Source organism: Arthrobacter sp. SPT-J7, assembly GCF_059089965.1.
This window is the reverse complement of record NZ_JBNHFF010000013.1, coordinates 1-84,410: the sequence shown is the minus strand read 5'-3', so window position 1 is coordinate 84,410 and position 84,410 is coordinate 1. Positions and strand designations below refer to the sequence as shown.

Annotated in this window: 68 protein-coding genes and 1 pseudogene; 47 read left to right on the top strand and 22 right to left on the bottom strand. The window is 66.7% G+C overall.

What is annotated here, in order from left to right; translation table 11 throughout:
• Positions 1-568 (bottom strand): LysM peptidoglycan-binding domain-containing protein (locus AC5RWX_RS17420; RefSeq protein ID WP_494097633.1); only part of this gene is annotated, 568 nt, incomplete at its 3' end.
• 220 nt (positions 569-788) lie between these two features.
• On the opposite strand from AC5RWX_RS17420, the gene AC5RWX_RS17415 reads away from it, so the two are divergent.
• Positions 789-1,142 (top strand): Rv2175c family DNA-binding protein, encoded by a 354-nt coding sequence (locus AC5RWX_RS17415; protein ID WP_493940310.1) that lies wholly within the window; start codon positions 789-791, stop codon positions 1,140-1,142.
• 73 nt (positions 1,143-1,215) lie between these two features.
• Here AC5RWX_RS17415 and AC5RWX_RS17410 read toward each other — a convergent pair whose 3' ends face one another.
• On the bottom strand, positions 1,216-2,316 hold the full coding sequence (locus AC5RWX_RS17410) for a polyprenyl synthetase family protein (protein WP_493957916.1): 1,101 nt from the start codon (positions 2,314-2,316) through the stop codon (positions 1,216-1,218).
• A 164-nt stretch (positions 2,317-2,480) separates the two neighbouring features.
• Here AC5RWX_RS17410 and dinB point away from each other — a divergent pair, with 164 nt between their 5' ends.
• The 25 genes from dinB (at position 2,481) to nrdR (ending at position 31,684) form a co-directional block, all read left to right on the top strand.
• Entirely contained in the window at positions 2,481-3,725 is a 1,245-nt protein-coding gene (gene dinB, locus AC5RWX_RS17405; RefSeq protein WP_493957915.1) for a DNA polymerase IV, read from the top strand.
• Between the two features lie 173 nt (positions 3,726-3,898).
• The gene (locus AC5RWX_RS17400; RefSeq protein ID WP_493940313.1) at positions 3,899-4,273 is read left to right on the top strand and encodes an SCO2097 family morphological protein; all 375 of its coding nucleotides are present in this window, start codon (positions 3,899-3,901) and stop codon (positions 4,271-4,273) included.
• 411 nt (positions 4,274-4,684) lie between these two features.
• On the top strand, positions 4,685-5,116 hold the full coding sequence (gene mraZ / locus AC5RWX_RS17395; protein ID WP_127514456.1) for a division/cell wall cluster transcriptional repressor MraZ: 432 nt from the start codon (positions 4,685-4,687) through the stop codon (positions 5,114-5,116).
• Between the two features lie 210 nt (positions 5,117-5,326).
• Positions 5,327-6,316 (top strand): 16S rRNA (cytosine(1402)-N(4))-methyltransferase RsmH, encoded by a 990-nt coding sequence (rsmH, locus tag AC5RWX_RS17390; RefSeq protein WP_493957914.1) that lies wholly within the window; start codon positions 5,327-5,329, stop codon positions 6,314-6,316.
• Positions 6,313-7,023: a cell division protein FtsL gene (gene ftsL / locus AC5RWX_RS17385; RefSeq protein ID WP_493957913.1), complete on the top strand. Its 711-nt coding sequence runs from the start codon at positions 6,313-6,315 to the stop codon at positions 7,021-7,023. Before rsmH ends, ftsL begins: the two co-directional genes overlap by 4 nt.
• A gap of 27 nt (positions 7,024-7,050) precedes the next feature.
• Positions 7,051-8,829, top strand: a complete 1,779-nt coding sequence (locus AC5RWX_RS17380; protein ID WP_493957912.1) for a peptidoglycan D,D-transpeptidase FtsI family protein — start codon at positions 7,051-7,053, stop codon at positions 8,827-8,829.
• Positions 8,826-10,484, top strand: a complete 1,659-nt coding sequence (locus AC5RWX_RS17375) for a UDP-N-acetylmuramoyl-L-alanyl-D-glutamate--2,6-diaminopimelate ligase (protein WP_493957911.1) — start codon at positions 8,826-8,828, stop codon at positions 10,482-10,484. The genes AC5RWX_RS17380 and AC5RWX_RS17375 overlap by 4 nt, the downstream gene beginning before the upstream one ends.
• Before the next feature lie 6 nt (positions 10,485-10,490).
• Positions 10,491-12,014, top strand: coding sequence for a UDP-N-acetylmuramoyl-tripeptide--D-alanyl-D-alanine ligase (locus tag AC5RWX_RS17370; protein ID WP_493957910.1), 1,524 nt, complete (start codon positions 10,491-10,493; stop codon positions 12,012-12,014).
• On the top strand, positions 12,011-13,123 hold the full coding sequence (gene mraY / locus AC5RWX_RS17365) for a phospho-N-acetylmuramoyl-pentapeptide-transferase (RefSeq protein ID WP_493942947.1): 1,113 nt from the start codon (positions 12,011-12,013) through the stop codon (positions 13,121-13,123). The genes AC5RWX_RS17370 and mraY overlap by 4 nt, the downstream gene beginning before the upstream one ends.
• Entirely contained in the window at positions 13,120-14,652 is a 1,533-nt protein-coding gene (gene murD / locus AC5RWX_RS17360) for a UDP-N-acetylmuramoyl-L-alanine--D-glutamate ligase (protein WP_493942948.1), read from the top strand. The genes mraY and murD overlap by 4 nt, the downstream gene beginning before the upstream one ends.
• On the top strand, positions 14,652-15,974 hold the full coding sequence (gene ftsW / locus AC5RWX_RS17355) for a putative lipid II flippase FtsW (RefSeq protein ID WP_493957909.1): 1,323 nt from the start codon (positions 14,652-14,654) through the stop codon (positions 15,972-15,974). The genes murD and ftsW overlap by 1 nt, the downstream gene beginning before the upstream one ends.
• 42 nt (positions 15,975-16,016) lie before the next feature.
• Positions 16,017-17,126 carry an undecaprenyldiphospho-muramoylpentapeptide beta-N-acetylglucosaminyltransferase gene (murG, locus tag AC5RWX_RS17350; protein WP_493942950.1) on the top strand — a complete coding sequence of 370 codons (1,110 nt, stop codon included), beginning with the start codon at positions 16,017-16,019 and terminating at the stop codon, positions 17,124-17,126.
• A complete protein-coding gene (murC, locus tag AC5RWX_RS17345) occupies positions 17,123-18,547 on the top strand; it encodes a UDP-N-acetylmuramate--L-alanine ligase (RefSeq protein ID WP_493957908.1) in 1,425 nt (474 codons plus the stop codon). The genes murG and murC overlap by 4 nt, the downstream gene beginning before the upstream one ends.
• Positions 18,544-19,710, top strand: coding sequence for a cell division protein FtsQ/DivIB (locus AC5RWX_RS17340; protein ID WP_494097632.1), 1,167 nt, complete (start codon positions 18,544-18,546; stop codon positions 19,708-19,710). The genes murC and AC5RWX_RS17340 overlap by 4 nt, the downstream gene beginning before the upstream one ends.
• Before the next feature lie 225 nt (positions 19,711-19,935).
• On the top strand, positions 19,936-21,126 hold the full coding sequence (ftsZ, locus tag AC5RWX_RS17335) for a cell division protein FtsZ (protein WP_493942953.1): 1,191 nt from the start codon (positions 19,936-19,938) through the stop codon (positions 21,124-21,126).
• Positions 21,127-21,142: 16 nt separating this feature from the next.
• Complete coding sequence (locus AC5RWX_RS17330) at positions 21,143-21,856, top strand: purine nucleoside phosphorylase YfiH/LACC1 family protein (RefSeq protein ID WP_493957907.1); 714 nt, start codon at positions 21,143-21,145, stop codon at positions 21,854-21,856.
• Entirely contained in the window at positions 21,853-22,602 is a 750-nt protein-coding gene (locus tag AC5RWX_RS17325) for a YggS family pyridoxal phosphate-dependent enzyme (protein WP_493957906.1), read from the top strand. Before AC5RWX_RS17330 ends, AC5RWX_RS17325 begins: the two co-directional genes overlap by 4 nt.
• A gap of 109 nt (positions 22,603-22,711) precedes the next feature.
• Positions 22,712-23,230 (top strand): cell division protein SepF, encoded by a 519-nt coding sequence (locus AC5RWX_RS17320; protein WP_493940328.1) that lies wholly within the window; start codon positions 22,712-22,714, stop codon positions 23,228-23,230.
• 69 nt (positions 23,231-23,299) lie between these two features.
• Complete coding sequence (locus AC5RWX_RS17315) at positions 23,300-23,587, top strand: YggT family protein (RefSeq protein WP_493940329.1); 288 nt, start codon at positions 23,300-23,302, stop codon at positions 23,585-23,587.
• Between the two features lie 148 nt (positions 23,588-23,735).
• A complete protein-coding gene (locus AC5RWX_RS17310) occupies positions 23,736-24,401 on the top strand; it encodes a DivIVA domain-containing protein (protein ID WP_493940330.1) in 666 nt (221 codons plus the stop codon).
• A gap of 123 nt (positions 24,402-24,524) precedes the next feature.
• Positions 24,525-25,190 carry a signal peptidase II gene (lspA, locus tag AC5RWX_RS17305; protein WP_493957905.1) on the top strand — a complete coding sequence of 222 codons (666 nt, stop codon included), beginning with the start codon at positions 24,525-24,527 and terminating at the stop codon, positions 25,188-25,190.
• Positions 25,156-26,118, top strand: coding sequence for an RluA family pseudouridine synthase (locus AC5RWX_RS17300; RefSeq protein ID WP_493957904.1), 963 nt, complete (start codon positions 25,156-25,158; stop codon positions 26,116-26,118). Before lspA ends, AC5RWX_RS17300 begins: the two co-directional genes overlap by 35 nt.
• 108 nt (positions 26,119-26,226) lie before the next feature.
• A complete protein-coding gene (gene dnaE, locus AC5RWX_RS17295; protein WP_493957937.1) occupies positions 26,227-29,706 on the top strand; it encodes a DNA polymerase III subunit alpha in 3,480 nt (1,159 codons plus the stop codon).
• Positions 29,707-29,740: 34 nt separating this feature from the next.
• Positions 29,741-31,090: a histidinol dehydrogenase gene (gene hisD, locus AC5RWX_RS17290; protein WP_493957903.1), complete on the top strand. Its 1,350-nt coding sequence runs from the start codon at positions 29,741-29,743 to the stop codon at positions 31,088-31,090.
• A 99-nt stretch (positions 31,091-31,189) separates the two neighbouring features.
• Positions 31,190-31,684: a transcriptional regulator NrdR gene (gene nrdR / locus AC5RWX_RS17285; RefSeq protein WP_414960146.1), complete on the top strand. Its 495-nt coding sequence runs from the start codon at positions 31,190-31,192 to the stop codon at positions 31,682-31,684.
• A gap of 63 nt (positions 31,685-31,747) precedes the next feature.
• On the opposite strand, the gene ppgK is transcribed toward nrdR, so the two are convergent.
• Positions 31,748-32,560, bottom strand: coding sequence for a polyphosphate--glucose phosphotransferase (gene ppgK / locus AC5RWX_RS17280; protein ID WP_493957902.1), 813 nt, complete (start codon positions 32,558-32,560; stop codon positions 31,748-31,750).
• An 81-nt stretch (positions 32,561-32,641) separates the two neighbouring features.
• Positions 32,642-33,520, bottom strand: a complete 879-nt coding sequence (gene map / locus AC5RWX_RS17275; protein WP_493940335.1) for a type I methionyl aminopeptidase — start codon at positions 33,518-33,520, stop codon at positions 32,642-32,644.
• A gap of 61 nt (positions 33,521-33,581) precedes the next feature.
• Here map and AC5RWX_RS17270 point away from each other — a divergent pair, with 61 nt between their 5' ends.
• Entirely contained in the window at positions 33,582-33,776 is a 195-nt protein-coding gene (locus AC5RWX_RS17270; RefSeq protein ID WP_493940343.1) for an SPOR domain-containing protein, read from the top strand.
• 40 nt (positions 33,777-33,816) lie between these two features.
• Here AC5RWX_RS17270 and panB read toward each other — a convergent pair whose 3' ends face one another.
• Positions 33,817-34,689: a 3-methyl-2-oxobutanoate hydroxymethyltransferase gene (panB, locus tag AC5RWX_RS17265; RefSeq protein ID WP_493957901.1), complete on the bottom strand. Its 873-nt coding sequence runs from the start codon at positions 34,687-34,689 to the stop codon at positions 33,817-33,819.
• Positions 34,690-34,865: 176 nt separating this feature from the next.
• On the opposite strand from panB, the gene AC5RWX_RS17260 reads away from it, so the two are divergent.
• Entirely contained in the window at positions 34,866-36,206 is a 1,341-nt protein-coding gene (locus AC5RWX_RS17260) for a glutamine synthetase family protein (RefSeq protein WP_493940337.1), read from the top strand.
• A gap of 8 nt (positions 36,207-36,214) precedes the next feature.
• Entirely contained in the window at positions 36,215-39,232 is a 3,018-nt protein-coding gene (locus tag AC5RWX_RS17255) for a bifunctional [glutamine synthetase] adenylyltransferase/[glutamine synthetase]-adenylyl-L-tyrosine phosphorylase (protein ID WP_493957900.1), read from the top strand.
• A 1,011-nt stretch (positions 39,233-40,243) separates the two neighbouring features.
• Here AC5RWX_RS17255 and AC5RWX_RS17250 read toward each other — a convergent pair.
• Complete coding sequence (locus tag AC5RWX_RS17250) at positions 40,244-40,666, bottom strand: hypothetical protein (protein ID WP_493942425.1); 423 nt, start codon at positions 40,664-40,666, stop codon at positions 40,244-40,246.
• Between the two features lie 240 nt (positions 40,667-40,906).
• On the opposite strand from AC5RWX_RS17250, the gene AC5RWX_RS17245 reads away from it, so the two are divergent.
• The 3 genes from AC5RWX_RS17245 to AC5RWX_RS17235 all read left to right on the top strand — a co-directional run bounded on the left by AC5RWX_RS17245 (position 40,907) and on the right by AC5RWX_RS17235 (position 42,214).
• Positions 40,907-41,155 carry a hypothetical protein gene (locus AC5RWX_RS17245; RefSeq protein ID WP_493942426.1) on the top strand — a complete coding sequence of 83 codons (249 nt, stop codon included), beginning with the start codon at positions 40,907-40,909 and terminating at the stop codon, positions 41,153-41,155.
• Between the two features lie 417 nt (positions 41,156-41,572).
• Positions 41,573-41,899 (top strand): cupin domain-containing protein, encoded by a 327-nt coding sequence (locus tag AC5RWX_RS17240; RefSeq protein WP_493957899.1) that lies wholly within the window; start codon positions 41,573-41,575, stop codon positions 41,897-41,899.
• A 117-nt stretch (positions 41,900-42,016) separates the two neighbouring features.
• The gene (locus AC5RWX_RS17235; protein WP_493942962.1) at positions 42,017-42,214 is read left to right on the top strand and encodes a hypothetical protein; all 198 of its coding nucleotides are present in this window, start codon (positions 42,017-42,019) and stop codon (positions 42,212-42,214) included.
• Positions 42,215-42,321: 107 nt separating this feature from the next.
• Here AC5RWX_RS17235 and glnA read toward each other — a convergent pair whose 3' ends face one another.
• On the bottom strand, positions 42,322-43,746 hold the full coding sequence (gene glnA / locus AC5RWX_RS17230) for a type I glutamate--ammonia ligase (protein WP_493940345.1): 1,425 nt from the start codon (positions 43,744-43,746) through the stop codon (positions 42,322-42,324).
• A gap of 236 nt (positions 43,747-43,982) precedes the next feature.
• Between glnA and AC5RWX_RS17225 the strand changes: the two genes are divergently transcribed.
• Entirely contained in the window at positions 43,983-44,420 is a 438-nt protein-coding gene (locus tag AC5RWX_RS17225) for an RDD family protein (RefSeq protein ID WP_493940346.1), read from the top strand.
• Between the two features lie 89 nt (positions 44,421-44,509).
• On the opposite strand, the gene AC5RWX_RS17220 is transcribed toward AC5RWX_RS17225, so the two are convergent.
• From AC5RWX_RS17220 to lipB, 3 genes are all read right to left on the bottom strand, one after another.
• Positions 44,510-45,265 carry a DUF4191 domain-containing protein gene (locus tag AC5RWX_RS17220; RefSeq protein WP_493940347.1) on the bottom strand — a complete coding sequence of 252 codons (756 nt, stop codon included), beginning with the start codon at positions 45,263-45,265 and terminating at the stop codon, positions 44,510-44,512.
• 105 nt (positions 45,266-45,370) lie between these two features.
• Positions 45,371-46,375, bottom strand: a complete 1,005-nt coding sequence (gene lipA / locus AC5RWX_RS17215) for a lipoyl synthase (protein WP_493940348.1) — start codon at positions 46,373-46,375, stop codon at positions 45,371-45,373.
• Positions 46,372-47,088 carry a lipoyl(octanoyl) transferase LipB gene (lipB, locus tag AC5RWX_RS17210; RefSeq protein WP_493957898.1) on the bottom strand — a complete coding sequence of 239 codons (717 nt, stop codon included), beginning with the start codon at positions 47,086-47,088 and terminating at the stop codon, positions 46,372-46,374. Before lipB ends, lipA begins: the two co-directional genes overlap by 4 nt.
• Positions 47,089-47,189: 101 nt before the next feature.
• On the opposite strand from lipB, the gene AC5RWX_RS17205 reads away from it, so the two are divergent.
• Positions 47,190-48,980: a serine/threonine-protein kinase gene (locus AC5RWX_RS17205; RefSeq protein ID WP_493957897.1), complete on the top strand. Its 1,791-nt coding sequence runs from the start codon at positions 47,190-47,192 to the stop codon at positions 48,978-48,980.
• Between the two features lie 37 nt (positions 48,981-49,017).
• The gene (locus AC5RWX_RS17200; RefSeq protein ID WP_493957896.1) at positions 49,018-52,509 is read left to right on the top strand and encodes a S41 family peptidase; all 3,492 of its coding nucleotides are present in this window, start codon (positions 49,018-49,020) and stop codon (positions 52,507-52,509) included.
• Positions 52,510-52,591: 82 nt separating this feature from the next.
• Here AC5RWX_RS17200 and AC5RWX_RS17195 read toward each other — a convergent pair whose 3' ends face one another.
• The 5 genes from AC5RWX_RS17195 to AC5RWX_RS17175 form a co-directional block, all read right to left on the bottom strand.
• A complete protein-coding gene (locus AC5RWX_RS17195; RefSeq protein ID WP_493957895.1) occupies positions 52,592-53,023 on the bottom strand; it encodes an OsmC family peroxiredoxin in 432 nt (143 codons plus the stop codon).
• 173 nt (positions 53,024-53,196) lie between these two features.
• Positions 53,197-53,547: a hypothetical protein gene (locus AC5RWX_RS17190; RefSeq protein WP_493957894.1), complete on the bottom strand. Its 351-nt coding sequence runs from the start codon at positions 53,545-53,547 to the stop codon at positions 53,197-53,199.
• A gap of 171 nt (positions 53,548-53,718) precedes the next feature.
• Positions 53,719-55,467: a 2-oxoglutarate dehydrogenase, E2 component, dihydrolipoamide succinyltransferase gene (sucB, locus tag AC5RWX_RS17185; RefSeq protein ID WP_493957893.1), complete on the bottom strand. Its 1,749-nt coding sequence runs from the start codon at positions 55,465-55,467 to the stop codon at positions 53,719-53,721.
• 112 nt (positions 55,468-55,579) lie between these two features.
• Positions 55,580-56,962 carry a dihydrolipoyl dehydrogenase gene (gene lpdA, locus AC5RWX_RS17180; protein WP_493957892.1) on the bottom strand — a complete coding sequence of 461 codons (1,383 nt, stop codon included), beginning with the start codon at positions 56,960-56,962 and terminating at the stop codon, positions 55,580-55,582.
• Between the two features lie 182 nt (positions 56,963-57,144).
• Positions 57,145-58,668 carry a leucyl aminopeptidase gene (locus AC5RWX_RS17175; RefSeq protein ID WP_493957891.1) on the bottom strand — a complete coding sequence of 508 codons (1,524 nt, stop codon included), beginning with the start codon at positions 58,666-58,668 and terminating at the stop codon, positions 57,145-57,147.
• 265 nt (positions 58,669-58,933) lie between these two features.
• Between AC5RWX_RS17175 and AC5RWX_RS17170 the strand changes: the two genes are divergently transcribed.
• The 4 genes from AC5RWX_RS17170 (at position 58,934) to AC5RWX_RS17155 (ending at position 64,187) form a co-directional block, all read left to right on the top strand.
• Complete coding sequence (locus tag AC5RWX_RS17170; protein ID WP_493940357.1) at positions 58,934-59,917, top strand: proteasome assembly chaperone family protein; 984 nt, start codon at positions 58,934-58,936, stop codon at positions 59,915-59,917.
• A gap of 34 nt (positions 59,918-59,951) precedes the next feature.
• Entirely contained in the window at positions 59,952-61,307 is a 1,356-nt protein-coding gene (locus tag AC5RWX_RS17165) for an MFS transporter (RefSeq protein ID WP_493957890.1), read from the top strand.
• A gap of 96 nt (positions 61,308-61,403) precedes the next feature.
• A complete protein-coding gene (locus AC5RWX_RS17160; RefSeq protein ID WP_494097631.1) occupies positions 61,404-62,666 on the top strand; it encodes a DUF4192 family protein in 1,263 nt (420 codons plus the stop codon).
• A gap of 249 nt (positions 62,667-62,915) precedes the next feature.
• A complete protein-coding gene (locus AC5RWX_RS17155) occupies positions 62,916-64,187 on the top strand; it encodes an RNA polymerase sigma factor (RefSeq protein ID WP_493940360.1) in 1,272 nt (423 codons plus the stop codon).
• Positions 64,188-64,432: 245 nt separating this feature from the next.
• On the opposite strand, the gene AC5RWX_RS17150 is transcribed toward AC5RWX_RS17155, so the two are convergent.
• A complete protein-coding gene (locus AC5RWX_RS17150; protein ID WP_493940361.1) occupies positions 64,433-64,654 on the bottom strand; it encodes a DUF7455 domain-containing protein in 222 nt (73 codons plus the stop codon).
• Positions 64,655-64,905: 251 nt separating this feature from the next.
• Here AC5RWX_RS17150 and AC5RWX_RS17145 point away from each other — a divergent pair, with 251 nt between their 5' ends.
• A complete protein-coding gene (locus AC5RWX_RS17145; protein ID WP_493940362.1) occupies positions 64,906-67,017 on the top strand; it encodes a DNA gyrase/topoisomerase IV subunit B in 2,112 nt (703 codons plus the stop codon).
• Here AC5RWX_RS17145 and AC5RWX_RS17140 read toward each other — a convergent pair.
• Together AC5RWX_RS17140 and AC5RWX_RS17135 are read right to left on the bottom strand one after the other, a co-directional pair.
• Positions 67,014-67,991 carry a M56 family metallopeptidase gene (locus AC5RWX_RS17140; RefSeq protein WP_493940363.1) on the bottom strand — a complete coding sequence of 326 codons (978 nt, stop codon included), beginning with the start codon at positions 67,989-67,991 and terminating at the stop codon, positions 67,014-67,016. The genes AC5RWX_RS17145 and AC5RWX_RS17140 overlap by 4 nt on opposite strands.
• 6 nt (positions 67,992-67,997) lie before the next feature.
• Positions 67,998-68,387 carry a BlaI/MecI/CopY family transcriptional regulator gene (locus AC5RWX_RS17135; protein ID WP_493940364.1) on the bottom strand — a complete coding sequence of 130 codons (390 nt, stop codon included), beginning with the start codon at positions 68,385-68,387 and terminating at the stop codon, positions 67,998-68,000.
• Between the two features lie 185 nt (positions 68,388-68,572).
• On the opposite strand from AC5RWX_RS17135, the gene AC5RWX_RS17130 reads away from it, so the two are divergent.
• The 4 genes from AC5RWX_RS17130 (at position 68,573) to AC5RWX_RS17115 (ending at position 75,676) form a co-directional block, all read left to right on the top strand.
• Positions 68,573-70,201 (top strand): cytochrome ubiquinol oxidase subunit I, encoded by a 1,629-nt coding sequence (locus AC5RWX_RS17130; RefSeq protein ID WP_493940365.1) that lies wholly within the window; start codon positions 68,573-68,575, stop codon positions 70,199-70,201.
• A 28-nt stretch (positions 70,202-70,229) separates the two neighbouring features.
• Positions 70,230-71,249: a cytochrome d ubiquinol oxidase subunit II gene (gene cydB / locus AC5RWX_RS17125; RefSeq protein WP_493940366.1), complete on the top strand. Its 1,020-nt coding sequence runs from the start codon at positions 70,230-70,232 to the stop codon at positions 71,247-71,249.
• Positions 71,250-71,310: 61 nt separating this feature from the next.
• A complete protein-coding gene (gene cydD, locus AC5RWX_RS17120) occupies positions 71,311-74,688 on the top strand; it encodes a thiol reductant ABC exporter subunit CydD (protein ID WP_493957936.1) in 3,378 nt (1,125 codons plus the stop codon).
• A 4-nt stretch (positions 74,689-74,692) separates the two neighbouring features.
• Positions 74,693-75,676, top strand: coding sequence for a GNAT family N-acetyltransferase (locus tag AC5RWX_RS17115; RefSeq protein ID WP_493940368.1), 984 nt, complete (start codon positions 74,693-74,695; stop codon positions 75,674-75,676).
• Positions 75,677-75,784: 108 nt separating this feature from the next.
• Here AC5RWX_RS17115 and AC5RWX_RS17110 read toward each other — a convergent pair.
• Both AC5RWX_RS17110 and AC5RWX_RS17105 read right to left on the bottom strand, forming a co-directional pair.
• Positions 75,785-76,303 (bottom strand): annotated as a pseudogene (locus AC5RWX_RS17110) (DinB family protein).
• Positions 76,304-76,312: 9 nt separating this feature from the next.
• On the bottom strand, positions 76,313-78,808 hold the full coding sequence (locus tag AC5RWX_RS17105; protein ID WP_493940369.1) for a DNA gyrase/topoisomerase IV subunit A: 2,496 nt from the start codon (positions 78,806-78,808) through the stop codon (positions 76,313-76,315).
• 47 nt (positions 78,809-78,855) lie between these two features.
• Here AC5RWX_RS17105 and AC5RWX_RS17100 point away from each other — a divergent pair, with 47 nt between their 5' ends.
• From AC5RWX_RS17100 to AC5RWX_RS17090, 3 genes are all read left to right on the top strand, one after another.
• The gene (locus AC5RWX_RS17100; protein WP_493940370.1) at positions 78,856-81,582 is read left to right on the top strand and encodes a bifunctional acetate--CoA ligase family protein/GNAT family N-acetyltransferase; all 2,727 of its coding nucleotides are present in this window, start codon (positions 78,856-78,858) and stop codon (positions 81,580-81,582) included.
• A gap of 37 nt (positions 81,583-81,619) precedes the next feature.
• Positions 81,620-82,294: a DUF5998 family protein gene (locus AC5RWX_RS17095; protein ID WP_493942979.1), complete on the top strand. Its 675-nt coding sequence runs from the start codon at positions 81,620-81,622 to the stop codon at positions 82,292-82,294.
• An 81-nt stretch (positions 82,295-82,375) separates the two neighbouring features.
• On the top strand, positions 82,376-83,476 hold the full coding sequence (locus tag AC5RWX_RS17090; protein ID WP_493940408.1) for an alkaline phosphatase family protein: 1,101 nt from the start codon (positions 82,376-82,378) through the stop codon (positions 83,474-83,476).
• A gap of 254 nt (positions 83,477-83,730) precedes the next feature.
• On the opposite strand, the gene AC5RWX_RS17085 is transcribed toward AC5RWX_RS17090, so the two are convergent.
• Together AC5RWX_RS17085 and AC5RWX_RS17080 are read right to left on the bottom strand one after the other, a co-directional pair.
• The gene (locus tag AC5RWX_RS17085; RefSeq protein ID WP_493940372.1) at positions 83,731-84,021 is read right to left on the bottom strand and encodes a hypothetical protein; all 291 of its coding nucleotides are present in this window, start codon (positions 84,019-84,021) and stop codon (positions 83,731-83,733) included.
• 204 nt (positions 84,022-84,225) lie between these two features.
• The coding region (locus AC5RWX_RS17080) for a hypothetical protein (protein ID WP_494097630.1) at positions 84,226-84,410 on the bottom strand (185 nt) is incomplete at its 5' end.

Sequence of the window (84,410 nt, the reverse complement as noted above, 5' to 3'; positions counted from 1 at the left end):
AGATGACCGAGTTGATCTTGAGGTTGTTGGCCGAGAGGACCGCGCTCAGGCTCATCCCGTGCTTGGCGGCGATGCCGGAGAGCGTATCGCCGGACTTGACCGTGTAGTTACCCGCGCCGGACGAGGTCGCAACAGCCGTGCTGCCGGAGGACTTGGCCGCGCCTCCGAGCTTGATTTTCTGGCCGGGATGAATGATGGTGCTGGCGCTCATGCCGTTCAGCGAGAGCACCTTCTTGGTGGACAGGCCGTAGCGGGCAGCGATGCCGCTGATCGTCTCGCCGGCGCGCACCGTGTGGGCCGACGGAGTGGCCTGTGTCCGCAGCGCAGCCGGCAACTGGGTGGCGACCTGGGAGGCGGGAATGAAGCCGGCGGCCGGAACCGTGACGCCCGGAATCGCTGCCTTCGGCTGCAGCGCGGCGCGGGGCGGGAGTTCAGCCGCTTGCGCGGGCATGGCCAGGGCGGCGGAGGACAGCACGACGGCGGGAATCGCCGCGGTGGCTGCCGCCGACAGTAGCACCCGGCGGGGCTGGCTGCGGTCGTTGCGCGTGATCGGGCGCTGATCGGTCATTGATGTCCCTCATCCTTGTTCTGCGGCTTTGGCGAGCGTCCCCCAACGGGCCGCACAGCGGTACTAGTGTGTCATTTGTTATCAATGTTCAATAAGTGACTCATGTGAATCTACACTATCGGCGCATAACACAACAGCCGCAGTTGGTGAATGAATAATGAAGGCGGCGTGTCGGGCTTTTGAAATGGCTCCAAATGGGTCGTCGTGGCACGCTTATACAGTGAGTGAACTTGAAGAATTGATTGCCGATTGGCTGCCGCTGCCCGACGTCGCCGAGCGACTGGACGTATCGATAAGGGAAGTGCGCAGCTTGCTGGAGGAACGGGCTCTGCTGGCAGCGAAGGTGGGGGAGCGGCAGATCCGCTCGGTGCCGGCTGAATTCCTGGTCGAGTCAGGCGTCCTCGACAGCCTCAAGGGCACGCTGGCGGTCCTCTCCGATGCCGGCTTCAGCGATGAGGAAGCGCTGCGCTGGCTTTTCACCGCCGACGATTCCTTGCCCGGCCGGCCTATTGATGCCCTGCGTGAGGGGCGAAAGACCGAGATCCGCCGCCGCGCCCAAGCACTGGGCTGGTAGCAGCCGGCCGCATTGCCGTGTTTTTGAGTCCGGGGTCTGGCCGCTCTTCGGGCGGGCGGACCCCGCTGCGTCTTTAGGCGCTGCGGCGCACCGCGGAGTCGGCCAGCCGGCCCAGCGCATGGCGGACTTCCTCGGCCACCGGCAGGGCAGAGAGTGCTTCATCGACTGCGGCCGTTCGTTCGGAAATCATCCGCTCTGCAGCTGCCAGGGCGCCGCTGCTGGTGATCAGCCCGCGTAGTTCTTGCACCGTCCGGTCGGTTAGCTCCGGCGAACCCAGCTTGGCTTCCAGCAGGTCGCGTTCGGCCGGGGTGCAATGGTTCAGGGTGTGTGCGATCAGAACCGTGCGCTTTCCTTCCCGCAGGTCGTCGCCGGCGGGCTTGCCGGTGGTGGCGGGGTCGCCGAAGACGCCCAGGACATCGTCCCGGATTTGGAAGGCTTCTCCGAGCGGCAGCGAAAACGCTTCATAGGCGTCGAGCAGTTCGGGGGATGCGCCGGCCAAGGCGCCGCCCACGCTCAGGGGGTGGACGGTGGAGTATTTGGCGGACTTGTAACGCAGGATCTGCAGGGCGCGGTCCACGGCGGCTTCAACCGGACGGCCCGGGCCGGCAGCTTCTTCCAGCAGGTCCAGATACTGGCCGGCCATGACCTCGGCACGCATCCGGTTGAAGATGGCGCGGGCCGGTGTCCCCGCTGCCGACTGCGCCCCGATGCCGGAAAAGACTTCCTCGCTGAGGGACAGGCAGAGATCACCGGCCAGCAGGGCGGCGGCCTGTCCGTAGCGTTCGGCGTCCAGCGACCAGCCATTGCGGCGATGCAACTGTTCAAACCGGCGGTGCACGCTGGGGTTTCCGCGCCGTGTATCGGAGCGGTCGATGATGTCGTCGTGGATCAGCGCCGCTGCCTGGAAGAGTTCCAGCGCGACTCCGGCCTGCACTGCCGGTTCGGCCAGGACCGGCCCTCCGGCCCCGCGCCAGCCCCAGTAGGCCAGCAGCGCACGCAGGCGCTTGCCCCCCGCGGTGAGGTCCGCGATGGCCTCCACCAACGGCGCCGCGTCCGGCGCCGCGTCGAGCAGCAGTTCCTTTTGCCCGGCCAGGAATTGCTGCAACATCCCTGCAACGGCCTGCCGGAAGTCCTCCTGCTCGACAGGACTCGTGGTGGTCAGTGACGGCTCCATGCTTACCTCCGGTCTGCCCGTGTGTGGCGGGATTCCTGTTCGGCCGTACGGCATGGGGCTGAGCTCCTCGCGACGGTTCTGGTCTCTGCAGACCAGTCTAGACAATCGCGCGCGGGCCGCCTGTGCGGCCGTCGCCGCCGCGGCGGCGAGCCTACGATAGTCCTGTGACTTCTCCCGACCAGCAGAACTGCACCATCCTCCACGTGGATATGGATGCCTTTTTTGTGGGCGTGGAACTGCTGGAGCGGCCCGAGCTGGTCGGGCAGCCGGTGATTGTCGGGTCCGCCTCGGGTCGGGCCGTGGTGCTGTCGGCCTCCTACGAGGCCCGTAATTACGGCGTCCGGTCGGCCATGCCGATGGCGCGGGCGCGCATGCTGTGTCCGCAGGCGCACATCATTGAGCCCAGCCATACAAAGTACCAGCAGGCCTCGGCGCGGATTATGGCGATCTTCCGGGAGATCACCCCGCTGGTCGAGCCACTCAGCGTCGATGAGGCGTTCCTTGACGTGGCCGGTGCGCGACGGCGGCTGGGCGAGCCGCTGGAGATCGGGTCGCTGATCCGCCGCAGGATCTCCGGCGAGTTGGGCCTGACCGCGACGGTAGGCATTGCAGCCTCCAAGTTTGTGGCCAAAATCGCTTCCACCCACGCCAAGCCGGACGGGCTGCTGCTTGTACCCGAGGCCGAAACGCTGGCCTTCCTGCATCCACTGCCGGTTGGTGCATTGTGGGGGGTCGGGACCAAGACCGGCGAGGTCCTCGCCCGCCTCGGCATCCGCACCGTGGCCGACGTGGCGCAGACTCCGCAGGCGGCACTCCACCGTGTTCTGGGCGCCACCGGCGACCACGTCCATCGACTCGCCTGGGGCATCGACGATCGGGTGGTGACGCCCGAACGCGTCGAGAAGAGCATCGGCGCCGAGGAGACCTTCGAGAAAGACGTCGACGACGACCAGGTGCTGCACCGTGAACTGTTGCGGCTGGCGTACCGCACGGCGGCAAGGCTGCGGGCCGGCAGCCTGCGGGCCGGCACCATCGCGCTGAAGCTGCGTTATTCCGACTTCACCACCTTGAGCCGATCGCGGAGGCTGCAGGCGCCGTCGAACAGTGCTAAGCAGCTCCAGGCGGCAGCCGCAGCCCTCTTGGCGGATCTTGGCGAGCGTCCGCAGTCAGTCCGACTGATCGGGCTCCGGGCGGAGCAACTGGAGGACGCCGGCCTCGGCGGTCAACAGCTCAGTTTCGACGGGCACGAGGATACCTGGCACAACGCGGAACAGGCGCTGGACGAAGTCAATCGCAAGTTTGGTGCGGCAGGGATCCTGCCTGCTTCACTGCTCCGACCCGGTGTTCGGCGGCCGATACAGCCGGGCCCCGGAGGCGGACGGCAGGGGCTGCCGGAGCCCGGAGAATGAAATCCGTGCGGCGGGTCACAGTTGCGTCACCGCAGCTTTCGATTGGCGGGTTTGAGCTCTATTCTTAGTACAAGGGGTCGAAACGGTTCCGGTAGGTGTCAGGAACTCTTGTCCCGCGGGGTTCGTTGAACGACTGAGTCAGCCCTCGGGGGACTGGAATAAAGGAGGCTCAGATGCCACTCTCAGAGCATGAGCAGCGGCTGCTGGAACAACTCGAGCAACAGCTGCATGCTGAAGACCCGAAGTTTGCCAGCCATATGGAATCGGCCAGCGGCCGGTCATTGTCAACGCGCCACATCGTTGTGGGTTCCCTCGTCGCGATAGCCGGCATCTTGGTCTTGCTCACCGGCATCCTTAGCCAGATCATTGCGGTCGGGGTCCTCGGATTCGTCATTATGGGTGCCGGCGTTTACTGGGCGACCACGCGGCGGGCAGGGGTGGGGTCGCAGCGGTCGAGCGGAAACAAGCAGTCGTCCTCGTCGAAGGGCGGCTTCATGGCCAACCTGGAAGAACGGTGGGACGAACGCCATCACGGCGAAGACCGATAACAGGCAGACTTGTCAGGAACAGCCGCTGAGCTGCTCCACTTTGCTCCACCCGGTCGTCTGAGCGGCCCGGCACGAAGCCAAGGCCCGTTGAACAACGGGTCTTTTCGTGTTTAAGGGGCCCATGTGACGCCAGTTCCCTCCCTTTCACCCCCCCTGCCGCCCACGCCGCGGGTCTTAGCATGCTGCGCAGACCCTCTTGCGCCCCCGGGGTGCCGCAGCCCTCCACTGCCTCTCCACTTCGCTCCACCCCCGAACTTCCTTGCCGTACCGCGGAGAGCGCCGAACATTTCCAGCTACAAAACGGGGTCGAAACAGTTGACTGTGGCGCGATGTGGAGTAAAGTGGAGGACATAAGAGGGTAGTGGTGACGCAGGGGGTCGACGGTCTCCTCTAATCGGCAAGGCGGTGGCGATGTTCCTCGGGACACATTCGCCGCGGTTGGACGAGAAGGGGCGCCTGATACTTCCCGCAAAGTTCCGCGATGAACTTGCCGACGGTCTCGTCCTGACGAGGGGCCAGGAGCGTTGCATCTACGTCTTCAGCCAGAAGGAATTCGAACGGGTCCACGAGGAGATGCGGAAAGCTCCGATCTCTTCCCGTCAGGCCCGTGACTACATTCGAGTCTTTCTGTCCGGAGCCTCTGACGAAGTACCTGACAAGCAGGGCCGAGTCACCATCCCGGCGGCGCTGCGAAGCTATGCAGGACTGGGCAGGGAACTGGCAGTGATCGGCGCGGGTACCCGTGCGGAAATCTGGGACGCCCAGGCTTGGGACAACTACCTTCTGGAGCAGGAAACCGCCTTCTCCGAAACAGACGAAGACGTATTGCCCGGAGTCTTCTGACCCGGTACCACAACACAACACGCGGCACGGAAGTTCTTGGATGAGATCTCCAGCCGCCCGGCAGGTTCAACCTGGCTCACTTCCCCGGAGCCAGGCGGGGCCGGCCAGGCGCGGATGGGGATCTGGTCCAAGGACCTTCGGCCTTAAAGACTCCAGGGCCAGCCAGCCCGCCGGACGAGACAGACAGCAGCAGGAAAGAGGGCATCGAGGATGAACAGCGAGCGGCCGGCCGGTGAGCGCCATGTCCCGGTGCTCCGCGACCGCTGCATCAACCTGCTCGCCCCTGCCATCGAACGCGCCATCGAGGAACGCGGCCGGGCCGTGGTGGTCGACGCCACCCTGGGCATGGGCGGACATTCGGAAGCCATGCTGCAGCGTTTTCCGCAGTTGCATTTGGTCGGCATCGACCGCGACGAACAAGCGCTGGCACTAGCCGGATCACGGCTTCTGCCGTTCGCTGAGCGCACCGACCTGGTCCACGCCGTGTACGACGAGATTGCCGACGCGGTCGAGGACCTGGGCATCGGACAGATAGACGGCGCCCTGTTCGACCTGGGTGTTTCCTCGCTCCAGTTGGACGAACGGGAACGCGGCTTTGCCTACTCCTACGATGCCCCCTTGGACATGCGGATGGATACCAGCAGGGGCATGACAGCCGCCGACGTGGTCAATACCTACACCGAGGCAGACCTGGTGCGCATCATCCGGCGCTGGGGTGAGGAAAAGTTCGCCGGCCGCATCGCCGCGAGCATTGTTGCAGCCCGTGACGCCGCACCGCTGACCACCACGGGTGAGCTGGTGGAAGCCATCCGCAAGGTAGTGCCGGCCGCCGCAGCCAGGACCGGCGGCCACCCGGCCAAACGAACTTTCCAGGCGCTGCGCATCGAAGTCAATGAGGAGTTGGATGTGCTTGAGCGGGCTTTGCCCGCCGCCATCGACGTGCTGGCCCTCGGCGGACGCATTGTGGTGATGTCCTACCACTCGCTCGAGGACAAGATCACGAAATCGGTTTTCGGACGGCTCTCGAAGTCGTCCGCCCCGCGTGGATTCCCCGTTGAACTTGAAGAACACAAACCGCAGTTGAAGACCTTGACCAAGGGCACCGAAGTACCCACGGCAGCAGAAATCGAAGAGAACCCGCGCGCGGCGTCCGCCAAACTGCGGGCGGTAGAACGGATCCGGAACAGGAGCGCACAATGAGTGCCAGTGCCCACGCAGCCCGTCCCGACCAGCAGCAGTACGTGCACGGCAGCGCGGCTCCGGCCGGCCGTCCGGGCGCCTCGCCCAGGCAAGCCCCCCGGCGTACCCCTCTGTCAGTCGTTCCCACCGGTCCGGCCCGCAAGCGCGTGCCGTTCGCACTGTTCTGCTTCACCGTCCTGGTGCTGGCCCTCGGCAGCGTGCTGGTGCTCAACATCTCGGTCTCCAGCGGGCAGTACAAACTGGTGGAGTTGCGCAACGAGCAGGTGTCCCTGGCACAAGCCAACGAAAAACTGACACAGCAACTGGAAAACAACCAGGCTCCGCAGAATCTGGCCGCGAAGGCGGCAGAATTGGGAATGGTGACGTCCCCGTCGGTAGGGTCCATCGACCTGGGAAGCCAGAAAGTTTCCGGAAAACCGAAAGCGGCGGAACCGGGCGCAGCGCCGGAGCTGTTGGTGGCGCAGCCGGAAAACCCCGGCCACCAGCCGGCGGCAAAGCATGAGGCAGCGAAGAAGAGCAGCGACGCGGTAGCCGCAAAGCCGGCTGCCCAGTCCGCGGCCGCGGCCGAGGCGGCGGCCGCGGACAAGGCGGCCCAGCAGGAAACGGCCCAGCAGAAAACGGCAGAGAAGAAGGCGGCACAGAAGGACGAGGGGAAGCAGCTCAACGGCGGCAGCATCCCGGCACCGAAGCAACAGACAGGGCAGTAACTGTCCGGCGACGCAAACGAGGTACCTGTGGCAGCACCGACGGTCCACCACCAGCACCCCGACCGAACGGCGCGGGCCACCCGGCGGCTCCGGGCCGGACTCGCCATCGTGCTGATCCTGCTGGTCATTCTCGGCGCCCGTTTGTTCCAGCTGCAGGGATTGGACACCGCCGGCATGGCGCAGGCTGCCGTGGACAAGCGCCTCCGCACGGTGGACCTGCCGGCTCTGCGCGGTGAGATCCTCGACGCCAACAACAAGGTGCTGGCCCGCAGCGTCCAGCGGTTCGACATCGTGGTGGACCAGCGGCTGGTGGAGGACTACACCAGGTTCGATCCGATCCGCCAGGAATCCGAAGACATCAAGATCGCCGACGCTATCGCGGAACTGGCCGGCATCCTGGGCCAGGACACGAAGACCGTCACCAAAGCTGTCACCGGCGACAAGCCCTTTAACTATGTGGCCAAATCCGTCACCCCGGAGGTGCAGCAAAAGATCGAAGACCTGGCTTTCCCCGGACTGTCGGCCCGCGAAACCACCGTCCGCAACTACCCGGCCGGTGCCGTGGCCGGTTCCGTGGTCGGGTTCATGCGCTCGGACGGCGTGCCGCTCGAAGGCATCGAGGCGTCCCAGAACGACATTCTCTCCGGGACGCCCGGTTCCAGGACCTACGAAATCGGCGCCGACGGCATCCGCATTCCGGTGGGAACCAATGAGGAAGTCCCGGCCGTCGATGGCCGGAGCGTCCGGCTGACCCTCAATACGGATATCCAGTGGTACGCGCAGGAAGTCATCGCGGAGACCGTCAAGGACTACGGGGCCGAATACGGCACCGTCGTCGTGCTCAATGCCAAGACCGGCGATCTGATCGCGCTGGCCGACTCCACCACGGTGGATCCCAACGACCCGGGTGCTACTCCCGCCGGCGACCGGCAGTCGATGGCGGTGACGCGGACCTTCGAGCCTGGCTCAACCACCAAAATGATCACGATGGCAGCCGCGATCGAAGAAGGGATCACCACGCCGGCGTCGCGGTACACGATCCCGCCCAAGTACACGGTCAACGGCCAGACCTTCCAGGACGCCACACCGCACGGTACGCTGACGCGCACCACGGCCGGCATCTTCGCCCAGTCGCTGAACACCGGGACCACCATGATCAGCCAGCAGCTGACCCGGCAGCAGCGGTATGACTACCTGCGGAAGTTCGGCATCGGGCAAAGCTTCGACATCGGCATCCACGGCGCCACCAGCGGCTTGCTGGCACCGCCCGAGACGTGGGACGGCCGGCAGGAGTTCACCGTCATGTTCGGCCAGGGCCTGGCGCAGACCGCGCTGCACACAGCGGTCGCGTACGGCACCATCGCCAACAACGGCGTGCTGATGCAGCCGCGGCTGATCGACGCCTACATCGACCCGGACGGCACGGTGCATGAGGTGCCGGTGGAGAAGGGCAGCCGGGCGGTCTCCAAAAAGACCGCCAACCAAGTGCAGGACATGTTGGAGACCAACCCGAAGTACCACAGCGGCAAGGCCGGTAATATTGAGGACTACCGGATCGGGGTCAAGACCGGAACGGCGGAAGCGCCCTCCGCCAGCGGGGGGTTCAGCGGCTACACCATCTCGATGGCCGGCATCGCCCCGATGGAGGACCCGGAGTTCGTCGTTGTCGCGACCATCCAGCGGCCGCAGGGCGGCGTGCTGACGCTGACCGCCGGACCGACGTTCAAGAAGGTCATGACGCAGGTCCTCAATGCCTACAACGTGCCGCCGTCCACCAGCAAACGGGTCGACCTGCCGCTGGAATGAACCAACCTGGAGAATATGTGAGTTCCACCGCCGACCAGCCCCACCGGTCCGCCTCGCCCCTGCGGCCCCAAACGGTCAGGCCGGTCCGACTGGCGGAGCTGCGCAGCATGCTGCAGCGCCGCGGCCTTCCGGTACCTGAAGGCGGCCCGGCTACCGACGAACTGGCCTTCACCGGCATCACCATCGATTCACGCTCGGTGGAGCAGGGGGACCTTTACATCGGCTTGCCCGGGGCGCGTCGGCACGGCGCCGGCTTCGCCGCGCAGGCGGAGGCGGCCGGTGCCGCCGCCATCTTGACCGACGACGACGGCGCCCGGCTGGCCGCTGGCGATGCCCCGGGACTGCCGGTGCTGCGGTCCGCTGACCTGCGTGCCCTCGTGGGCCCGTTGGCGGCAGCCATCTACCGCAGCCAGCCGGAGGGCGGCGCGGCACCCACGCTGTTCGGGGTGACCGGAACCAACGGCAAGACCACCACCACCTACTTCATCAATTCCCTGCTGGCGGCGCTGGGACTGAGCAGCGGACTGATCGGCACCATCGAGATCAAGGCGGGCTCCGAAGCGATTCCCAGTGCCTTGACCACGCCGGAATCGCCCGAAGTGCACGGGCTGTTGGCGCTGATGCGCGAACGGGAACTGGACGCTGCGGCGATGGAAGTCTCCTCGCACGCCATTTCCTACCGGCGGGTGGATGCTGTTCGGTTCGACGTGGCCGGCTTTACCAACCTCACCCAGGACCATCTGGACCTGCACGGCAGCATGGACGAGTACTTCGACACCAAGGCCCGCCTCTTCGACCCGGAACGGGCCGGCAAGGCGGTGGTCTGCGTTGACGACGACTGGGGCCGCCGGCTCGCGCAGCGGGTGCGCGCCGCCGGAGTCCAGGCGACAACGCTGGCCACGGACGGCGGCAGCGCCGACTGGAGCGTCCGGAAGGTGGTCCGCGAAGGACTGGGGCACCGGTTTGAGCTGCACGGCCCCGACGGCGAGGTGCTGCGGCTGCACACCGGCCTGCCGGGCACCTTCAACATTTCGAACGCCTCGCTGGCCGTGCTGATGGTGCTGGCGTCCGGGACTGATCCGGCGCGGCTGCAGGAGGCGCTGGACAACGCGGACCCGCTGACCGTCGAGGTGCCCGGGCGGATGCAGCTGATCAGTGAGAAGCCGGCCGCCATTGTCGATTTCGCGCACAATCCGGACGCGCTGGAGCGGACGCTGGCCTCGGTCCGGCGTCCCGAACCCGGCGCTCGGGTGATTGTGGTGTTCGGCGCCACCGGAGAGCGCGACCAGACCAAGCGCCCGCTGATGGGGGCCATCGCCGCCCGGCTGGCCGATGTGGTCATCATCAGCGACGACGACCCGCACGGCGAGGACGCGGCGCAGATTCGTGGCGATGTGCTGGCCGGCGCCCGGGCCGCTGCCGACAACGAACAGTTGCCGGCTGAAATCGTCGAGGTTTTCCCGCGCGCAGAGGCCATCGAGCGGGCGGTGGCCATGGCCGCGCCGACGGACACCGTGCTGGTCGCCGGCCGCGGACATGAGGTCTGGCAGGAGGTCAACGGTGAGAACCTGGCCCTCGATGACCGGGTGGAACTGCGTGAGGCGCTGCACCGGCACGGATTCGGACTGCTCTCCCAGAAGGCGGTAGAGTCCTAGATCGTCATGATTGAACTTACTGCAGCCGATATTGCGGCGATAACGGGCGGACAGGTCATTGGGGAGCCGGTCACCGGCACGGGGGAGACCGCCGAGATCACCGTGAGTTCCGCCACCACAGATTCCCGCGAGATCGAGCCCGGCGGGCTGTTCGTGGCCAAGCCGGGCGAGACCGCAGACGGCCACTTCTACGTCGCCACCGCGTTCGAAGCCGGCGCCGTGCTCGCGTTGACTGAACGCGAAGTTTCCGATGCCTCGGGCCGGGTGTTGCCGCAGGTCGTTGTGGCCGATGCCGTGCTGGCCATGGGCGCCATCGCCGCGGCCATCGTCGCCCGGCTGCGTGCCGCCTCCGGGCTCGAGGTCGTGGGCATCACCGGCAGTGCCGGCAAAACCACCACCAAGGACCTGCTGGCCGGCATCCTGGGACTGGTGGCGCCGACCGTGGCGCCGATCGGCTCCTACAATGGCGAGGTGGGTGTACCGCTGACGGTCTTCTCCGCGGATTACGACACCCGCTACCTGGTGGTGGAAATGGGAGCCACCGGTATTGGCCACATCGAGTACTTGGCCGACATGGTGAAGCCGAGCATCGGCGTCGTGCTGGGCGTCGGCACCGCCCACGCCGGGGAATTCGGCGGCGTGGAGAACATCGCCATCGCCAAGGGCGAGCTGGCCGAAGCACTGCCCGCCAGCGGAACCGCCGTGCTCAACGCTGACGATCACCGGGTCAAGGCGATGGCCGCCCGCACTGGCGCCCAGGTGCTCTACTTCAGCTCCGACGACGACTTCAGCCTGCCCGCCGACAGCACCGCACAGCTGCTGAGGGCCCGCGGAGCCCACATCAATGAGGCCGGCCACCCGGAATTCACGCTGCGTTTTCCCGACGGTACCGAGCACCCAGTGACGTCCGGCCTGATCGGCATCCACCACGTGACGAACCTGCTGGCTGCCGCCGGCGCCGCCTGGGCACTGGGCGTGCCCGCGGAAACCATCGCCGCCGGCCTGAGCGGGCGCGGGCCGGCCAGCCGCTGGCGGATGGAACGGACCGAGCGGCCGGACGGCGTGACGGTGATCAACGATGCCTACAACGCCAACCCGGAATCCATGCGGGCAGCGCTGCGCACGCTGGCCGAACTAGGCCGCGGCCGCCGCACCTGGGCCGTGCTCGGCGAGATGCTGGAACTGGGCGAAGACTCCGTTCACGAGCACGACGCGATCGGCCGGATCGTGGTTCGGCTGAACATCTCGCGCCTGATTGTGGTCGGCACTAATGCCAGGGCCATGCACACCGGAGCCGTGATGGAAGGCTCCTGGGGAGACGAATCGATGTGGGTGGCCACCCCCGATGAGGCCTACCGTGTGCTCGAAGAGCAGCTGGAGCCGGGCGATCTGGTGCTGTTTAAGTCCTCCAACGGGGCCGGACTGCGGCATCTGGGCGACCGGGTAGCATTAGCAAACCCCTCGTCGGACGATCCCGCGGCGGCTGCGGTGCCCGGTTCTGAAACTCAACAGGAAGGCCAGGCGCAGTGATAGCCCTGCTGATCGGTTCTGCCCTGGCGCTGGTCCTGGCCCTGCTCGGGACGCCCTTGTTCATCAAGCTGCTGGTGAAAAAGGGCTACGGCCAGTTCATCCGCGACGACGGCCCGACGGCGCACCACACCAAGCGCGGAACGCCCACCATGGGCGGGGTGGTCATTGTGGCCACCGTGGTGGTGGCCTATTTTGCCACCCATCTGGGCATGTGGATGATCAATGGGGGAGCGCACCAGGGTCCGACGGCCTCCGGCGGCGTGCTGCTGCTGTTGATGGCCGGCATGGGCCTGGTGGGTTTTTTGGACGATTTCATCAAGATCTCCAAGCAACGCAGCCTCGGGCTCAGGGCCTGGGCGAAGATCGTGCTGCAGGGCCTGGTCGGCATCCTTTTTGCCGTTCTGGCGCTGAACTTTCCGGACAGCCTGGGCCGCACACCGGCGTCGCTGAACATCTCCTTCACCCGGGACATTCCCTGGCTCGACCTTGCCTTTGGCGGCACGGTCCTCGGTACCATCCTGTTCATCATCTGGTCCAACATCATTGTCACGGCGGCCACCAACGGCGTGAACCTGACCGACGGGCTGGACGGCCTCGCGGCGGGCGCCTCGGTGATGGTCTGCGGCGCCTACATGCTGATGGGCATCTGGCAGTTCAACCAGAGCTGCGGCTCCGTCAAGGTGCCCGGTGAGGCCTGCTACGAAGTACGTGACCCGCTGGACCTGGCGTTGATCGCCGGAGCGCTGGCCGGCGCGCTGATCGGTTTCCTGTGGTGGAACACCTCGCCCGCCAAGATCTTCATGGGCGACACCGGTTCGCTGGCCATCGGCGGCGCCATTGCCGGCTTCGCCATCCTGTCCCGCAGCGAGTTGCTGCTGGTGGTCATGGCCGGGCTGTTCGTCATCATCTCGCTCTCCGTGATCATCCAGGTGGCCTTCTTCAAGCTCAGCGGCGGCAAACGGGTCTTCAAGATGGCCCCGCTGCAGCACCACTTCGAGCTCAAGGGCTGGGCCGAAGTCACCGTCGTGGTGCGCTTCTGGATCATCGCCGGGCTCTGCGTGGCGGCCGCGCTGGGGATCTTCTACGCAGAATGGGTGTTGGGCTCGTGAACCGTCTTGATGCACTGACCTCCTGGGACGCGGACTGGTCCGGACTGCGCGTGGTGGTCGCCGGCATCGGACTGTCGGGTTTCTCCGCTGCGGACACGCTGATCGAACTGGGCGCCGCCGTGGTCGTCGTCGACGGCCGCGACACGGCGGAAAACCGGGCCAAGGCCGACACCTTGAAGATCGTCGGGGCCCGGGAGGTCCTGCTCGGTGCCGAGCACGGCAGCGTCCTGCCCGACGTCGGTGGGGAACCTGCCGAACTGGTGGTCACCTCGCCGGGCTGGAGCCCGCAGACACCGCTGCTGGCCGCCGCCGCGGACGCGGGGATCCCCATTTGGGGCGACGTTGAACTGGCCTGGCGGGTGCGGGAACGCGCCGGGCGGCGCACGGCCGATTGGCTGGCCATTACCGGCACCAATGGCAAGACCACCACAGTGGGAATGGCCGAATCGATGTTGCAGGCGGCCGGGTTGCGCGCCATCGCCGCCGGCAACGTGGGCACTCCCATTTTGGATGCGGTGCGCGATCCGATCGGCTACGACGTGATCGCCGTGGAACTCTCCAGCTTCCAGCTGCACTGGACCCACAGCATGTCACCGCTGGCTTCCGTGGTGCTCAACGTGGCCGAAGACCACGTGGACTGGCACGGGTCCTACGCCGCGTACCTGGCCGACAAGGCCAAGATCTATGAGCGGACCAGGATCGCGTGCGTCTACAACGCCGAGCAGCGCGAAACCGAGGAGATGGTCGAAGCGGCCGACGTCGTCGAAGGCTGCCGGGCGATCGGTTTCACCACCGGCATGCCGGCGGTAAGCATGGTCGGCGTGGTGGAGAACCTCCTGGTCGACCGCGCCTACATCCAGGAGCGCCGCGACTCCGCGGCCGAGTTGGCCAGCCTGGCCGATGTGGGCGACGTGGCGCCGCGGCACCAGGTGGCCAACGCGCTGGCGGCCGCCGCCCTGGTCCTGGCCTACGGCGTGGAACCGGCCGCGGTGCGCGAAGGACTGCGGCGGTTTGATCCGGGATCGCACCGGATCCAAAAGGTCCTGGAACAGGCCGGGGTGCTCTGGGTCAACGACTCCAAAGCCACCAACCCGCACGCTGCTTCGGCCTCGCTCGCGTCCTTTTCTTCGGTGGTGTGGATCGCTGGCGGATTGTCCAAGGGCGTTAACTACGACGAGTTGATCGCGGACCATGCGCGCAGACTGAAAGCCGTTGTGCTGATTGGGACGGACAACTCGTCCCTGTTGGCCTCGTTGCAGCGACACGCGCCGGATGTTCCGGTCATCGCCGTCCCGGCGGAGGAAACTGAAGGCAGGACCCCGACGTCGGGCCGCCTCGCCGGGGAGAGCGTGATGGCGGCAGCGGTGGAAGCTGCAGCCGGCATAGCCGCCGACGGGGACACCGTCCTGATGGCCCCGGCTGCCGCGTCGATGGACCAGTTCACGTCCTACGCGCACCGCGGCAACGCGTTCATGGAAGCCGTCCGCCGGTTCGGGGAAGGGCAGGCACCGTCGACCAAGGAGCAGTAATGGCCAGCAGCGGCACCCGCAGCGGAAGCCGGACGTCCCACCCCGCCGTCGTCCGCGAAACCGGCACCGCCCGGGCAAAGGATGCCCCTGCGGCCAAGCTCCGGCAGCTGCGCGAACGCGGCACCGTCTTGCTGGACCGGATCCAGGGCACGGGAACGCAGTCCAGCGGCGCCAGCTACTACCTGATCCTCGGCTCGGCCCTCGCCCTGACCGCCATCGGCCTGCTGATGGTGCTCTCCTCGTCTGCGGTCGAATCCATCGCCGACGACAACTCGCCGTTCAGCCTGTTCATGCGGCAGGCGATCTTCGCCGGCCTCGGCGTCACCGCGATGCTGATCCTCTCGCGATGGAAGCCGGCCACGTACCGAAGGCTGGCCTGGCCGGGCCTCGCTCTGTCGGTCATTCTGCTGCTGCTGGTTTTCACCCCGCTGGGTGAGTCCGTCGGCGGCAACCGCAACTGGATCACGTTGCCCGGCGGGACGTCCTTGCAGCCCTCGGAAGTCGCCAAGCTGGGCATGTGCCTCTGGATGGCAGCCGTCCTGGCGGCCAAAGAACGGCTGCTGGGCAACTGGAAGCATCTGGTCGTCCCCGTGGTGGTGCCCGGCGCCATTCTGATTGTCGGACCGGTGCTGGCCGGCAACGACTTGGGCACCGCGATGATCTTGATGCTGATCATTGCCGGCGGACTGTTCTTCGCCGGAGCGCCGTTGAAGCTCTTTGGCATCGCCGGTCTGGGCGCTACGGCGCTGGTGCTGCTGCTGGTCGTAGTCAGCCCCAACCGGATGGGCCGCATCCTGATGTGGACCGACCAGGGATGTGAAACTACCACCGGGCTCAACATGCAGTCCTGCAACGGGCTCTTCGCGCTGGCCTCCGGGGGCTGGTGGGGTGTGGGCCTGGGCCAAAGCCGACAGAAGTACAACTGGATTCCGGAAGCCCACAACGACTACATCTTTGCCATTATCGGCGAAGAACTGGGGCTGCTCGGCACCATGGTCATCCTGGCCCTGTTCGGCGTCCTGGCCATCGCGCTGGTGCGCACGGTGATGCGCCAGGAGTCCCTGTTCGTTCGGATCTTCGCCGGATCCATCATGGTCTGGATCATCGGCCAGGCCTTCGTGAACATCGCGGTGGTCACCGGCCTGCTGCCGGTGATCGGCGTGCCGCTGCCGTTCATCTCCTACGGCGGATCCGCGCTGACCGTGACGCTGGCAGCCGTCGGTGTACTCTTGTCCTTTGCCCGGACCGGGGCACCCGGCCGGAAGAAGCCGGGAGGACTGATCAGCCGGCTGCGGCAGGCAACGTCCGCCAGCACCCGCTGAACCACCCACCACAAGCCGAGCAGAAGGTAACCCAGCTACACCATGAACACTTCCGATCCCTCTGTGGTCCTGGCCGGCGGCGGCACCGCTGGGCATGTCAGCCCGCTGCTGGCCATCGCCGCGGCCGTGGTCGAAGCGGCCCCCGCGGCCCGCATCCTCGCCGTCGGCACCGCCGCCGGCATGGAGACCCGGCTGGTGCCCGCGGCCGGCTACCAACTGGCCACCATCGGGCGCGTGCCGCTGCCGCGCCGGCCCTCACTCGACCTGCTGAAGCTGCCGTTCAAGTTTGCCGCGGCGGTGCGCCAGGCCACCGGCATTATCGACGGCGCGAAGGCCGACGTCGTGGTGGGCGTGGGCGGGTATGTCAGCACGCCGATGTACATCGCGGCCAAGCTGCGCCGGGTGCCGATCGTGATCCACGAAGCCAACGCCAGGCCCGGCCTGGCCAACCGGGTGGGGGCCCGGCTGGCCGAGCGGGTGGCGGTGGCGTTCAAGGACACCCAGCTGCCCGGAGCGCGCTGGGTCGGGATGCCGATGCGCCGGGAAATTGCCACCTTGGACCGGCAGGCGTCCCGCAGCGCCGCCCGCCGGAGGCTGGGGCTGGCGCCGGAGGAGCCGACGCTGATCGTCACCGGCGGTTCATCGGGTGCACTCAGCATCAACCGGACCATCGCCGCCGCGCTGCCGGACCTCGCCGCAGCCGGAATCCAGGTGCTGCACATCACCGGCCGGAACAAGGCGCTGCGGGATGCCGAGGGGCTGCTGCTCACCTCTCCCGGCTACCACCAGGTGGAGTATGTGGACGGCATGCAGGATGTCTACGCCGCGGCCGACCTGCTGTTGGCCCGCGCCGGTGCGGCCACGGTGTGCGAAGTTGCCGCCGTCGGCTTGCCGTCGGTGCTGGTGCCGCTGCCGCACGGGAACGGCGAACAGGCGCTGAATGCTGCCTCCCTGGTGGAGGCAGGCGGCGCGGTGCTGGTCCGGGACGGGGACTTCAACGCGCGCTGGGTCACGGACCAGCTGGTGCCGCTGTTGAAGAATCCGGCACGGCTGGAGCAGATGTCGGAAGCGGCGCACGCTCTGGGGATCAGAGACGCGGACGCGCGAATGGCACAATTAGTGCTCGAGGCAATGGGGGAGGAGCACCGATGAAAGCCACTGATTTCCACACCACGGCCCGGCTGCCGTTCGGCGAGCTCGGCGCGGTGCACTTCATCGGACTCGGCGGCGCCGGGATGTCGGCCATCGCCCGGATCCTGCTGGCCCGCGGCGTGCCGGTGTCCGGTTCGGATGCGCGCGACTCGGCCGTGCTGCGGCAACTGGAGGCGCTCGGCGCGACGGTCTTCGTGGGCCATGAGGCAGGTCATGTTGGCCACGCGGACACGGTGGTGGTCTCCACCGCCATACGGCCGGAGAACCCCGAACTGCAGGCTGCGGTTGCCGCGAACCTGAACATTGTGCACCGTTCGGTGGCGCTCTCCGCCGCCATGGAGGGAAAGCGGCTGATCGCCGTCGGCGGCACCCACGGCAAGACCACCACCACGGCCATGGCCACGGTGATGCTGCAGGCCGCCGGTCGCGAGCCGTCCTTCGCCATCGGCGGCGATGTGGCGGCGCTCGGCGTCAACGCCGCGCACGGGGACGGCGACCTGTTTGTCGCCGAAGCGGACGAATCCGACGCCTCCTTCCTCAACTACCGGCCGCAGGTCATCGTCGTGACCAATGTGGAGGCCGACCACCTGGACCACTACGGGTCCGCCGAAGCCGTCTACGCCTCGTTCGACCAGTTCGCGGCCCTGCTTCCCAGCGACGGCACGCTGGTGGTCTGCCTTGACGACGACGGCGCCCGCGCCTTGGCTGAGCGGGTGGCAGCGTCCGGCGCCGCCTGCCGGGTGCTTGGCTACGGCTACGCGGCGGACGCCGAACTGCGCATCGCTGAGAGCGAGTTCGCCGGTTCCGGCAGCGCCAGCCGGATCGACTACCCTGGCGGCAGCTGCACACTGCGGCTCCAAGTACCCGGCGAGCACAACATCCGCAACGCGGCGGCGGCCGTCGCGGTGGCCATCACGCAGGGCATCGATCCCGCCGCCGCCGCCGAGGGACTGGCCGGGTTCACCGGGGCAGCCCGGCGATTCGAAGCCAAGGGCGCAGCAGCCGGGGTCCGCGTGTTCGATGACTACGCCCACCATCCCACCGAGGTCCACGCCGCCCTGACCGCCGCGCGGAAAGTTGCCGCGGGACATGCGGTGCATGTGCTCTTCCAGCCTCATCTGTTCTCGCGTACCCGGGAGTTCGCCGCGGAATTTGCCCAGGCGCTGCAGTTGGCCGATTCGGCCGCCATCCTGGATATCTATCCCGCGCGCGAGGATCCCATCCCGGGCGTCACCAGCGAACTGATCACCAACCGGTTGCCTTCCGGCAGCTATGCACCAGACCCGGACCGCGCCGTCGCTGACATCGTCGCCCGCTCACAGCCCGGCGACATCGTGTTAACCGTCGGAGCCGGCGACGTGACCCAATACGGCCCCGTCCTGGTCGAGGCCCTGGAGCAGGCCTCCACGGCGGTGCAATGAGTCCGCGCAAGCCACGCACTCCGGCCCGTCCCGCTGCCCCGGCCGGACGGCCGGACGACGCGGCGCCGGCACCGGAAGCCGCCCGGCGGCCGCCCAGGCCCGAAAGCACGACGGCGGACGGCCCGGGGACGGGGGTACGGATCACCTCCGGAAGAGTGACGGCACTGCCGGCGCCGGGATCCGGCACCGCCGCCAGGTCCGGCACCGCCGCAAAATCCGGCGCCGCTGCCACCGGGACCGGGGCGGCACCGCGGCGGACCGGGGCCACCAGGTCCGCTGCCGGCACCCACCCGCCCGAACACGGCACCGGTGCACCCGCAGCTGGCGCAGGAAGCTCCGCAGCCGCATCCACGCCCCAGCGCGGCGCGCCGGCGGGCTGGTTGGGGCGTTGGCGCGGCCCGCGGCCCGGTCCGCCGCGCCCGTCAGGCGGCGGGGGAGCCGATGCCACGGTAGTCAGTTTCCCCGAACCGGCCCGACGCAAGACCCGGCGCCGGCTGCTGATCGCGGCGGGCATCGTCGTCGTGCTCCTTGCCGTGCTGATGTCGGTCATCTTCCTGTCGCCGGCACTGGCGGTGAAGACCGTCACCGTGGAGGGGGCCAAACTCACGGATTCCGCGAAACTGAGTGAGGCGTTGGAGCCGTTGAAGGGAATTCCCCTGGCGCGTGTTGGCGAACGGGAAGTGGCTGCCCACGTGGACCACTTCCCGGCGGTCGAGTCGGTGGAAGTCGTGGCCAAGCCGCCCTCGGAACTGCACGTGAGGATCATCGAGCACACACCCGTTGCCGTGCTGAAGGACGGCAAGAAGTTCGTGCTAATCGACGAATCGGGGAAGGCGCTGGCCTCGGTCCGCAAGCGCAGCGAGGCGAAACTGCCGTTGATCGACGGCGCGAAGGCGGCCGAGGATCCCGACGTCTTCGCCTCGATCACCGGCGTGCTCGGCGCGCTCCAGCCGGCCGTGCTGAAACAGCTCGACCATGCCTCGGCCCGGTCGGTGGACTCGGTGGAACTCCAGCTGGTCAACGGCCAAAAGGTGCTGTGGGGAAACGCGGGACAGCAGGAGCTCAAAGCCACCGTGCTGGAGGCGCTGTTGCAGGCCAAGGGCGTGAAGGGCAAGGCAAGCGTCATCGATGTGAGCACCCCCACGCGGCCGGTGACCCGTTGAGACCCGGCGCGGCCGCCAGCAAAACGCAACCGCCGCCGATCGCGCGACACGCGGAGCCGGGTCATTGTGCCGGCCCGGCCTTCCGTCTAGCGTCTCGGATAGGAACTACTTGACATAACTCTAACCTTCAAGTTGAGGGTTAATGTTTAGGTGAAACTACCGGACCGGGGACCCGCCCGCTTCGGCAGAACTGATCAGTGCAGACTCGAGCAAGGGACACAGGACGTGGCAGCACCGCAGAATTACTTGGCCGTCATCAAAGTCGTCGGCATCGGCGGCGGTGGCGTGAATGCCGTCAACCGGATGATCGAGGTGGGGCTCCGCGGCGTGGAGTTCATCGCCATCAACACCGATGCTCAGGCACTGTTGATGAGCGACGCCGACGTGAAGCTCGACGTCGGCCGTGAGCTCACCCGCGGACTCGGCGCCGGAGCCGACCCGGAGGTGGGCCGCAAGGCCGCCGAAGATCATGCCGAAGAGATCGAGGAAGTCCTGCGCGGGGCGGACATGGTCTTCGTGACGGCCGGCGAAGGCGGCGGTACCGGTACCGGCGGCGCGCCCGTGGTGGCCCGGATTGCCCGTTCGCTCGGCGCGCTGACCATCGGCGTCGTCACCCGGCCGTTCACGTTCGAGGGCCGCCGCCGGTCGAACCAGGCCGAAACCGGCATCGAAACGCTGCGCGACGAAGTCGACACCCTGATCGTGATCCCGAACGACCGCCTGCTGTCCATCAGCGACCGCAACGTCTCCATGCTCGATGCCTTCCGGTCCGCCGACCAGGTGCTGCTCTCCGGCGTCCAGGGCATCACCGACCTGATCACTACGCCCGGCCTGATCAACCTCGACTTCGCTGACGTCAAGTCCGTGATGCAGGGAGCCGGTTCGGCACTGATGGGCATCGGCTCCGCCCGCGGCGAGGACCGCGCGGTCAAGGCCGCCGAGCTGGCCATCGCGTCCCCGCTGCTGGAAGCTTCCATCGACGGCGCGCACGGCGTGCTGCTCTCGATCCAGGGCGGATCCGATCTCGGCCTGTTCGAAATCAACGAGGCCGCGCGGCTGGTGCAGGAAGTCGCCCACCCCGAAGCGAACATCATCTTCGGCGCCGTCATCGACGATGCGCTGGGCGACGAAGCCCGGGTCACCGTCATCGCCGCCGGCTTCGACCAAGTGGATGTCACGTCGGCTGCCCCGAGCCAGAAGCCTGCCGTGGCGCCGGCCGGTGCCCCCGCGGTGCCTGCGGCGCAGCCCTCCGTTCCGGTTTCCCAACCGGTGGAGCATGGCTTCGGCGGCATGGTCTCGCAGTCCGCGCACGTTCCCGTCGACGCCGGCTTCGACATGGACCTTCCGGCCATCGTGGAGCCGGACCTGAGCGCGGGCCGGATCGATGACCTGGATGTCCCGGATTTCCTGAAGTAACAAGAAGGGTTCGGCAGTGTTCTGGTGGAAGCAGCAGGTCCACACCGGCGTGTGGGTCGCTTTCACCGACCGGTCGGCCGGCAACCTGGGCCTCCATGTAGGGGACGACGCCGCCGCTGTGCACCGGCGTCGTGAACTGCTGGAGGGTGCCCTGCCGGTAGCGGCCGGTTCGCTGCGGTTCATGAACCAGGTGCATTCGGCCGAGGCGGCCATCGTGGCTGCCGGTGGGCCGGCTTCGGCGGAACCGGCGGTGACGGCCGATGCGCTGGTGAGTCCCGACGGCGCGTCGCCACTGGCGGTGATGGTTGCGGACTGCCTGCCGGTGGTGCTGGTAGGGACCCTGCCCGACGGCGGTGCCGCCACCGCGGTGGCACATGCCGGCCGCCGCGGGCTGCTGGACGGCGTGCTGGCCAATGCGGTGGCCGGGCTCCGTGATGCGGGCGCAGACGGACTGCAAGCCTGGATCGGGCCGTCCATCTGCGGAGCCTGCTACGAGGTTCCCGAGCAGATGCAAGCGGATGCGGTGGCCCGGATTCCCGAGCTGGCAGCGAGGACCACCTGGGGCACGCCGGCACTCGATCTTGCCGCCGGGGCCACCGCCGAACTGGTCGGACTCGATGTGGAGGCGCACCGGGTGCCGGGCTGCACCCGGGAGGAAAGCCGGTTGTTCTCCTACCGGCAGGATCAACGCACCGGCCGGTTCGCTGGCCTGGTCTGGAAGGACGCATGAGCACCAACTCCCGGAAGGCCGAACTCTCAGCAAATCTGGAACGCGTCCGGGCGCGGATCGCCCGGGCCGCCGTCGGGCGTTCGGCGGAGCCGGAACTGATTGTGGTAACAAAGTTTTTCCCTGCCTCCGATGTTGCGCTGCTGCAGGAACTGGGGGTGACCGACGTCGGGGAGAACCGGGACCAGGAAGCCGCCGCGAAGGCCGCGGAGCTGGCCGGCCGCGGGCTGCGCTGGCATTTCATTGGACAACTGCAGACAAACAAGGCCAAATCGGTGATCCGTTACGCCGATCTGGTCCACTCGGTGGACCGTCCGCAACTGGTCCGGGCACTGGGCAAAGCCATGGCGGCCGAGCAGGAACGGCGGCAGGCTGCCGGGCTCGAGCCCCGTGCGGCTCTCGGCTGCCTGATCCAGGTGGACCTTGACGAGTCGGACCGGCCGCAGGCGGCCGGAACGGCGGCCCGCGGCGGTGCCCGTCCCGGGGAGATCCGGGCGCTGGCCGAAGCCCTCCAGGAAACCGAGGGGCTGGCCCCGGCCGGACTGATGGCGGTAGCGCCGTTGGGTGCAGACCCGGCCCAGGCCTTCGGCCGGTTGGCGGAGCTCTCGCAACAGCTTCAGGAAGAGCATCCCGAGGCGGTCATGGTTTCGGCAGGAATGAGCCAGGACCTTGAAGCAGCGGTCGCTGCGGGCGCGACACACCTCCGTGTCGGATCAGATGTCCTCGGACCACGACCGGCGGTACGGTAGCGTTTTGGCTAGGCAGGCTCTTTGCCGGAACCCATGTCCATGAACCCATGTTCATGAGCGGGGGCCGCGCAAGGCAGACAGCAGCGCTGAAGACAGGATGGGAGCTACCATGGCAGGCACACTGCGCAAGACAATGATTTATCTTGGGCTCGCCGATGGTGACGAGCACTACGAACCCGAGCAGCCGGACACGGCCGCCCGAGATGAGGAGCAGCCCGTGGAACAGCCCCGACAGGAGCGCCGCGCGGAGCCTGCAGCGGCACCGGTGAAGCCGGCTGCCGAGGAATACCGGGCTCCGGTGACGCCGATCAAGCGCGCTCCGTCCGCCCGCGAGGATGCCACCGTGCTGCACCAGATCACCACGGTGCACCCGCGCTCCTACAATGACGCCAAGGTTATTGGCGAGAGCTTCCGGGACGGGATCCCGGTGATCATGAACGTCACGGACATGGGCGAAGCGGAAGCCAAGCGGCTGGTCGATTTTTCGGCCGGCCTGGTCTTCGGTCTGCACGGTAGCATTGAGCGGGTAACCAATAAGGTTTTCCTGCTCTCGCCGTCAAGCGTGGAAGTGTTGGGTGAGGACCGAAAGTCCAGCGACCAGCAGGCCAGTTTCTTCAACCAGAGCTAGCCTGCCGCACTTTCCGCACGGCGTGCCGCCCGTCAAAATCCTTCTAGCGCTAGGAATCGTGGAAACGGCGTGTCCATCATTTTCGTCCTGCTGTACCTGATCTTGATGTTGTTCCAGCTGACTTTGATCGTGCGCATCGTTTTTGAAGTGGTGCAATCCTTCGCCCGCCGCTGGAGGCCGCGCGGAATCGCGCTGGTCTCGGCGTCCGTTATCTACACTGTGACCGACCCGCCGCTGAAGGGCCTGCGCAGGCTCATTCCGCCGCTGCGGATCGGCGGATTCGCGCTCGATCTTGCCTTCCTGGTGCTGTTCCTCATCGTGACCATCGCCATGGCCATCGTGGCGGGTTTGGCCTGACCGAGGGCGCGTTAGTGTTCGTCTCCGAAACGATATATTCTGATTCAGATATAGCTGGCGGATGTCCGTTGCACGGGGATATTCGCTACCGTTGTTATGAATCCAGCACGTTGCATTCATGACCCACGAACCAGTATGAGGTGACCAGATGGCTTTGACGCCAGAAGACGTTGTCAACAAGCGGTTCCAGCCGACTAAGTTCCGCGAAGGCTATGACCAGGATGAGGTTGACGACTTTCTCGATGAGATCGTTGTTGAACTCCGCCGGCTGAACCAGGAGAACGACGAACTTCGCAAGAAGCTGGCTGACGCCACGTCGGGCCAGGCTCCGGAGGCCTCCGTGCCGGCTCCGGTTTCGGCCGCCCCGAAGACCGAACAGGTCCGCGAACAGGTCAAGGAAGAACCGAAGGTCGAGCCCAAGGCGAAGGAAGAGCCGAAGCCGGCTCCGGTTGCCGCCGCGGCTCCCGCGGCCGACCGCTCCGCTACCGCCGAGTCGGCGGCCGGCGTGCTGGCGATGGCCCAGAAGCTCCACGACGAGTACGTCACCGCCGGCGTGGAGCAGCGGGACAAGATCATTGCCGAGGCACAGCTGGAAGCCAGCAGCCTGGTCAATGACGCCGAGGAAAAGAGCCGCAAGACGCTGGGCAACCTGGAGCAGCAGAAGGCCGTGCTGGAGCGCAAGCTGGAGCAGCTGCGTGGTTTCGAGCGCGACTACCGTGCCCGTTTGAAGGCCTACATTGAAGGCCAGCTTCGCGATCTGGAAGCCCGTGGTTCCTTCGCTGCTCCCGAAGTCAAGGACAGCGCCGACGCGTAAGCGCGGAAGGTAACTGACCCTGTCCACAGGGACCCCCATGGCCGGCGCCGGGATTATCCTGCCGCCGGCCATTGCCTTTGCACACCGCATCGGTGCCCGGACGGCACTGAAGACGAGAGAGACATGTCAGAAACTCCACCGGCAGCTGATCGATCCCACGACGGGGCGGCGGCCGCGGCCGGACAACGCAAGGGCAAAGCCCGTTTCATCCTGCTGCTGGCCGGCTGCGCGGCCTTCGCCTACGCCTTTGACCAATTGACCAAGTGGTGGGTCGTCTCCACCATGACAGAGGGGCAGATCACTCCGGTACTGCCGCCGCTGCTGCACTGGCATTTCATCCGCAACTCGGGCGCGGCGTTCTCCATCGGCCAGGACCACACCTGGGTGTTCACCTTGGTGATGTCGGCCGTTGCCATGGCAATCCTGGTTTATGCCCGCAAGGTCCGCTCTCTGTGGTGGTCCGTGGCGCTCGGCTTCCTGCTGGGTGGCGCGCTGGGTAACCTGACCGACCGGCTGTTCCGCGAACCCTCTTTTGGCCTCGGGCACGTGGTGGATTTCATCGCCTTCCCGAACTTCGCGATCTTCAACATCGCCGACTCCGCCGTCGTCGGAGCGGTCATCCTGTGGTGCGTGCTGACTTTCATGGGAATAGGCATGGACGGCACCCGGCAGACCGCCAAAACCGGGGACGGCACAGCCACCCGGGACGGCACGGCCACCAGGGACGACACGTCCAACCGGGACGGCAAGCTCGATGGGGGCAAGCCAGCAGGGGAGAGCAGTGACTGACGACGTCAGGGTCGTCGAGCTGGACAGCGGGACGGCCGGTGAACGGGCAGACACGGTGGTCGCGGGGCTGCTGGGCGTGTCCCGCACGGCGGCCGCGGCGTTGTTCGGCGACAAGTGCGTGGAACTGGATGGCCGTGCCATAGCCAAATCGGCGAAGCTTCCGGGCCAGGGGAGACTGCGCATCGTCGTACCGGAGCAGCGGGATCCGCTCGCCATCGTGGTGGAAGAGGTTCAGGAGTTGAAGATACTCGGAGACGAGGACGATTTCGTCGTCATCGACAAACCGGTGGGCGTGGCGGCGCATCCGTCGCCGGGCTGGGTGGGACCCACCGTGGTCGGAGCGCTGGCGGCCCGCGGCTACCGGATTTCGACGTCGGGTGCCGCCGAGCGGGCCGGGATCGTCCACCGCCTGGACGTGGGAACATCCGGCGTGATGGTGGTGGCCAAGACCGAACACGGTTACACCTTGCTGAAGCGCGCGTTCAAGGACCGCACGGTGGACAAGGTCTATCACGCACTCGTGCAGGGGCTGCCGGATCCGCTGGAGGGAACCATCGATGCGCCGATCGGCCGGCACCCCGGTTTTGACTGGCGGTTCGCCGTCGTCGAGGACGGACGCCATTCGCTGACCCACTATGAGGTCATCGAAGCCTTCGGCAAGGCGTCCTTGGTCGAAGTGCATCTGGAGACCGGCCGGACCCACCAGATCCGCGTCCACTTCTCGGCGCTCCGGCATCCCTGCGCCGGCGACCTGACCTACGGTGCCGATCCGAAGCTTGCCGCAGCGCTGGGCCTGACCCGGCAGTGGCTGCATGCCAAAAAGCTCGGCTTCCACCACCCCGGCACCGGGGAATGGGTTGAATACGAAAGCGAGTACCCGCAGGACTTGGCTTACGCGCTGCAGGCACTCGCCGAACACCGCGTGTAGCCCGGGCCGGCTGGCTCCGACACCTAGAATGAAACCGTGGCAGCAGTGACTTCTTCCAAGACCGGCAACGATTCCTTCGTCCATCTCCACAACCACACCGAGTACTCGATGCTCGACGGTGCCGCGCGGCTGACCGACTTGTTCAGCCACACCGAGGAACTGGGCATGAACGCGGTGGCGACCACGGACCACGGGTTCGTCTTCGGTGCCTTCGATTTCTGGAACAAGGCCCGCAACGCCGGGGTCAAACCCATCGTCGGCGTCGAAGCGTACCTGACTCCGGGCACCGCCCGGGCGGACAAGACGCGCGTACGCTGGGGCGACGGCGGACGCAACGACGTCTCCGGCGCCGGCGCCTACACCCACATGACCATGTGGGCCGAGACCACCGAAGGCATGCACAACCTCTTCCGCGCCTCGTCGCTGGCCTCGCTGGAAGGCTATCTGTACAAGCCGCGGATGGACCGGGACCTGCTGCAGACCTATGGCAAGGGCCTGATCGCCACCACCGGCTGTCCGTCCGGTGAGGTCCAGACCAAGCTGCGGCTGGGCCTGTACAACGAGGCGAAGCAGGCTGCCTCCGATTTCCGGGACATCTTCGGCAAGGAAAACTTCTTCTGCGAACTGATGGACCACGGCCTGGACATCGAGCGCAACGTGCAGGCCGATCTGCGCAAACTGGCGCGCGAACTCGGGCTCCCGTTCGTGGCCACCAACGACCTGCACTACACGCACGCCGAAGATGCCAAGTCGCATGCGGCGCTGCTGTGCGTGCAGTCCGGTTCGTCGCTGGCCGACCCGAAGCGCTTCAAGTTCGATGCGGACGAGTTCTACCTGAAATCCCCGGCGGAGATGCGGGCCATTTTCCGCGATGTGCCCGAAGCGTGCGACAACACCCTGCTGATCGCCGAGCGCTGCAACGTGGAGTTCAATACCAAGGCCTCCTACATGCCGGTGTTCCCGGTGCCGGAGGGGGAGAACGAGGAATCCTGGTTCGTCAAGGAAGTCGAGAAGGGCCTGCATTACCGGTTCCCGACGGGCATCCCCGATGACGTGCGCAAGCAGGCCGAATACGAGATCGGCATCATCCTCCAAATGGGCTTCCCGGGCTACTTCCTGGTGGTGGCCGACTTCATCAACTGGTCTAAGGACAACGGCATCCGGGTAGGCCCGGGCCGCGGCTCCGGCGCCGGCTCGATGGTGGCCTACGCGATGCGGATCACCGACTTGAACCCGCTCAAGCACGGACTGATCTTCGAGCGCTTCCTGAACCCGGACCGCGTTTCGATGCCTGACTTCGACGTGGACTTCGATGACCGGCGTCGCCCCGAGGTGATCAAGTACGTCACCGAGAAGTACGGCGACGACCGCGTGGCCATGATCGTCACCTACGGCACCATCAAGGCCAAGCAGGCGTTGAAGGACTCCTCGCGTGTGATGGGCTATCCGTTCTCCACCGGCGAGCGGCTGACCAAGGCCATGCCGCCGGACGTCATGGGCAAGGGCCTGACGCTGAAGGAAGTGCACGATCCCAGCGCCAAGCGCTACGGCGAGGCCGAGGAGATGCGCGAACTGCTCAAATCCGATGCGGATTCCGCCAAGGTCTTCGAAACCGCGCTGGGCCTGGAAGGGCTGAAGCGCCAGTGGGGTGTGCACGCAGCCGGCGTGATCATGTCCTCGGATCCGCTGATCGACATCATCCCGATCATGCGCCGCGAGCAGGACGGCCAGATCATTACGCAGTTCGACTATCCCACCTGTGAAGGCCTCGGCCTGATCAAGATGGACTTCCTCGGCCTGCGCAACCTGACGATCATCACGGACGCCATCGAGAACATCAAGATGAACCAGGACATCGACCTGGATCTTGAAACACTGGACCTCGACGACCGCGGGTCCTACGAACTGCTGGCCCGCGGCGACACCCTGGGCGTCTTCCAGCTCGACGGCGGCCCGATGCGGTCGCTGCTGAAGATGATGCGGCCGGACAACTTCGAAGACATCTCCGCCGTCATCGCCCTGTACCGGCCGGGCCCGATGGGCGCGAACTCGCACACCAACTACGCGCTGCGCAAGACCGGGCTCCAGGAAATCACCCCGATCCACCCGGAGCTGGAAGAACCGCTGCGGGACATTCTGGACACCACCTACGGCCTGATCGTGTACCAGGAGCAGGTAATGGCGATCGCCCAGAAGGTGGCCGGCTTCTCGCTGGGCCAAGCGGACATTCTGCGCCGCGCGATGGGCAAGAAAAAGAAGTCCGAGCTGGACAAGCAGTATGCGGGCTTCCATCAGGGCATGGTGGACCGCGGCTACTCCGAGGCAGCCATTAAGGCGCTGTGGGACATCCTGCTGCCGTTCTCCGACTACGCGTTCAACAAGGCGCACTCGGCCGCCTACGGCCTGGTCTCCTACTGGACCGCCTACCTGAAGGCGCACTACCCGGCCGAATACATGGCCGCGCTGCTCACCTCAGTCGGCGACGACAAGGACAAGCTGGCGCTGTACCTGAACGAATGCCGCCACATGGGCATCACGGTGCTGCCGCCGGATGTGAACGAATCGGCGCTGAACTTCACCCCGGTGGGCAAGGACATCCGCTTCGGCATGGGCGCCATCCGCAACGTCGGCGCCAACGTGGTGCACGCCATGGTGGCCGCCCGCGACGAGAAGGGCAACTTCGCCAGCTTCAGCGATTTTCTGCAGAAGGTACCGGCCGTGGTCTGCAACAAGCGCACCATCGAGTCGCTGATCAAGGCCGGCGCGTTTGACTCGCTGGGCCATCCGCGCCGCGCGCTGGCCATGATCCACGAAGAAGCCGTGGACTCGGTCATCGTGCTCAAGCGCAACGAGGCCGCCAACCAGTTTGACCTCTTCAGCGCGTTCGACGACGGCGGCGAAACGGCCGGGGGACTCGCGGTCGATGTGCCGGACCTGCCCGAGTGGGACAAGAAAGACAAGCTCGCGTTCGAACGCGACATGCTGGGCCTGTACGTTTCCGACCACCCGCTGCAGGGACTGGACGGGATCCTGAGCCAGCACGCGGACATGTCCATCACCTCGCTGATCGGCGAGGACGGCCCGCCGGACGGACAGATCGTCACGATTGCGGGCATGATCACCTCGCTGCAGCGCCGGATCGCCAAGAACAGCGGCAACGCCTATGCCCGGGCCGAGGTCGAGGACCTCGGCGGCTCGATGGAGGTCATGTTCTTCGGCCAGGCGTATGCGCCGATCGCGACCGTGCTGGCGGAAGACCTGATTGTGGTGGTGCGGGGCCGGCTGCAGCGCCGCGACGACGGGGCAGTCACCCTGAATGCGCAGGAACTGACCGTGCCCGACCTCAGCGACGGGCACTCCGGCCCGGTGGTGATTTCGATGGCCAGCTTCAAGGCGACCGAGTCGGTCGTCACCGCGCTGGGCGACGTGCTGCGCACCCATCCCGGCACTACCGAGGTGCAGGTGCGGCTGAACAGTTCCCGCAAGGTTGAGGTGATGAAGCTGGGGGTGGACCTGCGGGTCAATCCCAACCCCTCGCTGTTCGGCGACCTGAAGGTGCTGCTGGGGCCGGCCTGCCTCGACGCCTGACCGCGCGGCGGCGAGCGGTCAGTAGAATGGGTGGGTGACTTCTGCAGCCTCCGCCCACCCCTTGACCGACTTCCGCACGCTGGACCTGCGCGGCAGCAGCCTCGGCACCGCCGAGCTGAAAGCCGCCATGCCACGTGCGGAAACCACGTTCGACGCCGCCACCGGCGCCGTCGAGGAGATCATCGGCAAGGTGCGCGCGGACGGTTTCGCCGCCCTGGCCGACCTTGCGCGCAGGTTCGACGGCGTGGAGCAGCTGCATCCGCGGGTGCCGGCAGCGGCGCTGGACGAGGCCTTGGACCAGCTGGACCCGCAGGTCCGTGCCGCCCTGGAGGAGGCCATCGAGCGTGCGCGGCGGTTCGCCGCTGCGCAGAAGCCGGGGGACACCGACGTCGCAATCAGCGACGGGGCAGTGGTGACGCACAAGTGGATCCCGGTGAACCGGGTGGGGCTGTACGTCCCCGGCGGACTGGCCGTGTATCCGTCGTCCGTGGTGATGAACGTGGTGCCGGCACAGGCAGCGGGCGTGGCCTCCATCGCGCTGGCCTCGCCGCCGCAAAAAGACTTCGGCTCGCTGCCGCACCCCACGATCCTGGCCGCCGCCAAACTGCTGGGCATCGAAGAGGTCTACGCGATCGGCGGCGCGCAGGCCGTTGCCGCGTTCGCCTACGGGGTGCCCGCCAACGAACACGGCCCGGCACTGGAACCCGTGGATGTGGTCACCGGCCCCGGCAACGTTTTCGTGGCCACGGCCAAGCGGCTGGTCAAGAGTGTGGTGGGCATCGACGCGGAAGCGGGCACCACCGAGATAGCCATCCTGGCCGACGAGACCGCCAATCCGGCCTTTGTGGCCGCCGACCTGATCAGCCAGGCCGAGCACGATCCGCATGCCGCCTCCGTGCTGGTCACCGCGTCGGAGGAACTGGCGCAGGCCGTGCGCGGGGAACTCGGCGTACAGATCGCCAGAACCAAGCACTCCGAGCGGGTTCGCCAGGCGCTGTCCGGACCGCAGTCGGGCACCATTTTGGTGGATGGGCTGGAACAGGGCATCGCCGTGTGCGACGCCTACGCCGCCGAGCACTTGGAGATCCAGACCGCCGACGCCGCCGCGGTGGCCGGCCGGATCCGCAACGCCGGCGCGATCTTCGTGGGCGACTACAGCCCGGTGAGCCTGGGCGACTACTGCGCCGGCTCCAACCATGTGCTGCCCACCAGCGGCACCGCCACGTTCGCCAGCGGCCTCAATGTGACCACCTTCCTGCGTGCGGTCCAAGTGATCAACTACGGCAGCGAAGCGCTGCGGGAAGTGAGCGGACACATCGGCGCACTCTCCCGCGCCGAGGACCTTCCGGCGCATGGCGATGCCGTGGCCATCCGGTTCGACTGAGCAACCCCAACCCCAACATGTAGTAATCACAGTCTTGTAATTCACCTAGATATAGTTCTAGGATGAATTGTTGGTGTTCCCCCATGGAAGGAGTGTTGCGTGTATTGTCCGTTCTGCCGCAACTCCGATTCCCGGGTCGTGGACAGCCGGCTGACCGACGACGGCTCGGCGATCCGCCGGCGCCGGCAGTGTCCGGCCTGCGGGCGCCGCTTCACCACGGTGGAGACCACCAGCCTCAGCGTGATCAAGCGCTCGGGCGTCAGCGAGCCGTTCAGCCGCACCAAAGTAGTCAACGGCGTGCGCAAGGCGTGCCAGGGCCGGCCGGTGACCGAAGACGACCTGGCCATGCTGGCCCAGGAAGTTGAAGAGTCGGTCCGCGCCAGCGGCGCCGCGGAAATCGACGCCCACGAGGTGGGGCTGGCCATCCTTGGCCCGCTCAAGAAGCTGGACCTGATCGCTTTCCTGCGGTTCGCCAGCGTCTACCAGGGCTACGAGTCGCTGGAGGATTTCGAATCCGCCATCGACCAGCTGCGCCGCGATGCAAACGGCCAGCAGGGGCCGGAAGGCCGGCAACGGCCGTTGACAGCGCAATAGCGCACTCAGACTCCGGTGGCGGCTGCGGAGGGGAAGCCGGGGCCGCCACCGGCACCAACTGTTTTACTTGGCGAAACCGAAGTGGATGGCCGACTGCAGCGCTGCCCCGACGATGCCGGCGTTGTTGCGCAGCTGCGCCGGGATGATCGGCGTGGCCAGCTGAAGCAGGGGCAGGAAGTCCTCGCTGCGTTTGGAAATGCCGCCGCCAATGATGAACAGCTCCGGCGAGAACAAGAACTCCACGTGCGAAAAGTATCGCTGCAGGCGCTTCGCGTACGTCTCCCAGTCCAGGCCGTCGCGTTCGCGGGCCGCGGCGGAGGCCTTCGTCTCGGCGTCGTGCCCGTCCAGCTCCAGGTGCCCCAGTTCAGCGTTGGGCACCAAGGTGCCGTTGAAGATGAAGGCCGACCCGATGCCGGTGCCCAAGGTGATGACCAGCAGGGTCCCCTTCACGCCGGACCCGGCACCAAAACGGGCCTCCGCCAGCCCTGCCGCATCGGCGTCGTTGATGACCTGGACCGGACGGGACATTTTGTCGGTGAGCAGCGTATCGACGTCGGTGCCGATCCAGCTGGCATCGACGTTGGCTGCGGACCGGGCCACGCCGTGGCGGATGATGGCGGGGAACGTGACGCCCACCGGGCGGTCCGGTGGCGGGCCCTCCGGGCGGGCGGAGAGTTCGCTGACGATGCGCGCGACGACGTCGGCCACGGCCTCCGGCGTGGATGGACGGGGAGTGTCGTAACGGACGCGGTCGCCGACCAGGTTCCCCTTTTTGAGGTCGACGATGCCGCCCTTGATGCCGGTCCCGCCGATATCGATCCCGATCGCCGAGCGTGATGCCCGTTTGGCTGTCTTGCCGTCCTTGCCGGTCGCCATGCCACCTCCGTGTGCGCTTGTCTCCGGCGTGCGGAGCCGGACTATCGGTAGCCTACCCGCTGCGGGGCGGACGCTGTCGGACTAGGGCAGGGTCAGGATCTCCGCACCGGATTCGGTGACCACCAGGGTGTGCTCGAACTGGGCGGTCCGTTTGCGGTCCTTGGTGACCACTGTCCAGTTGTCGTCCCACATCTCCCAATCGATGGTGCCCAACGTCAGCATCGGCTCGATGGTGAAGACCATGCCCGGCTCGATCACCCGGCTGTAGGCGGGGGCGGCGTCATAATGCGGGATGATCAGCCCGGTGTGGAACGCTTCGCCGACACCATGGCCGGTGAAGTCGCGGACCACACCGTAGCCGAAGCGCTTGGCGAAGGACTCGATGGTCCGGCCGATCACGTTGATTTCGCGGCCCGGGGCAACTGCCTTGATGCCGCGGCGCAGTGATTCCTGCGTCCGCTCCACCAGCAGGCGCGACTCTTCATCGACGTCGCCCACCAGGAAGGTGTAGTTGGTATCCCCGTGGACGCCGTCCAGGTAAGCGGTGATGTCGATGTTGATGATGTCGCCATCCTGCAGCACGGTGGTATCCGGGATCCCGTGGCAGATCACTTCATTGATCGAGGAGCAGATCGACTTCGGGAAACCGCGGTAGCCCAGGCAGGACGGATACGCGTGGTGGTCCAGCAGGAATTCATGCCCGATTCGGTCCAATTGGTCGGTGGTGACGCCGGGTTCGATGTGCTTGCCGACCTCCACAATGGCCTGTGCAGCGATCCGTCCAGCGGTGCGGATTTTCTCGATGGTCTCCGGGGTCTTGACCTCGGAACCGGTGAATTTGGCCGGCGCCGGTTTCCACGCGTACTCCGGCCGTGCGATCGAAGCGGGGACCGGCAAAGTGGGGCTGACGGTGCCCTGAACGAGGGTTCCGACGGGTGCTGTTGCTGCATTGTGGGGCATAGTATCGATCATATAGGTGCTGCAGCGGTGCCCGGGCGTGCGAAGCCGGCGGGCAACTACGCTGCAGCGGCGCCGTCAACTTAAGGAGGCCGGCATGGCGGATTTTTGGTACAACGTCGTCACCCACCAGGTGGAAGTGGGCGCGCAGTCCGACTGGACGCAGCTGATCGGCCCCTACGCGACCCGCGAAGAAGCCGAACACGCGTTGGAAAAGGTGCAGCAGCGCAACAAGGAGTGGGACGCGGAGGAGGACTGATCCAGCCGGCCCACGTTCCCGCCCCCGGCTAGGCCCCCGGCTAGAAGGAGTGCTCCGGGCCGGGGAACGTGCCGTCCTGGACGTCCGAGCGGAAGGCGGCAGCGGCGTCGGAAATAATGCTCCGCACGTCCGCATACTGCTTGACGAATTTGGCCATCTTGCCGCCGCGCAGACCCACCATGTCCTGCCAGACAAGAACCTGGCCGGTGGTGGACGGACCGGCGCCGATCCCAATCGTGGGAACATGCAGGGCCTGGTCCACCTTGGCGGCCGCCTCGGCCGGGACCATCTCCATCAGCACGGCGAAAGCCCCGGCGGCTTCCAGCGCCAGCGCATCCTCAACCAGCCGCCCGGCGTCGTCGCCGCGGCCCTGGACCCGGTAGCCACCCAGCGCATGCTCGCTCTGCGGAGTGAAGCCGATGTGTGCCATCACCGGAACACCGGCCTGCACCAAGGCCCGCACTGTGTCCGCGTAGTAGGCGCCGCCTTCCATCTTCACCGCGTGCACGCCCGTTTCCTTCAGGAAGCGCACACCGGTTTCCACCGCCTGCGCCGGCGAGACCTCATAGCTGCCGAAGGGCAGGTCGGCAACGACGAAAGCACTGCGGGCGGAACGGGCGACCGCCCGGCAGAGCGGCAGCATTTCGTCCACTGTGATCGGCAGTGACGTCTCATTGCCCAGCACGTTGTTGGACGCCGAGTCGCCGATCAACAGCACCTCGATCCCGGCCGCATCAAAAATCTCCGCGGTGTACTGGTCGTAGGCGGTCAGCATCGCGAAGCGGCGGCCCTCGTCCTTGGCCTGCTGCAGGTGGTGGAGGCGGGTGCGGCGGGCCGGGCGCGACGCCGAAGACGCCGCGGGCGTGCCGTAGGGAGCCGGCTGCTCTGCGCCGGAAGGCTGTGAAGTGGGCATGTGGTAGAGCCTAATCCTCGGACCTCTGCTTGCTCCACTTGTGTGCGGATGCGTTACCTGGGCGGAAACTTCCGCGGTGCTGCCAGTAGGCTAAGGGAAAGTACAAGGCAGGCTCTGGCAAGCGGCTTCACAGGCCAATTCAGAAAACCGCTTGCGGATACAGTGAAAGGCAGCCCATGGACCGTCAGCAGGAATTCGTCCTCCGTACCATCGAAGAGCGCGACGTGCGGTTTGTCCGGCTCTGGTTCACGGACATCGTCGGGTCGCTAAAGTCCGTGGCGCTGGCTCCTGCTGAGGTGGAAGGTGCGTTCGAAGAGGGGCTCGGCTTCGACGGTTCATCGATCGAAGGCCTGGCCCGGGTCTTCGAGTCAGACATGCTGGTCCAGCCCGATCCCACCACGTTCCAGATCCTGCCCTGGCGGGGTGAGGCGGAGCAGACCTCGCGGATGTTCTGCGATGTGCTCACGCCCGACGGCGAGCCCTCCAGCGCCGATCCGCGCAACGTGCTGAAGCGGACGCTGAGCAAGGCGGCGGAGATGGGCTTCACCTGCTATACCCATCCGGAAATCGAGTTCTATCTGCTCAAGTCCGATGAACTGGGTCCGGACGGTATTCCGGTGCCGGTGGACCGGGCCGGCTATTTTGACCATGTGCCCGGCGGCGTGGCACAGGACTTCCGCCGCACCGCCGTGACCATGCTGGAAAACGTGGGCATCTCGGTGGAGTTCAGCCATCACGAAGACGGTCCCGGACAGAACGAAATCGACCTCCGCTACGCCGATGCCCTGCAGACCGCGGACAACATCATGACCTTCCGCACGGTGGTCAAGGAAGTGGCGTTGATGGAGGGCATCTATGCCACCTTCATGCCGAAGCCTTTCTCCGACCATCCGGGTTCCGGCATGCACACCCACTTCTCACTGTTCGAAGGCGACTCGAACGCGTTCTTCGAAGCCGGAGCCGAATTCCAGCTGTCCAAGACGGCCCGCCAGTTCATGGCCGGGATCCTGCACCACGCTCCGGAGTTCACCGCCGTCACCAACCAGTTCGTTAACTCGTACAAACGGCTCTGGGGCGGGGGAGAGGCACCCAGCTACATCTCCTGGGGCCACAACAACCGTTCCGCCCTGCTGCGGGTGCCGCTGTACAAGCCGAACAAGGGCCAGTCCGCCCGCGTCGAATACCGCGGCATTGATTCGGCGGCCAACCCGTACTTGTCCTACGCGGTGCTGCTCGGGGCCGGCCTGAAGGGGATCGAGGAAGGCTACGAGCTGCCGCCGGCGGCAGAGGACGACGTCTGGAGCCTGAGCACTGCCGAGCGGCGCGCCATGGGGCTGGACCCGCTGCCGTCCAGCCTGCACGACGCCATCCGGGCGATGGAAGAGTCGGAGCTGGTGGCCGGCATCCTGGGCGAGCAGGTCTACGAAATCTTCCTGCGGAACAAGCGGGCCGAATGGCACGACTACCGGCTGCAGGTCACCCCGCACGAGCTGAAGCGCAACATCGGAATCCTCTAGGACCGCCAGTGCTCACCAACCGGCGCCTGATCGCCCGAGGGTTCCACGATCTGGAGCGCAGCACCCGTTTCCTGCAGGCCTCGGAACTGTCCGGCGTCAGCCAGGAACGACTGGACGCGGGCTTCGCAGTCAGCGCCGACCCGGACCAGGCGCTGGTCTCCCTGGTCCGGCTGCTGGAGAAGAACCCGTCCCTGGTCGACGTCATCAACACCGGTGGGGACGGCAGCGAAGCCCTGTTCCGGCTGCTCGGGGCCTCGGAAGCCCTGGGTGAATTCCTGCTCCGGCGGCCGGAGCACTTGGACGTCTTGGACACGCATATCGGCCCGGAGCCCGGGAATGTGCCGGCGTCCCGGCTGCGCAGTGCGATGCTGCAGGCTGTCGGGGCAGATCCGCTGTCCGATCAACCGGTCGCTGCCTTGTCCGGCAAGGACGCCTACATGGGGCTGCGGAGCACGTACCGCCGGCACTTGGCAGAACTCGCCATCCGCGACCTCTGCGCAGCTTCACCGGTCGACTTCATGCCGGCGGTCGGCCGGGAACTGGCCGACCTGGCCGCGGCAGCGCTGGAAGCCGGGTTGGCGGTGGCCCGGGCCGAGGCGGCGGAACGCTATGGTGCCGAGGACGTTGCGGCAGTGAAGCTGGCCATCATCGGCATGGGCAAGTGCGGCGCCGGCGAGCTGAATTACATTTCCGACGTCGATGTTGTCTACGTGGTCGAGGGCGAAGGGCTCGACGACGGCGTTGCCGCTGCCATTGGCTCGGCGCTGGCCACCGGAACGGCCCGGGCCATTTCGTCACCCGGGCCGGAGCCCGGTCTCTGGGAGGTCGACGCGAATCTGCGGCCGGAGGGCAAAGACGGGCCGCTGGTGCGGACCCTGGATTCGCATCTGTCGTACTACCGGCGTTGGGCCCAGAGCTGGGAGTTCCAGGCGTTGCTGAAGGCCCGGGCGGTGGCGGGAGATGCCGAGCTGGGCCGCCGGTACGAGGAAGCGATCTCACCGCTGGTCTGGTCCTCATCGGAGCGCGAAGGCTTTGTGGAATCGGTGCAATCCATGCGCCGCCGGGTCACGGAGAACATCCCGGCCCACGAGCGCGGCCGGCAGATCAAGCTGGGGCGCGGCGGGCTCCGCGACGTCGAGTTCACCGTCCAATTGCTCCAGCTGGTTCATGCCCGGGTTGACGAATCCATCCGCCAGCGCGACACCACCTCGGCCATCGAAGCGTTGAGCGTGGCCGGCTACATTTCCCGGACGGACGCCCGCGAGTTCGACGAGGCGTACCGGTTCCTGCGGGTCCTGGAACACCGTGTCCAACTGGTGCATTTGCGCCGGACCCACCTGATGCCCGACGCCGAGCAGGCGCAGCGGGTGCTGGCCAAGGCCGCGCAGGGTGCGCTGCTGGAACGTCGCCCGGCGCCGGCAGAGCTGATGGAGAAGTGGCAGCAGACCAAGCGCCGGGTGCGGGCGCTGCATGAGCAAATCTTCTACCGGCCGCTGCTGGCCGCCGCATCCAACCTGAGCCTGGACGAGGTGCGGCTCAGCCCAGAGGCCGCCCAGGGACGGCTGGCAGCCCTGGGCTACCAGGATCCGCGCGGCGCCATGCGCCACATCGAGGCGCTGACCGGCGGAGTCAGCCGGAAGGCATCGCTGCAGCGCCAGCTGCTGCCGGTACTGCTGGAATGGATCGCGTCCGGGGTGGACCCCGACGCCGGCCTGCTGGGCTTCCGGCGGTTGAGCGAACGGCTGGGCGACTCGCACTGGTACCTGGGCATGCTGCGCGACTCCAGCTCGGCCGCCGAACGGCTGTGCCATGTGCTCTCCAGCAGCCGCTTCATCACCGACTTGCTGGAGGTTTCGCCGGAATCGACGGCGTGGCTGGGCACCGACAAGGATCTGGTGCCGCTGCCTTTCGACGCGCAGTGGCAGGAGATCCAGTCCAAGATGTCCCGCCATCCGGTGCCGGAAGAGGCTATCCGGCTGATCCGGCTGATCCGCCGCCGGGAGACGCTGCGCATCGCGCTCGCGGACTCATCCGGGCTGCTGGAGCAGAGCCAGGTGGGCGCGGCCCTGGCCGACGCCGACCGGGCCGCGGTGCTTGGCGGACTGCATGTGGCGGAAACCTCCGTGCTGGAGACGGAGGAACGGCTGACCGCGCTGCTGGTGGTAGCCATGGGCCGCCAGGGCGGGCGCGAGATCAGCTACGGCTCGGATGCGGACGTAATGTACGTGCACCGGCCCCTGCCGGGTGCGGATCCCGCCCAGGCCCAGCAGCAGGCGGAGCGCATCGTGGCCCGGATTTCTTCGCTGCTGAAGCAGCCCTGTACTCCGCCGGTGCTGGCCGAACGGGTGCTGGAGGTGGATGCGGCGCTGCGCCCGGAAGGAAAGAACGGCCCGTTGGTGCGGTCGCTGGACTCGTACCGCGAGTATTACCAGCGCTGGTCGCTGGTCTGGGAGGCCCAGGCCTTGCTGCGCGCCCGCCCCATGGCTGGAGACGACGCCCTCGGCGAGGACTTCACTGCGCTGGTCGATCCGATCCGCTACCCGGCGGACCTCAGCAGCGATCAGGTCCGCGAGATCCGCCGGATCAAGGCGCGGGTGGAATCCGAGCGGCTGCCGCGCGGCGCCGATCCGGCCCGGCAGCTGAAGCTGGGCCGCGGGGGACTGAGCGACGTGGAATGGCTGGTCCAACTGCTGCAACTGCAGCACGCGCACGAGCGTCCGGAGTTGCGCACCACCAACACCTTGGAGGCACTGGCCGCCATCGCCGCCGCCGGGCTGCTCCCCGAAGACGACGCCGCAACGCTGGGCCGCAGCTGGAGCCTGGCTACCCGGATCCGCTCGGCCAATGTCATCTGGGCCGGCAAGAATTCCGACACGCTGCCCGCTTCGCGGCGGGACTTGGAAGCCGTGGCTCGCTGGTGCGGGTACGAGCCGGGGAACGCGGCGGCCATCGAGGAAGACTATCTGCGCCTGACCCGGCGTGCCCGGGCCATTTTTGAACGCTACTTCTACGGTTACGGCACCTGATCCGCCGGCCCGCGCTCTGAACCGCCCGACGGCGGTGCCAGCCCACTAGAGGAGGCACCGCCGCCGCCGTGGATACCCGTACGCTTCCATCGCTGTCATGTAGGGGCGGATAGAGACGGGCGCGCAGGGGGCCCCACCACCCTCAGCGCTCCGGATGCTTAGGGTCCTTTCCCCTTTCTCTCCAGTAATCGTCACGTTGGCCGAGAACATATCGCCCGAGGTAAAAGATGCCAGCTACCAGTAGAGCTATCTGGAGGGCGAGGAGAAACCAGCGCCAGGACATAAACCACGAGTTAAGCAACGCGATGATGGCGGCCAGCCCTAGTGCAGCAAGTGCCAAGGAATTGTCTTGCCATCGCCTAGCTGTGCGAGCCATGCAGAAACAATAGCCGCCTTTCGTCAACCTGTTATCCGTACCCTTGCTCGCACTCGATAGATATCTCTACTCGGGTATCGATGGAGCGGCGAATTCGTGCTGTGGTGTGCGCACCTGTCCTACGCTCCAGCAAGGGGAGAACTCATGTCTGTCCAGGGAACCTTCGTCAAGAACCGTATGCACAACCCGGACTTCAGAAGAGGCACCCTGTCGTCGGGGTCTATCTGGTGGTCCTGTGTTGGGCCGGTTTTCTCTACCTTTTGGTTGTCACGGCCGGCGAGTCCGCCTCGCTGGTCCATCCCATGCTCTTGGGGACCCATGGGCTTTGGGTTGTATGGAACCGCGGAACGAAGAAAGTACCGCATGGGTACAGGCCGGCAAAGCACCGTAAGTCTTCCGGGCGCCGCCGGTTTTAAGGAGCTACGTCTTTCTTCCCATTGGGTGCCCCCGTACGCTTCCGTGAGCGCAATGTCCGAGCGGGGGATTTATCCGGATCACAGAACGCTATTCTTGGTTCCATCTTTGCTGCCAGCAGATCCTTAAGGGAATCCACCGGACAGCTGCAATGACTGAGATATCGCTAAGTCGGAGCGGAGCGAGGGCCGAAATCGGCGTGTTCACCAAGTCGCCCGAATTTAAAGCGCATTCGTTCGGTGCACGAAGTCCGCTTCACGCTGTGCCCGGCGGTCGAGAACCAGAGCGGTCAAGATCACGACGATTGTTACCATCACGGTGATAACAATGATCAGGGCGGCAACCTCCGGCGGCTGGAGGAATGCCAGAACCGCCATCCCAAGGATGAAGATCGCGTCGGCCACCAGAATCGCGCGTAGAACTTTCCTCAGCTTGTCGACGTGCGCCTCTGACTGAACGCTCTTGTGTCCCTCTAACCGAGCAAGGACCATTGCCGGCCCCAGGGCTACCATGCAGACAAATGGCATGGTTCTGGTCAGAGGCCCGAGCAGATCCGGTTGCGCGAATGCGAGAACACCCATACCCAGCACGATGACGATGGCGGGCAGGAGGATGGCGGCTCGCACCTTCAGGCTCGGATTCATGTTTGCGTCCCCTTGTCCCTTGTCAAAGGGCAGGCTACCGGCAAGTTGCACGTCTGCGAAGGCGTTTCAGCCTCAGCTTGGCCGGAATGAGGCGGAGGACCCAGGACAGCACCGAGCCCATAGGACGTTCGATGTGGCACAGCCGGGAGCGCCCTGAGGTCGATCCAACCCCGCTTCATTACCGTGCACCATGAGCCATCAAAATCTAATGCTTACCCTTGGTATGAACGGGTGTCTGGTGTGAAGGAATGGGTACATCCGACGGTCAGGCGCGGCACGATCTGGTGGCCACTACAAGTTGTCGTCCTTGCGGGTCTTGCTCTAATTCTCCTCTATGTGGCGCTGGCAGACGGAAAAGCCCGCCTCCTGTTGTACGGGATCGAGGCGGGTGTTTTAGCTGTGTCTTTCGGGTTCTTCGCCAAACGAGAGATCCAGAAGCTCCGTCATGAGTATCGGTATGAAGACAATGAAGACGGTTCCAGCCGATAGGCACAAGAAGTAAGTGCCAAGAGACAGTTCTATGGCCATCGTGAGGGCCGGTGACAGGTCGGATTGCGGATGCTCAAAGGAGACGGTCTTGTGCCCGTGGAGCTGAAACGCACCCGCGCCTCGGGCTATGGAAGAAGTTGAATGACTTCTCCCTCATCTCTGTCGCGGTAGCGGATTGGCTTATGGGACGGGTCGGTCCCTCTAAATGGGACAGAGCTAGCTAGGCTGGCACCGTTTGGTCGAAACGCGTGCGCGCCATTCCGTCGGCTGCAGCCGCTACCTAGAACCCCGCGGGTAGGGTCAGCGTAACCCCAAACCTGCCTAAGACGGCGGAGCAGCTATGCTCCTATGCTGTGATGGCTGCCGGCAGGGGGCCGGGTTAGGCTGATGCCAAACCCGAGCGAAGGAGACGCCCAGATGACCGACATCGATGTGCTTGGACGCGAACACCTGGCGGTGGCGGTCGGAGCGCCGCACGGACGCAGCGCAGCCTTGGTGGCGCAGGACGGTCCGCTGCGCCAAACCGTGCTGGCCCTAAGAGCCGGCGCCGAACTGGGGGAGCACAATGCTCCGCTGGCCGGCACGTTGCTGGTCCTTGAAGGATCGGTGACTGTGGTCTCCGCGTCCGGCCGGATGGCGGTCAACCAGAACCAGCTGGCCGTGATCCCGCAGGAGCGGCACTCGGTGGAAGCGTCCGAGGACTCGGTGTTCCTGCTGACGGCGGTCACCGAAACGCGCCTCTAGGCCCTTCGAACGCCTGGGCTGGCCGCACGGCGCCGGGCAGCCTCATCCCGACGTGACGGATGCGGACGAGCCGGCCGGAGACAGGACGTGGTGCTGCGGGCGTGGCAAAATGTGGCTATGGGTGGACACGAAGAATCCACACTCAGCGGCCGCACACCCCGTCCGGTGCGGAGCATGCTCATCGTAGCGGTGGTCTTGTTTCTGGTGCTCCTGGTGATACTCCGGATCGGCTTCGCCTATTCGTTCGTGCTGACTGTCACCGCACTGTTGTTTGTTGGTGCTGTGGCAATCATCCGCAGGGCGTTAGGCCGCTAGCTGTTGACGCGCGAAAGCGGCCCACCAGCTGCCTGAGGGCAGTAGTGGGCCGCTTCGAGTAGTTGGTGCGGCCGCCGGAGCAGCAGCACACCTACCGCGGGCTGGAACTAGCAGCCGTAGTACAGCTCGAACTCGTAGGGGTTCGGGCGGGCGGCCAGCGGCAGGATTTCCTCTTCGCGCTTGTAAGCAATCCAGGTGTCGATCAGGTCCTGGGTGAAGACACCGCCGGCCTGCAGGAACTCGTTGTCCGCCTCCAGTGCTTCGAGCGCTTCCTCCAGCGAGCCCGGAGCCTTCTGGATGTCCTTGGCTTCTTCGGCGGGCAGCTCGTACAGGTCCTTATCGATCGGGTCTGCCGGCTCAATGCGGTTCTTGATCCCGTCCAGGCCCGCCATCAGCTGGGCGGCGAAGGCCAGGTACGGGTTCGAGCTGGGGTCCGGAGCACGGAACTCGATGCGCTTGGCCTTGGGGTTGGAACCGGTGATCGGGATGCGGATGCCGGCCGAGCGGTTGCCCTGCGAGTAGACCATGTTCACCGGAGCCTCGAAGCCCTTGACCAGCCGGCGGTAGGAGTTCACGGTCGGGTTGGTGAACGCGAGCACTGCGGAAGCGTGCTTGAGCAGGCCGCCGATGTACCAGCGGGCCGTGTCCGACAGGCCGGCGTAGCCCTTCTCGTCGTAGAACAGCGGCTGTCCGCCGGTCCACAGCGACTGGTGGCAGTGCATGCCGGAGCCGTTGTCGCCGAAGACGGGCTTGGGCATGAAGGTGGCGGACTTGCCCCAAGCGTCGGCCACGTTCTTGACGATGTACTTGAACTTCAGCAGGTCGTCGGCGGCGTGCGTCATGGTGCTGAACTTGTAGTTGATCTCCGCCTGGCCCGGGGCGCCAACCTCGTGGTGGGAGCGTTCGACCTCGAGGCCGACGGCGTCCAGCTCCACGCAGATCGCGTCGCGCAGGTCGGCCTGCTTGTCCGTGGGCGCTACCGGGAAGTAGCCACCCTTGACCGGAGTCTTGTAGCCCTGGTTGCCGCCTTCTTCCCTCTTGCCGGAGTTCCAGTGCGCCTCAATGGAGTCCACCCTGTAGAAGGAGTGTTCCGGGCTGGACTGGTACCGAACGTCGTCGAAAATGAAGAATTCGGCTTCTGGGGCGAAGAACGCGGTGTCGGCAATGCCGGTGGAAGCCAGGTACGCCTCGGCCCGCTCGGACACGCCGCGGGGGTCGCGGTGGTACGGATCACCGGTACGCGGGTTCACGATGGAGAAGTTCAGCGCAAGCGTCTTCTCCACCCGGAACGGATCGATGAATGCGGTGGTGACATCCGGGATCAGCTGCATGTCGGATTCGGCGATGCCCTGGAAACCGCGGATCGAGGAGCCGTCGAAGAGCTGCCCGTTCACGAAGAAGTCGGCGTCGACGGTTTTCGCCGGCACATTGAAGTGCTGCTGGACGCCGGGCAGGTCGGTGAAACGGATATCGACGAACTTGACGTCTTCGTCGGCGATGTATTTGAGGACCTCGTCCGCATTCTTGAACATCGGGGTCATGCTCCTTACGCATTCTGGGGGAACCTGCCTCCGCAGCACGGGGCCGGCAACAGTTACAACAGTAGAAGCAGGGAATTTCCCGTCAGTGTCGCAATTGTTTCGGGCAGGTTACTTAAATCGATGTGCACGGCAAGTTTACCGGCAGCTGTCTTGCCGCTGGGCCAGCAGGCGCCCCAAGCCCGAAATCCCGGGGGAGACGGCGTCATGGATGCCGGTAAACTTGAGGGGTGGTAAGTAGACGCGACCTTGGTTCCTGGCTTGAAGGACCTCCGCAATCCAACATGCAGCAGTGGCCCGGCCAGCGGCTGGGGCTACCCCAATCCGGCAGCGGCTCGATAGCCCGTCCCGGCCGCCGGATCGTGGCACTGCTGATTGACTGGCTGCTTTGTTACGCGATCGCCAACGCGTTCCTGGGCGGCGGCCAGCTGGCCATCCTGGGCGTGTTCGCCGTCGAGCAGTTGCTGCTGGTCGGCACCCTGGGTTACAGCATCGGCCACCGGCTGCTCGGCATCCAGGTGCGTAAACTCGACGGTTCCGCCCCCGGTTTGCTGGCCGCCGTGGTCCGCACCGTGCTCTTGTGCCTGGTGATTCCGGCGGCAATTTTCGACGCCGACCAGCGCGGCCTCCACGACCGGGCCATGGGCACCATCCTGATCCGCCGCTGAGGCGGCCCGCAACCCGCACAACTTCAGACTCCGAACATAGGTGAGGGGCTGCCGGTTTACTACCGGCAGCCCCTCACATGTATCCAGGATCAGCGTCCGCGCATCGCCTTGCGGTCCGGGCGGGCCTTGAACGGGTCCACACCCTTTGGGATCGGCAGCTTGCTGCTGCCCAAGGCTTGCAGCCGCTTGTCGACGGCGCTGACTTCCTGCTTGGTCAGTTCCTTCTTGAGCTTCTGCACGGTCTTGGCCACCTTGCTCAGCTCCACCTGGCCCTCGCCGCGGCCGGTCTCGATCACGTGGATCTTGACGTTGGGCAGGATCCGGCGCATCCGGCGCCGCTCCGATTCGACCAACTGGCGCACGCGGTGCGAGGGGCCCTCGGTGACCAGCACAATGCCGGGCCGGCCCACGGCGCGGAACACCGCGTCCTGGGTCCGCGGATTCACGGCCACCGGCTGGTCCTGCAGGATCCAGCCGCGGCGCAGTACGCTCAGCGCCGCCCCGGAAGCACCGGGCTGGCCCTCGATCTGCGAGAACGCCGCCCGTTCGGCGCGGCGCGACAGGATGAAGGTGGCAGCCAGCAGGCCCAGCGGGATGGAGATGATCAGCAGCGTGACCCAGTTGTTGATCAGCAGGCCGACGGCCAGGCCCACGGCGACGATGCCGAGGAAGGCCAGCAGCATGAACCAGACAACGTTCGGGTCGTTGCGCCGGGTCATCTGGAAGACCTGGCCGATCTGCTTCAGCCGGCCGGGCTGCTTGTTGGCTTTGGACGGCTTCTCAGCCTTGGGCTTGCGTGAGAAGAGACCCCGTTTCGGGGCGTCGGAATCGGTGCGGTTGGCCATAATGTCCAATTCTATCGTGACGGACGGGTCGCTTGCGCCCGGCCTCCGGACACGGCAACGGCCCGGCAGCCTGGCGGCTCCGGACCGTCGTTCCGGCCGGTTCAGTTAACGGGCGGCGATCAGCGTGGCAGCTTCCTGGCGGGTGCTGCCGGATTCGCCAATGTGGGCCAGCTCGGGCGGAAGCTCCAGGCCTTTTTTGCGCATGGCGGTGGCCCAGAGGCGGCTCGCCCGGTAGGACGAGCGCACCAAAGGTCCGCTCATCACACCCAGGAAACCGATCTCCTCGGCCTCCTGGCTCAACTCGACGAATTCCTCGGGCTTGACCCAGCGCTCCACCGGGTGGTGCCGTTCGGTCGGGCGCAGGTACTGGGTGATGGTGATCAGATCGCACCCCGCCGCGTGCAGGTCGCGCAGCGCCTCGGAGATCTCCTCGCGGGTTTCGCCCATGCCCAGGATCAGGTTGGACTTGGTCACCATGCCGTGGTCGCGGCCCTGGGTGATGACGTCCAGCGAACGCTCATAGCGGAAGGCCGGCCGAATGCGCTTGAAGATCCGCGGCACGGTTTCCACGTTGTGCGCGAACACCTCCGGCTTGGCTTCGCAGATCGCGGTGATGTGTTCGGGCTTGCCGGAGAAGTCCGGAATCAGGATTTCGACGCCGGTGCCCGGGTTGAGCTCGTGGATCTTCCGGATGGTCTCGGCATAGAGCCACACACCCTCGTCGGCCAGGTCGTCGCGGGCCACGCCGGTGACGGTGGCGTAGCGCAGGTTCATCTGCTGAACCGACTGGGCCACCTTGGTGGGCTCCAGGATGTCGACCGGCGACGGCTTGCCGGTGTGGATCTGGCAGAAGTCGCAGCGCCGGGTGCATTCCGATCCGCCGATCAAGAAGGTCGCTTCGCGGTCTTCCCAGCACTCGAAGATGTTGGGGCAGCCGGCTTCTTCGCAGACCGTGTGCAGCCCTTCCTTCTTGACCAGGTTCTTCATGGCCACGTACTCGGGTCCCATGTTGACCTTGGCTTTGATCCAGTCCGGCTTGCGCTCCACGGGGGTCGCGGCGTTGCGGGCCTCGACGCGCAGCAGGCGGCGTCCTTCGGGGGCGAGGGTCACAGCAGGGCTCCTTCGGTCTGGCGGTGGCCAGGGTCGGTGTCGGTGTCGGCAGGTCCGGGGGTGCCGGCCTTGACCAAGGAAGATTCATACGAGCGAAGTTCTGCCTCCACCCGGTCGGCGATGTCGGCCGGAGCAACGTCCAGCCCGGTTTCGGCCTGGATGGTGGTGGTGCCGGCATCGGTGATACCGCAGGCAATGATTTGGCTGTAAGGGGCCAGATCGTTCCGGCAGTTGAGTGCGAAGCCGTGCATGGTCACCCGGTGGTTGACCCGGATGCCGATGGCGGCAATTTTGCGGGCAGGGCCGCGTTCGTCGGCGTCGATCCACACACCGGACCGGCCTTCTATCCGGGTGCCGGCCACACCGTAATCGGCGAGCACGTTGATCAGTACCTGCTCAAGGATATTGACGTAGTCGGCCACCTTGGTGGGATCGGGCAGGGCCACGATCGGATAGCCCACCAGCTGGCCGGGGCCGTGCCAGGTCAGCTTGCCGCCGCGGTCCACGCTGACCACCGGGGTGCCGTCCAGCGGCCGTTCGTGTTCTTCGGTCCGTTTTCCGGCCGTGTAGACCGGGCTGTGTTCAAGCAACAGCACCGTGCTGGGAGCGGAACCCGCCACCACTTCGGCGTGCAGCCGGCGTTGCAGCGCCCAGCCTGCTTCATAATCGACGTAGTCAGGGGCGAATCCTACCCGCGAAAACTCAAGAGCCATTCCGCAAGCCTACGCTTCGACGCCCGGCACTTCTATTTGTGTAACGGAGCTGATTGTGGATAACTCCTGCGCGCTGTGGCCAAAGCGAGTAGAAGTAATGGATGGGCGACGACGAGCGGACAGATGGCGCGACCCCCGCCGGGCAGGAACCGCCGCGTCCGGCGGCGCCGGGTTTCATCGTGCAGCGGTGGCTCGGCAGCGGCGCATCGGCCTCGGTGTGGCTGGTCCGGGAAACGGCCACGGGTACCGAGTATGCCCTGAAGGTGTTGTCTGACCCGCCTCCCACTGCCAACCGCGACGACGCCGGTGCACCGCCTTTGACGCGTCGCGCGGCACGGCAGGGGACGGGTGCCGACGCCGGCAAACCGGCGCCTTGGGCGGTGGTGAGCAGGCAACAGGGGGAGGCAGCGGTCGCGGCGGCGGACCGCGAATCGGTCTTGTTGGCGGGCGGGCATCATGAGCATCTGCTGCAAACGCATGGCCAGGTGGCGACGGACCGGGGTCCGGGGCTGCTGCTGGAATATGCTGCCGGCGGATCGCTGGCAGCACTCGTCGCTGCCCGCGGCCCCCTGGCAGTGGGCGAAACGGTCACCATACTGACTCCGGTGGCCCAAGCCCTCGACTACCTGCACGGCACCGGCGTGGTCCACGGCGACGTGTCGCCCGGCAACGTGCTGTTCACGGCGGTCGGCAAACCGCTGCTGGCCGATCTGGGGATAGCGCGATCGGTGGGCAGCGTGCGCCTGCGTGCGGCGGGAACGCCCGGGTTCAGGTCACCGGCCAGAGATACGGCCGAGGGGGCGCTGGACCCGGAAGCGGACGTTTATGCACTGGCAGCCATCGGCTGGTTCGCCCTCACCGGCCGGGTGCCCGGAGCCACTGCGCACCGCCCGCCGATGGGCGCGCTGGTTCCTGATGTGCCGGAGGACCTGGTCGCCCTCCTGGAGGAAGGACTGGCAGAGCGCGCGGACGAGCGTCCGTCGGCGGCGGAGTTCGCCCGGCGGGTGATCAGGACCGCACGCCCCGAGGCGCTGGACCTGACGGCGTCGGCACATCCTTCGGTGGCCAGCCAACTGCTGACCCGGCGCGAAACAGCAGGAAGGCGGCGCCTGGCCGGAACGCTGCCGGCACCGTTGGCCCGAGCCCGCCCCCGCACCAAGGACCGCGCACGGTCCGGGATGCAACAGTGGGCGCGGGACCGCCGCAGGGGCAGCCGGCAACAGCGGGCGCCCGCCGGAACCGTCGTCGCCCCTCCACGCGCCAGGCGGGGCAAGGCAGCACTCGCGCTGGCGGCCGTGGCCGGAGCCGTGGGCCTGGCCGTCGCAGCAGGGCATTCCTTCACCGTTGCTCCGCAGCGTGCCCAGGAGGCGGTCCAGGTAACCGGCCGCGGGCAGCCCGCGCAACAGGTTGCCGGGGCGCAGCGTGAACAGCGGCCGGCAGAACCGCCGAAAGCACGGACCATGCCGGCGGACCTTGAACAGGCGCTGCAGGGCGAGGACGCGGCGGCCGCCGTGCCCGCCCTGGCTTGGTTGCGTACCGAAGCCTTGCGAACCAGGGACACCGCACTGCTCAACCGGGTCAATGTCCCCGGAACCGCAGTGATGGAAACCGACCAGGACATCATCGCGGCGCTGACCGACTCCGGCGATTGGCTGGCGGACTTTGAGACCAGGGTGGAGGACCTAGACGCGGCGGCGGAAGTCGTGGGGGAATCGGAAGCGGCCACGGTGGCTGCGACGGTCATCACCCCGCCGTTCCGCCAGTTAGCGGCCGACGGCAGCGTGGTGGAGGAGCGTTCCACACCAAGCGTGCAGCGGATCCAGCTGGAACTGGTGCGGCAGGACACGGGTTGGCTGATCCGGGCGGTCCATGAAACGCCGCCGCTGCGATGACCGAAGGGCCGCTGCCGGCGGTGACTAAGATCGAGGCATGACTTCATCCAGCTACTTCCGCTACCCGCACGTGCACGCCGATCTCGTCACGTTCGTCGCCGAGGACGATGTGTGGGTGGGACCCCTTGCCGGGGGCAGGGCGTGGCGGGTTTCATCACTGCAATTGCCGGCCAGGAACCCCAGGTTTTCGCCGGACGGGAAGAGTCTGGTCTGGGGCGTGGTGCAGGCCAGCGCGCCCGAGGTGGTGACGGCCTCGGTCGACGGCGGCGGCTTCCGCCAGCTGACTTACTGGGGACATGCCTCCACGAGGGTCAAAGGATTCACACCCCAGGGCGAAGCCTTGGCCACCAGCTCGTTCCAGCGCGAGGAATCGCGCCACACCTGGGCCTACGCCGTGCCGCTGGACGGTTCCGGCGCCCGGGTGCTCCCGTATGGCCCTGTCGACTCCGTCGCGTTCGGGCCGGAGCTTGGGGACGAGCGCCCCGTGGTGGTCGGCAGCGTGCTCTCGCGTGAACCGGCCTGGTGGAAGCGGTACCGTGGCGGCACGGCCGGGAAACTGTGGATTGACCGTGATGGAGGCGGCGAATTCGAGCGCCTCGCCGCTGAACTGGACGGGAACCTGGCCGATCCGATGTGGATCGGAGACCGAGTAGCCTTCCTCAGCGACCATGAAGGCCACGGCAACCTGTATTCGGTGCGGCCGGACGGTACAAACCTGCGCCGGCACACGGATCATGCCGGGTTCTACGTCCGCCACGCTTCCACCGACGGCACCCGGGTGGTCTTCGAGTCCGCCGGGGAGCTGTGGCTGCTCGATTCCCTGGCGGCGGAACCGCGCCGGCTTCACATCACGTTGGGCTCGGCCTCGACCAGCCGCCGCGGCCGCCCGCTTAACGTGGCACAGCACCTGGCGTCGGCCGTGCCGAATCCGAAGGGAACCGCCTCGGTCATCGAGGCACACGGAACAGTGCACTGGCTGACCCACCGGGACGGTCCTTCGCGCGTCGTGGAGTCGACGCCGGGCGTCAGGGCTCGGCTGGCGCGGCCGCTGGGAGACTCGCGGGTAGTCTATGTTGCCGACCACGGGGGCGAAGAGGCCCTCTACCTCCGCCAGGTTTTCGAACAGCTCCCGCACCTCGACGTGCCTGCCCCGGCAGAAGCCGGTGCGGCACCTGCTGAACCGGAGCCGGTCGGCTTGCCGCGCCCGGTCTCGGCCTCCGCCGTCGTCAATCCGACCCAATCCCAACCCATTGTGGAGGTGCGTTCGGGCGGAAAGCAGAGCGGCAACGCAGCGGGCGTGCAGGAAGCGGAGGCACGTTCGGCCGCAGCACTGGCCCCGCAGCAGTTGCGCCGAGTGGAACTGCCCGGACCGGACCGGGTGAGCGCGCTCGCCGCCAGCCCGGACGGGACGTTGGCAGCGGTGGCCACCGAGTACGGACAGCTGCTGGTCCTGAACGCGGAGAGCGGGGAGCTGCGCCGGCTCGCGGGCACCGACCACGGGGCAGTCAATGAGCTGACCTTTTCACCCGATTCGCGCTGGATCCTGTGGGCCGAGCCGGTGACGGCGGAGGGCACCCGGACGCGTCTGCGGCTGGTCCGGGCGGACGGCACCGGCGACATCATCGACGTGACCGACGGACGCTTCCGCGACCACGGGCCGGCGTTCACCCCGGACGGCAAGTTCGCCGCCTTCCTCTCGGAGCGAAGCTTCGACCCGGTCTATTCGACCCACAGTTTCGATTTGGGTTTCCCGGCATCAACCAAGCCGTTCCTGGTGGCCCTGGCCGCCGCCACTCCCTCTCCGTTCGGGCCCTCGGTGCACGGCACCTTGCCGGATGCGCCGCCGGCAGGGGAGAAGGAAGACGGCTCGGCGGACGGCGGCGAGACCACGCCGGCCGCCGCGGAGATCGCCGTCGATGCGGAACGTCTGGCTGAGCGGATCATCCCGGTCCCGGTCCAGCAAGGCCGCTATACACGCCTCACCGCGGTGGACGGTGCCCTGCTATGGCTTGCCACTGATCCCGCCGGCGTCACGGGAGAAGGACGTGCTTCGGCGGAGGATGCAGAGCAGTCCCAGCGGCTGGAGCGGTTCGACCTGTCCCGCCGCGAGGTTTCCGTGCTGGTGCCGGCACTGGATGCCTACGAAGTGTCGCAGGACCGCAAGCGGCTGGTGTACGTGCACAAGTCGAAGGTCAGGGCCGTGCCCGCCACCGGAAAGGTCGACGACGACTCGCCGGAGAGCGTGCAGGTGGACCTGAGCCGGATCCGGCTCACGCTGGAGCCGGTCAAGGTCTGGGGCCAGGCCTTCGACGAGGCCTGGCGGCTGCAGCGCGACTTCTACTGGGCCGAGGACATGGCGGGTTTGGACTGGCAGGGCGTCTACGACCGCTACCGGCCGCTGGTGGAACGGCTCGGTTCCCACGACGACCTGGTCGACCTGCTCTGGGAGCTGCACGGTGAACTGGGCACGTCGCATGCCTACGTCACACCCGCACCGGTCACCGAGCAGGGAGCCGGCAAGCAGGGACTGCTGGGGGCCGACCTGGTGAGGACCGACGCCGGCTGGGCCGTGCAGAAGATCCTGGCCGGGGAATCATCGGATCCGCTGGCGCTGTCTCCGCTGACCGCCCCGGGCGCAGCCGTCCAGCCGGGCGACGTGATCGCGGCCGTCGACGGCATCCCGGTGGACCCGCTCGCCGGGCCGGCGCCGCTGCTGGTGGGCGCCGCCGGCAAGACGGTCGAACTGACCATCGTCAACGGAACCGGCAGCCCGGAAGCCGGCCTGCAGCGGCGGATTGCTGTGATCCCGATCCGGGACGAGGAGCGGCTTCGCTACCAAAACTGGGTCGCCGGTAACCGCCGCAACGTCCGTGACGCCTCGAACGGGCGCTTCGGCTACCTGCACATCCCGGACATGGTGGCCCGCGGCTGGGCCCAACTGCACCGTGACTTGGACGTTGAGACAGCCAAGGACGCCCTCATCATCGATGTCCGGCGCAACCGCGGCGGTCATACCTCGCAGTTGGTGGCCGAACTGATCGGCCGCAAAGTCAACGCCTGGAGCCTCGCGCGGGGCGAGCAGCCGGGCACGTATCCCGCCCATGCCCCGCGGGGCCCCGTCGTCGTCCTCACCGATGAATATGCCGGCTCCGACGGCGACATCATCACCCAGGTGAGCAAACTGCGCGGCATCGGCCCCGTGGTCGGGACGCGGACCTGGGGCGGCGTGGTGGGCATTGACGCAAAGTTTGCGCTGGCCGACGGCACCGGGGTGACGCAGCCGCGGTATGCCTTCTGGTTCACGCAGGGCGTGGGCTGGGGCGTGGAGAACTACGGCGTGGAACCGGACATCGAGGTGCCGTTCCCGCCGCACGCCTACGGTGCGGGGGAGGACCCGCAGCTGGAGCACGGGGTGGGGATCCTGAAAGAGATGCTGGGCGAACTGCCGACCGACCAGCCACCGGCCCGCGCCGGTTACCCCGTGCTGCGCCCCGGACCGCTGCCGCCGCGGCCACAGGACGTGCGCTGACCTTCGCCGGGTTGCAGCCAACCTCAACAGAAAAACCCCGACGCATCCAGGATGCGCCGGGGTTTTTCTGTCGTGTTCGGGCCTAGCTGGCCAGGGTGGCATCAAGCGTGATGCTTGGCACCGAGGCCAGGGCGCCGGACACCGGACAGTTCTCCTTGGCGCCGGTGGCCAGGCGCTGGAAGTCCTCTTCGCTGATGCCGGGCACGGTGGCGTTGACGGTCAGGCGGATCTCGGTGATGCCGGTTCCCGGGACGAAGTCCACCGCCGCGGAGGTGGTGATGCTCTCCGCGGTGGTGCCGTGTTCCTTGAGCATGTTGCTGAACTGCATCGAGTAGCAGGTGGCGTGGGCGGCAGCCAACAGCTCTTCGGGGCTGGTCTTTCCTTCGGCCTGCTCCGCACGCGCCTTCCAGGTGACCTCGTAGGTGCCGATTCCAGACGTTTCGAATGTGGTCTGGCCGCTGCCGCCGAACAGGTCGCCCTTCCATTCGGTGCTGGCAGAACGGGTTGTAGCCATGTGTCCTCCTTGGTCGATCTCGGATGAGTTCCATGCCGGTGCCGGCCGCACGCGGCCGGCACCGTCCTTTTCATACTAGGGGAGTTGGCGGGGCCTGTCCGGTGGCACCCGGTTAAGCCACTGCGGCCGGCCCCAAGTCCGGGGCCGGCCGCAGTGGCAAATGCTTTAGGGGGTTAGTTCCACAAGGTCGCGATGGCAACGTTGAGGAGCGCCAGACCGCCGACGGAATGGGCCAAACCGGCAGAAATCGGTTCGCCGGCCTTGTACTTGCGGCGGCCAATGAACGCGAGGACGAGGACGACAAGCGCGATGACCAGCTTGATGCCCAATTTGGTGTAGTTCGCGTCCAGGTCCATGGCCGGTATCAGGCCCATCATGATGACGCCCGTGATGACCTGCAGGGCAGCGCCGTCGAACTGGCGCGGGTGGACGGTGGGCTTTTTCATGTTGCCGATCCAGATGCCGACAATCATGGCTGCACCGACGATGTGCAGGAAGACAAAGATGTTGTAAAGGATCACCATAGGCCCAGCTTAGCGGCCGGCCCGGGGCTCCAATCCGCGGCATGCCGCGGCACGCCGGATTTTTCTACCTGTTGTAGTAGCATCGCCGAAACGAGATGAAAAACAGCGGCGGGCTGCGTCCAAGAGTGAACGCAGCCCGCCGCCGATTCGTGCGTCGTGCGGAACGGTTGGTTAGAGACCCAGGTCTGCCTCGAACTGCCCGGCTTCCAGACGTGCCCGCAGCGTCTGCAGGAAACGCCCGGCATCCGCGCCGTCGACCAAACGGTGGTCGTAGGTCAGCGAGAGGTACATCATCGAACGGATCGCGATCGAGTCGTCGCCGTTCTCATCCTGCACCACCATCGGCCGCTTGACGATGCTGCCGGTCCCGAGGATACCCACCTGCGGCTGGTTGATGATCGGGGTGTCGAACAGTGCCCCGACGCTGCCAATGTTGGTGATGGAGAACGTGCCGCCGGAGAGCTCGTCCGGACCGATCTTGTTGCTCCGGGTACGGGCCGCCAGGTCGGCGATCTTCCCCGCCAGACCGGCAAGGTTGAGGTTGCCTGCGTCATTGATGACCGGTACCAGCAGGCCCTTGTCGGTGTCCACCGCAATCGCCAGGTGCTCGGCGTTGTGGTACGTGATCTCCTGCTTTTCCTCGTCGTACTCCGCGTTCAGCTTCGGATGCTGCTTGAGTGCCTCCGCCACAGCCTTGGCGATGAAGGGCAGGAAGGTCAGCTTGACGCCGTTCTGTTCCTGGAACGACTTTTTGGCGCGTTCGCGGAGCTTGGCCACCTTGGTCATGTCGATCTCATGGACCTGGGTGAGCTGCGTGGAAGCGTCGAGCGATTCGCGCATCCGGCGGGCAATGACCTGGCGGATCCGCGGAGCCTTCTCCACGGTGCCGCGCTTGGTTGAGGCTGCTGCCTGGGCGGGAGCTCCTGCGGTGGCCGCCGGGGCCGACGGAGCCGCCGCCTTCGCGGATTCGGCTGCTTCCAGCACGTCCTGCTTGCGAATGCGTCCGCCCACGCCGGTGCCCTTGACAGTGGACAGGTCCACCTTGTGCTGGTTGGCCAGCTTGCGGACCAGCGGAGTGACATAGCCGGAGTCGGAAGCTGCGGACGCTTCGGCTGGGGCAGGCGCTGCCTGCGGTGCTTCTGCAGCAGGCGCCTCGGCCTTAGGCGCTTCGGGCTTCGGCGCTTCCGCGGCGGGCTCTTCGGCCTTGGCGGGCTCCTCCACCGGAGCCTCGCGGTCCTGGGCCGGCGCGGCGGCCACCGGCTCGGCTTCCTTCGGCTCCGCCTTCGCGGGACCGGCACCGGTGCCGATGATGGCCAGGACGGAACCGACCTCGGCGGTCTCGTCCTCGGCGACCTTGATCTCCTGGATTGTGCCGGCGACGGGGGACGGGATCTCGGTGTCGACCTTGTCGGTGGAGACCTCGAGCAGCGGCTCATCGACCTCGACCGTGTCGCCGACCTGCTTCAGCCAGCGGGTGACCGTGCCTTCGGTGACGCTTTCGCCCAGGGCCGGAAGAGTGACCTCGGTGCCTTCGCCGGACCCGGCGGCCGGAGCCTCCGGGGCTTCCTGCTGCGGGGCTTCCTGCTGGGGCTCTTCCTGCTGCGCTGCAGCGGCCTCCTGCTGCGGCTCTTCTGCCGGGGCTTCCTCGGCGGGAGCCTCTTCGGCAGCCTGGCCGGAATCGGAACCGTCACCGATGCGCACCAGCGGGGCTCCGACGTCGGCGGTCTCATCCTCGGCCACCAGAATCTCTTCAACCACACCGGCTACGGGAGAGGGGATTTCCGTGTCGACCTTGTCGGTGGAAACCTCGAGCAGCGGTTCGTCGACTTCCACCCGGTCGCCGACTTGCTTCAGCCAGCGGGTCACAGTGCCTTCGGTGACGCTTTCACCGAGGGCGGGCAAGTTCACGGTTTCAGACATGTCGTCCCCGTTCTCCTTTGAGTCTATTTTCCGGCCTGGCCGGTACATCGAGTCTTACTTTTGAGCCTAGTGCACCCGCCCGGTGGGGGCGGGTGCACTAGGGGAAAGCTTGTTATCCGTGCAGCGGACGGCCGGCCAGGGCCATGGCGGCTTCACCGAGCGCCTCGTTCTGGGTCGGGTGCGCGTGGAGGAGGGATGCAACATCCTCCGGGTACGCTTCCCAGCTGACGATCAGCTGTGCTTCGCCGATCTGCTCGCCGATGCGGCCGCCGATCATGTGCATGCCCACGATGGGGCCGTCCTTCTCGCGTACCATCTTGATGATGCCGCTGGTGCCCAGGATGGAGCTCTTGCCGTTGCCGGCCAGGTTGTACTCGACCGTCTCCACGTTGTCCTTGCCATACTTCTCTTCGGCCTGCGGCTGGTTCAGGCCGACGGAGGCGATCTCCGGATCGCAGTAGGTGACCTTCGGGACGTTGATGTCCTCGATCACGGCCGGCTTGTTGCCGGCGATTTCCTCCGCCACGAAGATGCCCTGCTGGAATCCGCGGTGGGCCAGTTGGACGCCCGGCACGATGTCGCCGACGGCGTAGATGTTGCCGACACCGGTGTGCAGGCGCTCGTTGGTGATCACGAACCCGCGGTCAACGGTGATGCCGGCTTCCTCGAAGCCCAGTCCGGCAGTGCTCGGCCCGCGGCCTACTGCAACCAGCAGCAGGTCTGCCTCGAAAGTCTTGCCGTCGGCCAGGGTGACCACGACGCCGTCGTCATTCTGCTCGACCTTGTCGAAGAACACGCCGGTGTTGAACTTGATGCCGCGCTTCTTGAACGCGCGCTCCAGCTGCTTGATGATGGCCGGGTCCTCGTTCGGGACCAGCGAGGGCAGGCCCTCGACGATGGTGACGTCCACACCGAAGGACTTCCAGACGGAGGCGAACTCGACGCCGATTACGCCGCCGCCAAGGATCACAGCGCTCTTGGGCAGGGTGTCCATCTGCAGGGCGTGGTCGGACGTGATGACCTTGCCGCCGATTTCGAGGCCGGGGAGCGTCTTCGAGTAGGAGCCGGTGGCCAGCACGATGTTCTTGCCCTTGTAGGCGGTGCCGTCGACCTCAACGGTGTCCGTGCCGACGAGCTTGCCTTCACCCTCGATGACGGTGATGCCCTTGGACTTGATCAGGCCGGTGAGGCCCTTGAACTTGCCCGCGATAATGCCGTCCTTGTAAGCGTTGACGGCAGCCATGTCGATCGAGTCCATGCTCAAGTTCACGCCGTACTTGGAGGCGTCCTTGGCGTGGTCGGCCAGCTCGGCCGAATGCAGCAGGGCCTTGGTGGGGATGCAGCCGTTGTGCAGGCAGGTGCCGCCGAGCTTGGCCTTCTCCACCAGGCCGACGCTGAATCCCAGCTGGACGGCGCGCAGGGCCGCGGCATAACCGCCGCTGCCGGCGCCGAGGACCAGGATGTCGAATTCTTGCGCTGTTGCCGAATCGGCCACGTGAACGCTCCCTCGCGTGTTCGCAACGTGTGGTGACACGTCGATGAGTTGATTGGGGTTGAGATCGAAGTTGGTTTGGGTCTCACCTTAGCGGTCCCGCATACCATCATCTACTTGGTGACAGCACCAAGTGGGCGGATTGTGGGCGGACTCACGTCGGAAGGTGGGCAGGCATACGTGCCTTAGGCGCTGCGGGCAACCACATCCTCGGCGTAGGCCACCAGGGTGCGGACTGCGACGCCGGTGCCCTCCTTAGGGGTGTAGCCATGCGGCGCCCCTTCGTTGAAGGCCGGGCCGGCGATGTCCAAGTGCGCCCACGGGATGCGCACACCGGCGGTCTCGCCCACGAACTCACGCAGGAAGATCGCGGCGGTCAGCATGCCGCCGTACTTGTCGCCCATATTCGAGAGGTCTGCCACCTGGGAATCCAACCCGGAGCGCAGTTCCTCCGGCAGCGGCATCGGCCAGAACAGTTCCCCCGCCCGATCCGCGGCAGCCTTCACCGCATCCCGCACCGGTTCTTCGCCCATGACGGCGCCCACCCGGCTTCCCAACGCCACCATCTGCGCGCCGGTCAAGGTGGCGACGTCCAGCAACACGTCCGGATGTTCCTCGCTGGCCGCAGCCAACCCGTCCGCCATCACCAGCCGGCCTTCGGCGTCGGTGTTGAGCACTTCCACCGTCTTGCCGCCATACATGGTTAATACGTCGGAGGGGCGGGACGCGGTGCCGGAGGGCATGTTTTCCGCCAGGCAAAGCCACGCGGTGGCCTTGACCGGCAATCCCAACTCAGCGATGGCCAAAACGGCGTTCAGAACGACGGCGGCACCCGCCATGTCGCACTTCATGGTCATCATGCCGGCGGCTGGCTTGAGCGACAGGCCGCCGGAGTCGAAGGTGATGCCCTTGCCGACGAAGGCGAGTTTCGCCTTGGCCCGGACCGGGGCATATTCCACCTTGACCAACCGCGGTGGCCGGGTCGATCCCTTGCCGACGCCGGTCAGGCCGCCGTAGCCGTCCTTCTCCAGCTTGTCCTCGTCCAACACGGTGACTTTGACCGGCAGGCCCTTGGCCATCTGCGCTGCGGCCTCGGCGAACGACGCAGGGTAGAGGTGGCTCGGCGGCTGATTGACCAGGGAGCGCGTCGCATTGACCGCGCGGCCCAGCACGGCGGCCCGTTTGAGCGCCTTGGCCAGTTCTTTGTCGCCTGCAACGGGCGTGAGCACCGTGGCTTCGGCGACCGGGCTGCGGCCACCGTTTTCGCGGCTGCGATGTTCGTTGAAGGCATAGGCGCCGAGCGCCGCGCCTTCGGCCACAGCCGCGGCTTCGGCCACCGTTGCCGCCGGCAAGCCCAAGGCCACGGACTGGACCCCGGCCAATTGGCGCACCGCCGAGCCGGCCGCACGGCGCAGGGTCTCGATGGTCACAGCATTGCCGGGCAGCAGCTTCCCGACGCCGGCCAACACCAGCACGTCGGTGCCGGACTCCGGCAGACCCGGCAGCCGGTGGACCTCGTCGGCGGCGCCCGTGACGCCGAGCAGCGGCAGGGTATCCGCCAGGGCCTGGGCGGACTTGGCTGATAACGGATTCTCCAGCAGGACCGGGCCGTTGCTGCCCTGCCCGACCGCGATGACGAGGGCATCGGACTTGGCTTTTTTGACATCCTTGGCAATGGCGCTGAGCTTCAGCTCGGTCGTGGGGATCACGCAGATCTGTCCTAACTTCTCCTTCAGCCGGCCAGCGCGGAACGGGTGTGGCCGTCGCTCACCGGTTGCATACCGTTGTGTTTACAGTAGTTCCAGCAGAAAAAACCCAACCGGGCATTCGCCGGAACCAGGGCCTGCACCTGTCGATCGTAGTCTCTCCCGCTCAGATGCGCTGTTTCGCACGCCCTGCCGCGGTCCGCAGCCGCGGAATTTTTCCGCGCGTCCGGGCGCTGAACATGACAGAGGGCCACGCACGGCAGGGAAGATGATGCCGGAGGAGGAGGGAACATTGTTGGATCCACGGTCGCTGGTGTCGACCAACGCCGAGTTGTTCGATTCACCCGCGCTGCGCGGGCTTGACCTCATCATGGGGTTCACCGGGGCAGCCGAAGCAGGTCACGTGGTGGAGCAGATCAGCGACGAATTGCTCGATGAGCTCGATGCCCAGCTGGTTGCTGCCTTCGACGCCGACCAGCTGGTGGACTACCGCAGCAGGCGGCCCAAAATCACGTTCGCGGGGGATCACTTCACTGACTACGAAGCACCTGCCATCGAGCTCTACCGGCTGGTTGACGGGCTCGGCACGCCGTTCTTGTTGTTGACCGGCCCGGAACCCGACTACCAGTGGGACCGTTTTTCCGGTGCTGTCGTCTGGCTGGCGAACCGGCTCCAGACGCGTTTGGTCGCGTGGGTCCAGTCGTTGCCGATGCCGGTGCCGCACACCCGGCCGATTGGCGTCACTGTGCACGGCTCGCGGCAGGATCTCATTAACGGCATCACCACCTGGAAGCCGCAGGCGGAATTGCAGGCGGGCATCGGCCCGCTGCTGGAAGTGAGGCTGGCCGAGGCCGGCCGGGACGTCGTCGGCTATTCCATCCATGTGCCGCACTACCTGGCCGACGCGCAGTACCCGCCTGCCGCCGTCGCCGCCTTGGAGTATGTTGGCGCCGCTACCTCGCTGATGCTGCCGACCGACCGGCTGCGCGAGAACGGGCGCGACATCGAGGGGCAGATTGACCGGCAGGTACAGGACTCCGCCGAGGTCCAGCGCGTCGTCGGCCACCTCGAAGAGCGCTACGACGAATACGCCGGGCACGAAGAGCGACGGTCCCTGCTGGTTAAGGACAACGAAGAGCTTCCAGACGCCGATGAACTCGGCGCCGCGGTAGAAGCGTTCCTTGCCACGCAACCTGCGGTCGACAGCGACGGAGGCAAGGGGCCTTCCGCCAAGCCCGGACCCTCCGATTAGTCCTGCGCCGCGGGCAGCGGGCAATAATGGAGGCATGGATTCGCGGCGTGCATGGTGGGTGTGGGGCAGCGGAATCTTCGCCTATCTGGTCGCGATCACCCAGCGCACCTCTTTCGGAGTAGCCGGCCTGCAGGCGACCGAGCGCTTCGACGCCACTGCCGCCGCCCTGTCGACCTTCACCGTGGTCCAGCTGGTGGTGTACGCGGGACTGCAAATCCCCGTCGGCCTCATGGTGGACAAGTACGGTCCTCGGGTGATGGTGGCCGGGGGCGCCCTGCTGATGCTCGGCGGGCAAACCGCACTGGCCTTTGCATCGTCCGTTCCGGAAGGGCTGGTAGGCCGCATTCTCGTGGGAGCCGGCGACGCCATGACCTTTGTGTCCGTGCTGAGGCTGTTGCCCAGCTGGTTTAGCGCGAAGCGCATTCCGCTGCTGACCCAGCTGACGGGCCAGCTGGGCCAGATCGGCCAACTGCTCAGCGTCATCCCTTTCGTGGCGATCCTGAATCTTGCGGGATGGACGCGGGCATTCCTCTCCGTTGCCGCGCTGTCCGCAATTGCCTTCGTGCTGGCGCTTGCCGTGGTCCGCAACGAGCCGGCTCAACAGAAGAAGCCGTTGCCGCCGACGCTGCGCCAGACCGGGGCATCGCTGGCCGATGCCTGGCGGGAACCGGGCACCAGGCTGGGGCTGTGGACCCATTTCACGGTCCAGTTCCCCGCCAACGTGTTCATGCTGATGTGGGGCTATCCGTTCCTCGTCTCCGCCCAAGGCCTTACGCCGGCCGCGGCTTCGGTGCTGATGACGGCAGCGGTGCTAACGTCCTTCATTGCAGGTCCGCTGCTGGGCGGCTGGGTGGGCCGGCATCCCTTGAGACGCTCCACGATGGTCCTGTTGATCATTGCAACAATGTCGGCAGCCTGGCTGTGTGTGCTGCTCTATCCCGGCCCTGCGCCGTTCTGGCTGCTTCTGCTGCTGGTGATGGCGGTATCCATCGGAGGCCCGGGGTCCATGATCGGCTTCGATTTTGCGCGGACGTTCAATCCGCTCAGCCGTGCCGGCACGGCAACCGGCATCGTGAACGTCGGGGGTTTCATCTCCGCGTTGCTGGTGATGTTCGGCATGGGCGTTGTGCTGGACGCGTTGCTGGCCAGCGGATTTTCGCAGGGCGAGTTGTATGCGCTGGACTCGTTCAAGCTGGCCTTCAGCCTCCAGTTCGTCTTCCTGATCGGCGGCACGCTGGCGATTCTGGCGGTGCGCCAACGCGTGCGGACGCGGATGTCCCACGGAGGTATCACTGTGCCGCCGCTGCGGGATGCGCTGGCACGGGAGCGGCGCAGGCGGCGCGAGCGGATTCAGGAACGCCGGGGGAGCGGCGGAAGCCGGCGCGGCTGACAACCTTCCCTCCACACGGCCTTCTGCGGGCGTGCTTGTCCACAGGAGCGATCCGTTGCCTAGCAGCCGCGGCCGCGGGGGCGGCAAGCTCCTGCCATGGAGAAGAAGAAGTTCACGGCCCGCCAGCCCGTCGACGTCCTGGGCTTCGTGCCGCACACGCTCGGCTTCTTGCCGTCCGACAGCCTGGTGTTATTGTCCCTCTCCGGCGGCCGCCTCGGTGCGACCCTGCGTCTGGACCTTCCCGGAAATGGGGACACCTGCCATCTGGAGCTGTTCGCCGAGACCGCGGCCGACTATCTGCGCTCCGACGAGGGCGCCGACTCCTCGCTGCTCATCCTCTACACCGACCACGCGTGGCGCACCCCTGACCGGCCGCCACGTGCCGAACTTGTGGCCGCCCTCGGCCGTTCCTTAGGTGCTGTTGGGCTGCCGGTCCGCGGCGGCTGGACGGTCGGCACCGAGCTTTGGCGGGAGCTCTACTGCAGCGACACCTCCTGCTGCCCGCTGCCCGGGCGCCCGGTGTCGCAGATCCGGGACAGCGCCTTGAACACGGAACTTGTCTACAACGGCAGTAGGTATGCCGCGTCGGCGGCGGCCGCCGCAGCCGGTCCTGCACCGGCAGCTTCCCGCGGGGAACACCCAGCTGCCGGGTCCGTTGGAGATGACGGAGAAACGGCATCCGGTGCCTCATCATCCCCGGCGCCCCTTCCGCCGGCCATCCAGCGGGAGGCAGACCAACTGGCCGAGGGCCTTGCCGGAAGCTGGACCCAGCCGTCTTTCTTCTTCGCGACGCTACGCCAGTGGGAGCATTGCCTGGCTGCCAACCAGGCGGGAACCATGACCGCCCCTGCACAAGCCTTCCTGCTCGCGAGCCTGACTGACACTGCAGTTAGGGACGCCATCGCCATCTTCGCGTGCAACGGACTGGAGACCGCTTTCCTGTGGGCGAGTGCGGCAGGCCTGCTCAGCGACCCGGATCCGCGTGCGGATACGGCGATGGAGTGTGAGCCGCTGCCGACGACCGACGAGGCAGCGCGGAACTGGTCGAAAATCCTGGTCGGTGATTCGTCCCAGGCTCCGGACTGGGAGCGCGTGGATGCCACTGCGCACTTGCTGGCACAACTGCACACGGTGGGCGCCGGCCGCTCCCGCGCCGCTGCCGGTACGCTGCACGCCTGGATTGAATGGGCGCGGGGCCGTGGCTCCCATGCCTATCAGCGCGCCGAGGCGTGCCTGGGCGAACACCCCGGATATCGGCTCGCCGAGCTGGTCCGGGAACTCGCGGGCAGCGGAATGCTGCCGATGTGGGCACGCCGGCGCGAGACGGCTTGGCCCGGCCCCAGGCATCTGACCGCTTAGCCGGCACGCAAGCGGCGTCAAATCCGGTTCTTCCGGCAGCCTGAATCGTGAGACAATGGGAACCGAGACCCGGTTGGGTTCGTGTTTCAAACAGCAGTACTTCCTTCGGGGAATACTGCAGCCGCGGAGCAGGTTATGCCATGCAGACCCTGCGCCCGTGACTTGGTTTGAAATCAAACACGGACTTGACAGGGTCATAGTGGTGTTGCCCGCAGGTAGCGTCACAGACCGCCGTACGAAAGGTTCTCTGTGTCACCGGACAAGAAGACTGTTGCAGCTCCCGACGAGGAGACTGCTGCCTCCGCTCCGAAGAAGTCCGCGACTGCCAAGCGCACCGGCGCCCAGTCAGCGGCAGCGGCAGAAGCCGCTCCCAAGCGGCGCGGCCGAAAGCCGGGTGCTGCCGCCAAGAAGGATGCGAACACTGCCGAGCCGGCCACGGAAGAAGTCGACGAAGATCCGGACGTCGAGCCGGAACCCGCGGACGAGGATGTCGAAGCGACCGAGGAAGCCAACGGCAAGAAGGGCAAGGAAGGCGAAACCGGTTCCGGCTTCGTTTACTCCGACGCTGACGACGACGACGCCCCGGCCCAGCAAGTAGTCTCCGCCGGCGCCACCGCGGACCCCGTCAAGGACTACCTCAAGCAAATCGGCAAGGTCGCCCTGCTCAACGCTGAGCAGGAAGTGGACCTCGCGCTGCGGATCGAGGCCGGTCTCTTCGCCGAAGAGAAGCTGGCCAAGGACGACGGCACCATGGAAACGCGGTTGCGCCGCGACCTGGAGCAGATTGTCCACGACGGCAAGCGAGCCAAGAACCACCTGCTCGAAGCCAACCTCCGCCTGGTGGTCTCGCTGGCCAAGCGCTACACCGGCCGCGGCATGCTGTTCCTGGACCTGATCCAGGAAGGCAACCTGGGTCTCATCCGTGCGGTCGAGAAGTTCGACTACACCAAGGGCTTCAAGTTCTCCACCTATGCAACCTGGTGGATCCGGCAGGCCATCACCCGCGCGATGGCGGACCAGGCCCGCACCATCCGCATCCCGGTGCACATGGTGGAAGTCATCAACAAGTTGGCCCGCGTGCAGCGCCAAATGCTGCAGGACCTGGGCCGCGAGCCTACGCCTGAAGAGCTGGCCAAAGAACTGGACATGACCCCCGAAAAGGTCGTTGAGGTCCAGAAGTACGGCCGCGAGCCGATCTCGCTGCACACGCCGCTGGGCGAGGACGGCGATTCGGAGTTCGGCGACCTGATCGAAGACTCCGAAGCTGTGGTTCCCGCCGACGCGGTCAGCTTCACCTTGCTCCAGGAGCAGCTCCACTCCGTGCTGGATACGCTGTCCGAGCGCGAAGCCGGCGTGGTGGCCATGCGCTTCGGCCTCACCGACGGTCAGCCGAAGACTTTAGACGAAATCGGCAAGGTCTACGGCGTCACGCGTGAGCGCATCCGCCAGATCGAATCGAAGACCATGTCCAAGCTGCGGCACCCGTCGCGGTCGCAGGTACTCCGCGACTACCTGGACTGATCCCAGCGTCAGCAGCAGGGCCGGCTCCCCGGGAGGGGGACCGGCCCTGTTGCCGTTTAAGCATCTGCAATGACGCAGCAGCACAAGCCGCGAGGCGGTTAAGGGCAACGGACTCGTCCGCCGGACACGGCGACCGGAAACAGCGAAGGGCGCCGTTCCCCCTTCGGGGAACGACGCCCTTCAAACGTGGCTACCGGTCAGGCCATGCCGCGGTGAGGCTGCGCCGGCAGTTCTTCCGGCCGGGCTTATTCGGCGCTGGCGCCGGCCTTTTCGGTCAGCCGGCCGGTCTCGTCCTGCCACTCCGAGGCTTTCGCGCGAAGCTGCGGCTCGTGCTGCCGGGCGTGGTGCCCGCAGAAGAGGAGCTCGCCGCCGGAGGAGGCCAGGACCACCCGTACATAGGCTTGGGCGCCACACCGGTCGCAACGGTCCATTGCGGTCAGTTCACGGGGGGCTACTGCAGTTGTCATGATGACCTCCTTACGAGTGCGTCTATCCATACAACCATCCGAACCCCGCAAAACTTCGCATCTTTAGGTCACTTTCGCTCACCGCGTATCACATGTGGGTAACAGCAGGGAGCTGCGTCACATGCAGCTGCACGGTTCGGCGCGGTGCACAAGCGCGTCGGCAAAGGGGATTAGCCTAGTAACGGTCCGTTATTCGCGGCGGGCCGCGGCCAGGAACCGCAGTTCTGTCTTGCCAAGGAGCACCTGTACACGTGGCGCCAACGAAGTCTGAGTACACAGCACGCCATCTTTCCGTTCTGGAGGGGCTGGAAGCCGTCCGCAAACGGCCGGGCATGTACATCGGTTCAACCGACTCCCGCGGTTTGATGCACTGCCTCTGGGAAATCATCGACAACTCGGTGGACGAGGCCCTCGCAGGCTACGGACAGAGCATCAAGATCACGCTGCACCCGGATGGGGCGGTGGAAATCCACGACGACGGCCGCGGCATCCCGGTCGACGTGGAGCCGAAGACCGGTCTGAGCGGCGTTGAAGTGGTGTTCACCAAGCTGCATGCCGGCGGCAAGTTCGGCGGCGGCTCCTACACCGCCTCCGGCGGCCTGCACGGCGTGGGCGCCAGCGTGGTCAATGCGCTGTCCTCCCGGCTGGACGTCCAGGTGGACCGCGGCGGCAAGACCTACCAAATGTCCTTCCGGCGCGGCGAGCCGGGTAAATTCATCGACCCGGCCAAAGGCCCGAGCCCGGAGTCCACCTTCGAACCGTTCGTCACCGGGTCAAAGCTGGAGGTAGTGGGCACCGCCAAACGCGGTGTGACCGGCACCCGCATCCGGTATTGGGGCGACCGGCAGATCTTCACGCCGGACGCCAAGTTCTCCTACGAAGAACTGCAGAACCGGGCCCGGCAGACCTCCTTCCTGGTTCCCGGGCTGAAGATCACGCTGCGCGACGAGCGCAGGCTGCCCGGCACCCCTGGCGAAGACGGTCCGTTCGAAGAGGTGTTCCACCACGACGGCGGGATCGCCGAGTTCGTCGAATACCTCGCGAATGACAGCGCCGTCACGGATGTCTGGCGCTTCCACGGTTCGGGCAAGTTCAAGGAAACTGTCCCGGTACTCGATGAGAACGGACACAGCAAAATCGCTGAGGTCGACCGCGACTGCGAGGTGGACGTGGCCCTGCGTTGGGGCATCGGCTATGACACCACGGTCCGGTCGTTCGTGAACATCATTGCTACACCCAAGGGCGGCACGCACCAGAGCGGCTTCGAACAGGCGCTGCTGAAGACCTTCCGCAAGGTGATCGAGGCCAACGCCCGCAAGCTCAAGGCGGGCAACGACAAGATCGAGAAGGATGACGTTTTCGCGGGCCTGACCGCGGTGCTCACCGTCCGTCTGGCCGAGCCGCAGTTCGAAGGCCAGACCAAGGAAATCCTGGGCACCTCGGCCGTCCGGGCCATCGTGTCCCGCGTGGTGGAGAAGGAGCTGGCAGCGAAGCTGGGCTCATCGAACCGCGGGGACAAAGCGCAGTCCGCGCTGCTCTTGGAGAAAATTGTCAGCGAGATGAAATCCCGCATCTCCGCCCGCGTCCACAAGGAGACACAGCGGCGGAAGAATGCGCTGGAGACCTCCACCATGCCGGCCAAGCTGATCGACTGCCGCACCAACGAGGTCGAACGGTCCGAGCTGTTCATCGTCGAGGGCGACAGCGCCCTGGGCACCGCCCGGCTGGCTCGTTCCTCCGACCACCAGGCGCTGTTGCCGATCCGCGGCAAGATCCTCAACGTGCAGAAGGCCTCGGTGGGCGACATGCTGTCCAATGCCGAATGCGCCGCGATCATCCAGGTGGTGGGGGCCGGGTCCGGCCGCAGTTTCCAGTTGGATGCCGCCCGCTACGGCAAGATCGTCCTGATGACCGACGCCGACGTCGACGGCGCGCACATCCGCACGCTGCTATTGACGCTCTTCTTCCGCTACATGCGGCCCCTGGTGGACGCCGGCCGGGTCTACGCCGCGGTGCCACCGCTGCACCGGGTGGAGATCATCAACGCCGGTTCCAAGCCCAACGAGGTGGTCTACACCTATTCGGAGAACGAGCTGCACAAGCTGCTTGCCACCTTGGAACAGGACGGCAGGAAGTACAAGGAGCCGATCCAGCGCTACAAGGGGCTGGGCGAGATGGACGCCGACCAATTGGCCGAAACCACCATGGAACCGAGGCACCGCACGCTGCGCCGGGTGCGGATCGAGGACGCTGAAGCGGCCGAACGGTCCTTCGACCTGTTGATGGGATCGGATGTGGCGCCGCGCAAGGAGTTCATCGTGGCCGGAGCCTCCATGCTGGACCGTGAACGGATCGACGCCTAAGACGCCAGGCCCGGCGCTACCAGCAGCACGGTCGGCACCGCCAGCAACAGTGCCGACCCCAGCAGCACCGCCGATTGCGCGGCGCGGCCGAGGGCCGGAACGGGGGAGAGCAGCCGCCGCAGCCGGTGTGCCGTGACAAAGGTTTCCGTTTCGGCCGCGCCGAGCAATGCCTTGGCAGGGTCGCCGACGCCAGGGGCAACAGCCGGTGCCCCCGCCTCTGGCCGCTCTCCCGCGGCGACGACGGCGATCGCCCGGACGAGCGTCTCACGGTCCGAGGTCTTCAACGCGTGGTCGTCCGCGAGCATCTCGGTCAGTTCGTTCACGGCCGTCCTGGCCAGCTTCGACGTGGGGAGCCACGGCAGGGCTGACCGCCAGGCGGCGAAGGCCCACAAAAGCAGGTCGTGGCGCTGGTCCAGATGTGCCTTCTCGTGCGTCATCACAGCCTGCAGCTCGTCGGGGGAGAGCAACTCAAGCAGTCCGTTCGAAAGCACCGTGACTGATCCGCCGCCGCCTGGCAGGCAATAGGCGACCGGTGCCGGATGGTTGATCACCAGGGTCCGTGGGGAGTCTTCGGACGGGGAACTGAGCAAGTTGAGCAGGTCGCGGTGCCGGCCGCGCTGTTTGCGGATTTTGTAGTAGGTCAGCAGCAAAGTGAAGACCAAATGGACCGTCAGCAGCAGGGCCGCGCTCAGCGCGAACACGTGAATCAGGTCCAGTCCGGCATCAGGACTGTTGTCCAGCAGCAGGCCGGTCAGGCCACGAAGGCCCTGCAGCAGGTTTTCCCCCAGCGGTTCCAACCCCCACGTCAGCATGGCGCCGATCATGGACAACCCGCCGGCCAAGGCGATGGCCTGCCACAGCACCAGCGCTGTCTCCGGGCTGCGGGCAGTCCAGCGCGCCCGCGAGAGCAGGATGGGGGCCGGCCAGGCCAAAATCACCGCCAGAGCGGCCAGCAGGTAGGAGGCCAGGAACATTCGGTGTTAGTCGGAGGAGAGGATCTTGCGCAGCGCTTCGGCCTCTTGCTCAGTGACAGTGCCGATGAAGCGGGCGAGCACGGCCTCGCGGTCCGGCGCCGAGCCCAGGACTTCGTGCATCAGCTCCACGGTGTGCTCTTCGCGGCTGGTGACGGCCCGGTAGCGGTGCGGGCGGATGTCCCGGCCGCGCTGGACCAGTCCCTTTTTCTCCAACCGGGACAGCACTGTCAGAACCGTCGTGACGGCGAGTTCCTTGCCGTCCGCTCCGTCGGCGGTGGCCTGTGCCAGCAAGTCGCGCAGTTCGTTGGCCGTCAACCCGGTTGCTTCAGGATCGGCGGCGTTCTGGGACCACAGCACGTCCATGACTGCCCGTTCCAGATCTCCGAGAGTAGCCATATGGTTCCTTTTCGTCTCTTAACGTCGAATCAACGGTTGCGATGCTTTCCCGCGACCGTGCTCTTGGTCTCTAATTTACCGTCTTTCCGGCAAATGTTCTACAGTACGTAGAAGATTAAGTTCTACGTGATGTAGAAAAGGGTTCCGGTTCCACCGGGAACCACGTCGGTCCGGGAGGCAACGGGTTGGAAGCACTCGAAATCGCGCGGTGGCAGTTCGGCATCACCACCGTCTACCACTTCCTGATGGTGCCGTTGACCATTGGCCTGGGGCTGCTGGTCGCGATCATGCACACGGCTTGGTACCGCACCGGCAAGGACCAGTACCTGCGGATGACCAAGTTCTGGGGCAAGCTGTTCTTGATCAACTTCATCATGGGCGTGGCCACCGGCCTGGTCCAGGAGTTCCAGTTCGGTATGGCCTGGAGCGAGTACAGCCGCTTCGTCGGCGACGTCTTCGGCGCCCCGCTGGCGATGGAAGCCCTGCTGGCGTTCTTTGTGGAATCCATCTTCCTGGGCCTGTGGATTTTCGGCTGGGGCCGGCTGCCCAAGGCCATCCACCTGCTCAGCATCTGGTGTGCCTCGCTGGCCACCGTCGCCTCGGCCTATTTCATTCTGGCCGCAAACTCTTGGATGCAGCACCCGGTCGGCGTCGAAATGATCGATGGCCGCCCCGTCATGGTGGATGTCTGGGCCGTGCTGACGAACAACACCCTGCTGGTGGCCTTCCCGCACACGATCTTCGGCGCACTCTCGGTGGCCGGCGGCTTCCTGCTGGGCATCAGCTGGTACCACCTGTGGAAGCGCCGCCGCGACGGCATCGATACCGTCGGTGCGGACGGCCGCGTGGTGGTCGGTTCGGACCCCTCCCGCGGCCGGGATGCGGCGGACCACAAGGTCTGGCTCCGCTCGCTGCGGATCGGCGCGGTCGTCGCGCTGGTCTCCTTTGCCGGAGTCTCCCTCAGCGGCGACCTGCAGGCCAAGCTGATGTTCCAGCAGCAGCCCATGAAGATGGCCGCTGCCGAGGCCGCCTGCCACGACGGCACCGGCTTCTCCATCCTCTCGGTGGGCAACCTCGGCTCCAAGGACTGCGACGACATGGTGGCCGTGGTGGAGCTGCCGGGACTGCTGTCCTTCATGGCCAACGGCGACTTCAACACGGAGATCCGCGGCATCAACAGCCTGCTGCCGGAGTACCAGGAACGTTTTGGCACGCACCTGCCGGACAACCCGATTTACGGCGAGCGCGCCGGCACGGAGATTGACTACGTGCCGGTCATGGAAGTCACCTACTGGGGCTTCCGCATCATGATCACCTTCGGCATGCTGGCCGCGGCGGCCGCCGCCGTCGCCCTGTGGGTGGTGCGCAAGGGCACCGTACCGGAGTCAAAGTGGCTGATGCGGCTGGCCGTGTTCGGCATCTTGGCTCCCTTCGGTGCGAACTCCGCCGGCTGGATCTTCACCGAAATGGGCCGCCAGCCGTTCGTCGTCGCGCCCAACCCGGACCCCGACGGCATCGACAACGTCTTCATGTTCACCGCCGCCGCGGTCTCGCCCGGGGTCTCGCTGGGGGAGCTGATCTTCTCGCTGAGTGCCTTCACGCTGGTCTACGGCACGTTGCTGGTGGTGGAAGTGAAGCTGCTTGCCAGCTACTGCCGCGGCGGTGTGCCGGCGGCAATGCCTGAACTGCTGCACGCAGCGTCCGCGGACGGCGCGGAGAAGGACGACGACGGCGGCCCGGACGGCGGCGGGAACGGCACCGGCGGCCGGGGCAAGGACGGCGGCGCTGATGACGTGCTCGCCTTCGCCTACTGACTGGCCCACGGAACGATAAGAGGACTACATGGAAACCCTGCCCACTGTCTGGTTCATCGTCATCGCCTTCTTCTGGACCGGCTACCTGTTCCTGGAAGGATTCGACCTCGGCGTCGGCATGATGATGCGCGGCTTCGCGCGGAACAACACGGAACGCCGCGTGCTGCTGAACACCATCGGCCCGGTCTGGGACGGCAACGAAGTCTGGCTCATCACCGCCGGGGCCGCCACCTTTGCAGCCTTCCCGCAGTGGTATGCCGCACTGTTCTCCGGCCTCTACCTCCCCCTGGTGCTGGTCCTGCTGGCCCTGATCTTCCGCGCTGTCGGCATTGAATACCGCGGCAAGGTGAACACCGACCGCTGGCGCGCCGGCTGGGACTGGGCGATCGCCCTGGGCTCCCTGGTCGCGGCGTTCGGCGTCGGCGCGATGCTGGGGCTGACCACCACCGGGCTGCCGCTGAACGCCAACGGCGACCGGGTGGGCGGAGCGTTCGCCTGGTTCAACGGCTATGCCGTGCTCGGCGGGCTGGCCGTGGTGGGCTTTTGCCTGGTCCACGCGGCTGCGTTCCTGGCGCTGAAGACCGACGGCGAGATCCGGCTGCGGGCCAAGAAGCAAGTCCTGCGCTGGCTGCCGCTAGGGCTGCTGCCGATGGCCGCCTGGGCTGCGGCACTGGTGCTGAGCAACGGCAAGGCAGTCACCGTGGTGACGCTGCTGGTAGCCGCTTTGGGCGCGGTGGCCGCCTGGCTGCTGGCCAAGGCCGGCAGGGACGGGCTCTCCTTCGCAGGGCTCGGCACCTTCTTGGTCGCCGGGACGGTGACAATCTTCACCGCGGTGTTCCCCACCGTGCTGCCCTCCACCCTTGACGAAGCCTTCAGCCTGACGGTGGAATCCGCCTCGTCGTCGGATTACACCCTCGGCGTGATGAGCGTGGTGGCGCTGTTCGGCATCCCGGCCGTGCTGGTCTATCAGGGCTACACCTACTGGGTGTTCCGCAAACGGGTGAGCTCCTCCGACATCCCCGCTGCACACTCCGTTGTGGCCCAGTGAGCGCAAGTCCAGTGAAGCAAACACGTGAAGGAAGCCCAGAGAAGGAAGCCCAGTGAAGCCGATGCTGCCGGTAGGCGCGGCGGGCAAACGCGCGCTGTACCTGCTGGGGCTGGCCGCGGCAGTGAAAGCCGCCGGACTGGTGCTGCTCGCCTCCGCGGTGGCCGCCGGGGTGGCCGGCCTGGCCGCCGGCACCTTCGGCTGGGACGGCGTGCTGCTGCCCGCCCTGATCGGCGCCCTCATGCGGTCGGCGGCGGCCTGGGGCCAGGATGTGGCGGCACAACGGGCCGCAGCCGGAGTCAAGGAGGACCTGCGGGCCCGCCTCTCCGCGCGGATCCTGGAAGACGGAGGTGCCGGCTCCAGCGAAGCCGTCCCCACCGGCGACGGTGCCCTGAGCGTGCTGGCCACCCGGGGCCTGGACAATCTCGACGACTATTACACCAAGTACCTGCCGGCGCTGGTGACCTGCGCGGTGGTGCCCCTGCTGGTGGGGCTGCGGATCCTGGCCGCGGACTGGGTGAGCGCGCTGATCGTGGTGCTCACGCTGCCGCTGGTGCCGGTCTTCATGATCCTGATCGGCAAGCACACCGAGGACCGGACAGAACAGGCCGCCGCGGCCTTGGACCGGCTCTCCGACCACCTGCTGGAATTGGCCCGCGGACTGCCGGTGCTGGTCGGCCTAGGCCGCGCGGCCGCGCAGACCAGGGCCCTGCGCGACGTCGCCAGCGCCTACCGCGAACGGACCATGGCCACCTTGCGGGTCGCCTTCCTCTCCTCGCTGGCGTTGGAACTGATCGCCACCATTTCCGTGGCCGTGGTGGCCGTGTTTGTGGGCATCCGGCTGGTCTACGGCGGAATGGAACTGGAAGCCGGGTTGCTGGCGCTGATCCTGGCGCCCGACTGTTTCCAGCCGCTGCGTGACCTGGGCTCGGCGCACCATGCCAGTGAAGACGGACTGGAATCTCTCAAGCGCAGCAAGGCCGTGCTGGACGCGCCGACCGGCCGGCCACTGGTGCCCGCCGCCGCTCCGGTGCCGGCAACGGGCGCGGGAGCGCCGGAAGTGCGGGTGTCCGGGCTGACCGCCGGGTACCCTGGGCGGGGGCAGGTGGTGGCAGGGCTGGATTTCACCGCCCCAGCGGGGCGCATCACTGCCCTGTCCGGACCGAGCGGCGGCGGCAAGAGCACGGTGCTGGAAGTCCTGGCTGGCCTGCGCCGCGACGGCGCTGGCATCCGGTTGACCGGGGAGGTGTCCGGCATCCACCGCGGCCGGATCGCCTGGATCCCGCAACACCCGGTTCCCTCGGAAGCCACGGCTGCCGAAGAGGTGGCACTGTATGCCGGGCTGACCGGACCGGCCGGGCGTTCGGCAGCGGCGGAAGCGCTGGCCCGGGTGAACGCTTCCAACCTAATGGACGCTGACACCGGCGACCTCAGCCCGGGGGAGCTGCGGCGGGTGGCCGTGGCGCGGGCGCTGGCCCGGATCGAGCACGTCCCGGGTGTGGACGTGCTGCTTGCCGATGAACCCACGGCCCATGTGGACGAGCGCAGCGCACGCGCCATCGAAGCAGCGCTGGCCGGGCTGCGCGGCCGCGTGACCACCGTGCTGGTGGCCCACGATCCAGACACCGCGGCGCTCGCCGACCACGTGGTGCCGGTCGCGGCGTCCCGAGCCGAATCCTCCACTGCTGTCGCCCCGTCGCCTGGCTCTGTTGTGCGGGCAGCGGAGCCGGAGGCAAGGCCCTGCGATGCTGCGGCCGAAGCACCGTTGGCTGGACGTGCGGAGGCGCCGGCCACGGGCGGCGCCGCTGCCGGACCCAGTCTGTGGCGGCAAGCGGCCCTGCTGCGGCCGTGGAGCCCGCGTTTCCTGGCCGCGCTCTGCTGTGGCCTCGGCGCGGCACTCTTCGCGGTCTCGCTGGCCGGCCTGTCCGGATGGCTGATTGTCTACGCCAGCGAGCAACCCCCGATCCTGCACCTGATGACGTCCATCGTCGGTGTCCGGTTCTTCGGCATCGGGCGCTCGGTACTGCGGTACCAGGAACGGCTGAAGCTGCACGACGCGGTCTTCGAAAGCACCGACCGGCTGCGGATCCGGCTGTGGAACGGACTGCTGCAGCGGCCGGCAGCCTGGCGGCGGCTGGCCCGCGGCGGCGGCGCCCTGGAACGGCTGGTCGGAGATGTGGACGAACTGCGCGACGTGGCGCCGCGGGCCGTTTTCGCCCCGCTGGTCGGCCTGCTGGTGGCTGCGGCCTCCTGTGTGGCCACGGCGCTGCTGATGCCCGCGGCCCTCGGTTGGCAGCTGCTGCTTTCGGCGGTCTGCGTGCTGCTGGCGCCGGCCGTGACGCGTTGGGCCGACCGCCACGCGCAGGGGACCAACGTGCAGCTCAAGGGCCGGTCGCTGAACGCTGTGACGCGGCTGCTGGCTGCCGCGCCGGATCTGGCCGCCAACACGGCCGCCCGGCCGCTGCTGCAGCGGGCCCGGCGGCTGGACCGGCAGGCGACGGCGGCGGTACAGCGCAGCGCCTGGGCTCAAGGGTTGGGCCACGGTCTGACCGTGCTGGCGTGCTCGCTGGCCGCGGTGGTGATGATCGGAGCAGCGGACGGCACCGCGCCGGGGGTGGCCGCCGTCGTCGTCCTGATGCAGCTGGCGCTGGTGGAGCCGTTCATGGCCGTCAACACCGCGGTGCAGCAATGGGGTGCCTGGCGCGCTGCCGGTGCGCGGCTCGCACCGGATCTGGGCAGCACCGCGATCCCGGCCGACCATCCGGAGACCGGGGCAGTCGTCGAAGCTCTGGAACTGCGGGACGCGTCCTATCGGTATCCCGGCGCGGCGCAGGACGCCTTCGCCGGAGTGGATCTGCGGGTGGAGCGCGGGCAATGGCTGGCCGTGACCGGTGCGTCGGGCAGCGGAAAGTCCACGCTGCTGGGCGCGCTGCTGGGATTCCTGCCGCTGACATCAGGCCAGTACCTGGTCAACGACGTCGCCAGCGATGCGCCGCGCTCCGCCATCGCCTGGATGCCGCAGGAAGCGCACCTGTTCAACTCCACCATGCGGGCCAACCTGCTGCTGGCCCGCCCGCGTGACGAGGCACCCAGCGAGGAGCAGATGCGTTCGGCGCTGGCCGCGGTGGGACTCGGGGGCTTCCTCGCCGGGCTCCCGGACGGCCTCGATACCCGGATCGGTCCGGGCGGGCACTTCCTTTCCGGCGGCCAGCGGCAGCGGTTGGCGGTGGCCAGGGCGCTGCTGGCTGACTCGGACGTGGTGCTGCTGGACGAACCAACGGCGCACTTGGACCCTGAAGCGGCTGACGCCCTGCTGGTGGATCTGCGGCGGGCGCTCGCCGGGAAAGCAGTGGTCATGGTGACGCACGATGAGCGGCAGGCGGCGTGGTGCGAGCACCGGCTGCGGATGTCTACCGGCAGCTACGCTGCTGCCCTAGGCTGAGGCAATGACGAAACCCGAGCTCCCGGTCGCTCCCGGCGGAGGCCTGCAGTGGCGGGCCATGACGGAAGCGGACATCGACGGCTGGCACCAGTTGATCCGCCGGATGGCCGCGGTGGACAAGCCGGTCTGGACCGAGACAAAGGCGGATTTGGCCGAGGCTTTCGACGACCCCGCCAACGACCCGGCGGAGTCCACCGCCGTCGGTCTGGATGCCGACGGGACGGTGCGCGCCGTGGGCCGGGTCTACGCGAACGCGGGCTCAGCCGTGGCCCACAGCTGGGGCGGCGTGGATCCGGACTGGCGCCGCCGCGGCATCGGGAGGGCACTCTACCAATGGCAGGCCGACTGCCAGCGCCGCCGGTTCAGCGCGGCCGGCATCACCGGCGGCGTCCTGCGGACCAGCACCGAGGAACAAGATCCGGCGCACAACGCGCTGATGGCCGCGGTGGGTGCCTCCGTGGTGCGCTACTTCACCGACATGACCCGGCCGCTGGAGGAGATCCCGGACGCGCCGCTGCCGCAGGGCTTCGTGTTCGTGGACCTGGACCCGGGCGACAGCGACGCCGTGCGGCTGGCCCACAACGAGGCATTCGCGGACCACTGGGGCAGCGAGCCAAGGGATGGGCGCCGGTGGAAGTCCCTGGTGCAGCACCCGGAGACCAAGCCGGAATGGAGCATGTCGGTGGTGGAAGCCTCGTCCGGCGAGACGGTGGCGTACCAGGTGGCCAGCTTCGACCCCGCCTACCGGCTGCGGTCGGGGTACGACGAGGGCTTCACCAACCTGCTGGGCGTCCGCCGGCCTTGGCGCGGCCGCGGGCTCGCCCAGTCGCTGCTGGCCGAAGCCATGCGCCGGTTTAGAGCCGGCGGGATGGCACATGCCGGGCTGGGCGTGGACACGGAGAATCCCAGCGGTGCGTTGGCCCTCTACTCCCGGATGTGCTATCAGCCGACCAAACGCTACCTGGATTATGAACTGCCCCTGACCTGAGGGAGCTAGGCCGTGTGGGGGAGCTAGGCCCGACGTGAGGGAGCTACGCCCCTCACCCGAGGGAGCTAGGCCCCGACGTGAGGGAGCTACGCCCCTCACCCGAGGGAGCTAGGCCCCGACGTCGTGCAGGTGGTGCATGACGTCGTGCAGGAAATAGCTGCCCAAGGTGGTGACCGTGAAAGCTGAGCCGTTGCTGCGCATGCCGCGCCGGTCCCACGCGGCCGGGGTCACCGCGTTGAATCCGGCTGCGGCATCGGCTGCCGCCGCCGCCAGCTCCTGGGCCACGGCACGCGGCTCCAGGCTCGCGTACGTTCCCTGCACCGCGGCGGCATCCTGGTCCCAGTTCGGGAAGTCCGGATTGTCCTGGTTCAGCATCAGCCGCAGCCGGGCTTCGAACACACGGCAGACATCACGCACATGGGCCGCGTATTCCAGCACGGACCAGGTGTCGCTGTCCGGGCGGATGCCCACCCCGGGCCCGGCCAAGGCGGCCTGCCAGCGCGGCACCGCGGCCAGCACCGCCGGGCCGATCCGGTCCGGAGTGACGCCAGCCGGGTCGAAGCCGCATTAGGGACAGGGCCGTTCCGTGACCCAGGTCCAGTCTTTGGTGTCGGGCGTGATCGGCATGCTGCCAGGCTAGGGGGCGTCCGGCTGCGACAAGGACGGACCGACGGCATCCACTGACTGGGACAGCGGGATGCCGGAACCATCGCGGCGGCCATGCTCGGTGGGCAGCGCGCGTGAGGCGCCGTTGGCCGAGCTGGCCTTGGCGGGGCCGTGCCCGGCCCACGCCAGCGAGAGCACGTCTTCACCCTTGAGGAAGCGGTGCGCGCGGACGCCGCCGGTGGCCCGGCCCTTGGCCGGATACTCCGTAAACGGAGTGACCTTGACGGATCCGGGGGAGGTTCCCGGCAGGGCATCCCGTGTGGAAGCAACGGTGACGACGACGGCGGAGGTATCTGCGGCAGCGACCGAACCGAAGAACGCCACCGAGTCCTCGGCAGCCAGCTTGATCCCAGCCACACCTCCGGCGGTACGCCCCTGGGCCCGGACCGTGGAGGCCGGGAAGTGCAGCAGCTGGGCCTGGCGGGTGATGAAGACCAGTTCGTCGTCGTCGGCGGGCACACTCAGGCCCACAATGTAGTCCTTGGGCTTGAGCGCGATGATCTCCCAGTCCTCCCGATTCAACGGGTAGTCCGGAGTCACGCGCTTGACCACGCCCTGCGCGGTGCCAACGGCCAGCACCTTGTCCAGCGGCGCGAACGCCACCAGGGATTCGCCCTTGGCCAGGGTAATGAACTCCTTGACCGGCACGCCGCCGGCCAGATTCGGGGTGCCGGCCGCCCCGGCCAGCACCGGCATGTCCAGCACCGGAAGGCGCAGCATCCGGCCCAGCGAGGTGACGGCCCCGATCTCGGCGCGCGCCGTGGTCTTCACCACGGACAGCAGGGTATCGTGCCGGATCCGCTGGCCGTCGGCCAGGGGCTCCTGATCCACGGTGCGGGCCAGTTGGCCGGACGTGGAGAGCAGCACCCAGCACGGGTCGTCGGCAATCTGCAGCGGCAGCGCTGCCTTGGCGTTCTTGCCCGCAGCGGCCGGAGCCGGCAGCGCGGTGCCGCGCAGCGGGGCAGCGGCCTCCGACTCGAGCAGCACGGTCCGCCGCGGGGTGGCGTAAAGCGCCGATACTTCGCCCAGTTCGTTGGAGACCAGCTGGCGCAGCAAGGTCTCGTTGGCCAGGATCTCCTCCAGCTCGGCAATCTCGCGGCGCAGTTCGTCCTGTTCCTTCTCCAGTTCGATCCGCGAGTACTTGGTCAGCTGGCGCAGCCGCAGTTCCAGGATGTAGTTGGCCTGGATTTCGGACAGGTCGTAGATGGTCATCAGCCGTTCGCGGGCGGCGGCGGCCTCGTCCGAGGAACGGATGATCTGGATGACCTCGTCGATGTCCACAATGGCTATCAACAGGCCTTCGACCAGATGCAGCCGGTCCTTCTTCTTGCCCAGCCGGAACGCCGTGCGCCGGCGGACCACGCCGATGCGGTGGTCCACGTAGACCTGCAGCAGTTCCAGCAGGCCCAGCGTGCGCGGCTGCCCGTCCACCAGTGTGACGTTGTTGATGCCGAAGGAATCCTCCATCGGCGAATAGCGGTAGAGCTGGGCGAGCACGGCGTTCGGGTTGAAGCCGTTTTTCAGCTCAATGACCAGGCGCAGGCCGTGCTGCCGGTCGGTCAGGTCCACAATGTCGCTGATGCCCTGCAGCTTTTTGGACGTGACCGCGTCCTTGATCTTCTCGATCACCTTTTCCGGGCCGACGCCGTAGGGCAGTTCCGTGACCACCAGGCCGGTGCGGCGGGCGGTGAGCTTTTCCACCTCCACCTTGGCGCGGGTCTTGAACGAGCCGCGGCCGGTGGCGTACGCGTCCCGAATGCCGTCCAGCCCCACAATTTTGCCGCCCGAGGGCAGGTCCGGGCCCGGGACAAAGCGGATGATGTCCTCAAGCGTCGCTTCCGGGTTGGCGATCAGGTGCTGGGCCGCGGCGATCACCTCGCCCAGGTTATGCGGGGCCATGTTGGTGGCCATGCCCACGGCGATGCCGGAGGAACCGTTGACCAGCAGGTTGGGGAAAGCGGCCGGGAGCACCTCCGGCTGCATCAGCTGGTTGTCGTAGTTGGGCACGAAGTCCACGACGTCTTCGTCCAGATGGTCGGTCAGGGCCAGCGCCGGGGCGGCCAGCCGCGCCTCGGTGTACCGCGGAGCCGCTGGACCGTCGTCGAGCGACCCGAAGTTCCCGTGCCCGTCGATCAGCGGTATCCGCAGCGAGAACGACTGCGCCATGCGCACCATCGCGTCGTAGATGGCGGCGTCGCCGTGCGGGTGCAGCTTGCCCATCACTTCGCCGACCACGCGGGCGGACTTCACATGCCCCCGGTCCGGCCGCAGGCCCATCTGGGACATCATGTACAGAATCCGGCGCTGCACCGGCTTCAACCCGTCGCGGGCATCGGGCAGGGCGCGCGAGTAAATGACCGAGTAGGCGTATTCGAGGAAGGAGCCTTCCATCTCGGAGGTCACGTCAATATCGACGATGTTCTCCGTGAAGTCCTCTTCGGGGGCTGAAGTCTGGCGACGGGACATGGGTAGTGCTTCGGTCCTTAGTTAAAAGTTGTGGATACAGTGAGTTTATGGCGCAAGAGGCTGATTCCCCGGATTACCCGGATTATTGGGAAGCGGATGTCGTGCTGCGCGACGGCGGGACGGCGCACCTGCGCCCGATAGTTCCCGCCGACGCCGAGGCACTGCAGGCCTTCCATGTGGGGCAATCGGAAAGCTCCATCTACCTGCGCTTTTTCACCTTCAAGGCCAAGCTCAGCCCACGCGAACTGGCCCGTTTCACCAACGTCGACTACGTCAACCGGGTGGCCTTTGTGACCACCATCGGCGACGAAATCATCGGCATCGGACGCTATGACCGGCTCGACAATCCGGCCGAGGCCGAGGTGGCCTTCAACATTTCGGACGCCCACCAGGGGCGGGGGCTGGGATCCATTCTGCTGGAGCACCTGGCGGCAGCCGCCCGGGAAAACGGCATCAGCAAGTTCACCGCCGAGGTGCTGCCGGAAAACCGCAAGATGATCACCGTCTTCAACGACGCAGGGTATGAGGTGCGGCGCCATTTCGACGACGGTGTGGTCGCCTTGGAATTCGACCTCGATCCGACCGAACGGTCCCGCGCCGTGATGGCAGCCCGCGAACACCGGGCCGAGGCCAAGAGTGTTGCCGCCCTGCTCGCGCCCCGGTCCGTTGCGGTGATCGGCGCCAGCCGGGAGTGGGGCAGCGTGGGCTACTCGCTGCTGGAGAACATCATCGAAGCCGGGTTCACCGGCCCCGTCTACGCCATCAACCCGCAGGCTTTTGAACTAAACGGGATGATCTCCTATGGGACCATCGCCGAGGTCCCGGACCCGGTGGAGCTGGCGGTTGTGGCCGTCCCCTATGACGAAGTGTCCAAGGTGGCACGCGAGTGTGCAGCCGCCGGGGTCAAGGGCATCTTGGTGGCCAGCGACGGTTTCTCCCAGGCCGGCACCGAAGGACTGCAGCGGCAGCGCGAACTGGTCCGGCAGGCACGCGCCCACGGCATGCGCGTGATCGGCCCGGGTTCGCTGGGACTCCTCAATACTGATCCGGAAGTGTCGCTGAATGCATCGATGGCGCCCGCGATGCCGCCCCGTGGACCGCTGGGGCTGTTCAGCCAATCGGCAGCGATCGGTGTGTTGCTCTACACCGCCGCCAGCCGGCGCGGGCTTGGCCTGTCCTCCATGGTGTCCGGCGGCAACCGGGCCGACGTCTCCGGCAATGACGTGATGCAGTACTGGGAAGATGACCCGGCCACCAAAGCGGTGGGGCTGTACCTGGAGTCCATCGGCAACCCGCGTAAATTTTCCCGGATTGCCCGCCGGCTCTCACTCAGCAAGCCGGTGATAGTTGCCAAATCCGACGTGATGGGACTGCAGTTGCCGCCGGGCCACGCGGTGCGGACCACGCAGGCGCCGCTGGGCGCGCTGGACGCGATGTTCCGGCAGTCCGGCGTGATCCGCGTGGAAACCAACGAAGAGCTGATGGACGTGGCGCAGATCCTGGTCAGCCAGCCGCTCCCGGCCGGAGCCAACCTGGCCATCTTCAGCAACTCCCTGGCCCTGGGCAACGTGGTGGCCGACGCCGCCAAGGCCCACCAGTTGGATGTGGTCCGGATGGAAACCGGGATGGACCTGAACACCGGCCAGTCCAAAGCACTGCCGCTGCTTCGCCAGCGAGTGCAGACGGCGCTGTCGGCACCAGAGGTGCACGCCGCCGTCGTCACCCTCCTCCCGGCCACGGGAATCCAAACCTCGGTGCTGGCCAACGTGCTGCGGGAATGTGCGGAAGAAGCGGGCAAACCGGTGGTTGCCTCCTTTACTGGAGTGCTCGATCTGGCGGAACGCTCCGACGGCCTGCTGGCAACCGACGATGAGTCCGGGGCCGCTAAGGAGCCAGCGGCGGGCGCACTTCAGCGGGCGCTGCCGTGTTTTGCCAGCCCCGGCAGCGCCGTGAACGCGCTGGCAGCCGTGGTCCGCTATGCCGAATGGAAAGCCCGCGACAAGGGCGAATACACCGAAGCGGCCGGCACCGACCCGGCCGCGTCCCAGCAGCAGATCGACGCCCTGCTCGCCGGGGTGACCGGGACTGATCTGGTCACGCCCACCCGCGAGCAAACCGCCCGGCTGCTGGGCTGCTACGGGATCGCCGTGCAGGAGTCCGCCGCATTCAGCGACGACGACGAAGCGGTGGCGGCTGCCGAACGGCTCGGCTGGCCGGTGGCCCTGAAGACCACCGATGAACGGTTGCGGCAGCGCCTGGACCTGGGCGGCGTCCGGTTGAACATCACCGACGAAGCCACGCTGCGGGCCAACATTGCGCACATGCGAGCCAGCCTGGCCCAGTTCGGCGACATTCCGCTGGAGGTCCAGTCCATGGTGCCCGCGGGACAGGCCTGCACCATCCGCGCGATCGAAGATCCGCTGCTGGGTCCGGTGGCGTCTTTCGGGCTGGCCGGCGACGCGGTGAACCTGCTGGGGGACTGGTCGCACCGGATCCCGCCGTTGACCACGGTGGACGTGGCGGACCTGGTCCGCGGGCCGCGTGCCGCAGGCAAGCTCTTCGGCTATCAAGGGCTGCCGGCCGTGGATGTTCCGGCGCTGGAGGACCTGATCGCCCGGGTCGCGCAACTGAAGGATGAGCATCCCGAGGTGGCGCTGCTGGAGCTCAATCCGGTCCAGCTCTCCGACCGCGGCCTGGCCGTGCTGAACGCCGAGGTCAGGCTCGGCAACCACGCGCACCGGACAGACAGCGCGCGGCGCGCCATGCGTGACTGACCCCCGAGTTGGCCATCGGACAGCAGGGTAGGGGAACATGGTACATATGAGCCACCTTTCGACGGCAGAACGCCGCAGTCTCGACGACGCCCTCAACCGGGCAGGCTTTTACCCGCTGCTGGTTTCCGACGTGGTCCACGACGCCCTGGACCAGCGCGAGCCGCTGTCACACCTGGTCCACCTGGAGACGCACTTCGACCGCAATGAGGTGCACCGGCACATCACCGTCCTGGTCCTGACCGAGGACATGCTGGTGATTACGCACGTGGACGACCAGCAGCTGGACGACGAGGGCGAGCAGATGGTGGCGCAGATTTCCACCGAGTCCGTTCCGGTCAGCCAGATTCGTTCGGTGGTGCTCAGCTACGTCTACGCCCAGCCGCAGAACTACACCTCCGCCGACCAGGCCCGCGAGTTGACCCTGGCCATCGCCTGGTCCGGCGGCCAGCGACTGGACATGGGCCCGGCCGGCTGCGGCGACCCGCAGTGCGATGCCGACCACGGCTACACCGGCAACATCGTCCAGGAAGACATCGTGCTCCGCGTCAGTGCGGAAGCGGACGGGCTGCAAGCCGTGCAAAACGCCAAGGACTTTGCCCGGGCACTGCGCAAGGTCAGCACCAGCAACCCGGAGCCCGCTGCGGTGCCGGGCCCGGTGCAGCCGCGCCCGCGCATCGGCAACCGCTTGGTCCGCGGCCACCACGGCCGCTGATCCGCGGGACGCTGCGTGACCCTGACACACGACCCGCTTCCGGCAGCCCCGGGCTACGGCCGCAACTCCCTCGCCGAAGTCATGACCAGTGCCGCCGCGGCGCTGGGCGCCGACGGCTTCAGCAATGTCCTGCAGCTGCCGCAGGCCAAACGCGTCTGCGTGGTCATGGTGGACGGGCTGGGCAAGGCTTTGCTGAAGCAGCGCGGCGGACATGCGCCGTTCCTGCGCCAGGCGATGGAGAACTCGCGCACCCTCGGCAGCGCCTTTCCATCGACGACGGCGGCGTCCCTCGCCAGCCTGGGGACCGGACTGGCACCGGGCCTGCACGGCATGGTCGGCTATGACGTGCTGGACCCAGACCAAGACAAGGTGGTCAACCAGCTCGGCGGCTGGGACGCCAAGGTCGATCCGCACCTCTGGCAGCCGAATCCCACGGTGTTCGAACAGGTGGCGGAACAGCTGCCGGTCACCACGGTCAGCCTGCCCCGGTTTGCCGAATCCGGAATGACCAAGGCGGCGCTGCGCGGCAGTTCGTTCCGACCGGGTGCCAGCAGCCATGCCCGCACCCTCGCGGCGGCCGAAGCCTTGGCCGCCACCGATCGCGCCCTGGTCTACCTGTACTTCAACGAACTGGACAAAGCCGGCCACCGCTTTGGCGCCGCCTCGGCCCAGTGGGGCAGCGAGCTGGAAGAGCTCGATTCGGACATGCGCCGTCTAACCCGTCAATTGCCGGCCGACACGCTGCTGCTGCTGACCGCCGACCACGGCATGCTGGATGTGGCTGAAGAATTCCGGTTCGACTACTCGGCAGATCCGGCCCTGGTGGCAGGCGTCCGGCACACGGCGGGGGAGCCCCGGCTGGTCCACCTCTACTTTGAGCCGGATGCCACTGCCGCGCACCGCGAACAGACTGCCGCAGCCTGGCGCGCCAGATACGGGAATCAAGCCTGGATCATCAGCCGCGAAGAAGCCATCAGCCGGGGTTTCTTCGGCCAAGTAGATCCCCGGGTGCTGCCGCGCATTGGTGACCTGATGGTGGCTGCCCGCGAACCTGTCGCTTTCTACGACACCCGGCGGGTTCCGGAAACCGCAATGTCGGTGGTCGGCCAGCACGGCTCGCTCACCAAAGCTGAGCGGGAAGTTCCCCTGCTGACCTTGGCCGCGCCGGGCAAACGCCGCTAGGAACGGAGGGTTCGTGTTGTGATGAGCGCACCGGGCCGCCAATCCGCCGACACCTGGTGCAAGAGATATCCCCTGCGTGAGGGATTCCCGGGCCGGCGCTGACGATACTTCGGTGGGGCGCTGCCCTCCTCAGGCGCCTCCGGAACGATCCCCGGAGGCCGATCCCCGTTCACATCTGACCTCCGTGCGCCGGCGATGACCGGACGCACAGGCCTTCACCGCGGGCCTAACCGCAGCTGCTTTTCGACCCGCCATCAGAGCGCCCGTCCGCGTCGGTCCCAATCAGACCTCTTGGCCTCTTCGACTTCCCAGAACCGGCCATCATGATGGCGAACGTACAAAAGGAACGCCAGGAAAACCACCCCTAGGATCAACGCTGCGAGCAATAGGTAATCGCCCACATCCCAAGTTCCCGAACTCAGGGTCCCAACGACGATCACCAGCTGCAGCACCGTCCAGGTCGACCAGAGGAAAAACTGAAAGCGGAAGCCGCCGCGTGTCATCTTGGGTTGCAACCTCCTGGGATGTCCCTGAGTCTCGCGCATCTGCCGAGGCTACAAGTGATGGCCTTTACCGGGAACAGGCCAGGGTCAGCAACTTGGAGTTCGCTGGGACCAGCAGGCTCGCTCTCTGGAACTCCATTGCCGGGCTATGGCCGTGCGAAATGCCTCTCGTCTTCGACCCGGGCATGAATTGGCGGAGTTTTTTTTGGTGCGTTAATACGCTTGCGCAGCGCCATAAAAATTCCATCACCACAGGGTCGGAACGTCCGCCCAAATTGTCGTACCCGGCTGGTTGGGTTGGGTCATGGAGGAGAAAGCTGAGCGGGGACCGGTTTCCGGGAAGGGCCGGCGGTTGCCGTCGCAGGAGGAGCGTGAGGCGGCGATCGCGTTGATTCTGGCGCGGATGAAGCCGGCCCGGACGGAGCCGGTGC

Coding starts and splice junctions, on each gene's coding strand:
- AC5RWX_RS17085 (WP_493940372.1), bottom strand. CDS start 84,021: ATGCGCGAGACTCAGGGACATCCCAGGAGGTTGCAACCCAAGATGACA.
- AC5RWX_RS17090 (WP_493940408.1), top strand. CDS start 82,376: ATGACCAGTGCCGCCGCGGCGCTGGGCGCCGACGGCTTCAGCAATGTC.
- AC5RWX_RS17235 (WP_493942962.1), top strand. CDS start 42,017: ATGGGTGGACACGAAGAATCCACACTCAGCGGCCGCACACCCCGTCCG.
- dnaE (WP_493957937.1), top strand. CDS start 26,227: ATGCTCGACGGTGCCGCGCGGCTGACCGACTTGTTCAGCCACACCGAG.
- glnA (WP_493940345.1), bottom strand. CDS start 43,746: ATGTTCAAGAATGCGGACGAGGTCCTCAAATACATCGCCGACGAAGAC.
- AC5RWX_RS17200 (WP_493957896.1), top strand. CDS start 49,018: ATGACTTCATCCAGCTACTTCCGCTACCCGCACGTGCACGCCGATCTC.
- ftsW (WP_493957909.1), top strand. CDS start 14,652: ATGGCCAGCAGCGGCACCCGCAGCGGAAGCCGGACGTCCCACCCCGCC.
- lipB (WP_493957898.1), bottom strand. CDS start 47,088: ATGGCTCTTGAGTTTTCGCGGGTAGGATTCGCCCCTGACTACGTCGAT.
- murG (WP_493942950.1), top strand. CDS start 16,017: ATGAACACTTCCGATCCCTCTGTGGTCCTGGCCGGCGGCGGCACCGCT.
- AC5RWX_RS17310 (WP_493940330.1), top strand. CDS start 23,736: ATGGCTTTGACGCCAGAAGACGTTGTCAACAAGCGGTTCCAGCCGACT.
- ftsL (WP_493957913.1), top strand. CDS start 6,313: ATGAGTGCCAGTGCCCACGCAGCCCGTCCCGACCAGCAGCAGTACGTG.
- panB (WP_493957901.1), bottom strand. CDS start 34,689: ATGCCCACTTCACAGCCTTCCGGCGCAGAGCAGCCGGCTCCCTACGGC.
- lspA (WP_493957905.1), top strand. CDS start 24,525: ATGTCAGAAACTCCACCGGCAGCTGATCGATCCCACGACGGGGCGGCG.
- AC5RWX_RS17260 (WP_493940337.1), top strand. CDS start 34,866: ATGGACCGTCAGCAGGAATTCGTCCTCCGTACCATCGAAGAGCGCGAC.
- AC5RWX_RS17205 (WP_493957897.1), top strand. CDS start 47,190: ATGGGCGACGACGAGCGGACAGATGGCGCGACCCCCGCCGGGCAGGAA.
- AC5RWX_RS17150 (WP_493940361.1), bottom strand. CDS start 64,654: ATGACAACTGCAGTAGCCCCCCGTGAACTGACCGCAATGGACCGTTGC.
- AC5RWX_RS17370 (WP_493957910.1), top strand. CDS start 10,491: ATGATTGAACTTACTGCAGCCGATATTGCGGCGATAACGGGCGGACAG.
- rsmH (WP_493957914.1), top strand. CDS start 5,327: ATGAACAGCGAGCGGCCGGCCGGTGAGCGCCATGTCCCGGTGCTCCGC.
- AC5RWX_RS17115 (WP_493940368.1), top strand. CDS start 74,693: ATGACGAAACCCGAGCTCCCGGTCGCTCCCGGCGGAGGCCTGCAGTGG.
- AC5RWX_RS17140 (WP_493940363.1), bottom strand. CDS start 67,991: ATGTTCCTGGCCTCCTACCTGCTGGCCGCTCTGGCGGTGATTTTGGCC.
- AC5RWX_RS17220 (WP_493940347.1), bottom strand. CDS start 45,265: ATGGCCAACCGCACCGATTCCGACGCCCCGAAACGGGGTCTCTTCTCA.
- AC5RWX_RS17135 (WP_493940364.1), bottom strand. CDS start 68,387: ATGGCTACTCTCGGAGATCTGGAACGGGCAGTCATGGACGTGCTGTGG.
- AC5RWX_RS17320 (WP_493940328.1), top strand. CDS start 22,712: ATGGCAGGCACACTGCGCAAGACAATGATTTATCTTGGGCTCGCCGAT.
- AC5RWX_RS17195 (WP_493957895.1), bottom strand. CDS start 53,023: ATGGCTACAACCCGTTCTGCCAGCACCGAATGGAAGGGCGACCTGTTC.
- AC5RWX_RS17165 (WP_493957890.1), top strand. CDS start 59,952: ATGGATTCGCGGCGTGCATGGTGGGTGTGGGGCAGCGGAATCTTCGCC.
- AC5RWX_RS17400 (WP_493940313.1), top strand. CDS start 3,899: ATGCCACTCTCAGAGCATGAGCAGCGGCTGCTGGAACAACTCGAGCAA.
- AC5RWX_RS17375 (WP_493957911.1), top strand. CDS start 8,826: ATGAACCAACCTGGAGAATATGTGAGTTCCACCGCCGACCAGCCCCAC.
- AC5RWX_RS17340 (WP_494097632.1), top strand. CDS start 18,544: ATGAGTCCGCGCAAGCCACGCACTCCGGCCCGTCCCGCTGCCCCGGCC.
- AC5RWX_RS17250 (WP_493942425.1), bottom strand. CDS start 40,666: ATGAATCCGAGCCTGAAGGTGCGAGCCGCCATCCTCCTGCCCGCCATC.
- AC5RWX_RS17410 (WP_493957916.1), bottom strand. CDS start 2,316: ATGGAGCCGTCACTGACCACCACGAGTCCTGTCGAGCAGGAGGACTTC.
- AC5RWX_RS17190 (WP_493957894.1), bottom strand. CDS start 53,547: ATGGTGATCCTTTACAACATCTTTGTCTTCCTGCACATCGTCGGTGCA.
- cydB (WP_493940366.1), top strand. CDS start 70,230: ATGGAAACCCTGCCCACTGTCTGGTTCATCGTCATCGCCTTCTTCTGG.
- AC5RWX_RS17240 (WP_493957899.1), top strand. CDS start 41,573: ATGACCGACATCGATGTGCTTGGACGCGAACACCTGGCGGTGGCGGTC.
- map (WP_493940335.1), bottom strand. CDS start 33,520: ATGCCCCACAATGCAGCAACAGCACCCGTCGGAACCCTCGTTCAGGGC.
- AC5RWX_RS17160 (WP_494097631.1), top strand. CDS start 61,404: ATGGAGAAGAAGAAGTTCACGGCCCGCCAGCCCGTCGACGTCCTGGGC.
- ppgK (WP_493957902.1), bottom strand. CDS start 32,560: ATGGCGACCGGCAAGGACGGCAAGACAGCCAAACGGGCATCACGCTCG.
- AC5RWX_RS17170 (WP_493940357.1), top strand. CDS start 58,934: ATGATGCCGGAGGAGGAGGGAACATTGTTGGATCCACGGTCGCTGGTG.
- AC5RWX_RS17300 (WP_493957904.1), top strand. CDS start 25,156: ATGGGGGCAAGCCAGCAGGGGAGAGCAGTGACTGACGACGTCAGGGTC.
- murC (WP_493957908.1), top strand. CDS start 17,123: ATGAAAGCCACTGATTTCCACACCACGGCCCGGCTGCCGTTCGGCGAG.
- AC5RWX_RS17105 (WP_493940369.1), bottom strand. CDS start 78,808: ATGTCCCGTCGCCAGACTTCAGCCCCCGAAGAGGACTTCACGGAGAAC.
- mraZ (WP_127514456.1), top strand. CDS start 4,685: ATGTTCCTCGGGACACATTCGCCGCGGTTGGACGAGAAGGGGCGCCTG.
- cydD (WP_493957936.1), top strand. CDS start 71,311: ATGCTGCCGGTAGGCGCGGCGGGCAAACGCGCGCTGTACCTGCTGGGG.
- AC5RWX_RS17100 (WP_493940370.1), top strand. CDS start 78,856: ATGGCGCAAGAGGCTGATTCCCCGGATTACCCGGATTATTGGGAAGCG.
- AC5RWX_RS17095 (WP_493942979.1), top strand. CDS start 81,620: ATGGTACATATGAGCCACCTTTCGACGGCAGAACGCCGCAGTCTCGAC.
- AC5RWX_RS17325 (WP_493957906.1), top strand. CDS start 21,853: ATGAGCACCAACTCCCGGAAGGCCGAACTCTCAGCAAATCTGGAACGC.
- sucB (WP_493957893.1), bottom strand. CDS start 55,467: ATGTCTGAAACCGTGAACTTGCCCGCCCTCGGTGAAAGCGTCACCGAA.